General features: G+C 71.5%; 103 protein-coding genes and 2 pseudogenes (2 of these 105 cut by a window edge). 70 read left to right on the top strand and 35 right to left on the bottom strand.

Annotated features, from left to right (window positions below):
* From VYL96_RS13275 to VYL96_RS13255, 5 genes are all read left to right on the top strand, one after another.
* Positions 1-963, top strand: partial view of an alpha/beta fold hydrolase gene (locus VYL96_RS13275; RefSeq protein WP_243699626.1) — the final stretch only. It extends 972 nt beyond the left edge of the window; 963 of the gene's 1,935 nt are visible here — the last part of the coding sequence; its start codon lies off the left edge, out of view; its stop codon occupies positions 961-963.
* An 84-nt stretch (positions 964-1,047) separates the two neighbouring features.
* The gene (gene hemL, locus VYL96_RS13270; protein WP_131885467.1) at positions 1,048-2,358 is read left to right on the top strand and encodes a glutamate-1-semialdehyde 2,1-aminomutase; all 1,311 of its coding nucleotides are present in this window, start codon (positions 1,048-1,050) and stop codon (positions 2,356-2,358) included.
* A complete protein-coding gene (locus VYL96_RS13265) occupies positions 2,355-3,263 on the top strand; it encodes a histidine phosphatase family protein (protein WP_131885367.1) in 909 nt (302 codons plus the stop codon). The genes hemL and VYL96_RS13265 overlap by 4 nt, the downstream gene beginning before the upstream one ends.
* 3 nt (positions 3,264-3,266) lie before the next feature.
* Positions 3,267-3,875: a TlpA family protein disulfide reductase gene (locus VYL96_RS13260; RefSeq protein ID WP_131885366.1), complete on the top strand. Its 609-nt coding sequence runs from the start codon at positions 3,267-3,269 to the stop codon at positions 3,873-3,875.
* Positions 3,872-4,732 carry a cytochrome c biogenesis CcdA family protein gene (locus tag VYL96_RS13255; RefSeq protein ID WP_131885365.1) on the top strand — a complete coding sequence of 287 codons (861 nt, stop codon included), beginning with the start codon at positions 3,872-3,874 and terminating at the stop codon, positions 4,730-4,732. The genes VYL96_RS13260 and VYL96_RS13255 overlap by 4 nt, the downstream gene beginning before the upstream one ends.
* Here the strand turns inward: VYL96_RS13255 and VYL96_RS13250 are convergent.
* Positions 4,680-6,137 carry an HNH endonuclease signature motif containing protein gene (locus tag VYL96_RS13250; protein ID WP_243699625.1) on the bottom strand — a complete coding sequence of 486 codons (1,458 nt, stop codon included), beginning with the start codon at positions 6,135-6,137 and terminating at the stop codon, positions 4,680-4,682. The genes VYL96_RS13255 and VYL96_RS13250 overlap by 53 nt on opposite strands.
* 254 nt (positions 6,138-6,391) lie before the next feature.
* Here VYL96_RS13250 and VYL96_RS13245 point away from each other — a divergent pair, with 254 nt between their 5' ends.
* From VYL96_RS13245 to ccsB, 4 genes are all read left to right on the top strand, one after another.
* Positions 6,392-6,973, top strand: a complete 582-nt coding sequence (locus VYL96_RS13245) for a DUF3558 family protein (RefSeq protein ID WP_165928449.1) — start codon at positions 6,392-6,394, stop codon at positions 6,971-6,973.
* 218 nt (positions 6,974-7,191) lie between these two features.
* Positions 7,192-8,877 carry a WXG100 family type VII secretion target gene (locus VYL96_RS13240; RefSeq protein ID WP_131885363.1) on the top strand — a complete coding sequence of 562 codons (1,686 nt, stop codon included), beginning with the start codon at positions 7,192-7,194 and terminating at the stop codon, positions 8,875-8,877.
* A 365-nt stretch (positions 8,878-9,242) separates the two neighbouring features.
* The gene (resB, locus tag VYL96_RS13235) at positions 9,243-10,931 is read left to right on the top strand and encodes a cytochrome c biogenesis protein ResB (RefSeq protein ID WP_131885362.1); all 1,689 of its coding nucleotides are present in this window, start codon (positions 9,243-9,245) and stop codon (positions 10,929-10,931) included.
* Positions 10,928-11,950, top strand: coding sequence for a c-type cytochrome biogenesis protein CcsB (ccsB, locus tag VYL96_RS13230; protein WP_131885361.1), 1,023 nt, complete (start codon positions 10,928-10,930; stop codon positions 11,948-11,950). The genes resB and ccsB overlap by 4 nt, the downstream gene beginning before the upstream one ends.
* Here the strand turns inward: ccsB and VYL96_RS13225 are convergent.
* The 4 genes from VYL96_RS13225 to VYL96_RS13210 are packed head-to-tail and all read right to left on the bottom strand — an operon-like array spanning position 11,947 to position 16,874.
* Positions 11,947-12,597: an ATP-binding cassette domain-containing protein gene (locus tag VYL96_RS13225; RefSeq protein ID WP_131885360.1), complete on the bottom strand. Its 651-nt coding sequence runs from the start codon at positions 12,595-12,597 to the stop codon at positions 11,947-11,949. The two genes, ccsB and VYL96_RS13225, sit on opposite strands and share 4 nt — an antisense overlap.
* Positions 12,594-14,246: an ATP-binding cassette domain-containing protein gene (locus VYL96_RS13220; RefSeq protein ID WP_131885359.1), complete on the bottom strand. Its 1,653-nt coding sequence runs from the start codon at positions 14,244-14,246 to the stop codon at positions 12,594-12,596. Before VYL96_RS13220 ends, VYL96_RS13225 begins: the two co-directional genes overlap by 4 nt.
* Entirely contained in the window at positions 14,239-15,234 is a 996-nt protein-coding gene (locus VYL96_RS13215) for an ABC transporter permease (protein ID WP_243699624.1), read from the bottom strand. The genes VYL96_RS13220 and VYL96_RS13215 overlap by 8 nt, the downstream gene beginning before the upstream one ends.
* Positions 15,231-16,874: an ABC transporter substrate-binding protein gene (locus tag VYL96_RS13210; RefSeq protein ID WP_243699623.1), complete on the bottom strand. Its 1,644-nt coding sequence runs from the start codon at positions 16,872-16,874 to the stop codon at positions 15,231-15,233. The genes VYL96_RS13215 and VYL96_RS13210 overlap by 4 nt, the downstream gene beginning before the upstream one ends.
* Positions 16,875-16,969: 95 nt before the next feature.
* Here VYL96_RS13210 and VYL96_RS13205 point away from each other — a divergent pair, with 95 nt between their 5' ends.
* Complete coding sequence (locus VYL96_RS13205; RefSeq protein WP_007630534.1) at positions 16,970-17,257, top strand: ArsR/SmtB family transcription factor; 288 nt, start codon at positions 16,970-16,972, stop codon at positions 17,255-17,257.
* Positions 17,258-17,351: 94 nt separating this feature from the next.
* On the opposite strand, the gene VYL96_RS13200 is transcribed toward VYL96_RS13205, so the two are convergent.
* Positions 17,352-18,917 carry an NCS1 family nucleobase:cation symporter-1 gene (locus VYL96_RS13200; protein ID WP_131885358.1) on the bottom strand — a complete coding sequence of 522 codons (1,566 nt, stop codon included), beginning with the start codon at positions 18,915-18,917 and terminating at the stop codon, positions 17,352-17,354.
* Between the two features lie 166 nt (positions 18,918-19,083).
* Here VYL96_RS13200 and VYL96_RS13195 point away from each other — a divergent pair, with 166 nt between their 5' ends.
* The 8 genes and pseudogenes from VYL96_RS13195 (at position 19,084) to VYL96_RS13160 (ending at position 28,582) form a co-directional block, all read left to right on the top strand.
* On the top strand, positions 19,084-19,848 hold the full coding sequence (locus VYL96_RS13195; protein ID WP_131885357.1) for a GntR family transcriptional regulator: 765 nt from the start codon (positions 19,084-19,086) through the stop codon (positions 19,846-19,848).
* A gap of 14 nt (positions 19,849-19,862) precedes the next feature.
* On the top strand, positions 19,863-20,600 hold the full coding sequence (locus VYL96_RS13190; RefSeq protein WP_131885463.1) for an aspartate/glutamate racemase family protein: 738 nt from the start codon (positions 19,863-19,865) through the stop codon (positions 20,598-20,600).
* Positions 20,597-21,937 (top strand): DUF6986 family protein, encoded by a 1,341-nt coding sequence (locus VYL96_RS13185; protein ID WP_131885356.1) that lies wholly within the window; start codon positions 20,597-20,599, stop codon positions 21,935-21,937. Before VYL96_RS13190 ends, VYL96_RS13185 begins: the two co-directional genes overlap by 4 nt.
* A complete protein-coding gene (allB, locus tag VYL96_RS13180) occupies positions 21,934-23,334 on the top strand; it encodes an allantoinase AllB (RefSeq protein ID WP_131885355.1) in 1,401 nt (466 codons plus the stop codon). Before VYL96_RS13185 ends, allB begins: the two co-directional genes overlap by 4 nt.
* Entirely contained in the window at positions 23,331-24,356 is a 1,026-nt protein-coding gene (gene alc, locus VYL96_RS13175; RefSeq protein WP_131885354.1) for an allantoicase, read from the top strand. Before allB ends, alc begins: the two co-directional genes overlap by 4 nt.
* Before the next feature lie 76 nt (positions 24,357-24,432).
* Positions 24,433-25,461 (top strand): annotated as a pseudogene (locus VYL96_RS13170) (XdhC family protein); the annotation flags it as partial.
* Between the two features lie 183 nt (positions 25,462-25,644).
* On the top strand, positions 25,645-26,820 hold the full coding sequence (locus VYL96_RS13165) for an isopenicillin N synthase family dioxygenase (protein WP_131885461.1): 1,176 nt from the start codon (positions 25,645-25,647) through the stop codon (positions 26,818-26,820).
* A gap of 226 nt (positions 26,821-27,046) precedes the next feature.
* A complete protein-coding gene (locus VYL96_RS13160; protein WP_243699622.1) occupies positions 27,047-28,582 on the top strand; it encodes an NAD(P)-binding domain-containing protein in 1,536 nt (511 codons plus the stop codon).
* Positions 28,583-28,595: 13 nt separating this feature from the next.
* Here VYL96_RS13160 and VYL96_RS13155 read toward each other — a convergent pair whose 3' ends face one another.
* Positions 28,596-30,233, bottom strand: a complete 1,638-nt coding sequence (locus VYL96_RS13155) for an HNH endonuclease signature motif containing protein (RefSeq protein ID WP_131885352.1) — start codon at positions 30,231-30,233, stop codon at positions 28,596-28,598.
* A gap of 370 nt (positions 30,234-30,603) precedes the next feature.
* Positions 30,604-31,197: a type II toxin-antitoxin system RelB family anti-toxin gene (locus VYL96_RS13150; protein WP_063973696.1), complete on the bottom strand. Its 594-nt coding sequence runs from the start codon at positions 31,195-31,197 to the stop codon at positions 30,604-30,606.
* A 206-nt stretch (positions 31,198-31,403) separates the two neighbouring features.
* On the opposite strand from VYL96_RS13150, the gene VYL96_RS13145 reads away from it, so the two are divergent.
* The 12 genes from VYL96_RS13145 (at position 31,404) to VYL96_RS13090 (ending at position 46,513) form a co-directional block, all read left to right on the top strand.
* Positions 31,404-32,843, top strand: coding sequence for an amidohydrolase family protein (locus tag VYL96_RS13145; RefSeq protein WP_207913540.1), 1,440 nt, complete (start codon positions 31,404-31,406; stop codon positions 32,841-32,843).
* On the top strand, positions 32,840-33,637 hold the full coding sequence (locus tag VYL96_RS13140) for an ABC transporter ATP-binding protein (protein WP_187701710.1): 798 nt from the start codon (positions 32,840-32,842) through the stop codon (positions 33,635-33,637). The genes VYL96_RS13145 and VYL96_RS13140 overlap by 4 nt, the downstream gene beginning before the upstream one ends.
* Entirely contained in the window at positions 33,637-34,578 is a 942-nt protein-coding gene (locus VYL96_RS13135; RefSeq protein ID WP_407935062.1) for an ABC transporter permease, read from the top strand. Before VYL96_RS13140 ends, VYL96_RS13135 begins: the two co-directional genes overlap by 1 nt.
* 149 nt (positions 34,579-34,727) lie before the next feature.
* Positions 34,728-35,927, top strand: a complete 1,200-nt coding sequence (locus VYL96_RS13130; RefSeq protein ID WP_243699621.1) for a substrate-binding domain-containing protein — start codon at positions 34,728-34,730, stop codon at positions 35,925-35,927.
* Positions 35,928-35,973: 46 nt separating this feature from the next.
* Positions 35,974-37,290, top strand: coding sequence for an FAD-binding oxidoreductase (locus VYL96_RS13125; RefSeq protein ID WP_131885351.1), 1,317 nt, complete (start codon positions 35,974-35,976; stop codon positions 37,288-37,290).
* The gene (locus VYL96_RS13120) at positions 37,278-38,126 is read left to right on the top strand and encodes a creatininase family protein (protein ID WP_131885350.1); all 849 of its coding nucleotides are present in this window, start codon (positions 37,278-37,280) and stop codon (positions 38,124-38,126) included. The genes VYL96_RS13125 and VYL96_RS13120 overlap by 13 nt, the downstream gene beginning before the upstream one ends.
* A complete protein-coding gene (locus VYL96_RS13115) occupies positions 38,123-38,776 on the top strand; it encodes a pyridoxamine 5'-phosphate oxidase family protein (RefSeq protein WP_131885349.1) in 654 nt (217 codons plus the stop codon). The genes VYL96_RS13120 and VYL96_RS13115 overlap by 4 nt, the downstream gene beginning before the upstream one ends.
* Before the next feature lie 66 nt (positions 38,777-38,842).
* Positions 38,843-40,255: an amidohydrolase family protein gene (locus VYL96_RS13110; protein WP_131885348.1), complete on the top strand. Its 1,413-nt coding sequence runs from the start codon at positions 38,843-38,845 to the stop codon at positions 40,253-40,255.
* The gene (locus tag VYL96_RS13105) at positions 40,252-41,625 is read left to right on the top strand and encodes an 8-oxoguanine deaminase (protein ID WP_131885347.1); all 1,374 of its coding nucleotides are present in this window, start codon (positions 40,252-40,254) and stop codon (positions 41,623-41,625) included. The genes VYL96_RS13110 and VYL96_RS13105 overlap by 4 nt, the downstream gene beginning before the upstream one ends.
* Before the next feature lie 6 nt (positions 41,626-41,631).
* The gene (locus VYL96_RS13100) at positions 41,632-42,519 is read left to right on the top strand and encodes an FAD binding domain-containing protein (RefSeq protein ID WP_131885346.1); all 888 of its coding nucleotides are present in this window, start codon (positions 41,632-41,634) and stop codon (positions 42,517-42,519) included.
* On the top strand, positions 42,513-45,167 hold the full coding sequence (locus VYL96_RS13095) for a molybdopterin-dependent oxidoreductase (protein WP_131885345.1): 2,655 nt from the start codon (positions 42,513-42,515) through the stop codon (positions 45,165-45,167). Before VYL96_RS13100 ends, VYL96_RS13095 begins: the two co-directional genes overlap by 7 nt.
* A 71-nt stretch (positions 45,168-45,238) precedes the next feature.
* Positions 45,239-46,513, top strand: coding sequence for an amidohydrolase family protein (locus tag VYL96_RS13090; RefSeq protein WP_131885455.1), 1,275 nt, complete (start codon positions 45,239-45,241; stop codon positions 46,511-46,513).
* 52 nt (positions 46,514-46,565) lie between these two features.
* Here the strand turns inward: VYL96_RS13090 and uraH are convergent, their stop codons facing one another.
* On the bottom strand, positions 46,566-46,892 hold the full coding sequence (gene uraH / locus VYL96_RS13085; protein ID WP_198150722.1) for a hydroxyisourate hydrolase: 327 nt from the start codon (positions 46,890-46,892) through the stop codon (positions 46,566-46,568).
* On the bottom strand, positions 46,889-47,422 hold the full coding sequence (locus VYL96_RS13080) for a 2-oxo-4-hydroxy-4-carboxy-5-ureidoimidazoline decarboxylase (protein ID WP_061914936.1): 534 nt from the start codon (positions 47,420-47,422) through the stop codon (positions 46,889-46,891). The genes uraH and VYL96_RS13080 overlap by 4 nt, the downstream gene beginning before the upstream one ends.
* A 116-nt stretch (positions 47,423-47,538) precedes the next feature.
* Here VYL96_RS13080 and VYL96_RS13075 point away from each other — a divergent pair, with 116 nt between their 5' ends.
* The 13 genes from VYL96_RS13075 to VYL96_RS13015 all read left to right on the top strand — a co-directional run bounded on the left by VYL96_RS13075 (position 47,539) and on the right by VYL96_RS13015 (position 61,453).
* Positions 47,539-47,859: an urease subunit gamma gene (locus VYL96_RS13075; protein ID WP_106385031.1), complete on the top strand. Its 321-nt coding sequence runs from the start codon at positions 47,539-47,541 to the stop codon at positions 47,857-47,859.
* Positions 47,856-48,644 (top strand): sirohydrochlorin chelatase family protein, encoded by a 789-nt coding sequence (locus VYL96_RS13070; protein ID WP_131885344.1) that lies wholly within the window; start codon positions 47,856-47,858, stop codon positions 48,642-48,644. The genes VYL96_RS13075 and VYL96_RS13070 overlap by 4 nt, the downstream gene beginning before the upstream one ends.
* A 59-nt stretch (positions 48,645-48,703) precedes the next feature.
* The gene (gene ureC / locus VYL96_RS13065) at positions 48,704-50,872 is read left to right on the top strand and encodes an urease subunit alpha (protein WP_131885343.1); all 2,169 of its coding nucleotides are present in this window, start codon (positions 48,704-48,706) and stop codon (positions 50,870-50,872) included.
* A complete protein-coding gene (locus VYL96_RS13060) occupies positions 50,869-51,714 on the top strand; it encodes an urease accessory protein UreF (protein ID WP_061914946.1) in 846 nt (281 codons plus the stop codon). Before ureC ends, VYL96_RS13060 begins: the two co-directional genes overlap by 4 nt.
* Positions 51,715-51,886: 172 nt before the next feature.
* Positions 51,887-53,089, top strand: a complete 1,203-nt coding sequence (locus VYL96_RS13055; RefSeq protein ID WP_083324295.1) for an MFS transporter — start codon at positions 51,887-51,889, stop codon at positions 53,087-53,089.
* 49 nt (positions 53,090-53,138) lie between these two features.
* Positions 53,139-53,774, top strand: a complete 636-nt coding sequence (gene ureG / locus VYL96_RS13050; protein WP_061914951.1) for an urease accessory protein UreG — start codon at positions 53,139-53,141, stop codon at positions 53,772-53,774.
* Complete coding sequence (locus tag VYL96_RS13045; protein WP_232303055.1) at positions 53,771-54,772, top strand: urease accessory protein UreD; 1,002 nt, start codon at positions 53,771-53,773, stop codon at positions 54,770-54,772. The genes ureG and VYL96_RS13045 overlap by 4 nt, the downstream gene beginning before the upstream one ends.
* 316 nt (positions 54,773-55,088) lie before the next feature.
* A complete protein-coding gene (urtA, locus tag VYL96_RS13040) occupies positions 55,089-56,321 on the top strand; it encodes an urea ABC transporter substrate-binding protein (RefSeq protein ID WP_131885453.1) in 1,233 nt (410 codons plus the stop codon).
* 108 nt (positions 56,322-56,429) lie between these two features.
* Positions 56,430-57,314: an urea ABC transporter permease subunit UrtB gene (urtB, locus tag VYL96_RS13035; protein WP_007633467.1), complete on the top strand. Its 885-nt coding sequence runs from the start codon at positions 56,430-56,432 to the stop codon at positions 57,312-57,314.
* Between the two features lie 122 nt (positions 57,315-57,436).
* Positions 57,437-58,579 (top strand): urea ABC transporter permease subunit UrtC, encoded by a 1,143-nt coding sequence (gene urtC, locus VYL96_RS13030; protein ID WP_241724191.1) that lies wholly within the window; start codon positions 57,437-57,439, stop codon positions 58,577-58,579.
* The gene (gene urtD, locus VYL96_RS13025; RefSeq protein WP_243699619.1) at positions 58,576-59,517 is read left to right on the top strand and encodes an urea ABC transporter ATP-binding protein UrtD; all 942 of its coding nucleotides are present in this window, start codon (positions 58,576-58,578) and stop codon (positions 59,515-59,517) included. The genes urtC and urtD overlap by 4 nt, the downstream gene beginning before the upstream one ends.
* Positions 59,514-60,215 (top strand): urea ABC transporter ATP-binding subunit UrtE, encoded by a 702-nt coding sequence (gene urtE / locus VYL96_RS13020; protein WP_106385024.1) that lies wholly within the window; start codon positions 59,514-59,516, stop codon positions 60,213-60,215. The genes urtD and urtE overlap by 4 nt, the downstream gene beginning before the upstream one ends.
* Positions 60,216-60,748: 533 nt before the next feature.
* Complete coding sequence (locus VYL96_RS13015; protein WP_106385023.1) at positions 60,749-61,453, top strand: EcsC family protein; 705 nt, start codon at positions 60,749-60,751, stop codon at positions 61,451-61,453.
* A 194-nt stretch (positions 61,454-61,647) separates the two neighbouring features.
* Here the strand turns inward: VYL96_RS13015 and VYL96_RS13010 are convergent, their stop codons facing one another.
* Together VYL96_RS13010 and VYL96_RS13005 are read right to left on the bottom strand one after the other, a co-directional pair.
* Positions 61,648-63,381 carry a helix-turn-helix domain-containing protein gene (locus VYL96_RS13010; protein WP_131885341.1) on the bottom strand — a complete coding sequence of 578 codons (1,734 nt, stop codon included), beginning with the start codon at positions 63,379-63,381 and terminating at the stop codon, positions 61,648-61,650.
* Between the two features lie 14 nt (positions 63,382-63,395).
* On the bottom strand, positions 63,396-64,151 hold the full coding sequence (locus tag VYL96_RS13005; protein ID WP_131885340.1) for an enoyl-CoA hydratase/isomerase family protein: 756 nt from the start codon (positions 64,149-64,151) through the stop codon (positions 63,396-63,398).
* 78 nt (positions 64,152-64,229) lie between these two features.
* Between VYL96_RS13005 and VYL96_RS13000 the strand changes: the two genes are divergently transcribed.
* The 4 genes from VYL96_RS13000 to VYL96_RS12985 all read left to right on the top strand — a co-directional run bounded on the left by VYL96_RS13000 (position 64,230) and on the right by VYL96_RS12985 (position 68,436).
* Positions 64,230-65,984, top strand: a complete 1,755-nt coding sequence (locus tag VYL96_RS13000; RefSeq protein ID WP_243699618.1) for an AMP-binding protein — start codon at positions 64,230-64,232, stop codon at positions 65,982-65,984.
* Positions 65,981-67,570: a sodium:solute symporter family protein gene (locus VYL96_RS12995; protein WP_131885339.1), complete on the top strand. Its 1,590-nt coding sequence runs from the start codon at positions 65,981-65,983 to the stop codon at positions 67,568-67,570. Before VYL96_RS13000 ends, VYL96_RS12995 begins: the two co-directional genes overlap by 4 nt.
* Complete coding sequence (locus VYL96_RS12990; RefSeq protein WP_070719893.1) at positions 67,563-68,000, top strand: hypothetical protein; 438 nt, start codon at positions 67,563-67,565, stop codon at positions 67,998-68,000. Before VYL96_RS12995 ends, VYL96_RS12990 begins: the two co-directional genes overlap by 8 nt.
* A 232-nt stretch (positions 68,001-68,232) precedes the next feature.
* The gene (locus tag VYL96_RS12985; RefSeq protein WP_131885338.1) at positions 68,233-68,436 is read left to right on the top strand and encodes a hypothetical protein; all 204 of its coding nucleotides are present in this window, start codon (positions 68,233-68,235) and stop codon (positions 68,434-68,436) included.
* Between the two features lie 485 nt (positions 68,437-68,921).
* On the opposite strand, the gene VYL96_RS12980 is transcribed toward VYL96_RS12985, so the two are convergent.
* A complete protein-coding gene (locus VYL96_RS12980; protein WP_070719889.1) occupies positions 68,922-69,467 on the bottom strand; it encodes a hypothetical protein in 546 nt (181 codons plus the stop codon).
* Between the two features lie 307 nt (positions 69,468-69,774).
* On the opposite strand from VYL96_RS12980, the gene VYL96_RS17300 reads away from it, so the two are divergent.
* Positions 69,775-70,137: a DUF6328 family protein gene (locus tag VYL96_RS17300; protein WP_371441639.1), complete on the top strand. Its 363-nt coding sequence runs from the start codon at positions 69,775-69,777 to the stop codon at positions 70,135-70,137.
* A 48-nt stretch (positions 70,138-70,185) separates the two neighbouring features.
* On the opposite strand, the gene VYL96_RS12970 is transcribed toward VYL96_RS17300, so the two are convergent.
* The 4 genes from VYL96_RS12970 to VYL96_RS12955 all read right to left on the bottom strand — a co-directional run bounded on the left by VYL96_RS12970 (position 70,186) and on the right by VYL96_RS12955 (position 75,796).
* Positions 70,186-72,798, bottom strand: a complete 2,613-nt coding sequence (locus VYL96_RS12970) for an ATP-dependent DNA ligase (protein WP_070719887.1) — start codon at positions 72,796-72,798, stop codon at positions 70,186-70,188.
* Between the two features lie 189 nt (positions 72,799-72,987).
* Entirely contained in the window at positions 72,988-73,476 is a 489-nt protein-coding gene (locus VYL96_RS12965) for a hypothetical protein (protein WP_131885337.1), read from the bottom strand.
* An 82-nt stretch (positions 73,477-73,558) separates the two neighbouring features.
* On the bottom strand, positions 73,559-75,085 hold the full coding sequence (locus VYL96_RS12960; protein WP_165928447.1) for a leucine-rich repeat protein: 1,527 nt from the start codon (positions 75,083-75,085) through the stop codon (positions 73,559-73,561).
* A gap of 441 nt (positions 75,086-75,526) precedes the next feature.
* Positions 75,527-75,796, bottom strand: coding sequence for a zinc-binding dehydrogenase (locus tag VYL96_RS12955; RefSeq protein ID WP_243699617.1), 270 nt, complete (start codon positions 75,794-75,796; stop codon positions 75,527-75,529).
* Between the two features lies 1 nt (position 75,797).
* On the opposite strand from VYL96_RS12955, the pseudogene VYL96_RS12950 reads away from it, so the two are divergent.
* Positions 75,798-75,986: pseudogene (locus VYL96_RS12950) on the top strand (cyanase); the annotation flags it as partial.
* A 19-nt stretch (positions 75,987-76,005) separates the two neighbouring features.
* Here VYL96_RS12950 and VYL96_RS12945 read toward each other — a convergent pair.
* Positions 76,006-77,097 carry an IS110 family RNA-guided transposase gene (locus tag VYL96_RS12945; RefSeq protein ID WP_218001317.1) on the bottom strand — a complete coding sequence of 364 codons (1,092 nt, stop codon included), beginning with the start codon at positions 77,095-77,097 and terminating at the stop codon, positions 76,006-76,008.
* A gap of 219 nt (positions 77,098-77,316) precedes the next feature.
* Here VYL96_RS12945 and VYL96_RS12940 point away from each other — a divergent pair, with 219 nt between their 5' ends.
* The gene (locus VYL96_RS12940) at positions 77,317-78,414 is read left to right on the top strand and encodes an IS630 family transposase (protein ID WP_259826471.1); all 1,098 of its coding nucleotides are present in this window, start codon (positions 77,317-77,319) and stop codon (positions 78,412-78,414) included.
* Between the two features lie 67 nt (positions 78,415-78,481).
* On the opposite strand, the gene VYL96_RS12935 is transcribed toward VYL96_RS12940, so the two are convergent.
* The 6 genes from VYL96_RS12935 to VYL96_RS12910 all read right to left on the bottom strand — a co-directional run bounded on the left by VYL96_RS12935 (position 78,482) and on the right by VYL96_RS12910 (position 84,696).
* Complete coding sequence (locus VYL96_RS12935) at positions 78,482-78,925, bottom strand: InlB B-repeat-containing protein (RefSeq protein ID WP_165928560.1); 444 nt, start codon at positions 78,923-78,925, stop codon at positions 78,482-78,484.
* Positions 78,926-78,957: 32 nt separating this feature from the next.
* Positions 78,958-79,239: a leucine-rich repeat domain-containing protein gene (locus VYL96_RS12930; protein ID WP_165928559.1), complete on the bottom strand. Its 282-nt coding sequence runs from the start codon at positions 79,237-79,239 to the stop codon at positions 78,958-78,960.
* A gap of 671 nt (positions 79,240-79,910) precedes the next feature.
* Positions 79,911-80,876, bottom strand: coding sequence for an NADP-dependent oxidoreductase (locus VYL96_RS12925; protein ID WP_131886696.1), 966 nt, complete (start codon positions 80,874-80,876; stop codon positions 79,911-79,913).
* Positions 80,877-81,208: 332 nt separating this feature from the next.
* Positions 81,209-82,798 carry an IS1182 family transposase gene (locus tag VYL96_RS12920; RefSeq protein WP_061917886.1) on the bottom strand — a complete coding sequence of 530 codons (1,590 nt, stop codon included), beginning with the start codon at positions 82,796-82,798 and terminating at the stop codon, positions 81,209-81,211.
* Positions 82,799-82,863: 65 nt separating this feature from the next.
* Positions 82,864-83,748, bottom strand: coding sequence for an alpha/beta fold hydrolase (locus tag VYL96_RS12915; protein WP_131886673.1), 885 nt, complete (start codon positions 83,746-83,748; stop codon positions 82,864-82,866).
* Between the two features lie 189 nt (positions 83,749-83,937).
* Entirely contained in the window at positions 83,938-84,696 is a 759-nt protein-coding gene (locus tag VYL96_RS12910; protein WP_243699836.1) for a sulfite exporter TauE/SafE family protein, read from the bottom strand.
* 269 nt (positions 84,697-84,965) lie between these two features.
* Here VYL96_RS12910 and VYL96_RS12905 point away from each other — a divergent pair, with 269 nt between their 5' ends.
* From VYL96_RS12905 to VYL96_RS12875, 7 genes are all read left to right on the top strand, one after another.
* A complete protein-coding gene (locus tag VYL96_RS12905; RefSeq protein WP_131886671.1) occupies positions 84,966-85,343 on the top strand; it encodes a hypothetical protein in 378 nt (125 codons plus the stop codon).
* Positions 85,344-85,398: 55 nt separating this feature from the next.
* The gene (locus VYL96_RS12900; RefSeq protein ID WP_259828229.1) at positions 85,399-86,028 is read left to right on the top strand and encodes an RES family NAD+ phosphorylase; all 630 of its coding nucleotides are present in this window, start codon (positions 85,399-85,401) and stop codon (positions 86,026-86,028) included.
* 101 nt (positions 86,029-86,129) lie between these two features.
* Positions 86,130-87,251 carry a non-homologous end joining protein Ku gene (ku, locus tag VYL96_RS12895; RefSeq protein WP_131886669.1) on the top strand — a complete coding sequence of 374 codons (1,122 nt, stop codon included), beginning with the start codon at positions 86,130-86,132 and terminating at the stop codon, positions 87,249-87,251.
* Positions 87,251-88,474 (top strand): amidohydrolase, encoded by a 1,224-nt coding sequence (locus VYL96_RS12890; protein ID WP_243699835.1) that lies wholly within the window; start codon positions 87,251-87,253, stop codon positions 88,472-88,474. Before ku ends, VYL96_RS12890 begins: the two co-directional genes overlap by 1 nt.
* A 122-nt stretch (positions 88,475-88,596) precedes the next feature.
* Positions 88,597-90,258 (top strand): IS21 family transposase, encoded by a 1,662-nt coding sequence (istA, locus tag VYL96_RS12885; protein ID WP_329437609.1) that lies wholly within the window; start codon positions 88,597-88,599, stop codon positions 90,256-90,258.
* Positions 90,255-91,013 (top strand): ATP-binding protein, encoded by a 759-nt coding sequence (locus VYL96_RS12880; protein WP_329437607.1) that lies wholly within the window; start codon positions 90,255-90,257, stop codon positions 91,011-91,013. Before istA ends, VYL96_RS12880 begins: the two co-directional genes overlap by 4 nt.
* Before the next feature lie 19 nt (positions 91,014-91,032).
* Complete coding sequence (locus VYL96_RS12875) at positions 91,033-91,194, top strand: hypothetical protein (protein WP_165928504.1); 162 nt, start codon at positions 91,033-91,035, stop codon at positions 91,192-91,194.
* Between the two features lie 295 nt (positions 91,195-91,489).
* Here VYL96_RS12875 and VYL96_RS12870 read toward each other — a convergent pair whose 3' ends face one another.
* The 3 genes from VYL96_RS12870 to VYL96_RS12860 all read right to left on the bottom strand — a co-directional run bounded on the left by VYL96_RS12870 (position 91,490) and on the right by VYL96_RS12860 (position 93,103).
* Positions 91,490-92,047, bottom strand: coding sequence for a hypothetical protein (locus VYL96_RS12870; protein ID WP_061229181.1), 558 nt, complete (start codon positions 92,045-92,047; stop codon positions 91,490-91,492).
* Between the two features lie 136 nt (positions 92,048-92,183).
* Entirely contained in the window at positions 92,184-92,519 is a 336-nt protein-coding gene (locus VYL96_RS12865) for a hypothetical protein (protein ID WP_131886036.1), read from the bottom strand.
* Between the two features lie 74 nt (positions 92,520-92,593).
* A complete protein-coding gene (locus VYL96_RS12860) occupies positions 92,594-93,103 on the bottom strand; it encodes a GNAT family N-acetyltransferase (protein ID WP_131886035.1) in 510 nt (169 codons plus the stop codon).
* A 186-nt stretch (positions 93,104-93,289) separates the two neighbouring features.
* On the opposite strand from VYL96_RS12860, the gene VYL96_RS12855 reads away from it, so the two are divergent.
* Complete coding sequence (locus VYL96_RS12855; RefSeq protein ID WP_129591157.1) at positions 93,290-93,502, top strand: hypothetical protein; 213 nt, start codon at positions 93,290-93,292, stop codon at positions 93,500-93,502.
* Positions 93,503-93,974: 472 nt separating this feature from the next.
* The gene (locus VYL96_RS12850; RefSeq protein ID WP_061229178.1) at positions 93,975-94,682 is read left to right on the top strand and encodes an alpha/beta fold hydrolase; all 708 of its coding nucleotides are present in this window, start codon (positions 93,975-93,977) and stop codon (positions 94,680-94,682) included.
* A 151-nt stretch (positions 94,683-94,833) separates the two neighbouring features.
* Here VYL96_RS12850 and VYL96_RS12845 read toward each other — a convergent pair whose 3' ends face one another.
* The 4 genes from VYL96_RS12845 to VYL96_RS12830 are packed head-to-tail and all read right to left on the bottom strand — an operon-like array spanning position 94,834 to position 96,633.
* Positions 94,834-95,265 carry a hypothetical protein gene (locus tag VYL96_RS12845; protein WP_165928503.1) on the bottom strand — a complete coding sequence of 144 codons (432 nt, stop codon included), beginning with the start codon at positions 95,263-95,265 and terminating at the stop codon, positions 94,834-94,836.
* Between the two features lie 7 nt (positions 95,266-95,272).
* The gene (locus tag VYL96_RS12840; RefSeq protein ID WP_243699735.1) at positions 95,273-95,554 is read right to left on the bottom strand and encodes a hypothetical protein; all 282 of its coding nucleotides are present in this window, start codon (positions 95,552-95,554) and stop codon (positions 95,273-95,275) included.
* Positions 95,551-95,853 carry a hypothetical protein gene (locus VYL96_RS12835; protein ID WP_259842409.1) on the bottom strand — a complete coding sequence of 101 codons (303 nt, stop codon included), beginning with the start codon at positions 95,851-95,853 and terminating at the stop codon, positions 95,551-95,553. Before VYL96_RS12835 ends, VYL96_RS12840 begins: the two co-directional genes overlap by 4 nt.
* Positions 95,854-95,856: 3 nt before the next feature.
* On the bottom strand, positions 95,857-96,633 hold the full coding sequence (locus VYL96_RS12830) for a hypothetical protein (protein ID WP_061229175.1): 777 nt from the start codon (positions 96,631-96,633) through the stop codon (positions 95,857-95,859).
* Positions 96,634-96,935: 302 nt separating this feature from the next.
* Between VYL96_RS12830 and VYL96_RS12825 the strand changes: the two genes are divergently transcribed.
* From VYL96_RS12825 to VYL96_RS12800, 6 genes are all read left to right on the top strand, one after another.
* Positions 96,936-98,222 (top strand): hypothetical protein, encoded by a 1,287-nt coding sequence (locus VYL96_RS12825; protein WP_061229174.1) that lies wholly within the window; start codon positions 96,936-96,938, stop codon positions 98,220-98,222.
* A complete protein-coding gene (locus VYL96_RS12820; RefSeq protein WP_131886033.1) occupies positions 98,219-100,306 on the top strand; it encodes a phospholipase D-like domain-containing protein in 2,088 nt (695 codons plus the stop codon). The genes VYL96_RS12825 and VYL96_RS12820 overlap by 4 nt, the downstream gene beginning before the upstream one ends.
* Positions 100,294-103,092: a helicase-related protein gene (locus VYL96_RS12815; RefSeq protein ID WP_061229172.1), complete on the top strand. Its 2,799-nt coding sequence runs from the start codon at positions 100,294-100,296 to the stop codon at positions 103,090-103,092. Before VYL96_RS12820 ends, VYL96_RS12815 begins: the two co-directional genes overlap by 13 nt.
* Before the next feature lie 119 nt (positions 103,093-103,211).
* Complete coding sequence (locus VYL96_RS12810; RefSeq protein WP_061229171.1) at positions 103,212-103,598, top strand: VOC family protein; 387 nt, start codon at positions 103,212-103,214, stop codon at positions 103,596-103,598.
* A gap of 307 nt (positions 103,599-103,905) precedes the next feature.
* Positions 103,906-104,049 carry a hypothetical protein gene (locus VYL96_RS12805; protein ID WP_156482577.1) on the top strand — a complete coding sequence of 48 codons (144 nt, stop codon included), beginning with the start codon at positions 103,906-103,908 and terminating at the stop codon, positions 104,047-104,049.
* 217 nt (positions 104,050-104,266) lie between these two features.
* Positions 104,267-105,547 carry an AAA family ATPase gene (locus tag VYL96_RS12800; protein ID WP_061229170.1) on the top strand — a complete coding sequence of 427 codons (1,281 nt, stop codon included), beginning with the start codon at positions 104,267-104,269 and terminating at the stop codon, positions 105,545-105,547.
* Here the strand turns inward: VYL96_RS12800 and VYL96_RS12795 are convergent, their stop codons facing one another.
* Positions 105,548-106,417: an NAD(P)H-binding protein gene (locus VYL96_RS12795; protein WP_106384999.1), complete on the bottom strand. Its 870-nt coding sequence runs from the start codon at positions 106,415-106,417 to the stop codon at positions 105,548-105,550.
* A gap of 224 nt (positions 106,418-106,641) precedes the next feature.
* Here VYL96_RS12795 and VYL96_RS12790 point away from each other — a divergent pair, with 224 nt between their 5' ends.
* Positions 106,642-107,289 carry an antitoxin Xre/MbcA/ParS toxin-binding domain-containing protein gene (locus VYL96_RS12790; RefSeq protein WP_131886032.1) on the top strand — a complete coding sequence of 216 codons (648 nt, stop codon included), beginning with the start codon at positions 106,642-106,644 and terminating at the stop codon, positions 107,287-107,289.
* A 22-nt stretch (positions 107,290-107,311) separates the two neighbouring features.
* Positions 107,312-107,923, top strand: a complete 612-nt coding sequence (locus VYL96_RS12785) for an RES family NAD+ phosphorylase (protein WP_061915426.1) — start codon at positions 107,312-107,314, stop codon at positions 107,921-107,923.
* Between the two features lie 124 nt (positions 107,924-108,047).
* Here VYL96_RS12785 and VYL96_RS12780 read toward each other — a convergent pair whose 3' ends face one another.
* On the bottom strand, positions 108,048-108,656 hold the full coding sequence (locus VYL96_RS12780) for a hypothetical protein (RefSeq protein ID WP_109149277.1): 609 nt from the start codon (positions 108,654-108,656) through the stop codon (positions 108,048-108,050).
* Between the two features lie 69 nt (positions 108,657-108,725).
* Between VYL96_RS12780 and VYL96_RS12775 the strand changes: the two genes are divergently transcribed.
* The 3 genes from VYL96_RS12775 to VYL96_RS12765 all read left to right on the top strand — a co-directional run bounded on the left by VYL96_RS12775 (position 108,726) and on the right by VYL96_RS12765 (position 112,955).
* Positions 108,726-109,862 (top strand): plasmid pRiA4b ORF-3 family protein, encoded by a 1,137-nt coding sequence (locus VYL96_RS12775; RefSeq protein WP_243699734.1) that lies wholly within the window; start codon positions 108,726-108,728, stop codon positions 109,860-109,862.
* A gap of 280 nt (positions 109,863-110,142) precedes the next feature.
* Positions 110,143-110,802, top strand: a complete 660-nt coding sequence (locus tag VYL96_RS12770; RefSeq protein WP_243699733.1) for an ATP-binding cassette domain-containing protein — start codon at positions 110,143-110,145, stop codon at positions 110,800-110,802.
* The gene (locus VYL96_RS12765; protein WP_109149276.1) at positions 110,799-112,955 is read left to right on the top strand and encodes a YhgE/Pip family protein; all 2,157 of its coding nucleotides are present in this window, start codon (positions 110,799-110,801) and stop codon (positions 112,953-112,955) included. The genes VYL96_RS12770 and VYL96_RS12765 overlap by 4 nt, the downstream gene beginning before the upstream one ends.
* A 48-nt stretch (positions 112,956-113,003) precedes the next feature.
* On the opposite strand, the gene VYL96_RS12760 is transcribed toward VYL96_RS12765, so the two are convergent.
* Both VYL96_RS12760 and VYL96_RS12755 read right to left on the bottom strand, forming a co-directional pair.
* Positions 113,004-113,921 (bottom strand): siderophore-interacting protein, encoded by a 918-nt coding sequence (locus VYL96_RS12760; RefSeq protein ID WP_061229163.1) that lies wholly within the window; start codon positions 113,919-113,921, stop codon positions 113,004-113,006.
* Positions 113,914-114,604: the 3' portion of a FecCD family ABC transporter permease gene (locus VYL96_RS12755; protein ID WP_061229162.1), read on the bottom strand. It continues 368 nt past the right edge of the window; the window shows 691 of its 1,059 coding nt (coding positions 369-1,059); its start codon lies beyond the right edge, outside the window; the stop codon is at positions 113,914-113,916. Before VYL96_RS12755 ends, VYL96_RS12760 begins: the two co-directional genes overlap by 8 nt.

The raw sequence follows: 114,604 nt of genomic DNA, 5'->3' as shown, positions 1-114,604 counted from the left end.
CAGGCGTGGCCGATGCTCGCCCACATCCTCAAGTACTACAACGACGGCGGGAACATCGCCCGGGTCGACTACGAGACCGTGGGCCTGATGCTCGCCGCGCAGGAGAACCGCTCGCCCGTCTACCGCACGGACGTCGAGATGAACTCGATCATCACGTGCAACGAGACAGCGGCGCCGGCCGACCAGCTGGGCGTCATGTCCGCCAAGGTCGACAAGTTCACCGGCGGCAACCGGCTCACCACCCGCGCCGCCGTCGAGGCCGCCGGGGACGACTGCGTGGGCTGGGAGCCCGTCGCGCGGACCATCAGCCCGAACGGGGACGCGCTCGACGAGAAGCCGCTCGTGCTGCACTCCGAGGACGACGCCGTCACCCCCATCGCCGGCGCGCACCGCGTGGTCGAGGCGCTCGGTGGCGCCCTGGTCACCGTCGGCGGCGGCGACCACGGCACCTTCCGCACCGGCAACGAGGCCGTCGACAAGCTGGTGATGGACTTCCTCCGCACCGGCGTCGCCACCCCGGGCCACGTCGAGGGCAAGCCGTCGCCCGAGCCGCTGCCCCGCTGGGGCCAGGCCGAGCGCATCGCCGCCGCCCAGCAGGGCATGTCCGCGCCCGTCGAGGGCGCTGACGACTGGTACGGCACCCACCGCGACGCCGGCGCCGGCGCGGGCGTCACCGCCGCCGCGGGTCTCGGTTCCGTCGGTGCCCCGGCGACCAGCTCCGCCGGCACCCCCGCGGACGCGCCCGCCCCGGCGACCGGGTCCCTCGGCGCCCCTGCCGCACCGGCCGCCCCTGCCGCTGCCCCCGCCGCGGTGCCGGCCCCCGCGCCGCTGCCCAGCCCGCAGCAGCTGCAACAGCAGGCGGAGAAGGCGGTGCAGGACCTCGCCGGGCAGGTCGACGCCGCCGCCAGGTCGCTGTTCGCGCCCTTCGCGCCGCCCGCCCCGCCCGCGCAGCCGCAGGTCTGACACCGCGAGGGGGTACTCGCGGCCGGACTTTGAGACACTGGGGGAGTGACGTCTGCGAGTGATGCCTTCCCGACCCCGTCCGGCATGTCCGGGACCGCCCGATCGGCCGAGCTCTTCGCCGAGGCCCGCGAGCTGATCCCCGGGGGAGTGAACTCCCCGGTGCGCGCCTTCAACTCCGTCGGTGGAACCCCGCGCTTCATCCGCGAAGCGCGGGGTTCTCGCATGACGGACGTCGACGGCAACACCTACATCGACCTCGTCTGCTCGTGGGGCCCCATGATCCACGGGCACGCCCACCCCGAGATCGTCGACGCCGTCCGCGACGCCGCGACCCGCGGCCTCAGCTTCGGCACCCCCACCGAGGGCGAGGTCGACCTGGCGCGCGAGATCATCTCCCGCACCTCCGTCGAAGAGGTGCGGCTCGTCAACTCCGGCACCGAGGCCACCATGAGCGCCGTGCGCCTGGCCCGCGGGTTCACCGGCCGCTCCAAGGTCATCAAGTTCTCCGGCTGCTACCACGGCCACGTCGACGCCCTCCTCGCCGACGCGGGCTCCGGCCTGGCCACCTTCGCCCTGCCGGACTCGCCCGGCGTGACCGGCGCGACCGCCCACGACACGATCGTGCTGCCGTACAACGACATCGAGGCCGTGCGGCTCGCGTTCGCCAATCACGGGCACGAGATCGCCTGTGTGATCACCGAGGCCGCCGCCGGCAACATGGGCACGGTCCCGCCGCTGCCCGGGTTCAACGAGGAACTGCGCGCGCTGTGCTCCGCCAACGGCGCGCTCCTGGTGATGGACGAGGTCATGACCGGTTTCCGCGCCGGCGACCGCGGCTGGTGGGGCATCGAGGGCGTCGCCGGCGATCTCACCACCTTCGGCAAGGTCATGTCCGGCGGGCTGCCCGCCGCCGCGTTCGGTGGCCGCGCCGATGTCATGGCCGCCCTCGCGCCGGCCGGGCCCGTCTACCAGGCGGGCACCCTGTCCGGGAACCCCGTCGCCGTGGCCGCGGGCCTCACCTCGCTGCGCCTGGCGGACCACGCCTGCTACTACACGCTGCAGACCAACGCCGACCGGCTCGAGGCCCTCATCGGCAACGCGCTGCACGGCGCCGGTGTCGCCCACACCATCCAGCGGGCGGGCACCATGCTCAGCGTGTTCTTCACCGAGGAGCAGGTCACCGACTACGCCGGCGCCAAGGCCGCCGAGACCTTCCGGTACGCGCCCTTCTTCAACACCCTGCTGGACCGGGGCATCTACGCCCCGCCGAGCGCGTTCGAGACCTGGTTCGTCTCCACGGCCCTCACCGACGACGACTTCCAGCACATCGCCGACGCCCTGCCCGTCGCCGCCGAGGCGGCCGCCGCCGCGACCGCCCCCGAGGACGGCCGATGAGCCGCAGCGGCCGCGGGCTCCGGGGGCGTCTCGCCGTCCCGGCGACCGGCCCCACCTCATTGCCGATCCCCCTGCGCGGAGACCATCCCGCCCCCGCCGCGACGCCGCCGTCGTTGGGCGGGTCCGCGGCCGCCGCGGCCCCGGTGGAGGCGCCCGTCGAGACGCAGCCCGAGGGGTCTGCGACCTATGGCGCCGAGCCGGGGACGATCGCCGCTCCGGGGGAGCCGACCTCGTCGTCGTCGACCCCCCGTGACACGTCGGCCCGCGCCAACGAGACGCAGACGATCGTGCACCTCGTGCGCCACGGCGAGGTCCACAACCCGGAGGGCGTTCTCTACGGGCGGCTCCCAGGGTTCCGCCTGTCCGAGCTGGGACGCAGCCAGGCGGAGACCGTCGCCCGCGTCCTGGGGAAGGGGCACGACATCGTGTCGATCGTGGCCTCCCCGTTGCAGCGCGCCCAGGAGACCGCCGCCCCGCTCGCCGAGACCCTCGGGCTTCCGGTGGGGATCGACGCCGACATCATCGAGGCGGAGAACCGCTTCGAGGGGCGCAAGGTCGGCGGGCCCGGTGGCGCTCTCCGCGACCCGCAGTACTGGCCGATCCTCGTCAACCCGCTGCGGCCGTCGTGGGGCGAGCCGTACCTGCAGATCGCGCACCGCATGATCGGCGCCGTGTACTCGACCCTCGACACCGCCCGCGGGCACGAGGCCGTCCTGGTGAGCCACCAGCTGCCCGTCTACACCACGCGACGCTTCCTCGAGGGGCGACGCCTGTGGCACGACCCTCGTTCCCGGCAGTGCTCCCTGGCGTCGGTCACCTCGTTGGTGTTCGAGGGCACCACGCTGCGGGACATCGTTTATTCCGAACCGGCGGGCGCCTCCGACCCGTCGCAGACTGGAGCATGATCCATGCGTAAGACCAAGGCCGCGCTCGGCGCGTTGCTTCTGTCCGGCGCGCTCGCCGCCGGTTGCGCCACCGGCGACGACGCTGTGGTGGTGGGCCCGGAGACGTTCGAGTTCGTCAGTCCCGACGGCCAGATCGAGATCCACTACGACCCCCCGGCCGAGCGAAAGCCGGTCGCCACGATCGCCGGGCCCGACCTGCTCGACCCCGACCGCACGCTCACCGTGCAGGACGACTTCGCCGGACAGGTCGTGATCCTCAACCTGTGGGGCCAGTGGTGTGGTCCGTGCCGCGCCGAATCCGACGACCTGCAGCGCCTGCAGGAGGAGTACGAGCCCCGCGGCGCGACGGTGTTCGGCATCAATCTCCGCGACCCCAATCGGCAGAAGCCCGTCGACTTCGTCCGGGACAACGGCATCACGTACCCGTCGATCTGGGACCCGAGCAACGCGGCCGTCGCCGCCCTGCGCGGCTTCCCGACGTCGGTGGTGCCCGCGACGATCATCCTGGACAAGCAGCATCGGGTGGCCGCCGTGTACCTGGCCGAGATCACCGACGACGAGCTGAGTGAGACCGTCGACAGGATCCTGGCCGAGGAGGTCGAGCAGACGTGACCCCCGAGGTGATCCTGCTCGCCCAGAGCGTCGGGGAGACCTTCCAGCAGACTGTGGCCAGCGGCCCGATCCTGCTGGCGTTGGGCGCGTGCGTGCTGGCCGGACTGGTGTCGTTCGCCTCGCCCTGCGTGATCCCGCTGGTGCCCGGCTACATGGCGTACCTGGCCAGCGTGGTGGGCGCCGAGCGCCCGCCGGTCACCGCGGCCGCCGCTGAACGGCAGCGTGCCGCCACCGCCACCCTGACCGTGGAGGAACGGCGAACCCGCCGCGCTTCCCGAGCCCGCGTGGTGGGCGCGTCGCTGCTGTTCGTGGGTGGATTCACCGTGGTGTTCGTGCTGCTCAGTGCCATGGTGCTGGGGACCGTGCAGTACCTGGCCCCGCAGCAGGAGTTGCTGCAGCGGCTCGGCGGCGTGGTGACCATTCTCATGGGTCTGGTCTTCATCGGCTTGGTGCCCACCCTGCAGCGGGACACCCGCATGCAGCCGAAGGCGCTCTCGACGTGGCTCGGCGCGCCGATGCTCGGCGCCGTCTTCGCCCTCGGCTGGACCCCGTGCCTGGGTCCCACGCTCGCCGCGGCGCTGTCGGTTGCCGCCGGTACGGGCGTCGACGCGGCCCGGGGCGTCCTGCTGATCGTGGCTTACTGCCTGGGTCTCGGCTTGCCGTTCATCGTGGTGGCGTTCGGCTCCACGTGGGCGATGCGCACGGTCGGGTGGCTGCAGAAGCACACCCGGGCCATCCAGGTGTTCGGCGGCGTCATGCTCATCATCGTGGGTCTGCTGCTGCTCTCGGGCGGATGGGCGCTGTTCATCGACTGGCTGCGCGACTTCGCCATCTCGGACACCACTCTGCCCATCTGACCCACTTGAGCTGGCCGCCGTCGCGCCTCGGTCGCGTGTGGTCATGCGGCGGCCTCGGAGCCGCGGTGTGTCGGGCGATGGCGTGGTCGAGGTCGTGGAGGAGTGCGAACGGCAGGATGGGCGCGTCGAGCGGTGTCAGTGGTGGTGGGCCGGGTTTGGGTGGTGGTGGGTTGGTCGCGCGGGGTGTTGCGGTGGGTGGGATCCATCGGACGCCTTGGGGTGCGGTGCGGTCGGGGATGGTGGTCCAGCCGGTGTCGTGGATCATGGCGTGGCAGTCGGGGCTGGTCAGGGCGAGTTCGTCGATGTTGGTCAGGCCGCCGGCGGCCCAGGGTGTGCCGGCGTGGTGGGCTTGGCAGTGTCTGGCGTCTTGGTCGCAGTCGGTGTGGGTGCAGCCGCCGTAGGCGGCGAACAGGGCCAGGCGTTGGTAGCGGGAGGCGGTGCGGTGACTGCGGTAGAGCTTGAGGTCGGTCTCCTGGTCGCATAGGGCGAGGAACCAGTGGTTGCCGCGGGCCATGGTGATGGCCTGGTCGACGGGTACGCGGATCCCGGCGTCGGTGTGGCCGCATCCGGCCAGGGTGGTCAGTTGGTCGAGGTCGATGCGCACGACGATCGCCGCTGCGGCGCCGGTTCTGCTCGCGTCTGTGGCCAGGGCGAGGGTGAGGGCGTGGACGAGGGCGTCGTGCATGCGTTGACCGTCGCTGCGGTCATCGGGGGTCAGCTCGTCGGGCCAGAGGCGTCCGGGTTGGGCCCAGCGGGCGTGGACTTCGCGCATCAGGGCTGCCAGTTGGGGGTCCATGGTCATGGCGGCGCGGGCCATCAGGTCCAGTCCCTGGCCGGTGCAGGTGACCGATCGGCGCCTGGCCCGTTCGCCGGCGCCGCGTTCGGTGCGGCCGGGGTCGATCTGGTCCAGCAGGCGGTGGGCGCTGTCCTGTAGGCGGCGGGTGGTGCACTGTCCGGCGGCCAGGGCGATCAGTTCGGTTTCGAGGCGGTTGCGCTCGTCGTCGTCGACCTCGTCCGGTAGCGCGGCCAGGGTGGTGTTGATGATTTTCAGGTGCCCGGCCGAGATCGTCCCGGCCGCGGTGGCGGCCATGCGGGCGGTGTCGGCGATCGCAGAATCTTCGAGGCGGCCGCGTGCCTCGCCGGGTGCGAGTCCGAGGCCGCCGGTGAGCATCTGGTGTTCGTTGATGTAGCCCATCTGCCTGGCGGCCCCGGCTCTGCGCGCCTCGGCCATCACGCGCGCCTGGGTGGCGCGCAGCCTGCGTTGGGCCTGCTCGAGAGCGACGAGCTCGGCGTGCAGCTCGGCGGCCGGGACCTGGGACCAGTCGCGGGCCAGGTGCGCATCGAGCGCGGACAGCACGGCGGCCATCTCACCGCTGGCCGTCGCTCCCGTACCCGTGTCGCTCATGTGTTCGATTAGATCATCCGGGTACGACACGAACCCGTCACCGCAGGTCACGCCGACTGGCGCCACGTGGCCGCGCGTCGGATGACCCACCCGCCGACCTCGATCGGCTGCAAAGATCACTGGCTGTGACCGCGCACCGACTCAATCATGCCCCTCATGTCCCGCCGCAACGCCTCTGGTCTAAGAACCCAGGGCGACGGTGGAACCGTTCGGCCGGCTGGGGCGTCGTACAGGTTGTGGGAAGAAGTAGAGCTGTGTGCGCCGCGCTGGTTGCGGCCGGCGTGGTGCTGTCCGGGTGCGCGTCGGCGGACGGGGGAGAAGAGGCGCCGACGACGACGAGCGCAGCCGCCCCCGAAGAGTCCGGCAATCCGTGGGATCTGCCGGTAGAGCAGAGGCCCGCCCTTTTCGACCCGTGTGCCGAAATCCCGGTCGAAGCCATCGAAGAGGGAGTTGGCTCGCCGGTGCGGGAGGATAGTGAGCTGCGAATCGACCGTCCTGGGGAGCTACTTGCCTGTGGATGGAAGAACGAAGAAGTCATCTTCGGAGTGCTGTCCACCTGGAAGTCCCGCGAAGATTACCTGGGAGATGAATCGTTCGTCGCAAGCGAATTTGCCGTGTCAGGTCGCGACGGACTCCGGCTGCTTAGCAAGGCGGACATGGGCAGTAACAGCTGTCGGCAACTCTTCTTTTCGTCAGAGGGCACTCTCTTTGTGAGTGTTTCGTTGATACACGGTCTCGCATCGTTCAGAGGCCAGAACTTTGCAGATCCATGTACTGCGCTCGAAGAGTCAATTCGCCCGGTAATGAAGCACTTGCCAAGAGGGGATCACAAGTGACTGTTCATCTTGATCCAGGAATCGCTGATGCCTGTGTTGCTGCTTGCGGACAGTTCATCGACCGAGTCGTGTCAGCATCTGGATCACATGAGTGGCAAGGGCAAGCGGTCAGTGCTGGCGCCTTTCCGACGGCCAGACAACTGGGGGCCGTGTACTCCCTTCTGTCGAGTGAGGACCTTCCGGCGCTCCTGAATGGCTTCGTTAGTCAGGCCCGTGCCATGTCTCTCCTCTTCGCCGCCGCGGGTGGGTTGATCGAGGCGCAGGACGAGGCGTTGGCGGGGGCGTTGTCGAAAGCGGCCGAGGAGCCGGCGGGGCTCCAGAGCCTGGGCCTGATTCATGCGAGTGAGAGTGATGGGTTCATTCTCGAGGACTCGTGCGTAATGGGTGGTTATGGCCGGGTGGGGCCGGAGGACGTGTCTGATTCGCCGTTGGAGCGGATCGCGCAGTGTGCGCAGGCGCTCGAGCCCGAGCAGTTCAGCCAGATCCAGCAGCGGGCGGGAGCGGTCTCCGAGGCGCTGTACACCGCGGCGACGCAACTCCAGTCCGATCTGAACAATGTGCTCGGGCACGGGTGGCAGGGCGAGTTCGCATCGAGCGCACAGGACTCGGTGCGCGGCCTTGTCAGCTCGGCGGTCGCGCTGTCGGGGGAGTTGGAGAAGGTCGCAGAGAAGGCCGGGCGCGCTCACCAGGGGTTCGTCACCACGCGCACGAACGTGGCCGAGCAGGCGGCGCAGGCGCAGCTCGCGCAGCTGTCCGGACGCGAGTTCGGACCGGCGGGACTGTCGGCGGCCGCCGCGTCACGAGCCCAGCAAGCTGCGGCGGAGGAGCAGGCTCGGGCGATCGTCAACACCGAGTACAGCCCCGCGGTGATGGACGCCAACCTCGACGATCTGGACTTCACCGCGGCGTACCGGGTGGTCTCCACGTCGGCGCTGGGCGGCCCGGACGGCATCGACATGGCGCGGGTCTGGAACACCGAGGGCATCTCGCGTCCGGCGCCGCCGGCCGCGCCGAACCCCGCCACGCTCGCCGCGCTCACCACCAGCACCGGGGAGGCCGGCGGGGCCGGAGGTGGCGGGACGACGACGAACTCGCCGGGCGCGGGCCGCGATGCCGCCACCGAGCAGGCACTTCTGGCCTCGCGGACGGGCGCAGCCGACGGCGGTGCGACGGCCACCGCCGGTGCAGGACAGGCGGGCGCCGGGCAGTCGGTGGCCGGGCAGCCGGGCGCGGGGCAAGGGGCTGCCGGCAGTGGCGTGAACGCGGCCACCACCCCGGCCGGGGCGCCGATGACGCCGATGACCGGGGCGAACGGCCAGCGCGGCGCGGCAGGCGCCGGCGGCGGGATCCGGGGGATCCGGGGCGGGGCGAACGGGGACGGCCGGGGCCGCGATCGCGGGTTCGGCTCGACCAGTGGCCTGCTCGGCGGTGGCGGCGCCGCCGCGGCCGGGGCGGGTGCCGGTGCATCCCGTATGGGTGGTGCCGGGACATTGGCAGGTTTCGGTGCCGGCGGCGCGGCGGGCCCGGGCGGTGGCGGTCCGGCCGCGGGCGCTCCCGGGGCCGGTCCCGCGCCCGGAGGGACGGCAAGCCCGGGTGCGGGGGCGCTCTCGTCGTCGTCGACTACTACGGCCCAGGCCGGGCGCGCCGGCGCGATGCCGATCGGCGGGATGATGGGCGCGGCCAACGCCGGCCAGAACAGCGACCGGCGCGGTCACACGCCGGCGAGCTACCTGACCAACGCCACCAACACCACCGCCATCATCGGCGAACCCGTCAAGGTCGCCCCGGCCGTGCTCGGGCGCCCGCGAGCCGAAGACCCACCGTCCACAGACGACACCGCCGCCCCCTACCGCGGACGCACCCTCGGCCGCGACTACACCGGCGGAGGCGCGACACGAGACTAGAAGACCGGAACCGCCCTCAGCAGCGCGCCGCGTCGCGGGGAGCAATGAGCCACCGATCCACACAACAGAGACACGGCCCGGACACACCGCCCGCCCAGACTCGACGCCGTACGACCACCCACCGCAGCACGCCTGGAGGCACCCCACCCGTGTCCTACGCCCACCCACCGGCACCCGCACGATGATCGACGCCCGGTCTCCCGCGGCGGGGCACCGAGAGACCCCCGCCACACCGGCCCTGACCTCCCCGGAGGCGGCCGCACACCCGCCCGCACCCTGCCAGGTTCCGCTCAGGATCACCGGGCTAGCCTGGGTGCGACCGGCGCCGAGTCGCCTCGGCGCGCCGCGACCCCCAGATGGACCCCATGCCAGAGCCCAGAACTGCCGCTGCCCGCTCACCGCTGGGCACCGTCACCTCCTTCCTCCGCAACGCCTGGCGCACTCTCACCGCCATGCGCACGGCGCTCATCCTGCTCTTCCTGCTGGCCGTCGCGGCCGTTCCGGGCGCGCTGCTGCCGCAGCGCAGCCTCAACGAGGGCAACGTCAACGAGTACATCGCCGAGAACGGCTGGCTCGGCGAGCTCTACGACCGCCTGCAACTGTTCGACGTGTTCTCCAGCTGGTGGTTCACGGCGATCTACGTCCTGCTGTTCATCTCGCTGGTCGGCTGCCTCACGCCGCGCTCGATCGAGCTGGTCAAGCAGCTGCGCACCCCGCCGCCACTCACGCCGCGCAACCTGTCGCGCCTGCCGCACCACGCCGCCTACCGCACCACGGCCACCCCCGAGCAGGCCGCCGAGCAGATCCGCCGCGAGCTCAAGGGCCGGGTCCGCCGCAACGACGGCGACGGCCGCGTCCCCGGCACCATCGAACTGTCCTCCGAGCGCGGCTACATGCGCGAGGTCGGCAACATCGTCTTCCACTTCGGCCTGCTGGCGCTGCTCATCATGTTCGCGGCGGGCAAGTTCGTCTACGCGGAGGGCATGCGCGTCATCGTCGCCAACGCCGAGTCGCCGGCGTTCTGCAACACCACGCCCAGCGCGTACGACTCGTTCCGCGCCGGCCTGCTCGTCGACGGCACGGACCTCGAGCAGTTCTGCATCAAGGTCGAGGACTTCCGCGCCGACTACCTGCCCAACGGTCAGGCCGAGATGTTCACCTCCAACGTGCGCTACAGCGAAGAGGTCACCACCACGGACCCCGACACGTGGGAGCCGTACGAGATGCGGGTCAACCACCCCTTGCGCATCGGATCGACCCGCGTCTACCTGCAGGGCCACGGTTACGCGCCGACGTTCACGGTGACGTTCCCGAACGGCGAGACACGCACGGACACGCAGCACTGGCAGCCGACCGAGCTGCAGACCTTCTTGTCGTCGGGCATCATGCGCTTCGACCCGCCCGCGGGGATGTACCCGGACCTGGCCGAGCGGCGCACACAGCAGATCGCGATCCAGGGCCTCTTCGCCCCGACCGCCCAGTTCGACGGCACGCTGCTCAGCTCGCGGTTCCCGCGGATGGACGACCCGGCGGTGGCGATCGACGTCCACCGCGGCGACGCCGGCCTCGACACGGGCCGCCCGCAGTCGATCTTCTCCCTCGACTCGGACCTCATCGAGTCGGGCGTCCTCAACCGCGAGGCGCGCGTCAACCTCAGGCCGGGCGAATCCACCACGCTCGCCGACGGCACCGAGGTCCGCTTCGACGGCGCGGAGGAGTTCATCAACATCCAGGTCTCCTCCGACCCCACGCAGATCTGGGTGGGGGTGTCCGCCGCGGTCATGATGGGCGGGCTGGTGTTGAGCCTGATGGTGCGGCGCCGGCGGATCTGGGCGCGGGTGAGTGTCGACGACGACGAGGTCACCCGCGTCGAACTGGGAGGCCTCGCCAAGACGGACCGGTCCGGCTGGGGGAGCGAATTCGACGAGCTCCGCGATCGGCTGGTCGCGGCCTCGGCCGTCACACCCGTCTTGCCGGGTGGGGCCGATAAGGACCACACTTCATCTAGTCGCGGCACCGCCGGCGACGACGTGCGGAAGGACGACACCCGGTGATCACTTGGACCCTCGCGCAGGGACTGCCCGTCGACGAGACCCTGTCGACGTACTCGGACCTCGCCTTCCGGACGGCGTTCGGGATCTACGCCCTGGCGCTCGTCGCGTCGCTGATCTACTACGCGGGCTTCCGCGTCCCCAAGGTCTCGCACCAGCAGCTGGTGGCGGCAGGGCAGGGCGCAGCCGCCGGCGGGTCGGACGTGGGCCTGACGGAGTCGCGGTCGCTCACCGACACCGGCGACGAGAACCGCGCCTCCGAGGGCAACGTGCGGTGGGCGCGGATCGCGCAGCTGTTCATCGTGGTCGCGTTCCTGTTCCACGCCGGGTCGATGATCACGCGCGGCCTGGCGACGGACCGCTTCCCGTTCGGCAACATGTACGAGTTCATCCTCGGCACGACCCTGCTCGCGGTCGGCGCCGGGCTGGTGTTCCTGCGCAAGCCGGCGCTGCAGACGGCGTGGCCGTTCGTGCTGCTGCCGGTGCTGGTGCTGCTGTTCTTCGGCGGGACCAACCTGTACTCGGAGGCCGCGCCCGTGGTGCCGGCGCTGCGCTCGTACTGGCTGCCGATCCACGTCACGATCATCTCGCTGGGCTCGGGCATCTTGCTCATCCCGGGCGTCGTGTCGATCATGTACCTCATCCGCGTGTGGCAGCCGCAGGGCGAGGAGCGGGGCTGGGGCGCGCGGCTGGCGCGTCCGCTGCCCGCCGCCGAGACCCTCGACCGGCTGGCGTACCGCGCCACGGTCATCGGCTTCCCGGTCTTCGGCGTGGGCATCCTGCTCGGCGCCGTGTGGGCGGAGAGCGCGTGGGGCCGCTTCTGGGGCTGGGACCCCAAGGAGACGGTGTCCTTCATCTCCTGGGTGCTCTACGCCGGCTACCTCCACGCCCGGGCGACGTCGGGCTGGGGCCCCAAGAAGGCGGCGTGGATCAACATCGCCGGCTTCGCGGTGCTGGTGTTCAACCTGTTCTTCATCAACATCGTGGTCTCGGGCCTGCACTCCTACGCCGGGCTGAACTAGCCCCTGGCGGGTCTCCGAAGCGTCACGACGTGATCCGCCCACCCGGCGGCCGCGTCGCGGTCGTGGGTGATGGCGAGAACGCCTAGGCCGCGGTCGGCACGCGCACGCAGCACCTGCAGGACCAGGGCGACGCTCTCCGGGTCCAGGTGGGCCGTCGCCTCGTCGGTGAGAAGGTAGAGCGGCTGCTGCGCGAGGGCCCGGGCCAGGCACGCGCGCTGCAGCTGACCGCCGGAGACCTCGCCGGGTCTGCGATCCAGCAGCGACGCCTCCAGCCCGACCTCCCGGGCGAGCGAGTCCACGTCCACGGCGATCCGCCGGCTCCGCCCGGGCAGGGCGATCATCCGCCGCAGCGTGAGTCGCGGGTCCGCCGCGGCCGCCGGGTCCTGGTCGAGCAGCGCGGTGTGTCCGGGCAGGCGCCCCCGCCGCGGTCGGACTTCGCTCGCCACGCCGGCCTCGGTCACGGTCACCGACCCGGAGGTGGGCGCGAGGAGCCCGGCGAGGAGCCGCGCGAGGGTGGTCTTGCCGCTACCCGAGGGGCCGACGAGCGCGGTGATCGTGCCCGCGGCGACGGAGAGGTCGGTCGGGGGCAGCGCCTCCGTGTCGGAGTCGGGGTAGCGGAACGCGGCGCCGGCGGCGACGAGGGTCACGGTGTCACCAGCTCCCCGGCGGGTGCGGTGGCGTCCGCGGGGGCGCGGTTGCCCTGGGAGGGGTCCGCAGGGCACAGGCGCCCTGCCTGCATCGACACGACCTCGTCGGCAGCACCGCTGGCTTCGAGCGCCACCAGGTCATGCGTTGCGAGCAGCACCGCGACACCGGTCTCGTCGGCCAGGCGCCGCAGCTGCCTCAGGACGGCGAGTGCGAGAGCGGGGTCGAGTCCGGCGGTGGGTTCGTCGGCGAGCAGCACCGACGGCCAGGTGCCCAGCGCGACGGCAATGGCCATCCGCCGCAGCTGGCCGCCGGAGAGCTGGTGCGGGTAGCGGTCGGCGAGCGCGGGGTCGACGCCCACCAGTCGGCACAGCGCAGCCACGTCGGTCGGGCCGCCGGCCGGAACGCTGCCGGTGCCGGTCGCGCTGCCGCGTGCTGCCGCGACCGCGATCGACTCCTCCAATTGCCCACGGAGGTGCCGGGTCGGGGTGAACGCATCAGCGGCGGTCTGGGCGACATGGCCGGGCATCCCGCGCCCGCCCACCTCGACCCGCCCCGCCACGACCGAGCCCGGCGCCACGAGCCCGGCGCACGCGTCCAGCAGGCTCGACTTGCCGGCGCCCGACGGGCCGACGATCGCCACGACCCGACCGGGCTCGACGCGCAGGGACACCCCGTCCACCGCGGTCTCCCCGGCGTCCGCGCCGCTGCCCCCATGCCTCACCGTGAGACCGTCCACGCGCAGCGCCGCCCGGGTGGTGCGCGCCTCGTCGTCGTCGTCACCGACGGCCGGAACCGACGCCACACGGCCACCGCGACCACCGCCGGCCGACCCCACCCCCCGCCCCGCCCTGCCGGGTCCGAGCAGGGCCACGGCCACGGTCACGGCGATGAGCGCGGCGGTCGGGAACGCCAGCGGCCACCACCGGCCCACCAGCAGGCCGGACTGCGACATCGCGACGAGCGTGCCCAGGCTCGCCCGCTCGGGGGACAGGCCGATCCCCAGGAACGACAGGGTCGACTCGTGCCACACGGCGTGCGGCACCATGAGCACCACGGCGAGCCCCGCCTGACCCGCGACCGCCGGCACCACGTGCCACCGGGCGACCTGCGCCGGGGACGCGCCCGCCGCGCGCGAGGCCGCCACGTACCCCGTGGCCATGACCTTCTGCGCCTCGGCCCGCACGACGCGCGCCACGCCCGGCCAGTGCGTGAGCGCGAGGGCGAGCACGATCGCGGCGAGCGACCCGCGGAACAACGCCACCACCACGACCGTCGCCAGCAGGTGCGGCACGGCGGCGACGGCGTCGGTGACCCGCATCAGCGCCGCGTCGACGCGCCGCCCGCCCGCCGCGGCGGCGGTCCCCACGACCACCCCGAGCAGCCCTGCCATCGCCGCGGACCCGGCGGCCACCGCCAGCGACACCTGCAGCGCCCGCGCGACCAGCACGGACAGGTCGCGGCCGAGGGCGTCGGTCCCCATCGGGTGCGCGGGCGAGGGCGGCAGGTCGGCGGCGAGGTAGTCGGAGGTGGTCATCGCGTCGGGCGCGAGCACCGGCCAGAGCAGCGCGAACACGACGATCGCCGCGAGCATCGCCGCCCCCGCGACGCGGCGGGGCGTCGCCCGGCGGGCGGGCGGGGCCTCACGCATCGATCCGCACCCTCGGGTCGGCGAGCAACAGCAGGCAGTCGGCGAACCACGTGCCGGCGAGCACGGTCAGCGACGCGGCCACGGTCACCGCGGCGAGCAGCGCGAAGTCCGCCCCGAGCGCGGCGTCGACGGTCGCGGCGGCCAGCCCGGGCCACGCGAACACGGTCTCCACGACGAGCGAGCCCACCATCACCTCGGGCACGCGGGCGCCGACCAACGCGATGAGCGGCGCCCACGCCACCGGTGCGACGTGCCTGGTCAGGACGGTCCACTCGGCCAGGCCGCGGACGCGCGCCTCGGCGACCGGCGGGGAGTCGGCGGCCTCGGTGACCGCGCGCCGGAACGCGAGCAGCAACCACGGCACCTGCCCTGCCGCCAGCACGCACGCCGGCAGCAGCCCGTACCGCAGCGCCCCGCCGACGGTGGCGGCCTCGCCGGGCGGGGCGACGCCGGCCACCGGCAGCCACCGCAGCGCCACCGCGAACACCGCGACCGAGCCGAGCGCCAGCGCGAACGTCGGCACCGAGCTCAGCGCCACCGCGACCCCGGCCAGGGCGCGGTCCACCGCCCCGTGGGGGCGCCACGCCGCGACGAGACCGGAGATGACGACGACGACGAGCGCGATCCCCACCCCCGCCGCCGACAGTCCCACGGTCCACGGGATCCGCTCGGCGAGCACCTCCGCGACGGGTTGGCGGTAGGTGGGGGAATAGCCGCCGTCGCCGGTCGCGAGTCCCGCGATCCACCGGCCCCAGGCCTGCCACCAGGGCAGATCGGTGCCCAGGGCGGAGGCGGCGGCGGAGCGGTCGGCGTGGGTCATCCGCTCGTAGCCGGAGCCGAAGTGGGCGGTCAGCGGGTTGAGCGGCGAGGCGCCGGCCAGGGCGAACGCGGCGAGCGTCACGGCGAACACCACCACCGGCGCCGCCAGCGCGCGGCGGGCGGTGAGGCGGGTGAGCTCGGCCCGGCGCTCGCGCAGGCGGCGGGTCACGGGCGGGCCGTCCAGCGGTGGATCGCCCACCACGGGCCCCAGGTCGCGCCGTGGGCGTGCGGTTCGAGGATCGGTACGGGGCCGGTGTGGCCGCTGTCGCGGACGAGGTAGGTGTGTTCGAGCGTGACGAGGAACAGGTGGCCGGGGTCCTGGTCGTAGGCCCGCTGGGCGCGGCGGTAGAGGCGGGTCCGCTCGGCCGGGTCGGCGGTGTGGCGGGCGGCGTCGAGGGCACGGTCGACGTCCGGATTCGCGTAGCCGCCGGGGTTGTCCAGCGGTCCGGAGGTGCTGGTCGGCGAGTGCAGGGCGCGGTGGGCCTGCGTGTCGACGGTGAAGGGGTTGTCGCCGCCACCGAGCAGGACGGCGACCTCCCCGGAGCGGGCCTCGATCTCGTCCCATGTCGCGCCCCACAGCTCGACGGACACGCCCAGCCCGCGCAGCTGATCGGCGACCGCCGAGGCGAGCTCGCGGCGCAGGGAGTCGGCGGCGGGGTAGGCGAGGACGAACTCGGCGCGGGCGGGGCCTCCCGCGGGGCGGGTGAGCACCCCGTCCGGCCCGGGCCGCCACCCGGCGGCGGCGAGCAGTTCGCGGGCCTCGGCTTGCCGGGCGGTGGCTGCGCCCGGCTCGTGCTCGGGGTACGCGTCGGTGATCGGCGAGAACGTGGGCCGCCCGTGGCCGGCGAGGACGTGCTGGACCAGCGCCTCGCGGTCGATGGCGCGGGCCAGCGCGCGGCGCACGGCCGGGTCGCCGGCGAACGGGTGGGACATCGGCAGCGCGACGGCCCGCCAGTCGGCCGAGTTGACCGACACCAGCTCCGTGCCGTCGCGGCCGGCGAGGCCGGAGGCGAGGGTCGGCGGCAGGACGGTGCCGTCGACCTCCCCGGTGAGGACCATCTGGGCGCGGGCGTTCTCGTCCGGCACCGACTTCAGGACGAGGGTGTCGACCTCGGGCGCGCCGTCGCGGTGGTCGGGGTTCGCCGTCAGCACCGCCTCCCCGGGCGTCAGTCGCTCCAGCCGGTACGGCCCGGTGCCGACGGGGTCGGTGTTGAGCGACGACGCCGCGGCCGGTCCGGGCGCGAGCCGCTCGGAGGGGGCGATGCCCAGCAGGAGCCGCGCGGGCATGCCCGGGTCGGGGGCGTCGAGCCGGAACCGCACGGTGAGCGGGTCCGGGGTCTCGACCCCCGCGATGGAGGCGTAGTCCGAGGCGATGGGCGAGCCCGAGGCCGGGTCGACGACCGCGCGGTAGGTAGCGGCGACGTCGCCCGAGTCCAGGGCGCTGCCATCGTGGAACCGCACACCCTCGCGGAGGCGGACGGTCCAGGTCAGGCCGTCCGCGCCGACCTCGGGCTCGGCCGCAGCCAGGGCCGGCACGAGATCCGGCAGGTGTTCGTCGTCGGCGGCGTCGGGACGCAGCAGGCCTTCGTACAGCGGGGAGACTCCGGTGGAGCCGTACCCGGAGACCGGGTTGAACTCGCCCAGCGGTGTGGAATCGGCCAGGACGACGCGGTCGCCGGCGCCGGTACCGAGGCCGCCGCCGGCCGTGCTGCCCGGCCCACCCGCCCCGCCGGCCGTGGGCATCGCGCAGCCCGACGCGAGCACGGCCAGTGCGACGGCGGCGCCGACGGCAGCGTAGAACGGTCTCAAGAGCAGCTCCTGCCTGCGAGAGATACGTGTCCGCCCGGATACATACTGCGGTGAGCGTAGAGGCGGAATGTGTCGCCGCTGTTACGGAGGAATCGATGGACGTCGACGACTGGGCCGCGCGGTTCGACCTCCTCGCCGACCCCACCCGGCTCGGACTCCTCGCGCACATGCACCACGCCGGGCCGGGCGTCGCGACGGTGTCCGACCTGGCGGAGGCGGTGGGTATCACCCGCAACGCGGCGTCCCAGGCGCTGCGGATCCTGCGGGAGCAGGGTTGGGTGTCCGCGACCCGGGACGAGACCGACGGCCGGATCGTGCGCTACACCCTCGTCGACGACACCGTGCACCGGATCCTGCACCTCATGGGCGCGCGGCACGACTGAGCACCCGCACACGCGCGCGGCCCCCGCCGGAGAGACGTCCTCCGGCAGGGGCTGCGTTGTGGGGTCGCGATGCGGGTCCTGGTGTGGGGCCGGCTCAGCCGTGCGCCACGCCACCGTCGACGCGGACGCTGGGCTCGAGCTCGGCGTCGGTGGGCAGGGGCGCGGTCTGCGGCCGCGAGCGCTCGAGGAGGTAGAACGCCAGGGCGCCCACGCCGCAGGAGACGAACCACGAGAAGTCGCCGAGGTGGCCCATCGCGGGGATCAGCACGAAGCACATGCCGACGACGGCGCCGATCACGGTGGCCGCCACCGCGTTGGTGTTGAAGCCGCCGGTGTACCAGTACTTCCCGGTGGGCGCGGAGGAGTAGAGGTCGTCGACCTTCACCCGCTGTTTCGCGGCGTAGTAGTAGAAGGTGATCAGCACGCCGAACAGCGGGCCGATGAAGCAGGCCAGGATGCCGAGCGTGTACTTGATGACGTCGGCGGAGTCGTACAGGTTCCACGGCGTGAGCAGGAGCGAGCCGACGGCGGCGATCATGCCGCCCGTGCGCCAGCTGATCCTGGTGGGGGCGACCTGCGAGAAGTCGAAGGCCGGGGCGATGAAGTTGGCCACGATGTTGATGCCGATGGTCGCGATGATCACCGTGAGCGCGCCGAGGACGACGGCCGTGGTGCTGTCGATGGCCTCGATCGTCTGGACGGGGTCGGTGATGATCTGCCCGTAGACCGGCAGCGTCGCGGCGGCGGTCACCACGACCAGGGCCGAGAAGAACAGGATGTTGACCGGCAGGCCCAGGAAGTTGCCCCGCTTGACGGCCGCGTACGACTCGCCGTAGCGGGAGATGTCGCCGAAGTTCAGGCTGGGGCCGGAGAAGTAGGACACCATGATCGCGATCGCGGCGAAGAAGGCGAACACCGCCTGGCCGCCGGTGAGCGGCTCGCTGCCGAGCGAGAAGTCCAGGGCGCCGAAGCCGCCGGCCTTGACCACCAGGTAGCCGGCCAGCGCGAACATCACCACGTAGACGGCGGGCCCGGCCACGTCGATGAAGCGGCGGATGGCCGCCATGCCGCGCCAGAACACCACGATCTGCAGGCCCCACATGATGAAGAACGCGAGATACCCCACCGGGTGAAGGCCCAGGAACGAGTGCTGGGATTCATCGGCGTACTCGGCCATCGACGGCCACAGCTTGAGGATGAGCATGACCAGCACCTGCGAGGCGAGGAACGTCTGGATGCCGTACCAGGCCACGGCGATGACGCCTCGGATGAGAGCGGGGATGTTGGCGCCCTTGATGCCGAACGCCGCGCGGCAGATCACCGGGAACGGGACGCTGGTGACCTGACTCGGTTTGGCGATGAGATTGACGGCCAGGTTCACGAACAGGATCGCGATGACGATCGCCACGAACACCTGCCACGAGGCCAGACCCATGGCGAACAACGACGTGGCGGTGACATAGCCGCCGACCGAGTGCACGTCCGACATCCAGAACGCGAAGATGTTGTACGCCTTCCACCGCTGCTGCTTCAGCGGCGCCAGCTCCTCGTTGACCAGGAGGGGGTCGTAGGAGCCGTACGGCGACGCGGGCGCCGGCGGCGAGCTCGGCGCGGCGGTCACACCTGCCGCCTGGGGCGGGGTGTCGGGGGCGATGGTCATCGGTTCCTCCGGAGTAGGGCCCGCGGGAGGCGAGCGCGCACGGTGGCGGTGGGGGGTATACCCGTCGGTCCGATCGAGCCGCCGAGCCCGGGGAATTCTCGCCGATACATCGCCGTAACGATCGATTGGTATACCTGAATGCCATGACCGAGAGTGAGCGTGCGTGATGACCGACCCGTCAGCGTCAGGTAAAGAACCCGTTAATCCCACCGGCAGCGTGGCCGCCGCGGCCGAGCCCTCGTCCGCGGGATCCGACACATCGGCCGAGGTCAACCTGGTCGATCGCGTCTACGCCCGACTGCGCGCCGACATCATCGAGGCGCGCATCGACGCGGGGACGCCGCTGCGCGAGCGCGACCTCGCCGAGCGGCTGGAGGTCTCGCGCGTGCCCGTCCGAGAGGCCCTGCCCCGCCTGGAGGCCGGCGGGTTCGTGCGGATCGAGCCACGCCGTCCGGCTGTTGTCACCCACGTGTCGTTCGACGACCTCGACGAACTCTTCGAGCTGCGCGGACCCATCGAGGCGACGGTCGCCCGGCTCGCCGCGGCCCGGGTTGCCGAGGGCGCGGATCCCGCGGCGCTGCTGGCTCTGCTTGCCGACGCCCGGTCCGCGCTGGACGGCGAGGCCACCGGCGACGCCCACCGCCACTTCATGTGCTGCAACGGGCTGCTCCACGCCGAGATCGTGGCTCTGGCCGGCAACCCGCTGCTCGAGCGGGTGATGGCGCCGCTCGCCGACCGCACCGACCGGCTCAACGGCGTGAGCCAGCACCACGACCGCGAGAGCCGGCACGAGGAGCACGTCCTCCTGGTGGAGGCCGTCACGACCGGCAACGCCGAGCTCGCGGGCTCGTGCGCGATCGTGCACATCGAGCGGGAGCGACGCCGGGCCATGTCCGCGCTGCCCTCCCATCCCCACTTCGCGGGCCGGTGATCGCCGTGGACACCGTGAGACTGCTCGTGGTCAACGTCAACACCTCCGAGGCCATGACGGCCGAGATCGCCCGGGCCGCCCGAGCCGCGGCGTCGCCGGGCACCGAGATCGTGCCGCTCACCCCCGACTTCGGGCCGGCCTCGGTGGAGGGGAACTACGAATCCCACCTCGCCGCGGTGGCCGTGTGCGAGCGCGTCGCCCGGTACGACCAGCCGTACGACGGCGTGGTGCTGGCCGGCTACGGCGACCACGGCCGCGAGGCGCTGCAGGAGATCTGCCCGGCGCCGGTCGTCGACATCACCGAGGCCTCAGCGATGACGGCCATGCTGCTCGGCCACCGCTACGGCGTGGTCACCACCCTCGACCGCACCGTCCCGCTGATCCACGACCGCCTGCTCACCGCCGGCCTGCTCGCCCGGTGCGCGGGCATCCGGGCCGCCGACGTCCCCGTCCTGGCGCTCGAGGACGATCCGGCGGGCAGCCTGGACCCGATCGTCGATCAGGCCCGGCTGCTGCTCGAGCACGACCGCGCCGAGGTGATCTGCCTGGGCTGCGGCGGCATGGCGGGCCTGGCCGAGCGCATCGCCGACGAACTGTCGGTCCCGGTGGTCGACGGGATCGCGGCCGCCGTGGCGCACGCCGAGTCGCTGGTCCGACTGGGCCTGGGGACCTCCCGCGTGCGGACGTTCGCGCGGCCTCTGCCCAAGCGAGTGACGTTCCCGTCGGGCGCGCCGACGGAGGTCCGCGCATGACCGGGCCGGCGGGACCGGACGCCCTGGTGGGGCGACTGTGCGCTGACGCCGACGCGGCACTGGCGACCGCCGACGCCGAACAGGCCGCGCTCTTCCCCGGCCGGGCCGCCACCCGGGAGCCCGTGCACACCCTGTACCTGCCCGCCGACCGCGTCGGCGCCGGCGTGGTGGCCCAGACGGGGGCGGCCGCGCTCGCGGCGTTCGACGAGCACCTGCCGGACCCCGGTGCCCTGCGGAGGGTGTTCAGGGCATGCCTGGTCAGCGGTGGTGCGGAGGGCCAGACAGAGTCCTCGGAGCTCCACGCACTGGTCCGGGCCAAGCTCGAGCGGGAGCCGATCGAGGACCTGCGCATCGACTTCGAGGACGGCTTCACCCAGCGCGGCATACCCGCCGTGCTGCGGGACTGCGACGAGGACGCGCACGTGGACCGGGTGCTCGCCGAGGTGGTGACCCGGCCCGGCGACGCCCTGCCGCCGTTCTGGGGACTGCGCTTCGGCTCCTTCGACCCGACCACCCGGCGCCGGGGAATCCGGACCTTCGTCCGGGTGGTCGAGGGTCTCGCCGCCGCGCCGGACCGCGACTCCCTGCTGGCCGGGTTCCGGCCCACACTGCCCAAGGTCACCGCCGTCGAGCAGGTGCGCGTGATGGTCGCGCTGTGCCGCGAACTCGAGACCGAGTACGGCCTGGCCGAGCGCGCCCTGCGGTTCGAGATCCAGATCGAGACCCCGCAGTCGATCTGCGGTCCCGACGGCACGGCGCTGGTCGCGAGGCTCGTCCATGCCGCGGACGGCCGCTGCTCGGGGCTGCACTACGGCACCTACGACTACTCGGCCTCCCTCGGCATCGCGGCCGAGTACCAGGCCATGGATCACCCGGCCGCCGACCACGCCAAGGCTGTCATGCAGGTCGCCGCCGCCGGGACCGGCGTGGCGCTGTCCGACGGGTCGACCAACCGCCTGCCGGTCGGCGACACCGACGCCGTCCACGCGGGCTGGCGCCTGCACGCCGGGTTGATCGACCGCTCCCTGCGCCGCGGCTTCTACCAGGGCTGGGACCTGCATCCCGCCCAGCTCGTCTCCCGCTACGTCGCCACCTACGCGTTCTACCGGCGCTCCGTGCCCAGCGCGTGCGCGCGGCTCGCCGCGTACCTCGGCACCGGCCCCGACGCCGGCTACCTCGACGAACCGGCCACCGCCCGCGCGCTCGCCGCGTTCTGCCTACGCGCCCTCGACTGCGGTGCCGTCACCGCCGACGAGATCACCACCCGCGCCGGACTAGGCCGGGACGACCTGGCCACCCTGACCCGACCGGGAGCCCGACCACAGGAGAGCAGATGACCCACCCCGACCTCGTGATCCGGGCGCCCCGAGCGATCGTCGACGGCGCGGAGACATCCGCCCTCGTCGTCGTCGCCGACGGCACCATCACCACCGTCGACACCGCGCCGGGCGCCCTCGACCGGCCACCCACCGGCGCCCGGACGGTGACCCTGCCCGGCGACGCCGTCCTCCTGCCCGGCCTGGTCGACACGCACGTGCACGTCAACGAACCCGGCCGCACCGACTGGGAGGGCTTCGCCAGCGCCACCCGCGCCGCGGCGTGCGGCGGCGTGACCACCCTCATCGACATGCCGCTCAACTCCAGCCCCGTCACCACCAGCCCCGCCGCGCTCGACGCCAAACTCGCCAGCACGCCCGGGAAACTACACGTCGACGCCGGATTCTGGGGCGGCGCGGTGCCGGAGAACCTCGGCCGGCTGCGTGAGCTGTGGGACCGCGGCGTGTTCGGGTTCAAATGCTTCCTGCTGCACTCGGGCATCGACGAGTTCCCGCCCCTGGGCCCCGCGCAGATGGAGGCGGCGATGGCCGAGATCGCGGCGTTCGGCGGGCTGCTCATCGTCCACGCCGAGGACGCCGGCACCATCGACGCGCAGACGCCACCGTCGGGTCCCGCGTACGCCGGGTTTCTCGCTTCGCGGCCCGTCGACGCCGAGGTGCGCGCGATCGCGCAGGTCATCGACGGCGTCCGCCGCACCGGGTGCCGCGCTCACATCCTGCACCTGTCCGCCGCAGCTGCGCTGCCGCTCATCCGCGACGCCAAGGCCGAGGGGCTGCCGCTGACCGCGGAGACGTGCCCGCACTACCTGTCGCTGTTCTCCGAGGAGATCCAGCCCGGCGCCACCCACTACAAGTGTTGCCCGCCGATCCGCGAGGCCGGTAACCGCGAGGCGCTGTGGGAGGGGCTGCGCGACGGGACGATCGACCTGGTCGTGTCCGACCACTCGCCATGCGTGCCCGAGCTCAAGCGCTTCGACACCGGCGACTTCGGGCAGGCGTGGGGAGGCATCGCCTCCGTGCAGTTGGGGCTGCCGATCATCTGGTCCGAGGCGCGCCGACGGGGGATGGGCCTCGCCGACGTGGTGCGGTGGATGGCCTCGGCGCCCGCCGCGTTCGCGGGCCTGTCCGACCGGGGTGCGATCCGCCCCGGCGCCCGCGCCGACCTGGTGGTCCTCGCGCCCGACGACGCGTTCGTCGTGCTGCCCGAGCGGCTCCAACACAAGAACCCCGTCACCGCCTACGCCGAACGGGCCCTGGCCGGCGTCGTGCGCGAGGTCTACCTGGCCGGCCGGCGCGTGGACCTCGACCAGCCCGCCGCCGGTCGACTCGTCATCAGGCCCGGCGCCCCGGAACTCAGTCCCGCCACCCCGCCCGCCCGAACGGAGATCCCCGCATGACCGCCGCCTCACCCCCCACGCCCGCCTTCCTCGCCCTCCCGGACCTGGCCTCGCGTGCCCTGGCCGGCGCGGTCGTGCACGCCGACGACGAGTTCTTCGCCGAGAAGGAGAACCTGATCCTGCCCGGCGAGCCCCTGTTCGACCCGACCCTGTTCGGGCACAAGGGCAAGGTGTACGACGGGTGGGAGACGCGGCGGCGGCGCACGCCGGGGGAGGACGCGGCGATCATCCGGCTCGGCGTCCCGGGCGTGATCCGGGGTTTCGTGGTGGACACCGCCTTCTTCCGCGGCAACTACCCGCCGCAGGTCGCGCTGGACGGGGGGTGGATCGACGGCTACCCGGATCCCGGGCAGCTCGCCGCGGCGCCGTGGCGGCCGCTGGTCGACCCGTCGGCCGCCCAGGGGGACACCCGGAACCAGTACGCGGTCGCCGACGAGGACCCCGTCACGCACGTGCGGCTGCGGATGATCCCCGACGGCGGAATCGCGCGGCTGCGCGTCCACGGTGAACCGACCCCCGACCCCCGCTTCCTCGCCGGCACGATCGACCTCGCGGCAGCGGAGAACGGCGGCCGGGTCGTGGACTGCTCGGATCTGTTCTATTCGTCGCCGGCCAACATCATCGCGCCCGGCCGCTCCCGCCACATGGGCGAGGGCTGGGAGAACGCCCGCCGCCGCGACGACGGCAACGATCACGTCACCCTGGCCTTGACCGGCCCGGGCACGGTCGACCACGTGGAGATCGACACCTCCTACTACATCGGTAACGCCCCCGGATCGGCGTCCCTGCACGGCATCCGCACGACCGAGGACCTCGAGCGACCCGAGGCGTGGGTCGAGCTCGTGCCCCGAACCCCGTTGCAGCCGGACACCCGTCACCGGTTCCTCGTGCTTCACACCGAACCGGTGCGGTTCGTCCGCCTCGACGTCTTCCCCGACGGCGGCATCGCCCGCCTGCGCGTGCACGGCCGGCTCACCCGGGACGCGCTCGAGGCGATGGCGGCGCGGTTGCTCAGGAACTGACCCGCGCCCACCCGCCGTAACAGCCCGCGCCCCCGCGCGAAACACCGCGGCAACCCGGCCGCGCCACGATGAGCGCATGGAGCGCGTCCTCGAGACCTTGAGCAGATGGCGGGCCGAGGGCGTGCCGTGCGCCCTGGCCCGTGTCGTGGCCACGGGCGGGTCGGCTCCGCTCGCGCCCGGCACGGCGATGGTCGTCGCCGCGACCGGCGCGGTGGCGGGCGGGGTGTCCGGGGGCTGCGTCGACGGTGCCGTGTTCACGCTGTGCCAGCAGGTCCTCGACGACGGGCGCCCGGTCACCACGGTGTTCGGTCCCGACGGTGACGAGCTCCTCGGCGTCGGCCCCACCTGCGGTGGGAACCTGGAGGTGTTCGTCGAACTCCTCCCGCCGCGCGCCGGCCAGGGCTCGCGCGCGGCCCACCCCGTCGACGTGCTCGCGCGCGCCGTGGGGGAGGGCCGGCCCGCGGTCGCGGCGACCGTCCTCGACGGCCCCCGCGCCGGTGAGTGGGCGGTCCGTGCCCCCGGCGGTGACGGCGACAGGGATGACGACAGGGACGACGACGAGGTGCCGCCGTGGGCGCGCGGGCCGATGGCGGCGGCGGACGCCGGGTCCGCGGAACCGGCGGTGGTGCCTGCCGAGATCGCCGGGCGGGCGAGTCGCGTGTTCGTGCACCCGCTCGTGGCCCCGCGGTTGCTGGTGTTCGGCGCGACCGCGTTCGCCGAGGCGCTGGTCCCACTGGGGGCGGGGCTGGGATACCGGGTGACGGTGTGCGATGCGAGGCCGGTTTTCGCCGCGGCCGGGCGGTTCCCCGCCGCGGAACAGGTCGTCCGGTGCTGGCCGGACGAGTTCCTGCGGCGGACCCCGGTGGACGCCACCACGGCGATCTGCGTCCTGACGCACGACCCGAAGTTCGACATCCCGCTGCTGCTCGCGGCCCTGAACACCGCCGCTGGGTACGTGGGTGCGATGGGCAGCAGACGGACCCACGCCGAGCGGGTCGCGCGGCTCTCCGAGCTCGGCGTGAGTGAGGCCGAGTTGAGCCGACTCTCCGCGCCGATCGGTCTCGACCTCGGCGCCCGTACTGCTGCCGAGACCGCCCTGTCGATCGCCGCCGAGTTGGTGGCCCACCGCAGGAGCGGCACCGGCGCGCGACTGGTGGAGATGGACACGTCGATCCACCGTCGCGCGCCGAGTTCTGCTGTCCCGGCGCCTGACCCGCCGTCGCCGCCGTCGCCGCCGTCGCCCCCTGCCTTCGACCGACACCACCGACGCACTTCCGGGAGGAAACACATGACCACTGACCAGACCGTCCCCGACCAGACTCTCGGCCGGACCGTCCCCGACCAGACCGTCCCCGACCAGACCGCCTTCCACGTACCGATCGTGGACCTGACGCCGTACGTCGCCACCGGGTCTGACGAGGGGGCCGCCGAGGGGACCGCCGACGATCGAACCCGCGTCGCCCGCGAGATCGACGAGGCGTGCTCGACGGTCGGATTCATCCAGATCGTCGGTCACGGCATCCCACCGGAGGTGATCGACGGACTGGCGGGCGCCATCGACGACTTCTTCGCCTTGCCGCTGGAGACGAAGAAGGCCTACCGCGTGGCCGGCGCCAACCGCGGGTACAGCCCGCCGAAGAGCGAATCCCTCAGTCTCAGCCTGGGGGTGGAGTCCGCCGACCGGATGAACGACTTCTTCGAGGCGTTCAACGTCGGTGTGGAGGCTCGCTCGTTTACCGGACTGAGGCTGTCGGAGGACGACTACGGCATCAACGTCTGGCCCGAGGTAGCGCACTTCCGCGAACGCGTCGAGACCTACTTCAGCGAGGCGTCCCGCGTCGCGCGCGTGCTCACGCGGGTCTTCGCCGATGCCCTGGGCCAGCCGCCGGAGCTGTTCGACCGGCTCACCGACCATTCGATCGACGTCCTCCGCATGGTCAATTATGCCCTCGACGAGGGGCCGGTCACCCTCGACGGCGACCTCCGCGGGATGGGCGAGCACACCGACTTCGGCCTCGTCACCGTCCTCTGGGCCGACAGGGTCGCGGGCCTGCAGGTTCTCGGCCCCGGCGGGGTCTGGCATGACGTGCAGCCCGTCGAGGGCGGCCTGCTGGTCAATCTCGGGGACCTCACCGCCCGCCTCACCAACGACCGGTGGATGTCGACCCTGCACCGCGTCGCCCCGCCCGTCGTCGACGGCCGGATCATGCGCCGCCGCTCGGCCGCGTTCTTCCACGACGGGAACGTCGACGCCGTCGTAGAGACCCTGCCCGAGTTCGCCGGCCCGGGCGGGGACGCCTACGACCCCGTCACGGTCCGAGACCACATCGCCGCGAAGCTCGCCGGCTCCCGTCACGGCAAGGCCAACACCGCGGCGGTCCGAGAGGCAGCCAGAGTCCGCGCGGCAGCGCACCCACCCCTCTCCGCGGCCCCGGCCGTCCACGGGCCGTCGGCTGGGCGGTGACCACCGCCGCCACACCGGCCTCACGGCGCCGTAACACCACCGAAAAGCGGCGCTGCCAGACTCAGGATCGACACCGCGACGGTGCGGTCGGCCCCGCCGACCCGGCCGGCGGGGCGACCGACGCCCCGACGGACGAGTCATTCGTCAGGCAGCGGCGCGGAGTCCGCCCGGGCGCAGGATCCGGGCACGCCCGGAAGCCCCGGGCCAGACGCCACAGGAGATGTCCATGACCTCCGTGATCTCCGAGATCCCCCAGCTCGACCACGCGACCGGGTCCCGTCGCCTGCCCGACGCCGACGCCCGACTGGCGCGGCTCGCCGCGCGCGTGCGCGAGGACATCGAGACCACCAGCCACGTCCGCGACTGGATCCCCCGCGACGACAGCTCGCCCGACCTGGACGTCCTCGTCATCGGCGGCGGTCAGGCCGGGCTGGGAACCGCGTTCGCGCTGGGGCGCCAACGCATCGACCGCGTCCTCGTGGTGGACGACGGCCCGGCGGACCGCGTGGGCTGCTGGGATCGCTACGCCCGCATGCACACTCTGCGGAGCCCCAAGCACATGCGCGGCATCGAGTTCGACGTCCCGTCGCTGCACGTCCGCCGGTGGTTCGAGGCCGTCTACGGCGAGGAGGCGTGGGCGGAGATCGACCTCGTGCCGCGGCTGGACTGGAACGACTACCTGCGGTGGTATCGCGACATCACCGGCCTCACGGTTCGCCACCACACTCGGGTGACCGCCGTACACCGGCCCACGACGCCGGACGGCCCCTTCACCGTGGAGCTGACGGGCGCTGGCACGGGCGGCAATGCGGCCGGCACGTCGGTGACCGCGCGGCGGATCGTCTTCTCGCTCGGGTTGGCCGGCGGCGGCGGGCAGCGCGTGCCGGGTGTCGTCCGGTCGCTGCCACGCGAGCGGTGGTTCCACACCGAGGATCCGATCGACTTCGACGCCCTGCGCGGCCTGCGGGTGGCCGTCCTCGGTGGCGGGGCCTCGGGATTCGACAACGCTGCCACCGCGCTGGACCACGGTGCCGCGCGTGCGGACGTGTTCCTGCGCCGCGAGACCGTCCCCGGCTCCAACCCCTTGCGTTGGATGGAGTTCCCCGGGATGCAGGAACGCTTCTACGACCTGGACGACCGGGCCAAGTGGGACTTCACCCTCCTCAGCGGCGGTCTGCCGCAGCCGCCCACCCAGCACACGGTGTGGCGCTGCTTCGCCCACCCCGACTTCGCCCTGCACACCGGCTGCGGGTGGGACGGCGTCGAGGTGGTCGACGACGGCGCGGGCGGGAGCGAGCTTGCGATCGACACCCACGCCGGCCGTGTCCGTGCCGACGTCGTGATCAGCGCCACCGGATACGAGGTCGACCTGCGGCGTCGCCCGGAACTGTCCGAGTTCGTCGACGACATCGCGCTGTGGGCGGACGTCCACGACTTCGCCGCGGACCACCCCGCGGGCCGCAGCCCCTACCTCGGGCCGGGTTTCGAGTTCACCGAGCGACACCCGGGGACCGCGCCGTGGATCACGCGGCTGCACCACTTCTCCACCGGCGCACGCACCTCGATGGGGGTCACCGGCAACCAACTCTCGGGGATCTACGGCGGGATCAGCCGGATCGCGGGGACCGTCACGACGGCGATCACCCGGGAGAACTGGGGTCGCCTGGCCTCCTCCTTCGCCGACTTCGAGTTCCGCGAGGTGCACACGGTCGGCCCGCACGGCCCCGCGGACGGACCGTATCCCACCCGGCCGAGGTACTGACATCGCGATGGCCTCAGAAGGGTGGCGGGACATCGTCGACCGGTCCGGGTGGTCTAATCTCGGGCTCCCGACGAGGACGCTGTCGTTCGGTCTCGGCCATCGCGCGGAACCGGCGGCGGTCAGCAGCGCGCCGGTGCCGCAGGTGCGGCCGCCGCCGCGCGATCGCTGAACCGCTGCCGGTCCGGCCCGCTTCGGCGGCCTCCTGCTGTCGGTGACTGGACTCGGAATGCCGCGGCGCGGCGAGACCCGCCAGTGGCCCGGTGGGCTGACTCGCGACGCGGGTGCCGGGGTCCGGGTCCGGATGGTTCGGCCCGTGCATCCAGATGTAGGTGCCGTCCACGTCTCGGTAGTACGCCCAGATGCCGTCGGTCTTGAGTCGGTGATGGCATCGGCACAGTGATCCCAGGTCATCGGATGTCGTGTGGCCACCCCGGTCTGGATCGTCGTGGTCGAACGGGATGATGTGATCGAGGTCCGATTTCTCGGCGGGCGTCTGACATCCGGGGAAGACGCAGGTGCCGTCGCGCCCCCGACAGAAACGTGCGAGGGCTTCCGAGGGGGTGTATCGGAGGGCGGCGTCGGAGTCGGGGTCGGCCAGGTCCGCGAGGAAATCGATCCTGCGGCGGGCGCTGCGCTCGAGTTCGTCGGCGGTGTGGCCGGTGACGGGGCCGTATCCAGCCAGCGTCACGCCGCGGTTGTCCGGGGTGCCGTCGTCGTAGGCGTTGATGATCACGCGCCGTGCGGCGGTGCGGGCCTCTGGGTCGGTGGGATGCTCGCCGTCGGGATCGGGCAGACAGGCCCACCCGCGGCTGAGGGCCAGCAACCCGGCGGCACGGAGTTGCCCGATCGACCGTGGATCGTCCTTCGAGGCGGTCCGGGCGATGGCCTCGATACGGTCCGCGATCTCCACAGCCGATTCCGCGGTGAGAGTGGCGGAGATGAGTGCCCGGTCGTCGGCCAGCGGGATCATCTCCACGTCCTCGTCCTGCCGCGCCTGGCGGGCCCGGGCGTCGGCCCCCACCGGATCGCAGGCCCGGACCGTCTTTCCGAGCATCTTGCGCAGGGGCCCGGGCCGGGGCGGATGGGTGCGGCGTCTCGTGGGGGCCAGCCCCTCGCTAATCCTCCGGTCGAGCTCCGGCATCAGGTGGTCGGCGACCATCGCCGTCTCCTCGGCGATGGTGTGGGCTGCGAGGAGCCCGATCCACCCGGTCGCCACCAGCGCCGCGGTGCGGGGGAGCCGTTCGGTGAGCTCGACGGCAGTGGTGACGAGCCTGGTCGCCCGGTGGCGAGACATACCCATCGAGACGCCGAGCATGGAGGCCGCAGTTTCCCAGGGATCGCGGTACCGGTCTCGATCGCCCGCGAGTTGCACGCAGTCGTAGGCGAAGGCGAGCGAGCGGCCCTCGGCGGCGTTGATGACTCGTTGCGCCAGGTAGCCGTGTCGCTGGTTGACGTCCCACTCGCTGAAGGCGTCGGGCACGATGACCTCCAACTCGGGCCCGGTCGCGGTGCGGAACCCCGGTGGAGGAAAGGGCGGGTCCCCGGTGTCCTCGGGCCCGGGATGGACTGCGGGGCTCTCCTCGCCGGCTCGGCTCGGTCGGTCCCGGTGCTGTCCCTCTGACTCGGACGCGCGCGTGTCTTTCGTAGCCATGATTCGACACTATGTTCGAGGTACGACATCGTCTGGCGGCATCGGCCGGAGCGGGCTCGACCGGACCCTGTCGGACGGACCGCCGAAATGGCGCGTGCGTGCGCTGACCTGCGGTGCCCTGCGGACGCCGCGCAGGGCACCCCAGGTCAGAATGTCGCCGAGGTTTCCCGGCGGGTGGCGCGGCAGGGGAGGGCCGTGTCGCGACCACTCGGTAGGTGCGTCGGCGGATGGGGGCATGCCGCAGCCCTGCCCAAGGGTCCGACCTGGGGTGCCCTGCTCGCGGTGTGCAGGGCACCCCAGGTCGCGGCCTCGGGCGACCGGGCGACCCCGAGCGCCTGGGGTGGTGAGGCATGCGGCCGGACCGGTGCCCTCAGCCGGGCCTGGCCACGATGAGGCAGGCCTGCTCGCCCTGGGGGACATACCAGCGGTGGGGCAGGGTGCCGTCGTAACGGGCCACGTCGCCGACGTCGAGTCGGCTCGTCGCGCCGCCGACGTCGAGCAGGATGGTGCCGCGGGTGACGTAGAGCCACTCGTCGCCGGGGTGCTCGAAGAACCGGCCGGGGACGTGGTTGGTTTCGACGAACTCGAGGAACTGGGTACCGTTCGGGCCGCCGGGGAGGAGGCGGGTGTGTCCGCCGACGGTGCCTTCCGAGCGGGTGAGCACAGCCCCCTCTGTGGCGCGACGAATGTCCACGCCGCGATCGGGGGAGCCGGGGCCCGCTGCGGGGTCAGTGGTGGAGCTGACCGCTTCCAACAAGTGGGCCTGCGTGGTGCCGAGTGCGTGGGCCAAGCCCTCGAGCGTGGCCATGCTCGGGGCGGCCTTGCCCCGCTCGATCTGGCTCAGGAACGGCTGCGAGATCCCGGCTTGACCCGCTACCTCGACGAGCGTTAGTCCGAGCTGGCGGCGGTGGTGACGGATGCGCGCGCCGAGGCGTTCCTGGCCGTCGCCTCGAGCGGTGCTCATCTGTCCTCCTGGCGGTCTGGCGGTCTGGCGGGCGGTGGACGGGCGAGTCGGTTACACACCGGAACCACGAGGTAATCGCCCGGCAACACGGAACCACCAGACTCAGCGTTATTGACGAGGTCAATATCCCGCGTCCGGCTCGGAATGACAAGCGCTACTCCAGCGGCCGCCGCGGGACCGTTCGGCAGAGCAGGAGAACAGGGTCCGTGGACATACTCACCCTCCAGCGCGGGGCCGCCGCGCCTACGACCCCGGCCCCGAATCTGGCCCACACACCTGCGCCGGCGCAGTGGGCACCGGCGCGCGCCGCCGCCCCCGGTACGACGGAGCACCCGCGGCAGGTCGACCGCATCGCCGGGGTGCGACTGGTCGACGGTCGCGTGGTCGACCTGGACATCGTCGGCGACACGGTCGTGACGGTCCGCGCCCCAGGCGGCGCCGGCGATGTCGGCGGTGGCGCCGCCAGTGTCACCGGTGCCGCGGCGGCTCCAGGCCCGGCGATCATCGACGGCCGCGGCTTTCTCGCCCTCACGGCGCCGGCCGAGCCGCACGCCCACCTCGACAAGGCGCTGAGCTGGGGCACGACCCGCCCACCGGGGTGTGACCTCGGCGAAGCGATCGAGGCCTGGCGGGCGCATGCCGCGACCGTGGACACCCACGAGATCCACGCCCGTGCGCTGATCGCCGCGCGTCGCTTGGTGGCCAACGGCACCACCGCGATCCGGAGCCACGTGGACCTGCACTCCGACGGCGACCCGCTCCGCGGCGTGCACGCCCTGGTGCGGGTCCGCGAGGAGCTCGCCGAGGTGCTGGACCTACAGATCGCGGTGATGGTCCGCGACGAGGACCCCGCCGAACGCGTTCGCGCGGCGATCGCGGCGGGCGCCGACCTCATCGGCGGCGCACCCCACCTGGCGCCCGACACCGCCGCTGAAACGCATCGGCTCATCGACCTGGCCGAGGAGCTGGGCACCGGCATCGACCTCCACGTCGACGAGTTCCTCGACGGCGACCACGGCATGCTCGGCCCCTTCACCGAGCGGGTGGCCTCGTGGGAACCGGGCCGCGTCCGCTCCGCGGGGCACTGTTGCCGGATCGGTGCTCTGGACGCCGCCGGGCAGGCTAGTGCGGCCGTCGCGCTGAGCGGGGCCGGCGTCGGCGTGGTGACGCTGCCGATCACCAACCTCTACCTGCAGGGCCGCGCCGCGTGCACGTCCACTCCGCGCGGCCTGCCGCCGGTCCGCACGCTCCTCGACGGCGGGGTGACCGTGGCGGCGGGCGCCGACAACGTCCGCGACCCCTTCAACCCGGTGGGCCGCTCCGACGCCACCGAGACAGCGATGCTGCTGGTCGTGGCCGCCCACCTCGACATGGGTACCGCGTGGCACCTGGTCACCGACGGCGCCCGCGAGGTCATGGGCCTGCCGCCCGCCGGCCCCGAGGTCGGCCGCCGCGCCGACCTGCTGCTCGTCCGCGCCGGCGGGATCGACGACGTGATCGCCGACGCGCCCGCCGACCGGATCGTCCTCCGAGCAGGCCGCGTGGTGTCGGCGAGGGCGGCCCTCGTCGTCGACCCCTTCACCCCGTCCAGCGCCGCCCCGACCCCCGCGACCACCACCCCCGCCACGAGTGAGGAGACCCCATGACCACGCCCTCGGCCACCACCCGGCCCACTGCGCCGACCACATCACCACCCACCGCCTCGCCCGGCGCCGAGATCCTCGGCTTCTCCGGCGTCGGCGTGACCTACCCCAACGGCACCCGCGCGCTCGACGGCGTGGACCTGAAGATCCGCGCCGGCGAGTTCGTCAGCGTCGTGGGGCCGTCCGGCTGCGGCAAGTCCACGCTGCTGAGCCTGGCCTCCGGGCTGGCCACGCACACCGACGGCTATATGCAGACCGGGACCGACCGGATCGGCTATGTCTTCCAGGACGCGACCCTGCTGCCGTGGCGCACGGTCGCGCAGAACGTGGAGATGCTCGCCGAGCTGGACGGTGTCCCGCGCGCCGAGCGGCGCGACCGCGCGGCCGCGGCGATCGAGCTGGTGGGCCTGGCAGGGTTCGAGCAGTCGCTGCCCCGGGAGCTGTCCGGCGGCATGAAGATGCGCGTGTCGCTCGCGCGCTCGCTGACTCTGGACCCGGAGTTGTTCCTGTTCGACGAGCCGTTCGGCGCGCTGGACGAGATCACCCGGCAGCGCCTCGGCGACGAGCTGCTGGGGCTGTTCGCGGCCAAGCGGTTCGCCGGGCTCTTCATCACCCACTCGGTCGCGGAGGCGGTGTACCTGTCCACCCGCGTGGTGGTCATGTCCGGACGGCCGGGGCGCATCGTCCACTCGGTCGACGTGCCGTTCGGCCCCGCCCGCGACCCCGAGATCCGCTACACGGCGGACTACATCAACCTCGTCGGCGAGGTTTCCCAGGCACTCGAGGAGGCACACTGATGAACGGCATCACCGCCCGCGCCGCCGGGCCGACCATGAGGACCGACGGCGACGACGACGAGGTCATCACCACCGCGGTGAGCAGCGCCCCGGTCGCGGGTCCGGCCGGGGGAGCGGAGAAGTCCCCGGTGGCCCGCAGCCGGCCGTGGCTGTCGGCCGACGGCCCCGCGGTGCGCTACGGCGGGCCGCTCGCGGTTCTCGCCGCGGTGCTGGGCCTGTGGTACTTCGTGAGCTACGCGGTGCTCGAACCGTCGCGGCGGTTCCTGCTACCCGCGCCGCACGTGGTGGTCACCGACGGCCTGTTCGGGCCAAGCATCTCGGGCATGCTCGAGGCGCTCGGGCGGACCGCGACCGTCGCGCTGACGGGGCTGGCGATCGCGTTCGTGATCGGGGTGGTGTGGGCGATCGTGATGAGCCAGGAGAAGTGGGCCGAGCGCTCACTGTTCCCGTACGCGGTGGTGCTGCAGTGCATCCCGATCCTCGCGCTGGTGCCGCTCATCGGGTTCTGGTTCGGCTTCGGGTTCACCGCCCGGGTGTTCGTGTGCGTGCTCATCGCGCTGTTCCCGATCGTCTCCAACACCCTGTTCGGGCTGAAGTCCGTCGACCCGGGCCTGCGTCGGCTGTTCACGCTGCACCACGCCGGGCGACTCACGGTGCTGCGCAAGCTCGAGGCCCCCGCCGCGCTGCCGGCGCTGTTCGAGGGCCTGCGGGTGGCCGCCGGGCTGTCGGTGGTCGGCGCGATCGTCGGCGACTTCTTCTTCAAGCAGGGCGACCCGGGGATCGGCATCCTCATCGACACCTTCCGGGCGCGGCTGCAGTCGCCGGAGTTGTTCGCCTCGATCATCCTGGCGTCCCTGCTGGGCGTGGCCGTGTTCCTGTTCTTCGGCCTCCTCTCGCGCCGGGTGGTGGGGCGTTGGTACAACCCGGACTCCGATCGCTAGTCCGCTAGTCCACTAGTCGTAACCAGCCGTAACGACGCACGACCGAACCCGCAACACCGCCGAAACACGGCCGATGTTCACTCTTCGTTATTGATCACATCAATACATCTTCCGGCACCCGCCACCCGCCACCCGATCCAGGAGTTCCCATGCGACGCACCGTCACACGCACCGCCACCCCCCGTTCCACCGTCCCCCGTTCTGCCGTGTCCGTGGCCGCCCTGTGTGCCCTCGGAGCCGTCACCCTCACCGCCTGCGGTGGCTCCGAGTCCGCGGAGGCCTCCGGCTACAGCGGCGAGATCGGCGCGGTCGACCTCAGCGACGTGTGCGCCGAGAAGATCGTCGTCCAGACGGACTGGAACCCCGAGGCCGAGCACGGCCACGTCTACGAACTGCTGGGCCCCGAGCCGACCATCGACGCCGGCGCCAAGTCGGTCTCCGGACCGCTGTTCGCCTCCGGCGAGTACACCGGCGTGGACGTCGAGATCCGGGCCGGCGGCCCGGCCATCGGGTTCCAGCAGGTCACCGCGCAGATGTACCAGGATCCCGACATCATGCTCGGCTACGTGGACGCCGACCAGGCGGTCCAGAACTCGCTGAACAACCCCACCATCGGCGTCTTCGCGCCCCTCGACATCAACCCGCAGATGATCATGTGGGACCCGGAGACCTACCCGGACGTCGAGACGGTCGCCGACCTCAAGGACAAGAACACCAGGGTCCTGTACTTCGAGGGCAACGCCTACATGGACTACCTCCTCGGCGAGGGCGTCCTCGACCCCGCGCAGGTCGACGGCAGCTACGACGGCTCGCCCTCGAACTTCGTCGCCTCCGGCGGCGCCGTCGCCCAGCAGGGCTTCGCCAGCGCCGAGCCCTTCATCTACGAGAACGAAGTGCCCGAATGGGGCAAGCCGGTCGCCTACCAGCTGCTCCACGACCTCGGCTACCCGATCTACAAGTCGATGATGGCCGTCCGCAGTGCCGAGCTCGAGGACAACGCGGCGTGTCTCGAGAAGCTGGTGCCGGTGCTGCAGCAGGCCGAGGTCGAGTACTTCGAGGACCCGGCGCGCACCAACGCGGTGATCGTCGAGGCCGTCGAGCAGTTCAACACGGGCTGGGTCTACAGCGCCGAGCTCGCCGACTTCGCCGTCGAGGCCATGCTCGAGCGCGATCTGGTGGGCAACGGTCCCGACTCGACCATCGGCGACTTCGAGGAGGACCGCCTCGCCGACATGGTCGCCAAGGTCAAGGGCGTCTACGAGGCCGCGAACGTCGAGATCGCCGCGGACGTCTCGCCCGAGACCGTCGCCACCAACCGCTTCATCGACCCCGCCATCGGACTCAAGTGACCGGTCCTGAAATGACTACTGCCGCCCTACCCGAACGGAGACCCTCGTGACCGCGACAGCCACCGACGCGACCACCGATGTCGCCGGCCTGGTCGACGACCTGCTCGAGCTGCTCGGCCCCGACGCCGTCCACACTGACGACCATGCCCTGGACAGGGCCTCCAGGGACGGCTCCTACCTCAGCCCGATCCTGCGGGCACAGTGGCCGATTGGCCGCCCCGAGGTCGTGTGCCGACCGACCACCGTGGAGCAGGTGCCCGCCGTGGTCCGCGCGGCCGTCCGCCGCCGGGTGCCCATCACCTCGCGGGGCAAGGGCACCGGCAACTACGGGCAGGTCGTCCCGCTGCACGGCGGGCTCGTCCTCGACCTGACCGCGCTGCGCGGCATCGACCACGTCGACCCGGAGGCGGGCGTGGTCACCGCCGAGGCCGGCGTCCGGATGCTCACGTTGGAGAAGCGGCTGGCCGCCCAGCACGGCAGCCAGCTGTGGATGTACCCCTCGACCGTGCAGTCCACGCTGGGCGGGTTCCTGGCCGGAGGGTCGGCCGGCACCGGCACGATCGTGCACGGACGCAACCACGAGGGGTTCGTCGAGGCGCTCGACGTGGTGTTCGCCCACGAGGACGCCGAGATCGTCCACCTGGAGGGTCCCGACGCCCAGCCGTTCGTCCACACCTACGGCGTCGCGGGGATCATCGTGCGCGCCACGGTCCGGATCGAGCCACTGCAGGACTGGCGGTGCGTGTACGCGAGCTTCGCCGACCACCACGAGGCGTTCGCGGCCGTGCGGCGGGTGCACCGGGTCGAGCCGGCGCCGCGCCTGTGTTCGGCCGACGGGGCGCACGTCGCGTCCTGCCTGCCCGACGACGACGCGATCCCCGCGGGGCGGGCGAGCCTGCGGGCGATCGTCGACTCCGCCGCGGTCGAGCAGGTCGAGGCGATCGTCGTCGAGGCCGGGGGAGTGGTCGAGGCGGTCCGCAAGGGGGTCAACGAGTCGATCAAGGTCTCCACCCTGTCGTACAACCACCCCACCCACTGGCTGCAGAAGGCGGAGCCGGACACGTGGTTCCACATGGAATGCCAGGGCGACGCGCTGGTCGAGCGACTCGACGAGGTGGAGGCCGTCTACCCGGGCGGCACCCTGCACCTCGAGGCCGGCCACGGGCGGATGTTCGGGATGCTCAACGGTCACTTCACCACGGCCGAGGCGGCGTACGAGGGCGTGCCCGCGCTCGAGGCCCTCGGGGTGCGCGTGCACTCGCCGCACCAGTACCGGGTGGACCACGGCACCGAGGAGGTCCGGGCGTTGGCGGCCCGCACCGACCCGTTCGGCCTGCTCAACCCGGGCCGGTGGGACGCGTGATCGGGCTGCAGCGGCGCTACGCCGACCTCACCACCACCGAGGCCGGCCGCATCGGGGCAGGGGAACCCATCGCCGTGATCCCCGCCGGTGCGATCGAGCCCCACGGCCCGCATCTCCCGCTGGCCACCGATCTGCTCGTCGCCGAGCACGTGGCCGCCCGCGCGGTGGCCGCCGCCGGGGAGGCGGGCGTGGACGCCTGGCTGATGCCCGCGCTCGGCTACACCAAGAGCGACGAGCACGCCAACCTCACCGGGGCGCTGTGGATCAGCGGGGAGACACTGTTCAGGCAGGTCGTGGAGCTGGGGTCAGCGCTGCGGGCCAGCGGATTCGGGCGGGTGTTGTTCGTCAACTGTCACGGCGGCAACTCGGCGCTACTCGAGGTGGCGCTGCGAGAACTGCGCCGCCGCTCCGGCTTGCGGACCTTCCTCTACGCCGGCCGGGCCGAACCGGGCCCCACCGAGCTGGGAATGGGTATCCACGCCGGGTGGGCGGAGACGTCGATGATGCTCCACCTGCATCCCGAGCTGGTCGACATGTCCGCGGCCGACGCGAGGGTGCCGGACGGGATCGCCGGCTGCGAGCACATCGGGTTCACCGGCCCGGTGAAGTTCGGCTGGCTGGCCGATGACCTGTCCGACACCGGGGTGATCGGTGACCCCACCGGGGCCGACGCCGACACCGGCGTGCGGTTGGTGGCCCGGCACGTGGAGACCGTGGTCGGCGCGCTGGGCGAGATCGCCGCGTTCGACCCGGCGCGAGGCGTCACGGCCGTCGCGACCGCTACCGGGGCCGCTGCAGGGACCGCTGCCGCGACGGCCACCGGAGGTGCTCGATGACCGCCGCCGAGGCCCCCGACGTGACGCCCGACGTGACGCCCGACGTGGCGCCCGACGTGGCGCCCGTGGTCACCATGCCCGGGCCCACCGACGACCCGCTCGAGGCGATGGTCGCCTGGTTGGCGATCGACCCCGCCGACCCGCCGCTGGGCGTCCTGGCCACCGTCGGCCCCGACGGCACGCCCCACGGCCGGCACCTGCTGGTCTCCGGGGTCACGACGGAGGGGCCGACCTTCCACACGGACTCGCGGTCGCAGAAGGCGAGGGATCTGGCGGCCGACCCGCGGGCGACGCTCGTGGTGATCGCCGCGGACCGGTCCCGCCAGCTCACCGTCACCGGTATCGCCGAACCGACCGACCGGGCCGAGAAGGTGCAGAGCTATGACGCCCGCAGCGACTACCTCAAGCTCCTGGCCTGGACCAATGACGACGCCACGGCCGAGCTCGGACCGCCCGGCCGGCGCCGGGTGTGGGCGGCGGCCCTCGACCGCCTGGGCCCGTCGCCGGCGCTGCCACCCGAGACGTGGCTGGGCATGCGGATCCGCCCCGAGACGGTGACCTTCTGGGCCGCCGGGCGCGACGAGCCGTCGCACCGCCGCCGGTTCGTGTCGGACGGGCAGCGGTGGCGGGCCGTCGAACTGCCCGGCTGAGGCGCCCGCCGCAGCCCCCACCAGCCGCCCGCCCCCGCGAGCACGTACGAGAGAACGAGAGCCCCCATGATCACCTTCACCGACGCGCTGGTCCTGCCGGTGTCCGCCGACCCGGCCGCCCCCGCCTGGTTCCACGGCTGGGTCCACGTCGACGACGCGGGCGTCATCGCCGGACTCGGCCCCGGCGACCCGCCGCCCGGCCTGCCGGGGACCGTCCACGACCTGGGCGGCGCGATCTTGGCACCCGGATTCGTCTCCGCGCACAGTCACCTGTTCACCGCCGGCATGCGGGGGACCGCGCCCGACGACACGCTCTACGGGTGGGTCTCGCGGATGGGCGAGATGATGGTCGGCGCGGAGGCCGAGGACCTGTACTGGTTCACCCTCGCCGGCTGCCTGGACTTCCTACGCAACGGAGTGACCAGCGCCTACAACTTCACGCAGAGCCGGGTGGTGGCCGTGTTCGACCACGCCACCTCCACGCTGAAGGCCGAGCGGGTCCACGACGTCGACTTCCTCACCCGGCAGATCGACGCCCAGGCCGACTCCGGACTCCGCTGCGTCACCTCGACGCGGCTCGACGACGAGCAGCTCCCCGAGGACGAGTGCTTCGAGGCGTTCGCCCACGTCACCGACCACCGCCTGCGCACCGTGCCGCGGGAACTGGACCTGGGCGGGTCGGTGTTCGGGTCGGTGCAGTGGTCGTCGTCGCCGGTCACCGCCGAACGCGAGCGCCACGCCATGGCCACCCACGGCGTGGGCAACCAGGCGCACTTCGTGGAGACCGCCGAGCACCTCGAGGTGCAGCGGGCCAAGTTCGACTGGTACGACCGCGCCGGGGTGCTGGGACCGGACTTCGCGTTCGGCCACTTCGTGCACCCCACCGACCACATGGTCGACCGCGTGGCCGAGACCGACTCGGCCGTGATCTGGCAGGCCACCTCCAACGGCCGGCTCGGCTCGGGCATCGCCGACATCACCCGCTACCGCGACGCCGGGATCCGCGTCGGCATGGGCCTGGACGACCAGTCCTGCACCGACGTGTCCGACCCGTTCCAGAACATGCGGATCGGCCTGTACACCCAACGCGCCGTCCACTCCGATACCGCGGTGCTGGCCTCCCGCGAGGTCCTGCGGATGCACACCCTCGGGGCGGCGGAGGCCCTCGGCCTGTCCGGCAGGATCGGCAGCGTGGAGGTCGGGAAGTGCGCGGACCTCGTCGTCGTCGACCCCACCAGGCCCGCCACCGGCCCGATCTGGGACCCGGTCGCCACGTACGTCCTGGCCTGCTCGCTGCGCAATCTCACCCACGTCTACGTGGGCGGGCGACTGGTCGCCGAGGGCGCGCGCAGCCTGCACCCGCTGGCCGACGAGGCCGACGCGCAGCTCACCGAACGCATGATCCGCTCGGCGCGGGTGCGGGGGTTCACGCCGGCCTTTACCCCGGGCCTGGTCGAAAAAGGTCTGGTGCGGTCATGACCACCGTGCTCATCGAGAACTGCGCGGTCGTCACCATGGACGGTCCCGGCACCGCAGGCGCCGAGTACGCGAACGGGCACGTGCTGCTCGAGGGCGCGCGGATCGTCGCGGTGGGTGAGGGCCCGTGCGACCCGGCGCTGGTACCGGCCGACGTCGAGCGGGTCGACGGGACGGGCTGCGTGGCGACGCCCGGCCTGGTCAACACCCATCATCACCTCTATCAATGGCTCACCCGCGGCCTGGCGGCGGACTCGACGCTGTTCGAGTGGCTGACCACGCTCTACCCGGTATGGGCCGGCATCACGGCCGACGACGTGCGCACCGCGGCGCTCGGCGGACTCGCGCAGCTCGCGTTGGGCGGGTGCACCACGACCACGGACCACCACTACGTCGTGCCGGCCGACGCCGGGGACGTGTTCGCCGCCGAGATCTCCGCCGCCGCCGAGGTGGGTCTTCGCTTCCACCCCACCCGTGGCTCGATGGACCTCGGTCGCAGCGACGGTGGCCTGCCCCCGGACTCGGTGGTCGAGAGCACCGACGCGATCCTCGCCGGCACCGCCGACGTCATCGACCGGTTCCACGACGCCTCGCCGGAGTCCATGTGCCGGATCGCCGTGGCGCCCTGTTCGCCGTTCTCGGTGACCGGCGACCTGCTGCGCACCAGCGCGGACCTCGCCCGCGAGAAGGGCGTTCGGCTGCACACCCATCTGGCCGAGACCGACGACGAAGAGGTGTTCTGCCGCGAGCGCTTCGGCAGTACGCCCATGGAGTACATGGAGTCCGTGGGGTGGGTGGGTCCCGACGTGTGGTTCGCGCACACCGTGCACCTCGACGACGCCGCGATCGCCGCGATGGCCGCGGGCGGGATGGGCGCCGCACACTGTCCGGTCTCCAACGGCCGCCTGGGCGCCGGGATCGCGCGGGTGCCGGACATGCTGGCGGCCGGGATCCCGGTCGGGCTCGGGGTGGACGGCGCGGCGAGCAACGAGTCGAGCGTGCTGTGGGAGGAGATGCACACGTCGCTGCTGCTGGCCCGCGCCACCGGCGGCCCGCGGGCGATGGACGTGCGCACGGCGCTTCGGATGGCGACCGTCGGCGGGGCCACCGTGCTCGGTCGCGCCGACGAGATCGGGCGGCTCGCCCCCGGCTACCTGGCCGACGTCGCGCTGTGGCGCCTCGACACCCCGGCGCTGGCGGGGATCGACGATCCCGTCGTCGCGCTGGTCCTGGGATCGCGGCCGCCGCTGCGCGGGGTGTGGGTCCAGGGCCGCCGGGTGGTGGCCGACGACCGCGTGGTCACCGTGGACGCCGACGGGGTGGCCCGCGACGTGGTGGCCGCGCGGCGCCGCCTGCTGGCCCGGGCGGGGTGAGCGGCGATGGACCTGGTCAGCGTCACCGAACTGCACCGCCCCGCCTCCCGCGCCGACGCCCACGCCGCCCTGCTCGCCGGCGCCAGGGCACTGGCCGGCGGCACCGCCCTGCACGGGGAGGCGCACCTGCACCCCGCCGGCGCGGCCGCCCCACCGGGCGAGGCGACCCCGCCGCTGACCGCGCTCGTGGATCTGCTCGACCTGCGGTGGCCCGACGTCGAACCGCTGCCCGACGGCGGGCTGCGGGTGGCCGCGACCGCGACCCTGCGGACCGTGCTCGACCACCCGCTCACCGCACCCCTGCGCCCCTTCCTCCACGACGCGTTCTCCTGCCTGCTCGCCTCGTGGAAGATCTGGGGGCGCGCCACGTGGGGCGGCAACCTCTGCGCGGCGCTGCCCGCCGGTGCCGGCACCGCGGCCGCGTGCACCCTCGGCGCGACCGCCGAGATCTGGACCCCCGACGGCGACACCCGCACCGTGCCCGCCGCGCAGTTCGTGCTGGCGCCGGGCCTGACCTGCCTCGCCCCGGGCGAGATCCTGCGGGCCCTGCTCATCCCCGCCTCGGCCACCCGCGCCCGCTACGCGGTGCGCCGCCACTCGCTGGTACCCAGCGGCCGCTCGGGCTCGGTGGTCACCGGGCGACTGGACCCGGCCGGCCGCTGCACCCTCGTCGTGACCGCCGCCGTCCCGGCGCCGCAGGTGCTCACCTGGGACCGGCCCCCGATGGCCGACGCGGCCGCGGCCGCCGTCCGCGGACTGCCCCTGTGGCACGACGACCCCCAGGGCCATCCGAGCTGGCGGCGACACGTGGCGGGGATCGCGGCCCTCGCCGTCGTCGCCGATCTGACCACCGACCCGACCGCCGACACCACCCACCTGGAGGCATCATGCTGATCACCGTCGACGGTAGCGCGCTGGACGCCGACCCCCGCCCCGGGCAGTGCCTGCGCACGCTGCTGCGCGAGTCCGGCGTCCACGCGGTGAAGAAGGGCTGCGACACCGGCGACTGCGGCGCGTGCACCGTGCTGGTCGACGGCGTGCCCACCCACTCCTGCGTCCTGCCCGCGCACCGGGCCGAGAACGCCGACGTCCGCACCGCGGCCGGGGTCCCCGACGCCGTGCCGGCCGCGTTCGCGCGCGCGGCCGGGTTCCAGTGCGGGTACTGCACGCCCGGGATGGTCACCACCGTCACCGGTCTCGGCCACGCCCCGTGCGCCCGCGACGGCGGACCGACGCAGCGGAACGCCGCGATGAAGGGCAACCTGTGCCGCTGCACGGGCTACCGGGCGATCTCCGACGCCCTCGACGGGGTGAGCAACACGTGCGCGGCCGGGCGGATCGGCAGCCCGGTCGCGGCGCCGGCCACCGAGCGCGTGGTTCGCGGCGCCGAGCCGTACACGCTGGACACCGACACCACCGGGTGCGCGCATCTGGCTGTGCTGCGGTCACCGCACGCCCACGCGCGGATCGTGACGATCGACGCCTCCCGGGCGCTCGCGCTGGACGGCGTGGTGGCGGTGCTGACGCATCGCGACGACCCCGGCGTCCTGTTCTCCACCGCCCGCCACCAGCGACGCACCGACGACCCCGACGACACCCGCGTCCTCGACCGGATCGTGCGCTACCACGGCCAGCGCGTGGCGGCCGTGGTCGCGGAGACCGCCGCGCTGGCGCGCCGGGCGTGCGAGCTCCTCGAGGTGCGGTACGAGGTGTTGCCGTCGGTGCTGGACCCCGAGGCCGCGCGCGTTCCCGGCGCTCCGGCCATCCACGGCGACAAGGACCGCGGCGACCGGGGGCGGGCGGCGCGGATCGCCGACCCGTCCCGCAACGTGGTGGCGCGGTGGCGCGGTCACGTGGGGAACGTGGACGCCGGGGTGCGGCGCGCGGCGCACGTGGTGTCCGGGACGTGGCGGACCTCGCGCGTCCAGCACACGCACCTGGAGACGCACGCGGCGGTCGTGCGGCGCGTCGACGGCGGGCCGCGGGTGGGTGGCACGCTGGACGTGCGCTCGTCGACGCAGGTGCCGTTCCTCGTCCGAGACGAGTTGGCGTGGATCTTCGGCCTCGACCGCGAGGACCTGCGCGTCCACGCCGCCCGCGTGGGCGGGGGGTTCGGCGCCAAGCAGGAGATGATCGTCGAGGACCTCGCCGTGCTGGCCGCCCTGCGCACGGGGCGTGACGTGGTGTGGGAGTACTCGCGCGCCGAGCAGTTCACCTCGGCGACCGTGCGGCACCCGTACCGCACGACCGTCACCGTCGCCTGCGACGACGACGGGCGGCTCACCGCCCTCGACCTGGACGTGCTGTCCGACGCCGGGGCCTACGGGGGGCACTCGGCGGGCGTGATGTTCCACTCCATCACCGAGTCCGTGGAGCTGTACCGCTGCCCGGCCAAGCGGGTCACCGCCGAGGCCGTGTACACGACCACCGTGCCGTCGGGGGCGTTCCGCGGGTACGGGCTGGGGGAGGTGGGGTTCGCGCTCGAGAGCGCGCTGGACGAGCTCGCCGACGCCGTGGGTCTGGACCCCGTGGAGCTGCGGCGGCGCAACGTGGTGCGCCCGGGTGAGGCGTTGGTGAGTTCGGGGGGCGACGACGACGAGCTCGATCTCTCCTCCTACGGCCTCGACCACTGCCTCGACCTGGTCTCAGGGGCCCTGGCCTCCGGACGCGGCGAGGCGGCCCCGGACGGCTGGGCCGAGGGGGCCGGCGTCGCGCTGTGCATGATCGCCACCAACCCGCCCGGGGGCCACCACGGGTCTGCGCGCGTGGAGATCGACGCCGACGGCACCGTCCACGCCTACGTCGGCACGGCCGAGTTCGGCAACGGCACCGCCACCGTGCACACGCAGATCGTGGCCGAGGTGCTGGGCGTGCCGTCCGACGAGGTGGTCCTGCACGCCGCCGACACCGCGCTGCTCACCCACGACACCGGGGCGTTCGGCTCGGCCGGCACCGTGGTGGGCGGGCGCGCGCTGCACCGGGCGGCGACCCGCGTGGCCGAGCAGTTGCGCGCCGGCGCGCACCTGCCGGTCTCCGCCGAGGGCTCGGCCGACGGGCTGGCGCGGCAGGCCGCGTTCACCGTGCAGGGGGTGCGCGTGGCCGTCTGTCCCGACACCGGGACGGTGAAGGTCCTGCACAGCGTCCACGCCGTCGACGCGGGGCGGGTCCTCAACCCGCAGCAGCTGCGGGGACAGGTCGAGGGCGGCGTCGCGCAGGCGCTGGGCGCGGCGTTGTACGAGCAGGTCATGCTCGACGAGTCCGGCGCGGTCGCCAACGGGACCCTGCGGCACTACCACCCGCCGCGGATGGGCGACGTGCCGCGCACCGAGGTGTTCTTCGCCGACACCGTCGAGTCCCGGGGCGTGCTGGGCGCCAAATCGATGTCCGAGGCGCCGTACTGCCCGGTCGCGGCCGCGGTGGGGATCGCGGTGCGGCGGGCCACCGGCGTGCGCCAGGACCTCATCCCGCTGACGCCCGACCAGGTGTGGATGCGGTCGTTCGCACCGGTCGGGTCCCCCGAGACGGCCGGGGTCAGCGCGTGAGCGCCCGCGTTCTCCGGGTGACCGGGGCGTCGGCCGTGTGGTCCCCGGACCGCGCCGGCATCGATCCCGTGATGACCGAGTGCGTGGACGGGCGGGTCGCGGGCCCCGGCCCCGACGGCTCGGCTGCGGCCGTCCCCGCCGACGGCTCTGTCGAGACCCTCGACGCCGCCGGCGGCGTGGTCACCCCGGGCCTGGTCAACGCCCACCATCACCTGCTGCAGAGCGCGTTCCGCACCCTGCCCGGTACGCGCGGCGTGGAGATGGCGGTGTGGCTGGCCCGGATGCGCGAGGCCTATGTGGCGGCGCGGGTCGACCCGGAGCTGGTCGAGGCGGCCGCCCGCGTGGCGCTGGCCGAGTCGCTGCTGTGCGGCGTCACCACCGTGGCCGACCACCACCTCACGTGGCCGGCCGGCGCCGACCCGGTGCGCATCGCGGGGGCCGCGTTCGCCGGGGCGAAGGCGCTCGGCGCTCGGGTGGCTTTCGTCCGCGGCACCGCCGGAGACGATCCGGACGCGGCCGCCGCGTCGGTGGAGGCGATCCACGCCGCGCACCTGCCCGGCGCGACCGGCGGGGTCACCGGCGACGGGATGCGGCAGCTCGCCGTGGGCCCGTCGGGTGTGCACGCGGACGGCCCCGAGACGTTCGCCGCCCTGGGCGAGGTCGCGGGCGGGCTCGGTCTGCGGCGGCGCACCCAGGCCAACGAGCAGGTCGATGTGGCCCGCGCGGCCGAGGAGTACGGGCGCCGACCGATCGAGCTGCTCGAGGAGTGGGGCTGGCTCGCCCCCGACGTGACGCTCGCGCACCTGTGCGACATCACCGGGTCCGAAGTCGAGCTCCTGCGTCGAAGCGGCATCACGGCGACCCACGCCCCGGCCTGCGACCTACCGATGGGCTGGGGTGTCGCGCCCGTGGCCCGGCTGCTCGACGCCGGCGTGACCGTAGGACTGGGGACCTCGGGCGGCGGGAGCAACGACGCCGGCCACCTGCTCGCCGACGCCCGCCTGGCGATGCAGGTCGCGCCGCTCGCCGGGCGGCCCCTCGACGCCCTCGAGGTGCTGACGATGGCCACCGCCGGCGGCGCCGACGGACTCGGCCGTCCCGAACTCGGTCGGCTCACGCCGGGGGCGGCCGCGGACCTCGTCGTGTGGGACGTCTCAGGGGTCGCCGACGCCGGCGTGGCCGATCCGGTCCGGGGCCTGCTGTGGGCCGCCCCGGGGCGCCGACCCCGGCACGTGGTGGTCGGCGGCCGCGTGGTGGTGCGGGACTTCGAACTGGTCGCCGCCGACGAGCGCGAGCTCGCCGGCGGCCTGCGAAGGGAATGCGGGCGGCGTGGGATCGGCCGTTGACCTGCGCCGCTGACCTGCGGTGCCCTGCCGGGCCCGTTCAGGGCACCGCAGGTCAGGAGCCGCGGTAGGTGCTGTAGCCGAACGGCGACAGGATCAGCGGCACGTGATGGTGCGCGGCCGGGTCCGTCACCTCGAAACACACCACGGCCTCGGGGTAGAAGCCGCTGACCCCGGCGGCTCGGTGGTACGCGCCGGTGTCGAAGTGCAGGCGGTACACACCGGCGGCGAGTGCGACCGCGGCCAGGTCGGGGCCGCGGCCGTCGGAGTCGGTGACCCCGGAGGCCAGGTCGGCCCCGCCCGAGTCGCTGAGTCGGTAGTGCAGGCCGACCGCCGGGGTGCCGGCGGCGGTGTCCAGGACATGGGTGCTGAGAGACATCAGAGGGAGCCCTCCTCGAGGAGGCGGTCCAGGCGGAGTGTGTTGATGCGGGCCAGGTGCTCGCGGGTGGCCGCGAGGTCCTGTTCCGGGGACATCGCCAGCCGTCGATCGAGCTCGGTGAGGACCTGCTCGGCGCTCAGTCCGGTCGCACAGATCAGAAATCCGTACCCGAACCGCTCGGCGTAGCGTTGCTGCCCCTCGGCCAGCCGACGGCTCGTGTCGGCGTCCGCCCCGGAGGCTCCGCTCTGTTCTCTGGCCGACGCCTCGCTCACCGGCCCGCGTGCGCCGATCGGCGGGTGCGCATCGACGGCGGCGAGGACCTCTGCGTCACTCTGCGCGGCGAGCACGCGCCGCGCAGCGGCGTGCAGCGCGTCCCGCGAGCCGTACGGCCGGCCCCTCACCATCGCCCGCGCCCAGGCTCCCGAGCCGGAGAGCCCGGTGAGGACGGGCAGCAGGTCGTCCGCGGGCACGGAGTCGAGTTCGCGCAGCGCGGGGTCGTCGTTCGCCGTCGGGGCGGCAGAAGTCTGGGGCATGGGCTCATCGTGGCAGCCGCGACGGCCCCGATCGAGGCGGACGCGCAGGGCGTAACACAGCCGACACACGACCCCACTAGCGTTCTGACCGGTCGACGCGAACGAGAGGACCACGAATGAAGCTCACCCCGCGCGAACTGGACAAGCTCACCCTGTTCACCGCGGCCGAGGTCGCGCGTCGCAGACTCGACCGCGGGGTGCTTCTCAACGTCCCCGAGGCCACCGCGCTCATCTCGTGGGAGATCGTCGAGCACGCCCGCGACGGCCGCACGGTCGCCGAGTGCATGAACCTCGGCCGGCATGTCCTCGACGCGGGCCAGGTCATGGACGGCGTGATCGAGCGCCTGGCGATGATCCAGGTGGAGGCGACCTTCCCGGACGGGACCAAGCTCGTGACGGTGCACGATCCCATCGGGCCGGTGGAGCAGAGCGCGTGACCGGCCACGCACACGGGCACACCGACCCGGCCACCGCCCGGATCGTCGCGGCCCTGGGGCCGGAGTCCGAGGGGATGCCTGACCTCGGCATCCCGGCGGCGCGACCCGGCCGCGATCTCGCCGACGTGGTGACGGGCCTGGCTCACACGCCGGCGGGGGAGGGTGGCGTTGTCGTCGTCGTCCCCATGACGTTCGGCCGCGCGCCCACGGTGATCGCCGACGCGGCGCGCACCCTCCGCGACGTCCGGGGCCGCCTGCCGGGTGGCGCGCGGGTCGCGCTGGCCGCGCCGTTCGGCGACGCGACCATGCTGGTCAGCCGCCTGCGCGCGGTGATCCGGCGACACGGCGCGGTGTGCTCGGCGCTCGTGGTGAGCCGCGCGATCGACCCGTTCGCCGACGCCGAGCTCTACCGCGTCGCCCGGCTCGCACGGCAGTACGGGCGGCCCGGCCTGGTCGAGGTGGCGTTCCACGGCGGCGACGAGCCCGACCCCGACCTCGGCGAGGGGCTCGAACGCGTCCGCACGCTCGGCGGCGGGCGGCCCGCGCTGGTCTCGGCGACGCTCGCGCCCGCGCCGGTCACCGGCCTCGACCTGCCCGGGGAGGGCGTCCCCCTGTTCGGCGCGGCGCCGATCCGCAGCGTGCTCGACACGCGCGTCGCCGATGCGGTGCACCGGCTCGACCACGGCGACGACGGCATCGACGCCGCCCACGATGCCGAGGACGGCCACGGCTACGCGCACTCGCACGTCGCCGCCGACGGCACCGTCTACACGCACGCGCACTGACTTGCACCAGCACTGACCCCCACCCGCACTGACCCCTGAACGAGAACCCGAGGAGCCCCATGTCCGGATCGGTGCACTACCTCTACGGCAGTGGAGACATCACGCTCGGCGCCGGCCGCGGCACGATCGAGGTGCGCGTGACCAACACCGGCGACCGCGCCGTGCAGGTCGGATCGCACTACCACTTCTTCGAGGCCAACCGGGAGCTGCGCTTCGACCGGCGCGCGGCGTACGGGCGGCACCTGGCGATCGGCGCGGGGCTGGCTGTGCGGTTCGAGCCCGGCCAGACGCGGACGGTGCGGCTCGTGGACTTCGCCGGCGCGCGCGTCTGTCACGGCTTCTCCGGCCTGGTCGACGGCCCGCTCGACGACCCCGGCGTGCGGCAGCGGGCGCTCGAGAGAATGCGCGAGCGGGGATTTCTCAGTGAGGTCGACGACGACGAGGTGAGCCCGCCGCCCGACGGTGTGCCCGTCGCCGAGGGCACGCCGGCCGTGCTCCCGCGCGCCACCTACACGGACATCTACGGACCCACGGTCGGTGACCGACTTCGCCTGGCGGACACGGCGTTGACGATCGAGATCACGACCGACCACAACGCGGTGACCACCGACGGCTCCCCGGGGTACGGCGACGAGGCCGTGTACGGCGGCGGCAAGGCGATCCGCGACGGCATGGCGCAGGACCCGGCCGGCACGCGGGCCTCGGGGGCGCTGGACCTGGTCATCACGGGCGCGACCATCGTCGACGCGGTGCTGGGCGTGGTCAAGGGCGACATCGGCGTGCGCGACGGCCGGATCGTCGCCGTGGGCAAGGCCGGCAACCCGCACCTGCAGGACGGGGTGCATCCCGAGCTGGTGATCGGCCCCGGCACCGAGGTCGTCGCTGGCGAGCACAAGATCGTCACCGCCGGCGGCGTGGACACCCACATCCACTACATCGCCCCGCAGCAGGTCGACGAGGCGCTGAGCAACGGCGTGACCACGTTGTTCGGCGGCGGCACCGGCCCGGCGGAGGGCACCAAGGGCACGACGTGCACGCCGGGCGCGTGGAACATCGGGCGGATGCTGCAGGCCGCCGACGGGCTGCCGGTGAACATCGGGATCCTGGGCAAGGGCAACACGTCTCAGCCGGAGTCGGCGGTCGAGCAGATCGTGGCCGGCGCGGCGGGGCTGAAGATCCACGAGGACTGGGGCACCACGCCCGCGGCGATCCGCTGCGTGCAGGAGGTGGCGGACCAGTATGACGTGCAGGTCGCGATCCACACCGACACCCTCAACGAGTCCGGGTTCTACGAAGACACGCGCGCGGCGTTCGGCGACTCCACCATCCACACCTTCCACTCGGAGGGCGCCGGCGGCGGCCACGCGCCCGACATCCTGCGCGTGTGCGGCGAGCCCAACGTCCTGCCCGCCTCGACCAATCCCACCCTGCCGTACACCGTGAACTCGGTGGACGAGCTGCTCGACATGGTGATGGTGTGCCATCACCTGTCGCACGACATCCCCGAGGACGTGAGCTTCGCCGACTCCCGGGTGCGCGCCGAGACGATCGCCGCCGAGACCGTGCTGCACGACGAGGGCATCATCTCGATCTTCTCCTCGGACTCGCAGGCCATGGGCCGCATCGGCGAGTCGTGGCAGCGGGCGTTCCAGACCGCGCACCACTGCCGCGTCGAGCGGGGGCCGCTGCCGGAGGACAGCGAGGCCAATGACAACGAGCGCGTCCTGCGCTACGTCGCCAAGATGACCATCAACCCCGCGATCGCCGCCGGCATCGCCGACCACCTGGGCTCGATCGAGCCGGGCAAGCTCGCGGACCTGGTGGTGTGGCCGGTCGAGTCGTTCGCGGCCAAGCCGTCGTTGGTCATCAAGGGCGGGATGATCGTGTGGGCGCCGATGGGCGATCCCAACGCCTCGCTGCCCACGCCGCAGCCGGTGATCTACCGCCCGATGTTCGGCGCGTACGGCGGGGCGCTGCAGTCCACGCGCGTGACGTTCCTGTCGGCCGCCGCGATCGAGGCGGGCGTGCCCGAGCAGCTGGGCCTGACCTCGCCGTGCCTGCCGGTGCGCGGCTGCCGCGGGATCGGCAAGAAGGACATGGTCCGCAACGACCGCTGCCCGACCATCGAGGTGGACCCCGAGACCTACGTGGTCACCGTCGACGGCGAGCCCGCCACCATCGCCCCCGCCACGACGCTGCCGTTGGCCCAGCTCCACTACCTGGCGTGAGTACCGACGACGACGAGGGCCGCCGCCCTGCGAGCCGTGAGCAGGGCACGGGTCGCGCGGGTCTGTCGACGTTGCTGTTGGCCCTGCAGTTCACGGACTCGTCGTTCCCCTCGGGCATGTACACGCTCTCGCACGGGCTGGAGGGGTTGCGCGAGGCGGGTGCTGTCGGGCCCGCCGGGCCGCTGTCCGTGGCCGACGCCGTGCACGGGATCCTGCGCCACTCCGCCGGACCCGCCGAGGCGACCGCGCTGGCCCTCGCGTGGGCGGCGACGCGGGAGCACAGCGGGCCGGCTCCTGCGTCCGGCACTCCAGGCGCGCCCGGCGCCCCCGACGCTCCCGCGCCCCCCGGCCCCGGCCCCGACCCTTCCCCGCTGCTGGCCGCCCTGACCTGCATCGACCAGCGGCTCCACGCCACCCGGTTGACCCGCGAGTTCCGCGACGGCGCCACCCGCACGGGCACGCAGGTGCTCGACCTGGCCGCCGAACTGCTCGACGACCCGGTGGTCTCGGCGTGGAACGACCACGTCCGGGCCCGCCGGTCGCCGGGATCGCAGTCGGTGGTCATGGGCGTCGTGTACGCCCGCGGCGGGCTGAGCCAGCGCGAGGCCGTGGCCGCAGACCTCACCGCCCTGGTGATCAGCCTCTCGGGCGCCGCGCTGCGGCTGCGCCTGGCTGATCACCGCAGTGCGCAGGCCCTCGTCCGCGGCGCGGCCCCGGTGATCGCCGAGGTCACCGACGCCGCCGTGGGCCGCACGCTCGAAGAGCTGGGCGGGTTCGCGCCCGTGCTGGACCTGGCGTCGTGCCACCACGAGCGGGCCGAGGCGCGGCTGTTCGCGTCCTGACCACAGCGGCCGCCCCGTCGCGCCTCCGGCCGCACCGGCTCTGACCTGCGGTGCCCTGAGCGGTCCCTGCAGGGCGGCCCAGGTCACGATGATCCGCTGAGCGGGCCACCCGGCGGCGTGACGAGGGCGAGGGCCTACGCTGGCCCGCGTTCGCGACGAACCGGGAGGGCCTGTGAACGAGGACGCGGCTGGCTTCGGCGTGGGCCTGCATCTGGGGACCCCGCCGTACCGCCGGCTGCTGGCGGCGCTGTTCTTCATCGGTGTCGCGACGTTCGCCCAGCTCTACTCGCCGCAGGGGCTGCTTCCGCTGATCGCGGACGACCTCCACGTCAGCCCCGACCGGGCCGCGCTCATGATCTCCGCCGCGACCCTCGGGGTGGCGTTGGGCGTGATCCCGTGGTCGTATGTCGGCGACGCGGTGGGCCGCAAGCAGGCGATGCTCACCGCGATCGCCCTGGCCTGCCTCTGCGCCGCGCTGATCACGGTCATGCCCGGGTTCTGGTGGATGCTCGCCCTGCGGTTCGTCGAGGGCCTCATGCTGGGCGGCGTGCCCGCCCTGGCCGTGGCGTACCTCAGCGAGGAGGTCAGCCCGAAGGTCGCCGCGATCGCTGCGGGTACATACGTGTCCGGCACGACCGTCGGCGGCCTCGCCGGGCGGATCATCGCGGCGCCCGTCGGCCAGGCGGTCGGCTGGGAACTCGGGATGCTCACGGTCACGGGCCTCGCGATGATCTGCGTGCTCGTCTTCCTGCGCACCGCTCCGCGCGCCCAGAACTTCACCCCGCGCGTGACCCGGCTGCGGGAGGCGATGGCCGCGCTGTTGGGCAACCTGCGGTCGCCGACGTTGTGGGTGATCTACCTGCAGGGCTGCCTCACCATGGGCGGGTTCGTGGCCGTGTACAACTTCCTCGGTTTCCGCCTGGCGGACCCGCCGTTCTCGCTGCCCATCTGGCTGGTGTCCTTCATCTTCCTGGCCTACCTCGCTGGGACCGTCTCGGCGCCCCGGGCCGGAGTGCTGGCCTCCCGCTTCGGCCGCAAGCCGGTGCTTATCGCGGGGAATCTCACCATGATGGCCGGCACGGCGCTCACCCTGGTCGTCGATCTGTGGGCGATCGTCGCCGGCACGGTGATCCTCACGGTGGGGTTCTTCGCCGCGCACGCCGTGGCCTCGGGCTGGGCGGGGTCGGCGGCGGTGGCGGGGCGCTCCCAGTCCTCGTCGCTGTACAACCTGGGCTACTACGGCGGTTCGTCGCTGTTCGGGTTCGTGGGCGGGATATTTCTGCAGCTGGCGGGATGGCCGGGAACCGTCGCGATGGTGCTGGGCCTGGGCATCGCCGCGACCCTGCTGGCCGCGCTGGTCCTGCCGAGGAACTAGAGCAGAGCGCGCAACAGAATCGAAACACGACTGCACTAGCGTCTCGCCCATGGCAGAGGCACAGCAGGTGTTGCGGATCGGGATCGGTGGACCGGTGGGCTCCGGCAAGACAGCGCTCATCGAGGCGCTGGTCCCCGAGCTGATCGCCCGGGGTCGCACCCCGGCCGTGATCACCAATGACATCTACACGCAGGAGGACGCCGAGCACGTTCGCCGCACCCTGGTCGGCGTGCTGGACCCGGCGCGCGTCGTGGGCGTGGAGACCGGCTCGTGCCCGCACACCGCCGTGCGCGACGATCCCACCATGAATCTGGCGGTGGGCGCCGAGATGCTCGAGGACCACCCCGACGTCGACACCCTGATCTTCGAGTCCGGCGGCGACAACCTCACGCTGACGTTCTCGCCGGCGCTGGTGGACCTCTTCGTCTTTGTCCTCGACACCGCCGAGGGGGAGAAGATGCCCCGCAAGCGGGGGCCTGGCATCACCGAATGCGACCTGCTGGTGATCAACAAGATCGACATCGCCCAGTACGTCCGCTGCGACTTGCAGGTCATGTCCTCCGACGCCGACCGCGTCCGCTCGGGCAAGCCCGTCGCGCTCACCGACTGCCTGTCCGGCACCGGCATCGATGAGGTGCTGGACTACCTCGAGTCGCGCCGGGCGGACCTGCTGCCCGCCCAGTGAGCGCGCCGCGCGGCACCGGACGAGAGATCGGCCCAGCGGGCGACCGGCTCACCCGCGCCGCCGACCCGGGGTTCGTCTGGCCCGTCGTCGCTGCCGGACCGCAGACCGGGCCCGGCGCGTTGCCCGTCGGCTCGCCCGGCAAGGTCGGCGTCCTGGACCTGGACTTCCGGCTCGATCCCCGCGACCCAGCCGGGCGGACGGTGCTGGCCGACCGCTTCCAGAAGTCGCCGCTGCAGGTGATGCGGCCGCTATACCTCGACCCGGCGATGCCCGGCATGCCCGTGGTGTTCGTCATGTCGACCGGAGGCGGGATCGTCGGCGGCGACCGGCTCGACATGGACATCCGGTTCGCCGAGGGTGCGCACGCGCTCGTCACCACCCAGGCCGCGAACCGCGTCCACCGGATGGACGTCGGCTACGCCACGCAGAACGTCGCCCTGCAACTGGGCGCCGGCGCGGTGTGCGAGTGGCTGCCCGACCCGCTCATCCCGTACGGCGGCAGCCGGTTCCAACAGCGACTGCGGGCCGAGGTGCCCGAGGGCGCGACGCTCATCGCCGCCGACGTACTCACCGCCGGACGCGTGGCCCGAGGGGAGAGCTGGGACGTGGACGCCTACGTCTCGGCGGTGGAGATCACCCGGCCCGGCGGTGTCCCGCTCGTCGTGGACACGACCCGCGTCACCCGCGACGAGGCCGGGCATCCGCTGGTCACCGGCGACGCCGACGCGATCGGGACGCTGTTCGTGGTCGCGCCCGGCCCGGCCGAGGAACTCGCCCGGGTCATGCGAGAGGCGGCCGACGGGCTCGGGGGCGCGACGAGCGCGGTGGCGGGATCGGCCGTGCGCTGTGGCGTGAGCACCCTGCCCGACGGCTGCGGTGCGTGGCTGCGGGTGCTGGGTCGGGGGCAGGAGAACGTGGAGGCCGCCGTGCGAGCGGTGTGGTCGGCGGCCCGTGTGCACCTGCTCGGGGCGGCGGCAACCGACCTGCGCAAGAGCTGACCGGCCGGGGAACTGCCTCCGCCTCCCGGCAGCGGGCATCCCGGCATCCCGCGCCCGCCGCACGGCCGCCTGACTTGCGTCACGCAGCGTTCACACAACGCCGGTAGAGGCAACGGTCGCGAAACATCGGCGACTCAGCCGACTCACACGATGTCCATACCTTTATCCGCATCGCGCTTCGAGCCTCGCAACCCGCGGGAACCCTCGACAGCCGGTCAGTGAAGGTCAGGTCAATCACGTGAACTCCACCTCCCTCTCTTCCGGTCAGAGCCAGCGCCCGAGCCGAGCCCGGCGCCCGAGCCGCACCCGGCGCGCGCTGGCCACCGCCGGACTGGTCGTCCTCGGCGCGGGCGCGCTCACCGCGTGCGGCAGCAAGACCAGCGACACCGCCACCGCGGGCGCTGCCGAGTCCTGCGTCGACACCGCCGGGGACACGATCAAGGTCGGCTCGCTGCACTCCCTGTCCGGGACCATGGCGATCTCCGAGAAGACCGTGCGCGACTCGGTGGCCCTGGCGATCGAGCAGATCAACGCCGACGGCGGCGTGCTGGGCAAGCAGATCGTCCCCGTGGTGGAGGACGGCGCCTCGGACCCGGCCGTGTTCGCCGAGAAGGCGCAGAAGCTCATCACCAGCGACTGCGTGGCCGCGATCTTCGGCGGCTGGACCTCGTCCTCCCGCAAGGCGATGCTGCCGGTGGTCGAGGACGCCAACGCGCTGCTGTACTACCCCGTGCAGTACGAGGGGCTCGAGGCCTCGGAGAACATCTTCTACACCGGCGCCACCACCAACCAGCAGATCGTCCCCGCCCTGGAGTACCTCAAGGAGCAGGGCGCGAAGTCCATGTACCTCGTGGGCTCGGACTACGTCTTCCCGCAGACCGCCAACCGCGTCATCAAGGCGTGGGCCGAGGCCAACGACGTCGAGATCCTCGGCGAGGACTACACCCCGCTCGGCTCGACCGACTTCTCGACCATCGTCAACAAGGTGCGCACGGCCAACCCCGACGCCGTGTTCAACACGCTCAACGGCGACTCCAACGTGGCGTTCTTCCGCGAGTACTCCAACGCCGGCCTGTCCGCCGAGGACACCCCGGTGGTGAGCGTGTCGATCGCCGAGGAGGAGGTTCAGGGCATCGGTGCTTCGAACATCGAGGGCCAGCTCACCTCGTGGAACTACTACCAGACCAATTCCAGCCCCGAAAACACCGCATTCGTCGAGACGTTCAAGGCGAAGTACGGCGCGAACCGCGTCACCTCCGATCCCATGGAAGCCGCCTACACCTCCGTCTTCCTGTGGAAGAACACGGTCGAGAAGGCGAACTCCTTCGCCGTCGACGCCATTCAGGACGCTGCCGACGGCGTCACCTTCGACGCCCCCGAGGGCACCGTGACCATCAACGGCGACAACAACCACATCTCCAAGACCGCCATCGTCGGCGAGATCCGCCCCGACGGCCTGATCTACGAGGTCTGGACCTCCGGCGAGCCCATCGAGCCCGACCCGTTCCTCGAGACCTACGACTGGGCCGGCGACCTGTCCGGAAACTGACGCCCGACAAGACCGCCCGACCAGCCCGCCCGACCCACCCCGCTCCCGCCCGGCCCCTGAACCGAGGCCGGGGGCGGGGGAGGGCGGGCCCCGGAGAAAGGAGCCGGTGTGGACATCCTCATCGGACAACTCGCGACCGGATTGAGCATCGGCTCCATCCTCCTGCTCGCCGCCCTCGGACTGTCCCTGACGTTCGGGCAGATGGGCGTCATCAACATGGCGCACGGCGAGTTCATCATGGCCGGCTGCTACACCGCCTACGTCGTGCAGCAGATCATGGCCGCCTCCGGCGCCGGCCTGGCCCTGTCGCTCGTGCTGGGGTTCGTAGTGGGCGGCCTGCTGGGCGTGCTGCTCGAGGTCACGCTCATCCGCCGCCTCTACGCCCGTCCGCTCGACACCCTGCTCGTGACGTTCGGCGTGGGCCTGGTGCTGCAGCAGATCGCCCGCGACATCTGGGGCGCGCCTGCCGTCAACGTCGAGGTGCCCGAGTTCCTGCGCGGAAGCGTCGAGCTGCTCGGCGCGTCGGTGCCGCTGACGCGCGTGTTCATCTTCGTCCTGGCCATCGCGTGTGTCGCGGCCGTCATGGCCGCCATGAAGTTCACGCCCATGGGCCGCCGCATCCGGGCCGTCACGCTCAACCGGGACCTCGCCGAGTCGTCCGGCATCAGCTCCCGCCGGACCGACATCACGACGTTCTTCATCGGCTCCGGTCTCGCCGGGGTGGCGGGCGTGGCGCTCACGCTCATCGGCTCGACCAGCCCCACGATCGGCCAGTCGTACCTCATCGACGCGTTCCTCGTGGTGGTCGTGGGCGGCCTCGGCCAGTTGCGGGGCGCCGTGATCGCCGCGTTCGCGCTGGGCGTCCTCCACTCGTTCTTCGAATACTCCACCACCGCCTCGGTGGCCAAGGTCCTCGTCTTTGTCACCATCATCTTCTTCCTGCAGGTGCGACCGCAGGGCCTGTTCGCCGTCAAGACCAGGAGCCTGGCATGACCGACACCACCACTGCCCGTGCGGACGTAGCGACCACCTCGTCGTCGTCACCCTCCGCGCCGACCACCACTCCACCGACCACTCCGCCCGCCGACGCCGGCCCACCGCCCCGGTCCCGCTGGATGTTCTGGGCCGCGCTCGCGGTGGCGGCGCTGGTCATCTTCGGCCTGGCGCCGCTGCTGCTCAGCGACTTCCGCCTGGGCCTGCTGGCCAAGTTCTTCTGCTACGCGATCGTCGCCAGCGGCATCGGCCTGGCGTGGGGGCGAGGCGGCATGCTCACGCTGGGCCAGGGCGTGTACTTCGGCGTGGGCGCCTACGCGATGGCCATGTTCCTCAAGCTCTCCGACGCCCGCGACCGCGGCGGCCCCGACGCCCTGCCGGACTTCATGCAGATCGCCGGCACGCGCGAGCTGCCCGGTTACTGGGTGCCGTTCGCCTCGCCCGGGTTCACGATCGCGGTGATCCTGCTGGTCCCGCCGCTGTTGGCGTTCGGGTTCGGCTACCTGGTGTTCCACCGCAAGGTCAAGGGCGCCTACTTCGCGATCCTCTCGCAGGCCCTGGCCGCCGCGGCCGCGATCTTCCTCGTCAGTCGACCCGAGCTGGGCGGCTCCAACGGCCTCAACCGCTTCACCGGGTTCTTCGGCTTCGCGCTGTCCGACCCCGCGAACCGGCGGATGCTGTACTTCCTCGCCGGCGGCGCGCTGCTCGCGGTGGTGCTGCTGGTGCGGCAGCTCATGCAGTCGCGCTTCGGCGAGCTGCTGGTGGCCGTGCGCGACCAGGAGGAGCGCGTCCGCTTCCTCGGCTACGACCCGGCGCTGATCAAGTCGTTCGCCTACGCCGTGGCCGCGTTCGCCGCCGGGATCGCCGGGGCGCTGTTCGTGCCGATCGTCGGGATCATCTCGCCGTCGGCGATCGGTATCGCGCCGTCGATCGCGTTCCTCATCGGCGTGGCGATCGGCGGCCGCGCGACCCTGCTCGGCCCGGTCCTCGGCGCTATCGGTGTGGCGTGGGCGCAGACCGCGTTCTCCGAGGCGTATCCCTCGCAGTGGACCTACCTGCAGGGCGTGTTGTTCATCGTCGTCGTCGGGTTCCTGCCCGGCGGCCTGGCGTCGCTGTTCGCGGTGCGGCGCCGACGCGCGAAGGTGACGACGACGAGCTCCACCACCCCCGACCGGCCCGCCACCGCCCGGGCGGCCGGACCTTCCGGCGCCGCCACCGCCACCTCCGCTGCCACCTCCGCCGCCACCATCGAGGAGCCCCGATGACCCACTCCACCGCCTTCGGCATCGGTGCCGCCCTCTCGGCGGGCACCCTCACCGGCGCCGAGCTCCGGCTGCCCGGCGCCGCCTCCACCCGGTCCCGCCCTGCGGGCCGTGAGCAGGGCGCCGGCACCTACCTCGAGGTCCGCGGCCTGACCGTGACGTTCGACGGCTTCCGCGCCGTGGACGGCGTGGACCTCACGCTCATCCAGGGCGACCTGCGGTTCCTCATCGGGCCCAACGGCGCCGGCAAGACGACCGTGGTGGATGCGATCACCGGGCTCGTGCCCGCGACCGGCACCGTCGACAAGTCGGGGCAGCCGGTGCTGGGGCTCAAGACGCACAAGATCGCCAAGCTGGGGATCGGCCGGACGTTCCAGACAGCGTCGGTGTTCGAGGACCTGACGGTCGAGCAGAACCTCGACATCGCCGCCGGCGCTCACCGCGGGCCGCTCACCCTGCTGCGGCGGCGCCACGGCCGGGAGGAGAGCGTCGCCGAGGCGCTGGCCACGATCGGGCTGGAGCACCTGGCCGGCACGAAGGCCGGGGTGCTGGCGCACGGGCAGAAGCAGTGGCTCGAGATCGGGATGCTGCTGGTGCAGGACTGCGACGTCATGCTGCTCGACGAGCCCGTCGCCGGCATGGGCGCCGAGGAACGCCAGGCCACGGGCGAGCTGCTGCAGCGGATCGCCGCCGACCGCACCGTCGTGGTGGTGGAGCACGACATGGAGTTCATGCGCGCGTTCGCCACCTCCGTCACAGTCCTGGCCGCGGGCAAGGTCCTCGCCGAGGGCACGGTCGCCGAGATCCAGGCCGACCCCAAGGTGCAGCAGGTCTACCTGGGCACCGCCGCCGCGACCGGCACCGAGTTGGCCGACGCCGACGCCGACGCCGACGCCGCCACCAACACCGACGCCGCCGACACCGAGGAGACCCCGCGATGAGCGCACTGTTGAGCATGTCCGGCGTCCGCGCGGGCTACGGCGGCTCGGAGGTCGTCCACGGTGTCGACCTCGAGGTCCCCGCCGGGGGAGTGGCCGCGATCCTCGGCCACAACGGCGCCGGCAAGACCACCCTGCTGCGCACCGCCGTGGGACTGTTGCCGTGCAAGGGCGGGACCATCACCTTCGACGGCGAGGACATCACCCGCCTGCGTCCGCACGCGCGGGTGGCCCGCGGGATCGGCTACGTCCCGCAGGGGCAGCAGTCGTTCACGCAGCTCACCACCGCCGAGAACCTCCAGCTGGTCGCCGACGGCCGCAAGCGCGGCAAGGCGCTGATCGACGAGTCGCTGGACCTGTTCCCGGCGCTGCGCGAGCTGCTCGACCGCAAGGCCGGCCTCCTCTCCGGCGGTCAGCGCCAGCAGCTGGCGATCGCGAGGACGCTGATCACCGAGCCGCGGATGCTGGTCCTGGACGAGCCCACCGAGGGCATTCAGCCCAACGTGGTGGCCGAGATCGAGCGGATCATCGTGGAGCTCGCGTCCCGCGGCGACCTGTCCGTTCTGCTGGTCGAGCAGCACGTCGGCTTCTCGCTGCGCGCCTCGGACGTCTACTACGTGATGGAGTCCGGGCGGATCTCGCACTCGGGCGCCTCCGACGATTCCGCCGCCCACGACGTCTCGGCGGCGCTGGCGATCTGATCGGCGAGGTCTCGCGCCCGGTGGCGGGCGCTGTCACCGCCTCTGGCCTGCGGTGCCCTGGAGCACCCGTTCAGGGCACCGCAGGTCAGGGGTTTGCGTGCTGGTGCGCCATGCCGCTTCAGGCCCGGGGCCGGACCCTGGCCGTGGAGGGGCCTGAACTTTGGTGTGACCATTGCGAAAAATCGGCTAGAGGCTCGCAGTGGTTACACCACAGTTCTCCGCCAGGTGCCGCACTGCCTCGCGTGACCGCCGACAAAGCGGCGGAGGCAGAGTGTTATGCCGTTCTCAGGCCGCCGCATCGGGCTCGACCTGCAGTTCCCTGCGGGCCCCGTTCAGGGATCCCCAGGTCAGACGGGTAAAAGCTCAGAGGCTGGCACAACGGTTCTCGCTTAATAGTCGACACCGTTAACCATCAGAGCCAAATAGTGCTTATCCTTCCTTCCGGTGCTGAGTCTCCCTCGCCCGGCGCCGCGGACTCACGGATCGGCCGTCGTGAGAACCGTCCCCTCAGGCCTGTCAGGAAGGCGCCCCTCATGGCAATCGCCCAACCCAAGCGTGTCAAGGAGATCACCAAGTCGATCTCCGAAGGCGATATGGAGGCGGCAGCCACCGCCACCATCGACTTCATCCTCGACGCGGGAGTGAAAGGCTTCGGCCCCGTCAAGAGCGCCGAGGCCATTGCCGATGAGGCACTGAAGCACTCGGGGAACGACGCGGAGAAGGCGATCAAGCGGATCATCGCCACGCACACCAGGGTCGTGGGCGCATCGGGTTTCGTCTCCGGGCTCGGGGGCCTGGCCACGATGGCGGTGGCGCTCCCCACCGATGTCACCGTGTTCTATACGCGTGCCACCCGCATGATCGCGGCGGTCGCACACCTGCGCGGCTACGACGTTCGCAGTGAGGAGGTCCGCAGCGTCATCGCGGTGTCGCTGATCGGTTCCGCCGGAGTCGAGGCGATGTCCAAGGCCGGCGTCGAGATCGGCACCAAGACGGCGATTGCGGCCCTCAAGAGGGTGCCGGGCACTGTCCTGACCAAGATCAACAAGGCGGTGGGCTTCCGGCTGGTGACCAAGTTCGGCACCACGGGGTCCATCAACCTGGTGAAGGTCGTGCCCGTGGCGGGCGCAGCCGTGGGCGGCACGATCAACATCGCGGGCATCCGATCGATCGCCGGATACGCGAAGAGCAACTTCCCCGCCATCGAGTCGGTGCCCGTGCCGCACACAGCCGTCTGACCCTAGACGCCTGAGCGTCTGCCCATCGGCCTCCGCGCCGATACCACCTCTGACCTGCGGCGCCCTGGAAGGCATGTTCAGGGCGCCGCAGGTCAGCGCGCCCGCCGCCCGCCGCCCGCCGCGCCCCGTGTCGCCGGGGCGAGACGGCAGGCGCCAGGCGAGCTCGCGGCCCCTGGCGCTCCACCCCGCCCTGCTCAGACCCCCCGCAGCTCGGCCATCCGCAGCGCGAGCCGCAGCTCGAGCGCCCGGTCGCCGCGCCGCCAGCCGGGGCCGAGGATCGTGTCGAGGCGGTCGAGCCGCTGGTAGACAGTGTTGACGTGCACGAACAGCCGGTCGGCGGTCGCGGACGGGCTGCCGTCGGCGGCGAACCAGGCCTGCAGCGTGTCGAGCAGCGAGGTGCCGCGGGCGCGGTCGGCGGCGCGCACCGGCCCGAGGCTGCGCTCGATGAACTGGCCGACGAACTCGCGGTCGGCCTCGCTGAACAGCAGCCCGTACAGTCCGAGTTCCTCGGCGGCGGCACCGGAACCGGCGCGGTCGAGAGCGATGAGCAGCCTCGCGGCCCGGCGGGCGCGTTCGACGTGATCGCCCACACCGGCGAGGCCGGCCACCCCGCCGATCGGCCCGGAGCCGCCGACGGTCGCCTGATGAGCGGCGAGCCGGGCGGCCACATCGCGAGCGGTGGCCCCGGCGTCGGACCCGGGCAGCAGCATGACGGCGCGGTCGCCGTACGTGGTGACCAAGCCGTCGTCGACGCGGGCGAGCGCGCGGCACTCGGCCTGCAGCGCGCGCGGCATCCGCTCCTCGGCGGGGGTGATGACCAGCGCGACGAGGTCGGTGTCGACGTCCACGCCGAGCAGGGCGGCGCGCCGGCCGATGGCCTCGAGGTCGTGCTCGCCGGGCGCCAACACCTCGGCCAGCAGCTCGCCGCGCACGCGGTTGTCGGCCTCGTCGCGCGCGCGGTGCCCCAGCAGGATCAGCGCGATCACCGAGGCCACGCGCCCGAGCGCCCGCCCGATCGCGGGGACGGGTCCGCGGCTGGCGAAGGTGACGTACCCGAGGTGGTCGGGTCCGGTGACGACCGGGGTGACGACGACGAGGTGGCCGTCCACCGACCGGGTGACGGGTCCGTCGGTCCGCTCGGTGTCCGCGGCGACGTCGTCGACGACCCGCCGCAGCAGGTCGAGCGGCGGTCCCTCGGGCGGGCACGCGCAGCCGATCTCCCGGTGGGCGAGGTCGAACACGGCGGCGGAGCCTCCACCGATGTCCACCACGAGGTCGACGATCTCGGGGACGGTGGCACCGGCCACGACCAGCCGGGTGAGTCGTTCGTGGAGGTCGACGATGCCGGCGAGGCGGGCGGTCTCGGCGTGGGCGGTGTCGAGGGCGTCGAGGGTGGCGTCGAGTTCGCGGCGTCGTCGGGTGGCGCGTTCGGCGGCGGTGAGGGCGGCCGAGACCTGGTCGGCGAGCAGGGCGAGGAGGGTGATCTCGTCCTGGGTGAAGTCGCGTTCGGTGCGGTCGGAGGTGAACAGCATCCCGGTGAGACGGCCGAAGGTGCGTACCGGGACGCCGAGGATGGCTTTGACGCCCTCGTCGATGATGATCGGGTCGATGACGTGGGTGTACTGCTCGTCGGCGAGGTAGTTGCGGGTCCAACGCGGGGCCATCGCCTCGGCGACCTGCCCGCCGAGGCCGAGGCCCATGCCGAGGCGGATGGTGTCGAAGCGGGGGCTGGTCGCGCCCTCGGCCATGCGCATGTAGGTGTCGCCGCGCTCGGGGTCGAGCAGCATGACGTACGCCAGGTCGGTGCCCACGATCTGGCGGGCCCGCCGGATGGCGATGTGCAGGACGGCGTCCTCGTCCTCCGCCGAGGCGAGTTCGGCGGAGGCGTCGAGGACGTCGCGCAGGCCGAGGGCCAGGTCGACCGCCATGGCTCGAGCGGATTTCAGCGGCCGGTGAACTGCGCCTTGCCGGGGCCGTTGTCGATGAACGACTGCATGCCGATCTCGCGGTCCTCGGTGGCGAACAGGGCGGCGAAGAGGGCGCGCTCGATGGCCAGGCCGGAGTCGAGGTCCACCTCGATGCCGCGGTCGACGGCCTCTTTGACGGCCCGCAGTGCGATGCGGGGTCCGCCGACGAACTGGCGGGCCCACTCGAGGGCGCGTTCGGTGGTTCGGCCGTCCTCGACGACCTCCTCGACGGCCCGCAGCTCGAGGGCCTCGGCGGCGGTGAGGGTGCGACCGGTGAGGCAGATGTCCTTGGCGACGGCCGGGCCGACGAGCCGGGTCAGGCGCTGGGTGCCGCCGGCGCCGGGGATGATGCCGAGGAGGATTTCGGGCTGGCCGAGCTTGGCCTTGGACGCGGCGATCCGGCGGTCGCAGCACAGGGCGAGCTCCATGCCGCCGCCCAGGGCCGCGCCGGTGATCGCGGCGACGGCCGAGAACGCCGACTGCAGGGAGCGGGCCTCGGTGACCATCTGCGCGTGGGTCATGTCGCGCATCTCCTTGATGTCCGCGCCGGCGGCGAAGACGCGCTCGCTGCCGGTGAACACCACGGCGTCGACGTCGTCGCGGCCCGAGACCTCGGCCGACACCGCGCGGAGTTCCTCCTGCATCGCGCGGGACAGGGCGTTGACCGGCGGGCGGTTCAGGGTGACGAGGGCGATGCCGTCCGTGACGTCGAGGGATAGGAATTCATACATGGTGAGGCTCCGAAGCTAGGGGGAATCTCCATTGTATGTGAACCAGACCACTTCTACGGTCAAGGCATGCACCCTCAGGTGAGAGAGATCACACACAGCCAGCCGGGCGGCGGGTTGGGCAGCCAGGCGGCCGGTCAGCCGGGAGATCAGCCGCGGCCCTGGAGCCCGCCGCTGCGGCCCGAGGACTTCCGCTGGGAGATCCCGGAACAGTTCAACATCGGCGCGGCGTGCACCGACGCGCATCCGCCGGAGGCACCCGCGATCGTGGTGGACCGCGGCGACGCCCCGCCGGAGGTCACCACGTTCGGGCAGCTCGGCGAGCGGGCCCGCCGGCTCACCACGTTCCTGCGCGAGCGCGGCGTCGGCGAGGGCGACCGGATCGCCGTGATGTGTGCCCAGTCCGCGGAGACCGCGGTCGCGCACGTCGCCGCGTACCTCATGGGGGCGATCGCGGTGCCGCTGTCGGTGAAGTTCGGGCCCGAGGCCGCGCTGTTCCGCATGGGCGACTCCGGCGCGGTCGCGGCCGTGTTCGACGCCGACTGCTACGCCCGCCTCGCCGGCGAGCTCGCCGGGCTGCCCGAGCTGCACACCGTGCTCGTGACCGGTGACGCCGTGCACGAGGCGACATTGCTCACCGTGCTGCCGCTGGCGGTGGCGGAGGAGGCGGACCTCGCCGTCGTCACCCCTGACACCGGCCCCGACGACCCCGCGCTGCTCATCTACACCTCCGGTACCACCGGCCAGCCCAAGGGCGCGCTGCACGGTCACCGCGTGGTGCTGGGGCACATGCCCGGCGTCGTGCGCGCGCTCGACGGGTTCCCGGGCGGTGCGGCGGGGGAGAGCGCCGCGGCAGGGGACAGTGCCGCGGCGGGGGAGAGCACCGACGTGTTCTGGACGCCGGCCGACTGGGCGTGGGCTGGCGGGCTGCTCGACGTGCTGCTGCCGAGCCTCTACAGCGGCGTGCCCGTGGTGGCCTCCGACCGGCGGCCGACCCCGGAGAACGTCGAGCACATCCTCCGGCGTCACGGCGTGACGTGCTCGTTCCTGCCGCCGACGATCCTCAAGATGATGCGCGCCTCCGACGTCGACTACTCGCGCACCGGCCTGCGCGCGGCGTTCTCCGGCGGCGAGGCGCTCGGCGAGGCCGTCGCCGAATGGGCCCGCGAGGCGCTGCGCGTGCAGGTCAACGAGATCTACGGCCAGACCGAGTGCAACCTCATCGTGGGCACGTGCCACGTCGAGTTCGACACCCCGCCCGGCTCCATGGGCCGCCCGACGCCGGGGTTCGACCTCGGGCTGCTCGACGAGCTCGGCCAGCCGGTCGCCGCGGGGGAGGTGGGCGAGATCTGCGTGCGACTGCCCAGCCCGAACGCCTTCCTGCGCTACTGGAACTCGCCCGAGAAGACCGACGGGAAGACCGCCGGCGGCGTGCTGCACACCGGTGATCTGGCGAAGGTCGACGACGACGGGAACTTCTGGTTCTCCGGCCGCAACGACGACCTGATCTCGTCGGCCGGTTACCGAGTGGGCCCCGGCGAGATCGAGGACCAGATCCTGCGCCACCCGGCCGTCGAAATGGTCGCCGTGATCGGCGTGCCGGACGAGCTGCGCGGAGAGGCGATCGTCGCGTACATCGTCCCGGCCGCCGACGCCGACGCGGGCGAGGAGCTCGCGCGCGAGATCCAGGCGTTCGTCAAGGAGCGGCTGGCCTTCTACCAATACCCGCGGGAGGTCGTCTTCCTGGACGAACTGCCCACCACCAACACCGGCAAGATCCGCCGGGCGCAGCTGCGCGCCTCGTTCTCCGCCGACCAGACAAAGGACAAGTCGTGAACAATCCCGTCGTCATAGGCGTGGTGCTCGCCTACTTCGTGCTGATGTTCGCCATCGGCGCGTGGGCCAACACCAAGATGAAATCGGCCAAGGAATTCCTCGTCGCCGGCCAGTCGCTCGGCTTCTTCGTCATGGCCATCGCCAGCTTCTCCTCCATCCAGTCGGGCTGGGGCATGGTTGGCGGCACCGGGCAGACGTACTCCTGGGGCCTCCAGGCGCTCATCGCCGTCGGCCTCTTCGCCCCGTTCGGGTTTGCCGCCGCCTGGTTCCTCCTGGGCAGCCGGCTCAACTGGATCGGCAAGAAGCACAGCGTCTACTCGGTGCCGGACCTCATCCGGATCCGCTTCCAGGACCGCACCTCGCACGCCACGATGTCGGTCGCGGTGTTCGTGGCCGCCGTCGCCTACATGACCGCGCAGGTCACCTCGATCGGCGTGATCATCTCGCTGCTGTTGGGCACCTCCGTGGCGACCAGTGCGTGGATCGGCTCGCTCGTCGTGGCCGCGTACACCATGGCCGGCGGCATGCTCGCCGCCGTGTGGACCGACCTCGTCCAGGGCGTGCTCATGGTGGTCATGTCCGTGGGGCTGTTCTTCTTCGCCGTCCAGGTGGCCGGTGGCTGGGTGCCGATGCTCGACACGATCTCCGCGACCAGCGCCGAACTGCTGTCGATCGACGGCGTGAAGTCGCCGACGTACATCTTCGCGTTCGGTCTGCTCATCTTCGTCGGCGCCGTCGGCCAGCCGCAGCTGCTCACCAAGTTCCTCATGCTGCGGGACATGACCCAGCTCAAGTGGGGTGCCGCCGTCGCCGGGATCGCCTACGGCGTGACCACCTTGTTCTCGGTGGGTATCGGTTTGGCCACCCGCTCCATGACGATCACCGGAGACGCCCCCGAACTCGAGAACATCGACGACACCGCCATCTGGTTCCTCGACTCCGTCACGCACCCGGTCGTCGGCGGCGTCGCCCTGACCGGTCTACTCGCGGCGATCATGTCCTCGGCCTCGAGCTTCATCACCATCGGCGCCTCGTCGATGATGCGTGACCTGCCCTCCGCATTCGGGGTCCGCGTGGTCCGCGAGGTGCTGTGGAGCCGCGTCGCCTCGCTGACGCTCGTGGTGCTCTCGGTGCTGCTGACCCTGTTCCTGTCGCAGGTGGTGTTCCTGCTCGGCGCGCTGGGCTGGGCGGCGTTCGCGGCGGCGATCCTCGGCCCGGTGGTCATGTCGATCTACTGGGAGCGCGCCACCTCGACGGCCGCGACCATCACGGTCATCTTCGCGATCCTCGGCAACCTGGTGATCAGCTCGCTGGCCGCCCGTGAGGTCATCACCGTGCCCGAGTACATGCAGGTCGGCGGAATCTCGCTGCTCGTGTCGATCGTGCTCTTCTACGGGATCTCGCTCGTCACCTCCAACCGTCACCCCGACGCGACCCTGGGATTCCTCTACGGCGGCCCCGGCGCCCGCACCGACTCGCTGCTCACCGGCACCGCGCCGACCGCCGGCTCCGCGTCGACCGCCGGTTCCGCGCCGACCGCCGGTTCCGCGCCGACCGCCACCACCGAAAGGCCCGACCATGTCTGATCTCGCCGCCCTCGACCGCGCCGGTGCCCCCGTCCCCGAGTACAAGCGCGCCGGGACCCTCATCCACGTGTTCGCCGGGATCGCCGCGTTCGCGCTGATCGGGATGCTCGCGGACGTCTGGCAGATGGTCTTCCTCGCCGTCCCGCTGTTCGCCGTGGCCATGATGCTCATGGGCTCGCTGCGCGCCAACGGCACCTGGGACCGCGCTTCGAGCATCGGCATCGTCGCCTACTGCGCGGTGCTCGCCGTGCTGGTGGTGTGGTCGATCCTCACCGCGTCCGGCGACGCCACCCTGTGGGGCCTGCCGATGTCGATGGGCGTGATCGTCTACTTCATTTGGCCCTACACGGCCATCGGCGCGGGACTCCTCTACGCGTTCGTGTTTGACCGCACGATCGACGAGAAGCGCCTGGCGGCCGTCGCCGACTGACCGGCCACGCGCGCAGCCGCGGCCGCGCGCTCCACGTGAAACCGCACCGCATAGCCACGGGACGGGGGCACGCGGGGCGCGCGGCTGTTTTGTTAGGTAGGTGTAGCCCCCACCGAGGCTGGAGCTGGCTTATCGTCCGACTCGACAGCGGCGTCTCAGGGGCGTTTTGAGTGGGTGGGCGGAACTACAAACGTGACGATCGGTGATGACGGAGATGGCTACACTGAGGGGCATGAAGGACTCGAAGGTCAGGAAGAGGGAGCGCAGGGCCGCGTTTCTGGCCGGCGCGGGCTCACTGATGGACCTGAGCGGCCAGACGACGTACGCGAACGCGAAGGCGATGTACCCGACGCAGTCAACAGGGATGGGTTACAGCCTCACCCGGATGAACGACGTGATGCTTCGAGCATCAATGCCGTCATCCAAGCGCAGCTGAGCTTCCTCCAGGAACACCACGTTCACTTGCCGACGCCCATGCCCGATCAGGGTTGGCTAGAGCGGGCGCGCGCAGAGACTCCCGAGGTGTACGACGCATATGTCCAAGGTATGAAGGACAGCTTCAAGACGGACAATATTGTGCGCCGAGAGGAAGCGCGCGCCCCGCCGTTCAGTCGAGGCGGAGACACGCGAGATTATCGCTGAAGTGTTGGCTCAGGATTCCACTACTCCCGTCGACCTCCTGGCTGGTGAAGAAGGCGCTGACATCGAGTTCGAGCCCGGTCGTCTCGGTCTTACAGGGCGAGACGCTGAGCTGTGACGGGTCACGATGAGACCCCGAAACGTCCTGGCCAATAACGTCGTGTCGAGCCGCTTGTCGGCGGTAGTAACTACTCGTCACTCGATCCGCTCGATTAATCCCTGGGAAGTGTCGAACAGCGGTCAGTGCGGTCAGTAGGCACGTGCCACCGACGAACTCAGGCCTCATAGCTGCCCGAGCAACTCCTTCCACACGGGCCGCCAGTAGTCGATGGCCTCGGCGGAGTCGAGCTTCGAGTGGACCACGCCCACGGTGCATTTGCCGCCGGTCTTGTCGCTGAAGTTCAGGGCCACGCGCGTGCCGTCGGCCAGCGGAACCCGCCAGTAACGCAACTTCTCGGTGCTTGACGTGGATGGCGCCGCCTCGATCTCGACCCCGCCGAACTCCTCGCGCGCACCGACGAGCGCCATCCACGCCTCCAGCGCCGCGTCCTTGTCGCCGGCCACGGTTTTCGAGGTGGACAGCTGGAAGTCGCCGTCGCAGGACTGTCCCGGGACGCGCAGGCCGGTGTGTTGTTCGTAGGCGACGGCCGCCGACTGCGCCCACCATTCGCGCTGCTCCGCAGACTCGGGCATGTGCTGCAGCGTCAGTCGCGCGATCGCGGTGTGCTTGAGCTCGCGGGCGCCCTCTCGGTCGAGCAGCTCGACCCAGTCCTCCCACGAACGGCCGGTGGCGGCGGCGACGGCGGCGGTACTCGACGACTTGACCATGCCTTCATGCTGCCCGAACGCCCCGGCCCGCGGTGGCCGATCGCCCGCGGCGGGGTGGCCGAGAACCGCCCTGACCTGCGGCGCCCTGAAACCCCCGTCCAGGGCATTGCAGGTTAGCGTTTCGCCGGACGCGGCTATCGCGATGCGGTGTGAGGGAGTGACGGCGACGACGACGAGCTCAGCGTCCGCCGCACCGGGCCGCCGATGGGTGGGCGGAACCGGCGGGGTGCTGCCGACTCCCGGCAAAGACCCGGCGTCGCCCGGTGGGCCGGGAATCGATGAGGGATTCTGCGGCGAGAGGAGCTGCATGGACGTCGACCAGTCCCGCGAGCGCGACGAGACCGAGGCCCAGCGGATCGACCGCAACTGGATCGAGCTGCTGCAGGAGTTGCGCATCGTCCAGACCGGCGGCCAGGTGCTCACCGGCTTCCTGCTGGTCGTGCCGTTCCAGGAGCGTTTCGCCGAGCTCGGCGGTGGCGCGCGTGGGGCACTGGCAATCGCTCTTCCGAACTTTGGTGTAGCCATTGCGATTCCCGGGCCATTTATTCGCAGTGGTGTCGACAAAGTTCCGACCGCGGTCGCGGCGGGGTGGGGAGTGACGACGACGAGGTTCGCGCCTCGCCGGCGTCGCAGTCGCGAGGCGGGCGAGACGACACTCGGCGGCCCCTGACCTGCAGTGCCCTGAAAGGCCCGTCCAGGGCACTACAGGTCAGCGCCGTTACAGATCCCCCGGCAGCTTGTCGCGGCGGATGTCGCGCCAGGAGGGTTGGCGCATGTTGCCGTCGTCGGTGAAGCCCTGGTGGCGAACTTCCACGACGATCTTGGGCGTCACCCAGACGGCGTCGCGGCGGGCGTCTGCGGGAAGTTGGTCGACGAACGGGCTGGTCTTGCGCTCGAGGGGCGTGAGCTCGGCGAGTAGGGCGCGGGCCTGTTTGTCGGTGAACCCGGTGCCGACGCGGCCGATGTAGGCGAGGCCGGTTTCGGCGGGTAGGCCCAGTAGGAGGGAGCCGAGCGAGCCGGAGCGTCCGCCCTTGCCGGGCCGCCATCCGCCGACGACGGCCTCGGTGGTGGTGAGCAGCTTCTGCTTGAGCCAGGCCTTGGAACGGCGGCCGGATTCGTACTTCGAGTCACGGCGCTTGGCGACGATGCCCTCCCAGCCGTATTCCTCGGCCTCGGCCAAGGCGCGGTCACCGGGGCCGTCGAGGACCTCCGGCACGTGCACTCGATCGACCTCCCGCAGTGCCGGCGCGAGCAGGTCCAGCACCTCTCGGCGGCGCTCCCACGCCTGTTTCTGCAGGTCCACGCCATCGACCTCGAGCACGTCAAAGACGAACAGCTCGACCGGCGGCAGGGACGAGTCCTTGCCCTCGGCGGCGGCCTGTTTGGCCAGTGACGCGAAGTCCGGCACTCCGTTGGCGTTGAGGATTACCAGCTCGGCGTCGAGAACGGCCCGCCGCTCGAGCGCTTCGGCCAGCCCGGGGAAGCCGTCGGCGAGCCAGTCCATGGAGTTGCCGTTGCGGCTGACGAGGCGCGTCTGTGCGCCGTCGGTCGCGAGGGTGACGCGGTAGCCGTCCCACTTGCCCTCGAACGCCCACGTGTCGTCGGGCAGTTCGGTCACCTCGGCGGCCGTGGGGATCATGGGCAGCGGGGGAGCCTCGGGGCGGCTGGTGCTGTCGGACCGGTCGGTGGAACGCGAGCGCGCCTTGCCGTCGGAACCATCGGGGTCGCCGGAGCCGCGCGCACGCTTGTCATCGTCCGGGTACGACGACTTCGGATTGTCGCGGCCGCCGTAGAAGGAGGCGGGCGATTGGTCCTTCATGTACTGCACGATCCACTGGTTCCTCTCGGCGCTCGTGCGCACCAGTACGTACCGGCCGGAGACCTTCTCGCCGTCGAGCCACACGATGATTTCGTCCTCGCGCCACTTCTCGCACTCGTAGGTGCCGCGGTCCCAGACGGTCATGTGGCCGGCGCCGTATTCGCCCTTGGGGATGGTGCCCTCGAACGTCTCGTAGCCGAGCGGGTGGTCCTCGGTGTGCACGGCGAGCCGCCGGTCCTTGGGCTCGGTGGGCAGGTTCTTGGGCACGGCCCACGAGGCCAGGACGCCGTGGTGTTCGAGCCGCAGGTCGTAGTGCAGGCGCCGGGCGTGGTGCTCTTGTATCACGAAGATGGGTCCGTCGCCCCCTGAGCGATCGGTCTCGACCTCGCCCTCGAACGGCTCGGGCGTCTTGCGGCGATCCCGCTTGCGGCGGTACTCCTCGAGACTCGTGACCACGGCGTCGCCGCTGGTGGGCTCGGCGTCGCAGCCCTCGACGTCGGTCGAGCTGGTGTCGGCGGGCTCGGGGTCCTCGTCAGCGGACGACGACGAGCTCTTCTTGCCCCCGGACGACTTCTTGGCCCGCGACGTCGGGCCGGACGAGGACGCCTTCTTCTTGGCCGACCCGCCCTTCTTGGCCGTGCCTTCGAGGCCGTCGAGGAGGTCGCCGTCGGAGTCCAGTCGCTTGAGCACCTCGTCCCAGTGCAGGTGCGTCAGGCCGCCGTCGCCGAGTTCCTCCCACGAGCGGGGTGCGGCCACCCACGGTTCTGCCCGTCCGCGCAGGGAGTAGGGCGCGACGGTGGTCTTGGCGCCGCTGTTCTGGCTCCAGTCGACGAACACCTTGCCGTCGCGAATGGAGCGCTTCATGGTGGCGGTGACCAGGTCGGGGGTCTGCTTGGCGAGGGACTGCGCGATCTCCTTGGCCACCTTGGAGGCGCTGGCGGCGGTGACGGCCTTGTCCAGCCGGGCGTAGAGGTGGATTCCCTTCGAGCCGCTGGTGACCGGGAACGCCTCGAGTCCCGCCTCGGACAGCAGGTCCCGGACGCGGAGGGCGACCTTCGCCGTCATATCCAGTTCCACGCCCTCACCCGGGTCGAGGTCGATGACGATCCGCCGCGTCCGTCCCGGCTCGCCGTCGGAGAGGGTCCACTGCGGCACGTGCAGTTCGAGGGCGGCCTGCTGGGCGAACCACGCGAGAGTCGCGGGGGAGTCGAGTACGGGGTAGGTGACGGTGCGCGAGGAGTGCTCGATGGTCACGCTCGGCACCCAGTCGGGCGCGTGCTGGGGCAGGTTCTTCTCGAAGAAGGAGTCTGCGTCGGTGCCGTCGGGCCAGCGCTTGCGGGTGACTGGCCGGTTGCCGGCATAGGTGATGAGCAGCGGCGCGACGGCCGTGTAGTACTCCAGCACGTCGGCCTTGGTGGTGCCGGTGGCCTCGTAGAGCACCTTGTCGGGATGGGTGAACCGCACGGTGCGCCCGTCGACCTTCACCGAATCCTTCTGCCCCTTGGTCGCCATGGGACCACTCTCGCATCCGACTCGGACACCGGCGACCGGCTCGGTGGGCGGATCGGGTGGCGACGACGACAAGGGCCGCGACTCAACCGGCCGGCCCCGCGCGTCGTGTGCGGGACCGGCCGGAGGGGCGAGGGCGGCTGTGGTTCGTCTACCGAGAGCCGGCCTCGGGGCGTGCTTGCCGAGCGCGGCTCATGCTTCGGCGGTGTTCACCGACGTCTCGACGCTGGGCTCACTCGCGTCCGGGGTCGGGCTCGCGTTGGTTGCCGGTGCCTGGCTGGTCGTCGCGGCATCCTTGGGCAGCGGCGGGAGGTCGAACACCCACCCGGCGGTGCTGTCGGGTCGGAGCATGGCCCGCTGCGCGGAGTCGTCGAGCGCGATCGCGATGACGAATTCGTACTCCCGGCCCGCTGACAGCGCGGTGACTCGAGAGTTCGCCGACCGCTCGCAGTCCGAGCTGACGCGACCGGCCTTGCGGATCGATCCGCCGGGGCGGACCTCGGCGAAGTCGCCCGGGCTGATGGACGCCCACCGGTCGGGGCCCGCCTCGCCAGAGGTGCGGATGCTCAGGGTGAGCTCCACTCCGCAGCCGGGTGTCCGGACGACGTCGTCGATCCTCGCGGTGCCCAGCTCGACGCCGTCACGGTTGACCACGGCGAACTCGCGGCCGATGCGCACCATCTCGGGTTCAGTACCCGTGGCCTGCTGCTACCGGGCTGCCGATCCGGCCGGTAGGTCATCCGTGAAAGCCCTGTTCAGGGCACTAGATCCGCTGCGCGGAGAGCGCGGAGAGCGCGGCGGGGGCGGCGGGGGCGGCGGCTGGCGACGGACTGGCCCTCGGCTCTTCATCGTCCGCGACAAGCGGTGCGCCGGAGGAGAAGTGGACGGCCCGGACACTGCGCGAGTGTCCGGGCCACGTCAGTTGCCGAAGGGCGCCGCCGTGGGCGGCTCGATGTCCTGGGTGACGCCGGCCATCAGCTCCCGAGGCTCCCAAACCCCCGAGACTGCCCAGGCCGTCCGAACTCCCGAGACCTTCGAAGCTGCCCAACCCCGAGGAACCCCCACTGTCCGGGCCGCTGCTGCGCTCCCATCCGGCGTAGACGGTGATGTCCTCGTCGAGGCTGAGGGCGGCGTCCGGGTCGAATCGGGTGGCCAGGTCGGGGGCGGTGTACCAGCCGGCAAAGCTGTAGCCCGGCCGCGCTGGGGCCGACGGCTCGAAGCCCTCACCGGCCCAGATAGTCACCGGGTCCACGGCGGGACCGTCGCCGGTGTCAAAGAAGACGGTGTACGCGGGAACCGTGGGGTAGCCGTGCCACTCAGGCGTCGTGTAGCCCCCGACGTCTTGCTGATACCGCGCGGCGAACTCCACGGTCAGGCCCGGCGCCTCCGCGAGTGACGGCCCCTCGTCCTCGGCCCCGCTGATGCTCGGCGCGGGCCCCGTGAACCGGACGCTGGTCAACCCCGGGTTGTTCCAGAAGGCCAGTGGCCCGACCTCGGCGACCCGGGCGGGGATCTCGACCGTCTCGAGGCGGTTGTCCGAGAAGGCCGCCTGGTCGATGGCGGTGAGCCCCTCGGGCAGGGCGACCGACGTCAACTGATTATTGGCGAACGCGTACCTGCTCACGGTGGTGAGCGCGTCGGGCAGGGCCACCGAGGTCAGTCTGTTGCTGACGAATGCGGACCGACCGATGCTGCGGACGCCGTCGGGCAGCCTGACCGACGTCAACGAGTTGTTGGGGAATGCCCACTCGCCGACGCTGGTGACGGTGTCCGGAAGCGTGACCGACGTCAGTTGATTGTCGATGAACGCCCCGTCGCCAACGCTCTCGAGCGCGTTCGGCAGGGTCACGTCTTCCAGCAGATTGTTGGCGAACGCGTCGCGGCTGACCGCGGTGAGGGAGTCCGGCAGGGTCAGCGAGGTGAGCTTGTTGTTCTTGAATGCGTACTCGCCCAGGTGGATGAGGCGCCGGGGCAGGGTCACGGTCGTCAGTTCGTTGGTGACGAACGCGGCGTCACCGATGGTCTCGAGCGTGTCCGGCAGGGTGACCGATTCCAGCCCGGTTGCTGTGAACGCGCCTCTGCCGATGGCGGTCACGGCGTAATCGGTGCCGTCGATGGTGACGGCGCTCGGGATGGTGACATCGGTCCCGGCGGAGGAGCCGGAGATTACGGTGGCTCCCTCGGCGGGGGCGCCCGTGTCGACCGAGTAGACGAGGCCGTCCACAACGCCGGTCCAGTCGTTGGCGCGGGCGGGCGCCGCCGCGAGCACCCCCGGCATGCTGAGCGACATCAGTAGAGCGAGAACGAGCGACAGATGGCGGCGGGTCGCGGCGGCAGTGGCGGGTAGCGCGGAAGGCATGGGGGAGCGTGCTGAGAAGTCGGGCGCGCCGCACCGTCCGACAGAGGGCCGGCGGGAGGCGCGTGGGGCAGAGGGTGCCACGCGGCCCCGGATGACCGGCAGATATCGAGCGACCGCGATGTGGTCACACGATAACTCTCCCATCGGCGGTTATGTGGACATTCTTAGGAAAAGCGTCACCGTCGGCGCGGGCTACCCGCCCTGAGCGCACCACTCACGTCGGTGCCGGGGGAGCGGCCGGTCGCCGCAGTGGGTGTGGCGTGGCTATGTGACGACGACGAGCCCGCCGATTCCCCGCCAGAGTTCCGCTTTCCGACTGGACGTGCTCGGCCACCCGCCAGCCCCGGCCCCGCTGGCCACCCCTCCCGCGCGTTACCGCGTGAAGTCGATGACCAGCCGTCCGCGGGTGCCGCCGGCTTCGAGGCGCTCGTGGGCTCGCCACGCGTCCTCGGGCGCATAGCTGTCCGCGACGCGGAGTGTCACCACGCCGTCCTCCGCCAGCTGCCGCAGCTCGTCAAGTTTGCCCTGCTCCTCGGCCATGTTCGCCACGCTCACCGGATGGACCTGCAGGTCGTGCTGGCCGTCGCCCTGGTACCACCGCACCGTCGCGACCCCTCCGCCGGTCTTGACCGCGGGGAGCACCGCGATCTACCGGTTCACCGAGGCGCTCTCGGATTACGGCCCGGCGCTCAAGGCACTAATCCACGAGGAGTTCGGAGACGGAATCATGAGCGCGATCAACTTCCAGATGGACTTCAAGCGCCGCCCTGACCCGGACGGCGACCGGGTGGTCATCACCCTCGACGGGAAGTTCCTCGACTACAAGTGGTGACCGGATGCTCCTATGGATGTCAAGCGGCTTTGTCGAGGTCGGCGGTGGTCGGTGCTTTGGTGGCGGGGTCGCGAGCCTGTAGGTCGTTGATCAGGGCATGGTAGATCTCGCGCGCGATGTGGCGTTTGAGGCAGCGCATGATGTCTTTCTTGGACAGGCCTTGCGCGGTTCGTCGGTCAACGTAGGAGCGGGTGCGTTCGTCCCATCGCATGCGGCTCAGTGCGATGGTATGCAGGGCGTGGTTCGCGGCCCGGTCGCCACCGCGGTTGAGTCGGTGTCGGTCTCGTCGTCCTGAAGAGGCAGGGATCGGGGCCACGCCGCACAGGTGCGCGAACGCCGCTTCGGAGCGCAGCCTGTCTGGGTTGTCGCCCGCGGTGGCCAGAAGCTGCCCGGCGACGTCAGGTCCCACGCCCATGCGGTTCATCAGGGTCGGAGCCGTCTGCGCGGTCAGGGCTTTCAGCTCGACGTCGAGGTCGGCGATCTCCTCACTCAGTGCCAGGATCCGGCGGCTCAGAATGCGTAGTGCCGCCTTGGTCGCGCCGAGGGGACTAGCGAGGTCGCTGGGACGGAACCGGGCGCAGACTGCGGCCAGCTCGCGGGCGGGCAGGCCACGCAACTGGGCTCGCAATTCCTCCGGAGCGGTGATCACCAGCTGCCTGGCCTGGTTGATCGCTTGGGTGCGGGCCTTGACCGCGGAGCGCCGAGGCACACGCAAGGCCCGGACGGCCTCCACGATCCCGTCGCGGGTCTTCGGCACGCCAGTGGCACGCCCGGAGGCGACCGCGGTAGCAGCGGCATAGGCGTCTATCGGGTCGGACTTGCCCTTCATCCGCCGGGTCTTGCGGTCGGGTCGGTCGACTTCGACCACCGGTAGTCCGGCCCGGGCCAGCACCCGAGACAGCTCGGCGCCGTAGGCTCCGGTGCCCTCGACCCCAACGGCCTGCACGGTGCCGTGGCCGCCGAGCCATGAAAGTAGCTGCCGGTACCCGGAACCCGTGGCCGGGAACTCTCGGTCGGCCAGATGCCGCCCGAGGGAGTCGATCACCGCCGCGTGATGGGTCTGGCCATGCGTATCCACTCCGGCGATGACATGCACGTGCTGATCGGACATCATGGTCACTGCTGCCTTTCTCGTTGATCCCGGTGGGGCAGCACGCGCCGGCCAGGCGGGCGGACAAGACAGTGGCGGGGCTTCTGAACCAAGCTCCTATGAGGTCACAAACGCCCGTCCGGTCGCGTGCGTAGCGATCCCCCGAGCGGGCCGACAAATCCGCTTCTAGTGTCGTGCGTGTGAAGTAGTTTTACAGTTGGGTTTGTGAAATCATGGGACATGGCGAATCGACCTGCCCCGGCATTGATGTTGCGTCCCGGCGATCGCGAGAAGCTTGAGAGAATGACGCGCTCGCAGTCGATGTCGGCAGGCATGGTGCAGCGAGCACGCATCGTGCTGCTGGCCTCGGAGGGCCGGCGTAATGCGGAGATCGCCGAGTTGGCCGGGGCGTCGCGGCCGAAGGTGAACCTCTGGCGGTCCAGGTACGAGGACAAGGGCATCGGGGGCCTGGCTGATGAGAAGCGTTCTGGTCGGCCGCGCACGATCGATCACGCGGAGATCGTGACGGCGACCTTGATGCCGCCGCCGAAGTCTCTGGGCGTGACCCACTGGTCGTCGCGGCTGCTGGCGTCCCGGTTGAAGGTCTCGGCCTCGACTGTGGTCACGGCGTGGCGTGCCTACGGGATCAAGCCGTGGCGCTCGGAGTCGTTCCGGTTCTCCACCGATCCTGAGCTGGTCGGCAAAGTCACCGACATCTGCGGCCTGTACCTGGCGCCGCCGGAGAACGCGATCGTGTTGTGCGTGGATGAGAAGTCCCAGATCCAGGCACTGGATCGTACTCAGCCGATCTTGCCGATGCAGCCCGGCCTGATCGAGCGGCGCAGCCACGACTACGTCCGGCACGGCACCAGCACCCTGTTCGCGGCGCTGGACATCGCCACCGGTCAGGTCACCGCCGCACTCAAACCGCGTCACCGGAACCAGGAGTTCCTGGCGTTTTTGAAGCAGATCGAGCGGGCGTACCGTCATGTCGTCGATGCCGACGGTCAGCCAGTTCAGCTGCACCTGGTGATGGACAACTACGCCGCCCACAAGCACGCAAACGTCAAGGCCTGGCTGGCCGATAATCCCCGGTTCACCGTTCACTTCACCCCCACCCACGCGTCGTGGATGAACCTGGTCGAGGTGTGGTTCGGCATCGTCGAACGCCAGGCCATCCGCCGTGGGGTCTTTACATCCGTCAAGGACCTCAACGCGAAGATCCGCGCCTTCATCGACGGCTGGAACCACCGATCCCACCCCTTCGTCTGGACGAAAACCGCCGACGAAGTCCTCAAGAAAGCCAACCGTAAGAAGACTTCAAATGCGGACCACTAGTCAGCCACCGCGACGGTCAGCCCGTGAGTCAGACCCGCCCGAAGAACCACTACACACATCATCACTGTCAGCCCTGGCGGGCGACCGCGATGAGCATCTCGAGGCTGCCGCCGGACAGGGAGCCCGAGGCCGGGGTGACGGGGGTGGCCCGCACGCTCGTCGGTCGCCACCCGGCGTGGACGGTGAGGTCCGCGGTGAGCGGGGTCTCGGGGTCGGGGGGGGGCTCGCCACCGCCCGGGGAGGTGTACCAGCCGGTGAAGGTGTATCCGGTCCGTTCGGACGCGGCGGGCAGGCGCAACGTCTCGCCCGGCCAGACCGTCTGCGATGCGAAGGCCGGGTCGCCCCCGGAGTCGAAGGGGAGGGTGTAGGCGGGCAGTGCGGTGTACCCGAGCCACTCGGGGGTGGAGAAACCCGGTTCCGGTGACAGGGTGAGATGCCGGGCGTGGAACTCCACGGTCAGCCCCGGTGCGGTGCCCAGCAATGGCGCCGATGCGTCGGCTCCGGTGATCACCGCCGGGTCGGGGCGCGAGAACCGGACCCGGGTCAGGCGGGGTTGGAGGCGAACGCGTCGTCGCCGAGTGTGGTGACTCCCGCCGGGATCTCCACCGACGTCAGGCGGTTGCTGCGGAACGCCTGGCTGGCGATGGTGGTGAGAAACTCGGGCAGGTCGACGGCGGTCAGCCGGTTCGAGCGGAACGCCCAGAGGCCGATGGTGGTGAGGGCGTCCGGCAGGACCACGGACTTCAGTTTGTTCTGCGCAAATGCGAGCTCGCCGACCGTGGTGACAGCCGGGGGCAGGGTCGCCGCGGTCAGCTCGTGTCTCACCAAGAATCCGAATTCCAGGACTATGCGGCAGATCCGGCGTAAACATTAGCGGCATGAAGAGTCCCCTGAGTCTTGTGGCCGCCACGTTTCTGGGTGCTGTACTCGTGGGCTGCGGAAGTCCAGAGAAGCCCACGCCCCCGGATACGTCCTCGTCCTCGACTGAGTCGACAGCACAAGGCACACCGGCGTCTTCGGCGACTAGTGAAACGACGGCAGAGAGCGCCCCCTCGCCGCCTACATCAGTGGCCGAGCCAGCTGTGGCGGAGGCTCCGGTCATCGTTGACTGCCAGACGGGACTGGGTCCCGTCCAGACCTATTGGTCCGATGGAAGCGTCACGGGATATTCCGAGTATTGCCAGTCAGTTCACGATCAAGTACTGCAGGCTGAAGTCGATGCCAACTCCCCGCGTTGTGATGGGACGGTCTGCAGATACCCGTCAGGGGCGGTGATCCCAGACCCCAACGCGACCCCGGACGACCGATGCACGAACCAGATCAATTACGCGAATGATCCCCGCTCGAACGCGGAGATCAATTCGATCGGGGCGCAAACCGGTCAGTGCCCCGAGCCTATTTCTTAGTCGTACAGAGTGGCACGCGGCCCCGATCCCATCGCAACGGGCCGGTGACGGCCACGCCCGGCGGCTGCGGCGGGCGAGCGTGGCCAACAATCACCGCGTGAAGTCGATCACCAGCCGTCCGCGCGTGCCGCCGGCTTCGAGTCGCGCGTGGGCGCGCCCGGCGTCGTCGGGCGAATAGCTATCGGCGACGCGGAGGGTGACCACTCCGTCCTCGGCCAGCTGTCGCAGCTCGTCGAGCTTCTCCTGCTCCTCGGCCATGTCCGCCACGCTCACGGCATGCACCTGCAGGTCGCGCTGGCCGTCGCCCTGGTACCACCGCACCGTCGCGACGCCTCCGCCGGTCTTGACCGCGGGGAGCACGGCGGCCTCCTGCACGGATCCGTCGAAGAGGCCGTCGACCCCGTCGGGGTAGAGCTCGAGGATGCGGTCGGCGACGCCCTCGCCGCGCCGGACGATCTGATCGGCGCCGAGCGACCGCACGAGCTCCTCGTCCGCCTCCGACGCGTCGGCGACCACGGTGAGGCCGTCGTGCTTGGCCAGCTGGATGACGTATCCGCCGGTGGAGCCCGCCGCCCCGGTGACGGCGAGGACCTGTCCGGGCTCCAGGTCGAGGAGGTCGAGGGCGCGCCGGGCGGTGAGGCCGTTCATGGGGAGCGTCGAGGCGGCGATGTCGTCGGCATTGCGGGGCGCGGCGGCGATCGACCGGGCGGGCAGGACGATGTCCTCGCGGTACGCGCCGTGGTCATCGCGGGAGACCACGATCCCCATGACCCGGTCGCCGACCGCGAGCGAGGTGTCGGCGTCCTCGCCGATCTCGACGAGGGTTCCGGCGATGTCCATGCCCGGGACGTCAGCGGCTCCGCGCGGCGTTCCGGTTTTCGAGCGGGAGCCGTTGCGCGTGTAGGTGTCGGTGGGGTTGATGGTCGCGGCGGTGACGCGCACGCGGACCTCGGTCGGCCCGAGTTCCTGCTTGGGGACTTCCACGACCTGCAGGGCGTCGGGGCCACCGTAGGTCGTTACTCCGACGGCGCGGACGGAGGCGGTCGAGACGGTCATTGTTCCTCTTTCCCGCGGAACCGGTCAGCGTGGACCGGCCCGCTGGATTGTTGGCACGAGTGACTTCTGTCCCGCAGCGTAACCATCCAGTCGCTCAGAAGATTCCGGCCAGGCCCCCGACGCCCCGCCCGAGCAGACTCAGCCCAGCCGCCGCTCTAGGAGACTGCTGAACAAGCTGCGATCCTGGCACGCCCGGTGTGCGTGAGGGTCCGGTTGGCCGTCGCGCGGAGTGTGGGGCTTGAGATTTCTGGGTTCGGCGAAAGGTTCGTGGCGCCCACCGCGGGTTGTTCGAGCCTCTGCTGGGGCGGGAATGCCTGGCCCCGGCCCGCTGATCAGGCCAGGGCCCAGGTTCCGTTCTGGTTGGTCAGTCCCATGGCGAGTAGTCGGCGCAGGTTGAGGGCGGCAACGCGGTGGTGGAGCCAGGTGTTGTTCTTCTCGACCCCGCGGTACGGCACACGCCGAGCGCCTCGGGTCAGCCAGGCGATCGAGCGTTCCACCATCGGTCGGTGCTGGCGGTACACGGTCTTGAAGTCCTCATCGCCGGCCCGCTGGCGGTGCTGGCGTTGCAGCAGGTGGTGCTCGCCGAGCACCACTTTGCGCCCCGTGGCTGAGGTAGTGCACCGCTGACGCAGCGGGCAGCCACGACACGCCGCCCCGAAGGTGGCATTGCCCTTGGCAGAGAGGCCACGGGTGATGTTGGCGGGGCAGGTCAGGGTGCCCGCCACGGCGTCGAAGGTGAAGTCATCCAGGGTGAACCCGCCCTCGACCGCGGGCCGTAGCGGCCACGGCTTGACCAGGGGCAGCCACTGCTTGCCGGCCAGGGTGTGCAGCATGTCGCCGCTGGCATAGGCCGAATCGCCGAGCACCTCGACCTGCTCACCGTCATCGACGGTGGGATCGGCGGTGACCAGCCCCGCACCGACCGCGGCATCGGAATTGCTGGGTCCGTTGGGTTTGGTCAGGGCGCACATCGTGGTCAGGCCGGTATCGGGCTCGACGACGATGTGGGCCTTGAACCCGTCTTGGCGGCGCTGCCGGGTCTTGTGCGCGTGGCGGGCATCGGGGTCCACGGTGGAGATCACCCGATCCGGCGCCGTGCGGCGGGCGATGCGCCACCGCCCGTCGGTGCCGTCTGAATCCTCAGCCGGTTCGACGTCCTGCCCTGCCACCAGCGCCAACAGGGCGACCGCTTCGGCCGGCTTGCCACCGGCGGCGGTGATCGCCTCGACATCTAGTGCCGCCAACAGCGCCAGCGCGTCTGCGACCAGGGCGGAGACCAACTCGTCTCGGGCGGCCTGGTCATCCCAGGCGATGCGCGGCTTACCCGACGCGATGTAGTCCTGCCCGCACACCGCCGCCAACCGGGTGCACTCGGTGGCGATCAACTCCTTCGCCCCGGGCACCTCGCGGCCCACCCGGCGGATCTGGGCGATCAGCTGGGTGATCGTGTCCTGGCGGGCCACCGCGTCATCCAAAACCGTTGAATCCAGCGCCCGGCGGGTCTTGGCCTTGACCGCACCGGTCTCGGCGATGACCTGACGCACCACCTCGAAGATCCGCTGCGGCCGCTCACTGGCCGCCAGGCGGCGTCGCCAATAGGTCAACGTCGACGAGTTGAAACCCTTCGCATCGACCGGATACCCGCAGGCGGCCTTCCACCGCAGGTCAAACGTCAGCGCGTCGACCGCCTCCCGATCGGAGTGCCCGAACAGTGCTTGCAGCACGATGACCGAGGCGATCACCTCACCCGGGATCGAGGGCCGGCCCCGCCCCGAGGGAAACAGATCCGCGAACAACTCGTCCGGGAACAACCGGTCACGATGCTCGGCCAGCAACGCGAACACGCTGCCGGGCTCGAGAAGATGCCCCGCCACCGACTCCACATCCAACAACTCACGCTGCCGATCCGACTCACCCTGCATGACCCACATCATTTCAGGGCCACCCCAACCCCGCGGGCCGTACACGCACTTTGTTCAGCAGTCTCCTAGCTCCACTTCTCGACGAAGGCCACCGTCGCCGCGTTGGCGGTCTGGGGGTCGGAGGCGGTGAGGAAGTGCTGTCCGCCCTCGACGATCTGGAGTTCGGCGGAGGGTGAGCCGGTGAAGCGGGCGATGCCGTCCTCGGCGTTGGCTACGGAGTACACGGAGTCGGCGGTGCCCTGCAGCCAGAGGACCGGGCAGATCACGTCGCCGAGGCGGGCTTCCAGACCGTCGCGGTCGCGCAGGTTGACCGACGCTGTGCGGAGGCGGTGCCGGCCGTCGTCGCCGGTGTAGTTCTGGCGGTACGTGTCCAGCCAGAACTGCTTCTCGGAGTCCGATACGTCGTCTCCGAGGCCGGCGGCCAGGACGCCGAGGACGAACTCGTCGTCGACGACCCACTCGTCTCCGACGGGGGCGGCGAGGGCGTCGATCGCGGGGGTGCAGAAGCCGGAGCCGTCCCAGCAGCCGCGCTCCATGCTGGCCTGGCTCTCGTAGTCCATGGAGGTGCCCACCACGACGATGCCGCGGATGGCGTCGGGGTCGAGCAGTGCCATGCGGGTGGCGATCCAGCCGCCCTGGGAGGTGCCCAGCGCGAACGCCATGTCGATGTCGAGCGCCTGCATGACCTGGAGTGCGGCGATCGCGCTGTCCCAGTAGGTGAAGTGCCGGTAGCGGGAGCGGGTGGCACCGTGCCCGTAGGGCTCGATCGCGAGCAGGTTCATGCGGGAGCCGAGCTCGTCGCTGGCGAACTGCGGCCGGTACAGCTCCACGGAGGTGGTGAAGGAGTTGATCATCACCAGGGTCGGCAGGGAGGGGTCGTACTCGCGGCCGAACCTGTAGCCGATGGTCGAGCCGCCGAGGTGCGGGATGTCGATGGTCTGAGTCGTCATGGCGATCCTTAGCGAGGGGAACTGAGGGATTCCCCGACCATAGGACGCTCGCCGCGTATGTAGTGGACGAATCAGCGAGGCGAACTCTCACTTCCGCTCTCGCAAGGGAGCCCGGTCGTCGCTTCAGGGCTGCCCCGGCCTACGAAGCGCTGTTACCTACCGCGCCACGCCCACCGACCGGGGGATGGGTCAGCTGATCACGCCCGCCAGCCCCCGCCCGAGCAGGCTGAGCGCGCCGACAGTCACCACGACGATCGCCACCTTGCGCCCGACGGCCGCGGGCACCCGCCGGGCGACCAGGCCGCCGATGACGATGCCGATCGGCACCATCGCCACGACCAGCGCGACCACCACCAGTGGCAGCTCAGACGCCGGCGCCGCCCCGAGCCCGACCTTGACCAGGACCGAGACGAGGCCCATGGTCCCGAAGATCGGCTGCAGGGTCGCGGCGAACGAGCGTTGCTGCCAGTTGGTCGCCTGTGCATAGACGAGCATCGCGGGCGCGGCGACGCCCACGGCGGTGTTGAGGAACCCCCCGGCGGTGCCGGCCGCGGCGGCGGGGAGGCGACCGCTCATGGGCGGGATCCGCACCAACGCGGTCGTCAGCAGCGTGCCGATTAGCGCGACGCCGATGATGACCTCGAGCCAATGGCGGTCCGCGGCGCCGACCAGGAGTGCGCCGGGCACGGACCCCACGACGATCAGGGGAGCGAGGCGTCGGTAGCGCTGCCAGTCGATGTCGTGGCGCAGCGTGATGCCGATGAGCACGCCGGAGACGACGGTCGTGATGTTGGTCAGTAGCACACCGGTGACGGGCCCGAGCAGCAGCGCGAGCGTAGGCGAGACCACGAGCCCGACCCCCATCCCGCTGACCCGCTGCAGCACGGTCCCGAGGATGACGGCCGACGCCGCCACGAGCAGGAGCAGGGGCGCGGCGTCGGCGGGCATGGGGAACAGCATTCCAGGTGGCTTAGGCAGAACCGCCGGCCGATCGGCGGGGAGGCGCCGCCTGGCACGTGGGAGGGGGTGGCCGTGACTATGTGACGACGACGAGGTGCGCGATCTCGGCCCGGACTTCTGGGTGCGGGAGCTGCGCGCAGGCCGCGAACTACCCTCAGCCCAGTTTGTGCGGACGCTCTCAGAGCACTGACACAGACCGGACGTTTATGGGACATTGGTGAGACAGGAGTGCGACATTTTAGTGGGGAGCTAGAGAAATGGCCACAGACACCAATGCAGGCGCTCGGTCGAGCGCGGCGCACCGCAGAACAGTGACAGGGTCGACTCAGGACATCGCCCGCTTCCTCATCGATCACCTCGGCTCGGCGCTGACCGCGCACATCGCGGGCGTCGATCGGCGCACCGTCAATCGATGGGCCGAGGGGACAGCAGCGCGCGCGTCGGGAGAAGCAAATCTGCGAGTCGCGTTCCAGGTCTTCCAACTGATTCAGACAGTCGATGCACCTCAAACAGTGCGAGCGTGGTTTATGGGAATGAACCCGCAACTCGATGACGTCTCACCGGCGGAGGCGCTCGCCGACGGTCAGCACCGCGAGGTTATGGCCGCGGCCCGGGCGTTCGTGGCCGGCGGTTGAGGTGATGGCGGCCTCACATCTTCCCGGCCCGAGTGTGGTTCATCCACCGGCGACCTTGTACCGAGTCGCGCGGCGCGGACGCGAACTCGACCATTCTCGAATTAACGCCGCGGACGCTGCGCTCAGTAGGTCGGGAAACCGCTTCGATGTGGCGGGCGGGGGTGTCCTGTACTTCGGGACCGACGAGGCCGGTTGCTTCGCGGAGACGCTCGCGCGCTTTCGACCGACAGCTGCGATGCGGGCAATCGCTGCTGAGGATGACCCCGGCTTCGTGATGTGCGGTGGTGTTCCGCAGGACTGGCGGGCCCGGCGATTAATGATCGAAGCGGAAACAGTCGATCCGCTGCCGTTCGTTGATGTCGAGGACCCGGACACCCACGAGTTCCTCACCTCGGCGATGGCCCCGCAGCTCGACGCGCTGGGGGTGAGCGTGCTCGATGTGGCCACTGTCCGCGGTCCCAACCGGGCTGTCACACGCGCGATCTCCACGTGGATCTACGCAGCCACGGATGCCAACGGCGCGCCGGAGTACTCGGGAGTTCGTTACATGTCGCGCCTTGGAAACCACGAGTGCTGGGCAGTCTTCGATGAGACGGAGCTTCAAGTCCGTCAACGCAAGGGCTTGGAGTTGAATAACGAAGCCCTCCAAAAGGTCGCTAGGAGCTTCGGGCTGCGGATTTTCTAGCGCGGCGGTAAGGCGCCGCCTGTTTACCGCCGCGCGGCGCCACACGCCACGCGCCCCTTCGTCCGGCTGCCACCGCCCCACATCTGTCGCATACTCCCTATATGCGATCCATCTGGAAGGGCGAGGTCTCGTTCGGTCTGGTCAACGTGCCGGTCAAGGTGTACGCGGCGACGGAGGACCACGATCTGCACGCGCGGCAGGTGGACAAGAAGGACGGCGTCCGCATCCGCTACAAGAAGGTGCGGGACGACAACGGCGAGGAGGTCGAGTTCTCCGACATCGCCAAGGCGTACGAGTCCGAAGAGGGCGAGATGGTCATCCTCACCAAGGAGGACCTGGCCAGCCTGCCGGTGGAGCAGAACCACGAGATCGAGGTGACGGAGTTCGTCCCGGCGGATCAGGTGGATCCGGTGGCGTTCGACAACGCGTACTTCCTCGAGCCGGCGTCGCGCTCCAACCGGGCGTACGTGCTCATGCGCGAGGCGCTGCAGCAGACGGATCGCCTCGCCATCTGCACGTTCACGCTGCGCAATCGCACTCGCCTCTGCGCCCTCCGGGTGTACAAGGACGTGCTCATGCTGCAGACGCTGTTGTGGCCGGACGAGATCCGCCCGGCGATCCTTGAGGGGCTGGACAAGGAGGCGAAGGTCCGGCCGCAGGAGGTCAAGATGGCGGCGTCGCTCATCGAGACCATGGCGGCGGACTTCGAGCCGGAGAAGTACGAGGACGACTACCAGAATCAGCTCAAGGAGTTGATCGAGGCCAAGGCGGCCGGCGGTGAGGCGTTCACGGTGGAGGAGAAGGACACCTCGGGCGACGAGGACGGCGACGACGAGGTGGCCGACCTGCTCGCGGCGCTGCGGGCGAGTGTGAAGGACCGGGGCGGCAAGGCGGACGACGCCGACGACCAGGACGACGACCAGGACGACGACGAGGACGACGACGACGAGGACTCCGGCTCCGCCAAGAAGACCACCAGCAGGAAGAGCGGGAGTAGCTCGGCAAGGAAGGCCCCGGCCAAGAAGACTGCGGCGAAGAAGGCGCCCGCCAAGAAGGCCGCGGCAAAGAAGTCGACGGCCAAGAAGTCGACGTCCTCCAAGTCGGACTCCGGCAGCTCCGGCTCGGGCACCGCCAAGAAGTCGACAGCCTCCAAGTCCACGGCCAAGAAGGCCCCGGCGAAGAAGTCGACGGCCCGCAAGGCACCGGCCAAGAAATCTGCCTGATGGCAGGCCCGCAGTTTGCGGCCGAGGTCGCCGAGTACGTCGAGGGCCATCTCGACTGGCTCCGCGACCTCTATCGCCACTTCCACAGCCACCCGGAGCTGAGCATGGCCGAGCACGCGACGGCGGACCGGATCGAGCAGGAGCTCACCGCGCTGGGCCTGGAGCCAAAGCGGATCGGCGGGACGGGCGTCGTGGCGGTCATCAGCAACCCGGCCCACGCCGGGGCCGGGACCAGCGGCGAAGTCCCCACCGTCCTGGCCCGCGCCGACATCGACGCGCTTCCGCTCCAGGAGGACACCGACCTGGAGTACGCCTCCGAGACGCCGGGCGTTATGCACGCGTGTGGCCACGACGCACACGCGGCCGCGCTACTTGGCGCCACCCGCATCCTGGCCGAGAACCGAGACGCCTGGTCCGGCACCTACATCGCGGTGTTCCAGCCGGGGGAGGAGACGGCCGCCGGTGCCCGCGCGATGGTCGACGACGGCCTGCTCGAGCGGGTCCCGCAGCCGGACCTCGCGCTGAGCCAGCACGTCATGCCCACGGCGGCGGGCACGATCGGCACGGTGGCGGGCCCGGTGCTCTCGGCCGGCGACTCGCTCAAGATCACGATCCACGGCCGCGGCGCGCACGGGTCGATGCCGCATACGGCGGTGGACCCGGTGGTGTTGGCGTCGTCGATCGTCTTGCGCCTGCAGACGGTCGTCTCGCGCGAGGTGGAGCCGGGGGAGTTCGCGGTGCTGACGGTCGGCTCGCTCGCAGCGGGAGCCAAGGCCAACATCATCCCGGACTCGGCGGAGCTGCTGCTCAACATCCGCACCTACGATCCGGCGGTGCGCGAGCAGCTGATCTCCGCGATCGAGCGCATCGTCCGCGGAGAGTGCGCGGCCGCGGGCGCCCCGGCCGACCCGGAGTTCGACTACTACGACCAGTATCCGCTCACCCGTAACGATCCGGGCGTCACGAACACGGTCACCGCGGCGTTCGTCGAGCACTTTGGCCCGCGCGCGGTGTACGAGGCGAGCCGGGTCACGGCGTCGGAGGACTTCTCGCTCGTCCCGGACGCGTTCGGGGTGCCGTACACGTACTGGACCGTTGGCTCGGTCGATCCGGCCCGCTACCGGGACGCGGTCTCGCGCGGCGCGGTGAGTCAGGAGATCCCGGCGAACCACTCGCCGCACTTCGCGCCGGAGGAGGAGTTGTTAGGGACGTGCTTCGGATAGCAGAGTTCTGATGATCGGGTAGCGCGAGTATGAGCATCGGATAGCGGGGCCGGTCCTCGTGTGCTCGTGTCGGTTCTACGCGTGGCAACTGGGCTGCGCGTGGATCCGAACAGGAGGCACGGGTGACTGATTACCGATTGGTGATGTCGCTACTGCTGCAGGACAGGTCCTACCGGGACATCGAGGCGATCGCGGGCTGCTCGCACCGCACGATCGCCAAGGCGAAGAAGGTCTGCCACGAGCACGGGGTGACCGCCACCAGCCAGGTCGAGGCGCTCAGCGGCGAGGAGATCGACGCCTTGTTCACCGATGGGCGCAAGACGCCGTCGGCGGAGTTCGTCGCCTTCGACGTGGCGGCTGCCGTGAAGAAGCGCACGGGCAAGAACAAGCTGCCGCTGCGGGTGCTGTGGGCCAACTACCTCGACACTGACGGCACGCCGGGGCAGCGGCACTACAGCTATCAGCGGTTCTGCCAGATCGTCGGCGAGTACGTCGAGGTCAACGAGCTGACGATGCGGATCACGCATGTGCCCGGGCACACGATGCAAGTCGACTGGGCGGGCACGAAGATGGCCATCTTCGATCCCGTCACCGGCACCAAGACCACGGTGTCGGTGTTCGTGGCGTCGCTGCCGTACTCGGGGATGGTCTTCGCCTGCGGCTGCCTGGACGAGAAGATGCCCAGCTGGCTCGACGCGCACTTGCAGGCGTTCGAGTACTTCGGCGGCGCGGCGCAGGTGATCGTCCCGGATAACGCCTCGACGGCGTCGAACCAGATCGCCCGCGGTGACCGGGCCCGCGAGGTCAACCGTGAGTATCGGGATTTCCTCGAGTACCACCGCACCGCCGCGGTGCCCACCAGACCAGTCCGCCCAAAGGACAAGGGCAACGTCGAGGCCGGGGTGAAGGTGGTGACCAACTGGGTGATCGGACGGCTGGCCGATCGGCGCTTCGCCAGCCTGGACGATCTGAATGAGGCGATCGCCGCCGAGGTCGAGTCGATCAACGACCGGATCCCGTTCCGGGGCCAGAAGACGAGCCGGCGGGAGCTGTTCACCGAGCACGAGAAGTCCGAACTGATCGCTCTGCCCGAGGCCCGCTGGCAGCCGGTCATCTGGAAGAAATCCAAGGTCAACCGGGATTACCACGTGGAGATCGCCACGGTGAAGTACTCGGTGCCCTACACCTTCGCCGGCCAGCACGTCGATGTGAAGATCACCGGCCCCACACTCACGGTCATGGCTGGCGGCGAGGTCATCGCCTCCCACACCGTCTCCGGTATGCGGCATTCCTTCGTCACCGATCCCGACCACGTGCCCGCTCCGCATCTGCAGACCTCGGACCTGTGGTCGCGGGCCTACTTCGTGCGCCAGGCCCACAAGATCGGACCGAACACCGTCGCCGCGATCAGCGAGGTCCTCGATCGTCAGCGGATCGAGGCGCAGGGCTACCGATCGTGCCAGAACATCCTCGCCCTGGCCCGCGGGGACAACAAGATGCTGCTCGAGCGGGCCTGTGGCCAACTCGTCTCCGAGACCTCACGCCGGGCGATCAGCTACACCGCCGTCAAGCAGCAGCTGGCCGCACTGCGGGCCCAGGCCGCCGCCCGGCCCACCACCACGCAGCCGGCGGTGGCGGCTACGACGGACCGGCTGGAGCCGCCGCCGGGTCGGCGAGATACCACCGGGGCGCATCTGGCCGGGCCCGAGCAGTTCAGCCTCGCCGCCCTCACCGGACGCCCGAGTACGAGCACCGGCATCGCGGGGAAGGAGGAGCTGCAGTGACTGATCGTCATCTCACCGACGCCGACATGCCGCTGTTCACGCAACTGCGGATGACCGCGTTCGGCCAGACCGTCATTGACCTGGCAGGCGATCCCGCCTGCGACGAGTGGACCTTCTCCGAGAAGATCTTCCACGCTCTGGACAAAGAGATCACGGCCAGGCAGGAACGCCGGACCCAGAAACTACTCAAGGCCTCCAGATCACCAAACCCTGACGCCTGCGTAGAAGAGATCCGCTACCTGCCTGACCGCAACGTCAACCGCGAGCTAATCGCACGACTTTCCAGCTGTCAATGGATCGACGCCACTCGCAATCTCGTCGTGCTCGGCCAATCCAGCGTGGGCAAGACCTACCTCGCCCAAGCGCTTCTCAATGCCGCGTGCCGAAAGTACTACACCGCGAGATTCTTCCGGCTCGACGACCTGGCCAACCGGCTCGCCGTGCTGGAGCCGACCTCGCAGCGCAGGCTGGACTTCCTCACCGACCTGCACAACTGCGACCTGCTAGTGCTGGACGATTTCCTGACCACGCCGGTGGCCCCGCACACCGCGGCGGAGCTGCTCAACATCCTTGCCGCCCGGGAAGGGCGGGGCTCGACGCTGGTGACCTCGCAGTTCGACCCGCCCGATTGGTACAAGTCGCTCCAAGACGCGGTCATCGCCGAATCGATCCTCAACCGGATCGTCGCCGGCGCCGAGATCATCGCCCTCGACGGCCCCAACATGAGACGACACCTCGCCACGACAACGCCATAGCGGCCCAGCGGTCGGACGGGTGAACTCCGCTATCCGATACCCGTCCGACCGCTACCCGATCATCAGAACCGCGCTTTCCGAAACGCGTCCCAAACAGGAGGAGTCGACGCTGCTCACCGCTACGCGCGCCCAGGTGGTGGCGGCGCTGGCCTACCTGGGCGCCGAGCGCGGGTCCGTGTAGGAAACGACGACAACGACGACGACGAGAACTCCGGCTCCGCCAGTTAGGCCGCCAGCACGATGAGCGCGAGCAGCTCGGCAAGGAAGACACCGGCCGGAAGTGCCGCAGCGACAAAGGCGCCCGCCAAAATGGCCGTGGCAAGGGAGGGCGAAGAAGTTGGACTTGTGGGGACCACCGAGTGGTCACACCCGCTCAGGTTCTCGCAGGACGAGCGGTCCGAAAAGCTGCCTTCGCGACCACTCGGTGAGCTGCGCGGGTCCCGCGGCACCGGGAACGGGCCGCTCGCGCCCGCCGCTCAGGCGTGCGCGGCGACGACCTCGTCCATCGAGTCCCCGGTGTGTGCGGCCCACCGGCTGAAGACCGCCGCTGTCATGGCCGCGGCGGCGTAGAGCGCGGCTGCCGGCCCGTGTTCGCGGACCACGGTGCGGATGCCGGTGGCGGCGTCGCAGTCGAGCAGCACCGCCTCGCACAGATCGGCCATGCCCTCGGGAGCGTCAGCCACACGTGCCCGGTCCTTCACCGCGCCGATGACGTCCGCCGGTAGTTGCGGCGCCAGCGTCTGGGCGAGCTGGGCGAAGCGCGTCGCCACGGTCAGTGCGTCGGGGATCGGCGGGGGAGTGGTCTCGGCGGTCAGCTCCAGCTCCTCGAGGAGCGCGCCGGCGGCGGAGATGTCGTCGCGGGCGTGGGCATCCAGGACAGCGCGGACGCGGGCGACCGCGGCGGCGTGGCGCTGCTTGGCGCGCTCCATCCCGGCGTCGAGGTCGGCGACGGTCGCGGTCCACACATCGACGCCCTCGCGGGCCAGGAGAGGGGCGAGGAGCTCGAACTGGGCGCGCTGATCCGGGGATGCCATGCCCCCATTGTCTCCGGTCGCTCTGCCGAGGCGTGGCCGGCCGCCCCCGCCTGCCCGCTCGGCCGCCGGTGCATGCGACCGACCTCCGGCAGCCCCCGCATGCGTGCCCGCAGCCCGCGCCCGCCGGACCACCCGGCTAACCCTCCTCGCGCCGCCTCACATTGGCGAGAACCCGGGACACGCCGGCCAGGAAGTCTGGGCTGCGCCGCGCGGCCTGCTGCTCGAGGAGCAACAGGTCCAACGCCCGGATCACCGCGGCCAGATCGGCGCCGGCGCCCAACCGATCCAGCGCCACTGCCGCTGCGACCGCCTGACCCTCATGGAACGCCAGGTCCGGCAGCACCGCCTCGACGGCCCGGGACAGCTCGCCCGCGGGCCGATCGTCGAACGCCGCGCTCACGGAGACGCGGTACTGCTCGAACCGGTCCCGGGCGGCGTCGAGCTCCTGGCGAAGGTTCGCGGTCGCAGACATGGTCGCCAAGCCTACGACGACGACGAGGTCACCCTGCCCTCACGGTCCCGCGGTCGCCGCGACTGCGCGAGGGGTCACACCCCGAATGCCGCGGGATAGCGGATGACGCCGCCCGGGACGGCAGGGGAGTCGTCGAGGGGCAGGGCCATCAACGCCTCGTCGGGGACGTCGAACGACGTGCGGATGCCGAAGCCGGAGGCGCGGCGGAAGCCGAATCGTGGGTAGTAGCCGGCATGGCCCAGCACCACGACGAGTTGTTCGCCCATCGCCCGAGCCGCGTCCAGGGCGGCGCGGGTGGCGGCCGAGCCGGCGCCGGTGCGCTGGAACTCGGGTAGCACCGAGCACGGTGCCAGCGCGAGGGCGGGCTCGTTCCCGACGTGGCAGCGGGTGAGTAGCACGTGGCCCACCGGACGTCCGTCGGCGGTCGCGGCAATCATCGACAGTCCGTCGATCCATGCGGCCGGGTCAGCGCGGAGGGCGTCGACGAGGTCGGCTTCGGCGGCGGTGGGAAAGGCGCGCAGGATGATGTCGCGGATCGCGGGGATGTCCGCGTCGGTCTCTGCGCGGGTGGTCCAGGTGTTCATGCGGTTCCTATCCGGGACGTTCCCGGCGAGAAGAATTGGGCGAGGTCGCGAACGTTCCGCCCGGGCGATACCGCTGGTCGCTGTCCGCGTCTCGGATCGTCGGAACAGCGGACAATGAAACACTTAGCTGTGCTCCGTATAACTGACGCTTGTGAACTGGCGCGGCCGTTCCTATAGTGGGCCTCGTTGGCGAAACATGATCCCCCCTCATGTCGCCGACCCCGCCGCGTCGCGCGGCACACGCGGACCGTCCCCGGTCGCGAGCCGCGCCAGCTGCTGCTGGCCAGCGGGGCGATCGCGCCGAACGAGGCCACCCTGCCGGTCCCCTCACGCCGGGCCTGCCAGAAGTCGTACGAGAGCTGGCGCCTCCTCGTCCATTACGACCATCGCGCCGTCTGACTCGGTGTGCGGTCGCGCGCCGCCCGGGATGGGACCGTCCACGCCGTCGAACGGACAGTGGCGCCACGTGGTCGGCAGGCACGACACCAGGTGCCGCGGGGTGCCGGCGTCGGCCCAATCGCGCCGCCTCCGCCCGGTCCCGTCGAGGTCCGCGTGCCCGCGGGCTCCCAGTCGATTTGCGGGCCCCGGCAGAGCGGGATCGTCCACCTGGCCTTCAGTCACGCGCGCCCAATAGTGAGCACGGAGTGGGCGACCAAGCCGAGGGTGTGCGCCAAGGCGAGTCGGGGCTTTTGGTGTCCCCGGGTGACGTGGCGGCGCTAACCCGGGCGCTGGAGCGTCTGCTAGCGGATCCGGCGGAGGTACGGGGCCAGCACCGCCAGCGCGACGCGGACAAGCCCGGGCACCTCGCTGAGCGCGTGGCGAGTTCGCCGGTCCAGGTTTGGCCGCCTTTGGCGCGCGTACGGTCGAGTTCATGACGACCTTAGTGTTTCTCCCCGGCCTGCACGGCGATGCGCAGACGTGGTCCCCGGTCATTGACGCCCTGCCTGACGGGTCAAGTGCCACGGCGCTCGACTTGCCGGCCGTGGCAGACCTCGACGCGCTCGTCGACCAGGTGGCGGAGCAGGTCGCGGCCGGCAGCGTGGTGGTCGGGCATTCGCTCGGTGGGGTGGTGGCCATGCACCTGGCGGAGCGTTATCCGGCGCTGCTGGCCGGGCTCGTGCTGGTCACCGCGCCGGTGGGGGCCGAGGACCCGGAGTCCGCGACAGCGCGGGCCGAGCGGGCGGCGGGCCTGAGCCAGGCGGAGTACGAGGAGATCGCCCTCGACGGCATGGAAGCCGTCTACTACGGCGACCGCGGCCACGACCCTCAGGTCCGCGCCGAACGGCTGCGGGCCGCGCGGGTGTACGGGCCCGAGCGATTCGCCGCCCACTCGGTGGCGATCGGGTCGCGGCCCGACCGCTGGGACTTCCCCGCCAAGGCGTCGTGCCCGGTGCTGATCGTCGGCGCCTCGGACGACCAGGTGGTGCCCACCGACGAGCAGCGGGAATGGGCCGAGGCGAATTCGGCGCCGCATGTGACGTACGTCGAGATCCCTGAGACCGGACACATGCTGCCCGTGGAGGCGCCGGGCGAGCTGGCCAGCGCGCTCAGCGACTGGCTCAGCTCCCTCGAGGGCTGACCCCGCCAGACCCGCGGCCGTGTGGGGTTGCAGGTCGGCCGGGGGAGGTGGAGCTCGTCGTCGTCGCCCCTTCCCGATGCTCACCCATCAGACCGCCGCCGCTCGGATACCCCGGCGAGAAGCGATGTAATGAACGGGACGCGCGTAGGGCTCAGCGGTACAGGGGCGGGAGGTGCGGCAGGAGCTCCGGACACAGAGAGCGCACCGCCTCGGCATAGAGGCGCCTGTGGTGCTCCACCTGCTCCTCACTCGACAGGCCGTGCGCGTCCAGCCGCATCGCGACCCACGTCTTGCGGACCCCCATGTAGAAGCCGCCGAACCCGTCATAGTTCGGATTCCGGATGTCCTCGCACGCCCGCACGCCGTACGCATACGCCTCGTCGATCGTGAAGGTCCACGGCGTCAGGTCGGTCGCCGCCTTCATCGCCACGGCCTGACCGGACGGGGGAGTAGGGGACGGGGACGCCTGCGCGGCCTCGCCGCCCATCCGGGCCAGACCGGCGACGACGACCAGAAGGACGAGGACAGCGCACAGGGCGCCGACCTCGAGGCGCACGATCCTCTTCCGCGACGACGTGGACACCCGGGGGTCACTCCCGCCCGGACGGGCGTCGCGCCTCGCGGGGCCAGGGCTCGGCGTCGTCCGGGTGGATGCTGCGGGTCTCCGACCGGACGTAGGTGCGGGGCAGCAGATCGCGGACGTGGATCTTCGGCAGCGTCTTGGTCACCGCCAGCGTCACGTACATGACCGTGTTGATCGCGACGAACGCCGCGAGGACGGCGAACCAGTCCGAGGACAGCACCGACTCGGGCAGGAGGAGCCCCGCGAGGATCATCTCGTGCGGCGCCCCACCGCTGACGGGCGCGCTCACGCCTCGGCCATCCGGGTCGCGCCGTCGGCGTCCCGCACCACGTGGCCCCAACTGGCCTGGCGGGCGAGGAGGATGTCGACCACGCCCTTGAGGAACACGACGTTGAGGAACGTGGCGTAGACCAACTCCGGGATCAGCGTGAGGGCCACGACCTTGGCGCGCAGGTCGGACCGCCACACGCCGACGAGCCGCCGGCCGGCGTCCGCAGGGGTTGACCCCGCCGGACCCGCGGCCGTCTGAGGTCGCGGGTCGGCCGGGGGAGGTGGAGTTCGTCGTCGTCGCCCCTTCCTGATGCTCACCCGTTAGATCGCGGGTGCGATCGGTTCTTCGCGGGACGGAGTGGTGCTGGGAAGTGCGGTGCTCTGGGTGGCGGTCGTGTCGGTCCGCTCGGTGGGGCCGGTGGCGCGGTGCTGGGCGGGGTTGCTCATTGTGAGCGGTGCCTCGGTTCCGGTCTGGGAAAGCGCCGGCTCGAGGAAGTCGCGATCCCGCTGGCCGGTGGTGGCGGGGGAGTCGGCGCGGAAGTAGTCGTTGACGTCCGGGCGGTAGAGCAGCGCCAGGATCGCGATGGCCACGAGCGCCACCGCGAGGGAGGTGAGCGACATGAACGTGGGGTGTGCCGCGGCCAGGATGAGCTCGCCGCTGCCCAGCGCCGCCGCCTGAGGCGCCACCGCGCTCCACAGTCCGATGACCGTGCTGCCGGCCAGAAGTGCGGTGAAGATCGCCCGCCCGGCGCGCGAGCCGCTGAAGGCGTACACCGCGATCGTCGCCCACGCCGTGGCGACCACGAACGAGGTGTCGATGATCCAGCCGGCCGACGACGCCGCAAGGCCCGCCGCCTCGTCGACCGCCGGCCACGAGTCGGAGAGGAAGCGGTTGATCGCCGTGGCCTGCACGACGCCGCGGAGCACGAGCAGCGTCACCAACGCCGCCGACAGGCCAAGGACCAGCCACAACTGCCAGGGGCGGGAGGTGGGTGGTCGGGTGGGGACGGGATCGCGGTCGCCTGGCGCGGGCTCGCGGCGGATCGGGCCGCTGCGCGGCGTGGGACGGGTGGGGGAGACGGACGTCGGGCGGCTCATGGCGGACACCTCTCGGGACGGCGGCCGCACATCGAGGGGCGGGTCGCGCGGGGTAGGACGAGGTGATCGTCCGTCGAGGGGTGGGCGCGTCGATAGCGTGTGGCGCACCTGATTCTTAAGTCAGGAGCCGTCCGGGTCCAGCCATCCGGGGCAGTAGGCGCCGGTCATTGCTTCGACCTCGTCGCCGTATTCACCACGACTCGCGGCACAGGCCGGGCCACGTGTCGTACCCACCCGGTAGAAAGACCGTCGAGCAAAGGAGGGCACGTGCCTGAGGAGATCGAAGTCCGGGTGGTGACCGCGTGACCCTTCTCGACCAGCTGCCCACGCTTTCAAAGTGGGACCCCGGCGTGGCCGGTGAGAGCGGACTCGACCCGCTGGGACTGGCGCCGATCGCCGACCGGATCGCCGACCGCATGGCGCCCGGCTTCCGCGCCCGCATGAACCACCCGCACTTCCTCACGCTGTCGGCGATCTCGGCAGTCGTCTGCCAGCCCTTCAGCGAGGAGACCGGACCGGACGGCACCACCAAGCCCGACATCGCCGCCGAGTGGGTCCTCCTCATGCACATCGGATCCGGCGATCCCTCGGACCTCAACGGATTCCCCGGCCGGGACAAGACGCGCGCCGCGATCACCACCGGCACCCCCCTCTCGCCGGCCACCTACCTCCGTGGCCCGCGGGTGTTCGGATTCACCGGCGTGTACCGCCCGCTCGCGCAGGACCTGGGGATCGTCGATCCGGAAGGTTTGCCCCTCGCCGCCGCCGAACGGCTGGTGGAGGCCTGGGAACGCGACCAGGGACTCGACGGATTCCTCAGAGACGACCCCCAGACCGCCGGAGGGCGGGCGCGGCGAAGCCTGGACCGGCGCGTCCGGGCCAGTCTCAAGGCGGGGCACTGTGACAAGACCCGGGCCGTCACCGGGCTGAACCGGAAAGCCCTCGTGGCGAGCAACGCGGGGCCGCGCACCCGGCAGGTGCTGCGCGAACTCATCAGCGGCGGGGACCACGACCAGCGGCCCGAGCTCGTCGGCCTGATCTCCGCGGTGGTGGAGGACGGCTCGGGGACGGACTGGGCTGATCACCAGCTGGCCGCGGCGGCCCGATTCGGCGCGGAATCCGGGCTGCAGGCCACGCTCCGGGCCGCCGACCACTTCGAGTCCCTGGCGCGCCGGATCGACCACGCGTTCCGCACCCACCTGACCTCCTCCACGGCCGTCACCCACACGGGGCTCGAGTCGAGCACCGCGCTGCGGCAGGCGAGCGACGGGATCGCGGAGGCGTGCCACGCCGCCATGGCCGCCGTCGAACGGATCGACCGCGACGGACCCGAACTGGCCGAGCGGCTGGCCGAACTCACCGGCGAACTGGAGTCGGCGCGCGGACCGGTCGACCTGTTCGATCGGCTCATCGTCTCCCACCACCGGGTGCAGGCCGCCCGACGCAAGGCCCCGTGGTTCGAGCAACTCAAGGACGGATGGATGCCCCGCGGCCAGCACCGCGCCGACGCCGGCGATCCGGGCGACGGGCGCTGGCTCCACCCGTACCGGCTCACCACCATCCGCGACTTCCTGGAGCGCGTCCGATGAGCGCCACCACCACGCCCCTCCTCGACCACTGGGCGCCGCCCGCCGACGCCGGACGCCCGGTGGCGGTGCTGGCCACCACGTTCGCCCTCGACGAGGACTTTGTCGATCGCGACTGCCTCAGCCGATTCCTCTCAGTCAACGCGGTGGAGGAGTCCCTGCCGGGAGCCGAGGACGTCGGCGGCGGGCGGCCCACCTCGCGGTCCGTCGACGACGTGGTTGCCCGGCTGGAACTGGAGGAGAAACTCGCGGACGCGGCCGTCACGGTGATCGCCGACCGCAGCGCCGACGCGCACCGCTCCACCCTCCGGTGGGACCTGCTCCAGGTGGCCGTGCCGGGCGGCGCGCTCCTGCACTCCAAGGTGACCGTCCTGCTGTGGGAGCACTCCGCCCGGGTGATCATCGGCTCGGCCAACCTTACCCGCGCCGGATACCGCACCCAGGCCGAACTCGCGCTGGCCGCCGAGGTCCGCGCTGACACGCCTTGCCTGCTCCCGCGCGCAGACCTGCGCGAACTGGCCCGCGAGCTCGAGTCGTATCTCGGTCTGCTCCCCGGCAGGACCGAGGGGGTCGCCGCCGTCGACCGGGCCCGGCGCACGCTGGCGGCGTTCCGCGACCGGATCGACCTCGTGCCCGCCGAGAAGCGGGGCGGCGCGCTGCGGGTCCGCCTGGCGCCCACCTCGCCCGAGGTGCGTCCGCTGGATCGGTTCGCCGACGTGTGGGGCGGGGGCCGCAAAGCCACCGAGATCCGCCAGGTCTCCCCGTTCTACGACGCCGCCTCCGATGCGGCGGGCGAGGCGATCCGTGCGACTACCATCGCCCGCAACGGCGCCGGACGGCACCGCCACACCGTGCTCACCCTGCCCACCCTCCGCGGCACGCTGCCCGTCTCCGAACCGCTGCGCGCCCGTGCCCGGCAGGGGCTACTGGAGGTGCGGCTGCTCGACGACCCGACTCGTGAACAGCGCCAACTGCACGCCAAGTGCCTGACGATCATCGGACCCGACGGCACCGCCGTGCTCATGGGCAGCTCCAACCACACCCGCTACGGCCTGGGGCTCGACGGGCAGCGCCAGCACCGCGAACTCAACGTCTGGCTCCACGCCCGCGCCGGCTCACGAGAGGAACGCCGGCTCCAGGGCCTCACCCCCGTCGGCGAGCCGGTCCCCACCGACCTCGACTGGGTGGACGGGGACGACGAGGACGAGACCGACGCGCTCCAGCTCCCGGTCGCCTTCCACCTGATCATCGCCCGCCGCGCCACCGACCGGCGCTGGACCCTCACGTGCACCGTCGACCCAGAACGACTCGCCACACTGGGACCGTGGCGGGTGACCGACCCCACCGGGACGCTCCTCATGAGTGCGGAGCGGTGGCGCGCGGAGGGGTGCCCTGCGCAGTGGGTGAGTCAGGTGGGTGGCGACGACATCCCGACCTCCCTCGCCGTCACCACGGACGCCGGCACCGCGCGATGGTCGGTGCTCGTCGACGACCGCGGTGAACTGCCGCCCGGCCCGAGCGTGAAGGACCCGACCACGGCCCAGCTGCTCGCCGCGCTGGCCCGGGGCAGCACCCTGAGCGCGGCGGTGGCCGAGATCCTCGCCGGGCGGCTCGTCTCGCCGGGGGAGGAGTCCGACGACGACGTGCTCGCTCGCTACGACGACCCGGCCCTGCTGTTCCGCCGTGGACGCGCACTCGGCGCCGCACTCGACCAACTCGAGCAGCGGCTCGCCCGCAGACTCAACCAGGTCGACCCGGTGGGCCACCTGTCCAGCCGGCTGCGGACCCCGCTCGGTCCGCTCGGGCTGACCGAGCACGTCCGCGCCGACGTCGAGGACGGCCGCATGGACACCCCCGAGGCCGTGTTCACGCTCGCCGAGATCGCGCTGGCCATGGGGCGGGTGGACTGGGCGGCCCTGCTCGCGGCGCCGGTGCGGGGCGCCGGAGCCGACGAGCTGGCGGCCGCGTTCGACGGCCTCGAGCTGGCGATCGACGGGCTGGGAGAGCTGCCCGCGGACCTCGACGACTACGTGCGCGTCGCGGTGGGACGGAGCCGGGAATGTCTGGAGGCGCTATGTGGGAGCTGAGTCCGCGGGTGAAGGCCGAGGCCCCCGCCGAGTATGCGGCGGGCTGGGAGAAGCAGCGACGGGCCGCCGCGGAGATCCTCCGGCGATTCGGCCGCCAGCCCGGCGTGATCCTGGCCGACCAGGTGGGCATGGGAAAGACCTTCACCGCCCTGGCCGTCGCGGTCTCGGCGGTCCTCGCCGACCCCGGGCGGCCGGTGGTGATCTCGGTCCCCAAGGCCGTGGGGCACAAGTGGATCAACGACTGGAACCGCTTTGCCAAGACGTACCTCGACCCCGACACGGCCCGCGAGATCCGCGGCCCCCAGGAGCCGATCGCCCGTCCGGGCGCGTTCTTCTCCGCCCTCGCCGAACCCCCCGAGACGCGGCGCCACCTCCTGGTGGTCACTCACCAGGCGCTGTCCAACAACGCGATCGGGCAGTTCGCCGAGCTCGCCGCGGTCTGGGCGGCCACCGGCGGCGACGACTGCGGCGACGAGGGGTGGGCCTACCGCCGCCAGTTCGCCAAGTGGTCCGGGCGCCGCGAGTGGGCGGTCACCGGACGCGACGGCTTCTCGCCCGAGACGGTGAGCGAACTGCTGCAGACCCCGCCCGAGCAGTGGAGACGCCGCTGGCAGGAGCTGACCGGACGGCCCCTGCCCTGGGACCCCGTCCCCGCGGCGGTGATGCGGGCACTGCAGCGGCTCGACCCGGCGCCGGTGCTGGAGTTGCTCGACCGCAGCCCCAAGAGGCGGTCGGTGGACGAGGCCAGGGACGCCGAGCGGCTCGCCGAGACCGGCGGCGCCCTCAAGGATCTCAGCCGGAGGCGCTGGCAGGAGGCGATGGTCGGCGTCGACAGTGACCTGTCGCTGCTCATCCTCGACGAGGCCCACCACACCAAGAACAACGGCACCCAGCTGTCCAGGCTGTTCGCTCCGCCGAGGCCCGGGACCCCCGACGGGATCCTGTACCGGGCGGCCGACCGGATGCTGTTCCTCACCGCGACGCCGTTCGAGCTCGGTCACGACGAACTGCTGCGGATACTCGGGCGCTTCACCGCCGCGCGGGCGAAGGACCTGCCCGAGGCCTTCACGGACGAGACCCAGCACGACCTGCGGTCCGCACTCATCTCGGCCCGCCGCACCTCGAGGCAGCTGGAGCGCTCCTGGGGCCGCCTCACCGAGGACGACGTCCGCCACTTCGACACCTGGACCGTCGACGAGATCCCCGACGACCTGCCCGCCGACGTCCGCACCGCCTGGGGCGACGCACAGAGGGCGGTGGCCGCGAGAAAGCGCATGAACGAGCTGGTGCGCACCTGGGTCATCCGGCACGAGAGGCCCCGCAACCGCACGGCGATCGAGGGCGCGCGGGTCATCCCGGGCGTCGATGCGGCCACCGGGATCCCGATCGACGACGAGCTGGCCCTGCCGTTCCTCCTGGCCGCCCGCATCCATTCGCTCGCCTCGCGCGGCAGCGCCAACCCACCCAACTTTGCGTACGGCATCGCCTCGTCCTTCGAGGCCTACCTGCGGCTCAGCGCCGGGGACGGCTCCGGCGCGGACGAGCCGGTCGCGGACGACCCGGGCGCGGACGGCTCGGCCCTGGCGACGGCGTCCGAGCCCTCCGCCCTTGACGCGGAGATGCGCTGGTACGACGAGCGAGTCCGAGCGGCGATCGGCATCGGCTCCGGCGTTGGCGTCGGTGCCGGCGTGGGCGTCGCAGCCAGGCACCCCAAGGTCGAGGCCACCACCCGGCGTGTCATGGACCACTGGTTGAAGCGCGAGAAGATAGTCGTGTTCTGCTGGTTCCGGCGGACCACCCGCGCGGTCCACTCGTCGATCGAGGCCGCCCTCCGCGACGAAATCAGAGCCCGCGGAGCCCGCGCGTTCGGAGTGGACCCTGCCGACGGCGAGGAGATCGACAAGGAGTACCTGCGACTGGCGAACCGCCTGTTCCGGCGGGACACCAGCAGTCGAACGAACCTGGCCTACCGGAAGATCCACGACAAGCTAGAGGAGCATTTCCGGAGCAAGACCAGTCCTGAGGCGCACCCCGAGCTCGCGTCCTGGACGGCAGAAGCGGTCATCCGGAACTTTCGCACTCCTCAGCACCTCGCGCGGGTGGGCGGTCTCACCCGCGACCTCGACGCGGACGGCATCCTGGCCGACGTCTTCGCCCCCGGAGCGTCGAGGCGCTCCCTCGCCGACGCCTGGACCGACTTCATCGAGCGAGTCGATTCCCCCAGCGGGCACCCCGAACTGTTCCGCGACCTACTCGGGCGGGACCTGGAAGCGCCGGCGGAGCAGACGGAAGACGCCGACGAGCCGGACCGCAACGCCGAGAGCGGCCGCGGCTCCGAGCTGGGCGCGGTGGGCCTCGCGGACGGCAGCACCGACCCGGACATCAGGCGCAGACGTGCGAGCGTGTTCACCACCCCCTCCGCCCCGGAGGTCCTCGTCGCCGGTTCGGTCATGGGGGAGGGGATCGACCTGCACACCGAATGCGACGTGGTGATCCACCACGACCTGGACTGGAACCCGGGGATCATCGAGCAGCGGACCGGCCGGATCGAGCGGATCGGATCTCTGGCCGAACGCCGCGGCACCGGGATCACCGTCTACGTCCCCTACCTTGCGGGCACGCACGACGAGAAGCAGTTCCGCGTCGTCCGCGACCGGCAACAGTGGTTTGACCTCGTCATGGGATCACGACCGGAAGGCGGTCTCGAGGACTCTGACGAAGAAGCCCGGGTGCCCCTGGCTCAACCCATTGTGGAGGCCATGGCGATGAATCTGTCCGTCGGTTAGATCGCATCAATGCTCGGGCCCCGTGCGAGTGCTCAGGCAGGCACAGTCGAGTGCGGTAAGCCCTTCGGGCCGCGTGTCCCGGGGTTGAGGAGGGCTCGCACCGGTCGTAGCGTGATGCCATGGCTGGTATCAGCGCGCGGCGTGTGGTCGTCGCCCTCGACTGTCCCAACGCGCGCGAGCTCGCCGAGTTCTACGCGTCGATGCTCGGCTGGCGGATACACGACGGCGAGAATCCGGACTGGGTCGACGTCCTGCCGCCAGAAGGTGAGTCGGGCGCGCTCGCGCTCGCCTGCCAGACCGTCCCCGACTTCCGCGCGCCCACCTGGCCGGACGGTCCGGTCCCCACGCAGGTGCACCTCGACTTCCACGTGAACTCGATCGCGGACGCAGAGCCGACCGTCCTCGCCGCCGTCGCCCGACGGCACGATCACCAGCCCAGCCAAGACGGGCGATTCGTGGTGTACCTCGACCCCGTCGGGCACCCGTTCTGCCTCTGCGAGGAGTGAGACCGCGCGAAGTCCACCGCGCGACCAGGCGGCCCGTGCAGGCCGCCCGTCCGCTCGATCGCGGGGCTCCCCGCAGAGGGCCCTCCCAGCATGTCCCGCCTCCGCGCGTGATGCGGGGCGCGGGTGGGGATGACCTTGTCGTCGTCGTCCCGCGGTCTTCCCCCGTCACCCCACGGCGATCCCTCTCTTATCCGGCAACCCTCCGCCGCCGCGCGACGCTCCTTAAAACCCGTAGCGCTACGGGTACCCGGGGCCGATCGACGCCGAGACACTGGGGCGTGGAAGCACCAGCCATCAGGAGGGCACTATGACCGACAGGATTCGACGGGCACTGGCGGGAGGGCTACTGGCCGCGGCCACGGCCACCGGCATCGCTCTGGCGGGAGCGGGAACGGCCAACGCCTACAACTTGCCGCCCGAGCCCACCCATCAGGGGACCGAGGGCGAGTAGGCCTACTACCAGGGCGGCGGCGACCCCACCATCCACCGCTTCACCTGGACCGGCGGCGCGTGGCGCTACGACGGATGCGTCGGCGTCGGCTACTACGAACAAGTGCGGTAATCGCCACTCCCGCCGCCTGTCCTGGGGTTCACTGTCACCGAGGGGTCCGCCGCGTCGGGTCAGCGATGACGGAGAACCCCGGGGCAGGGGCAGGGGCAGGGGAGCGATGCAGGGCCGGACAACTGAACTCGAGTGGCTCACCGAGCAGCTGGAGGCGGGTGGCTCCGGCCCGCCGCGGCTGACGCTCGTCAAGGGCCCGCTCGGCTCCGGCAAAACGGCCCTGCTGTTCAGCGCGCTCGCCGAGCTCGACCGGCCGACGCTCTTCCTGCGCGGAGACCCCTACCCGGACACCGAGACCCCCCTCGCGGCCGCGCGACAACTGGTGGAGCGGCTGTTCGACCAAGACCTCGAGCGCGTCGTGGCCGACCATTCCCCGGCCGCCATCCACCGACAGTGCTGCCGGTTCCTCGAGGCGAGCCCCCGACTGCTCATCATCGACGACGCACAGTGGATCGACCCCGCCTCCCTGCGGCTCTTCGCCGCCGTCCTCCCGCACGCCGCCGACACCGTCCTGGCCTACCGGACCGGGATGACACCCACATCCCTCATCGACGCCGCGCGGCGGGTGGGCGCGACCATCGAGCACCTCACCGTGGGACCACTCGACGACGACGAGGTCGCCGCCCTCGCCGCCGACCTCGATCCCCGGCAACGCCGGACCGTCGTGGAATCCGCCGCCGGCAGTCCGCTGTTCGCCCGCACGCTGATCGGCGCCTTTCGGCGGAACCCGCACGCCACCACGCTCGAGCATGTGTTGCACGAGGGGGCCGGGGCGGGCGGTGACGCGTTGAGCTCGGTGGTCGGCGCGGACCTGGCCCGGCTCGACCCGGGCGCCCGGCGCACCCTCACCGCGATCGCCGTGCTGGGCAGCGCCGACCCCGCGCAGCTGGAGGCGGTGGCCGGCGTCGCTGACGTGGGCCGGCACCTGGGCGTGTTGCGCGACTGGGGTCTCATCTCGACGTGGGCGGCTGAGCCCCTCCACCCGCTCGTGCGGTTCACCGCCTACTCGCGCGCGTCCGCCGCCGAGCGCGCCGCGCTGCACCGCGCGGCCGCCGCTCTGCCCGGCCAGGACGCGTTCGCCCGGGCCGGCCACCTGGCCTCGCTCGGGCCCGCGGCCACCGCGGAGAAGATCAGCGTGATCCTCGACGCCGCCGAGCGCGCCGCCGACTCCGACCCGCAGGTGGTGGAGCGATGGCTCGCGGGGGTCGGGGGCGCGGCGGCGGTTTCCGGTGGCGCGGCGCCTGCGGCGGCCGGGCACCCCGGCTCGGGCTCCTCCGGTATGGCGCCTGCGGCGGCGGGGCACCTCGGTCGGCGGTGCGATCTGGTCCGCGCGCGGGCGCAGGTGATCATGGGCCAGCCGGACAGGGCGATCGAGGCGCTGCGGTGACTACACGATCGGGGCGAGCTCCTCGCGGGCCCAGCTGCGCAGGCGGGTCGGTGTGGTGGTGACGATCGAGCGGGCCTGCTCGGGTACGAAGTCGTCGCGTAGGCCGGTCGACATGCCCAGGAGTGCGTCCGCCCAGGCCGGTGGCATGCCCGCGCCGAGGTACTGGTCGCGCATCTGCTCGTCGGTGATGCGCTCGGCGCGGACCTCGCGACCCAGCTCCTCCGTGAGGATTCTCGCGACCTGGGCCCACGACAGGTCCTCGGGGCCGTGGACGGCCTGCACGCGCCGCCCGCGCCAGTCGGTGTTGAGCAGGGTGAGCGTCGCGACCTCCGCGATGTCCCGCGGGGCGACCCAGCTCATTTGCGCGTCGAGGGGAAGCACGGTCTGGAGCCGGCCGGCCCGGAGTGATTCCACCTCGAACAGCAGGTTGGTGAAGAAGTAGCCGCAGCGCAGATGGGTGACGGCAGCGGTGGTCTGGTCGAGGGCGACTTCTGTTTCCGCGAGGCCGTCGATCTCGCCCGCGCCGTGGCGCTTCTCCGCCCCGACGCTGCTCTGGAAGACGACCCGGCCGATCCCGTTCGCCTCGATCGCGGCGACGATGGACTCGGTCGCGCGGCGGTAGTCGTCCAGCGGATCGGGGGATTCGGCGGGTGGGTCGACCCAGTAGACGGCGTCGGCGTCGGCCGTGGCGGCGATGACCTGGTCGGGGTCGCGGGAGTCGGCCTGCCTCGGTTCGGCGTGCTCGGCGAGCTCGGCGGGGATCTGGTCCGGGTGGCGGGTGAGCAGGACCGGCCTGGCCCCGGCGCGGATGAGCATGCGCGTGAGGTGGCGGCCCACGTTGCCCTGCGGGGTCGTGATGGCGATCTTCATGGGGTCCCTTCTGCCGGGCGCGTTCTTTTGCGCGGGTTGGCGCGTGCAGGTTGCTGCGTGCGGTTTCCACGCTAGGGGTGGTTGCGGTCTGGTTTGGTCCGGATTGCGGGCAGTTGTGGGCTTGCATCGCCGTCGAGGAGGTACCTGGAACCGCGGTCTCCGAGAAGTCCCGCCCACGGCCATCTACGGGTAAACTTCCATAGCACTGGAAGAAGGACGGAATGATGGCAGCAACGCTCGAAGGCGCGGAGGACACCGCCCGGTCAGCGGCCGAGACGCTTGCGGCCACGATCGAGGCAGGGGTCTCGGAGGATCGGCGTCAGACCGACGAGTTCATCACCGAGCTCACCGATTTCGCGTTGGAACTGCTCCACTCGTGGCCGTCTACAGCGCCGAGAGTTCACATCGACGGTCTGTTGTCCCTACTCATCCGTGCGCGGACTGCACATGAACAAGACGACGCCGACGACCTGCTCGTCGCCCTCGTCGGGATGCGGACTGTCCTGTCGCGGATACAGCGTCAGAAGCGCCTCGCCCGGATCGAAGATCCGCAAGAAGCGCTCGCGCTCCTCGACACCTCTCTGGATGGGTGGAGTGCTGACGACATCGCGCGGGTTGTAGGAGCACAGTCGCGGGTCCTGGCCAACTGGCGGGCCGGAGCGGTGCCGCGTAGAGCCGCGCTCGAGCGGTTGCAGATGGTGGCCGAGCTCGTGGTGGAGTTGCGGACGGCCATGACGGCTCGCGGGGTCCGAATGTGGTTCGACAACCCGGTGCCGCAGCTCGACGGACGGTCACCGCTCGAGGTGCTCGAGGAGGGCGACCTCCGGGCGCAGGCAGAGCTTCTGGAATTCGCGCGCGGTGGCCTCCGTTAGGAAGGCGCCCCCGCGGATACACGTGGAACGGGCCGCGTTTCGCCAGGTGGGGCACGCGCAGCCACCGCTCTGGCACGACGCCGGCCTCGGCGGCGTGCCCGTGCAGTCGAGCGGTCGCTGGCATCGGAGAGGCGAGGGCTACGCCCAGTACCTGGCGTTGTCGCCCGCGGGGGCGTGGGCGGAGCTGGTCCGCTACTTCGCCCTGCGGACTCCAGAGGCGGTAGTCGAGCAGCGACGATCGCTGTGGCAGGCGTACGTGGTTCTGGACGACGTCGCCGACCTGTCGACGTTCGACGACTGGACGGCGTGCGGTCTGGACCCCGAGGTGGCGGTAGCCGATGACCACGCCGAGTGTCAGAAATTGGCGGCATGGCTGCAGGGTGAGCGCTACCGTGGGGTGCTCGCGCCGTCAGCGGCACTACCCGGCAGCGTCAATCTCACCGTGTTCGGGGGCCGCTATGAGCAGCTGGCCGCTGATGACCCGAGCGCCGTGCGAGGACGTGATCCTGACCGATGGCTGCGCGTGGCGCTGGCGGCGGAGGGGGCCCACCCTCCGAAAGAGCTGGTGACACGGACCCGGTACCGAGGCCAACCGCATGGCGGATACGAAGACTGGGCAGCTGGCACGGGGTAACTGTGCGGGGACGGGTGTGACCACTCGCGGGCCGGAGGGGGGCGCAGCGGCGGCGTCGTCGCAGCAGGACCCGCTCCAGCCGGCGGGAGCGGGCCCGACCGGGCAGTGGAGGCGCTCGTCGTCGTCATCCCTTTCGCGCCGGCAGGTGCTCAACCTCGACGGACAGCGGCCGCCACGAGAGCCCCGGGATCGAGCGCAGGGGAGCGAACGGGTCGGCAGCGCGCTGCCAGGCGACCGCCAGGTCGTCTCCGATGAGGTCGGCATCGGCGGGATGGGCGCGCGTGGCGAGCTGCCGCAGGCACTGGACGTCGGTGAGCTTGACGGTGACCGTCCACGTGAACGTGCCCCGGTCGGGGGCCTCAGGCGTCACCGCGCTGGCGACCTCGAGAACGGTGAAAGCGCCTCCCTCGAGGAGCTCCTCCAGCCCATCCGTGGGCCAGAGCAGCCAGGGCAGCTGTTCCAACGGCGGAAGGGCGGGATCGGGTCCCGCCTCCTCGCTCGCGGGATCCTCGATCACCTCGCCGGAGAACGCGTCGACTACCACGGTGTCCTCCTGGTACCGCGTCAGTTCGGCTGTCACCGCCGCCGGGTCGTCAACGGACACCGCCGCGGTGACAGTGCAGGACCACGTCTCGCGGTTCCTCCCGCGACGGGGACGCGCAGGCGAGGACTGCGGCGCGGGCTCGGGTTCGGGTTCGGGTAGGTCGAAGAGGCCGGGTTCGACGTTGTCCATGGCGGGTGAGCCTACTTCTCCGGCCCGGGATGCCCCAGTACGGCGCTCGAGTCTCGTATCGTCGATGAGGTGACGCCCTCGACAGACCGCCCGTACGGACCAGGCGACCTCTCCGCAGATGAACTGAAACAGGCCGTTCTCGACGCGCTCGCGAGCGCGGGGGTCCCGCAGACCGAGCTGATGGCCTCGCTGGCAGCCGGGGCGGACTACCAGTCGCCGTGGGAACGCCCGGCCGTCAACCGCCGCCACCCGAGGCGCGAGACACCGGTGACGTACCGCGTCAAGGTCGAGTTGCTGGACTCGTCCCCGCCCATCTGGCGGCGCCTGGACCTGCGCAGCGACCTCATGCTGCCGCGCCTGCACCTGATCCTGCAGGAGGCCATGGGCTGGACGAACAGCCACCTGCACGAGTTCATCCATTCGTCGTCGCGCCAGGACCGCGACGCCGAGCACTTCGGCTCCATGGACTACCCCGACGCCGGCGAGATGGGCGAGCTCGACGAGGCCGACGTGCGGCTGGACGAGCTGGCCCACAGCGTGGGCGACAAGTTCCTGTACTGGTACGACTTCGGTGACAGTTGGTGGCACCGCGTCACCGTGGAAAAGGTCCTGGAACATGGCGACGACGACGAGATTCCGGATGCAACCGTGGTGGCCGGTCGCCGGGCATGCCCGCCGGAGGACTGCGGGGGGATCTGGTCCTACAACGAGTGGATCGCCGGGGACGCCGACCCGGACGGCTGGGACCCGCACACACTCGAGTTCTGGGCGGGGTGGGATGCGGAAGCGTTCGACCTCGACGATGCCCAACAGCGAGTGGCCCGGGTCGCGGAGATGCCCGCCACCCTCCGGGAAATCCAGCTGGAGGAGGCCGAGAAGCTGCAGATCCTGCTCGAGCGGATCGGGGAGGGCGTCAAACTCACCGCGGCCGGGTACCTGCCGCCGGCGATGGTCGAGCAACTGATGGTCGACACCGGCTGGCACCGCCAGTGGATCGGGAAGAACAACCGCGAGGACCTCACGTTCCCGATCTGGCAGCTGCGGGACTGGGCCCGGGCGCTGGGGCTGGTGCGCAAGTACAAGGGCGAGCTACGGCCCACCCGCCGGGGCGCGGCGCTGAAGAACGACCGCGAGGCTCTCGCCGACCTCATCGCCCGCAGCATCCCGCACGACCGGCTCTACGGCACACCGCTCGACTGGTTCTGATGTGCCGGAACGCGACCCGCCCGTATGGGGGGCGTGGCCGGCTGCCATGCGGTGGGATCGGCAGCGGTGTATAAAGTGGAGTCTAGTCCGCTTTGGAGATCGCCGCGTACGCAACGAAGCGCGCGGCCGCGGCCACCGGTCGCTCCCGCCAACAATGAAGACCTCACCCACCCGGGACGTCACCATGACCACTGCACGCGAGAATCCCGACAACGCTGAGCCCCCCGACAACGCTGAGCCCGCCGAAAGCGCTGAGCCACCTGAAGTCCCGGAACCAGCGGTGCGCGCTCGCGGCCTCGGGCTGGTGGGCGACCACGGCCGGGTCTTCGGCCCCGTGGATCTGGATATCGACCGCGGTGGAATCACCGTCCTACGCGGCCACCCCGGCAACGGCCGCACATGCCTCCTGCTCACCCTGGCCGGTCGAATGGCACCCACCGAGGGGCGGCTCGAGGTGCTCGGTCACACCGGCAGTCGCGAGATCTTCACCCGGTCGGCGATCGCCGGATTCTCGGGCATCGACGAGCTGGACCCGGCGGTCACGGTCCGCACGGTCGTGGCGGAGCAGCGCGCGTGGATGAGCCCGTGGTGGCGCCCGCGTGGCCGCACCGGCCCAGCCCAACTCGAGGAGCTCCTCGGCCCGGTGTACGGGGACCTCCGCCTGCCCGGGCTGCGCACCTACGTCGGCGACCTCACCGAACTGGATCGCCTGCTGCTGCGCATAGCGCTGGCCCGCTACGAGGGCACGCCGATACTGGTAGTGGACGACATCGAACAGGTCCGCGTCCCCGCGGAACGCGCACGAGCGCTGCAACGCCTGGCCGAGATCGCCGACGCCGACCAGAGCACCGTCATCCTGTCCTCCGTGGACTCCCTGCCCGCGGGGTCGCCCGAGCACCACATGGTCACCGTCCCCGCCACCAAGGAAGGCCTCGCATGATCTCCGGACTGTCCATCGGCAGTGAGCTCAAGCGCTTCGGCCGCGGACGGCTACCGCGCGTGGCGATAGTCGTGCTGGTGCTCATGCCCCTGCTCTACAGCGCCCTGTACCTCGCCGCCTTCTGGGACCCGTTCGGCCGGACCTCCCAGTTGCCGGTCGCGTTGGTCAATGACGACACCGGGACGCAGGTCGACGGCGAACCACTACGCGCCGGCGACCAGGTGGTGGACGAACTCTTGCAGAACGACCAGCTCGACTGGCGGCTGGTCGACGCCGCCGAGGCCGAAGCCGGACTGTCCGATCACGAGTACAACTTCGTGGTTCGGCTGACCCCGGAGTTCAGCGAATCCGTCGCCTCACCCACCGGGGACGACCCGCGCCAGGCCGCGATCACCGTCACCTACGACCAATCCGGCAACTACCTGTCCAGCCTCATCGGACGAAGCGCCACAGCCGAACTGCACAACGCGGTGGGCTCGGCCATCTCAGCGCAGGCCGTCGACAAAGTCCTCGTGGGTGTGCAGGATGCCGGCGCCGGGCTGCGCGAGGCCGCCGACGGTGCCGCGCAGCTCGACGACGGCGCGGGCACACTCGACGACGGCATCACCGAGCTGAGCGAAAAGTCCGCCGAACTCGACGCCGGCGCCCGCACCCTCGACCAGGGCGCCGCCACGCTCGCGGACGGCAACCACCAGCTGGCCACCAAGATCCACGAGGCCCGCTCCGGAGTCGACCAGTTGGCCGGCGGGATCGGCACTGCCGCCGACGGCGCGACGCAGCTCAACGAGGGCGTCCAGCGCCTCGACGGCGGAGTGCAGCGGCTCGGGAACGGGGCCGCGCAGGTCAGCGGCGGAGTCGACCAGCTCGCCGGTGTCCTGGATCAGCTCTCGCAGGCGCAGAACGCCGCGATCGCCCCGCTGCGGCAGGCCGCCGCACAGATGAGGCAGGTCGAGGCCACCACCGGCCTGGCCACCGGTCCGGGGTCCGTGGGATCGGGGAGCTCCGCCGGATCGGCCGGGGTACCGGTCTCCGTGCAGTTGGAGACCCTGGCCGACCAACTCGAATCACAGGGCCTCGGCGCCGGCTCGTCGCAGCTGTCGGACCTGCACCGGCTGCGTGACGGCGCCCGCGAGTTGTCGTCGGCACTCAACGATCCCTCCGGCGAGTTCCTCACCGGGATCAACGCCCTGGGCGCCGGCGCGGCGCAACTCGACAACGGACTGCAGCGACTCGACACGGGCGCCACCACCCTCGTCGACGGCGTGCGCCAGCTCGACGAGGGCGCCGCACGCTTGGACGAGGGCGCGGCCACCCTGGCCGAGGGCACCGGCGACCTCACCGACGGCACCGGCCGCCTCGTCGACGGCACCAGCCGGCTCGCCGACGGCTCACACACCCTCAAAGACGGCACCGGCCGGCTGTCGAGCGAACTGGCCGCCGGCGCCGACCGGGTCCCGCAGTGGGATGACCAGCACCGCGAGGACATGGCGCGCACGATCGGCGACCCGATCACACTCACGTCGATATATGACAACCCGGCGGAGACGTTCGGCTACGGGTTCGCCCCGTTCTTCGTGCCGCTGGCACTGTTCGTGGGCGGGATCATGATCTGGCTGCTGCTCACGCCACTCCAGTCGCGCGCCGTGGCCACACGGTTGCACCCGCTGCGGGTCGTGATGGCCTCGCTGCAGCCGGCGCTGCTGTTGGCGCTCGGGCAGGCGGTGGTGATTCTGCTGGTACTGCGCTTCGGTCTGGGCATGACGCCGGTTCACCCGATGGGCGCACTGGCCATCATGGCACTGTCGGCGGTGGCGTTCATCTCACTCATCCAGATGCTCAACGTGGTGTTCGGCCCGTCGGTCGGCAGAGTGCTGTCCATGGCACTGCTGATGCTGCAGCTGACCTCGGCGGACGGCATCTATCCGACCGCGGTCGAGCCCGCGTTCTTCCGCTGGATCCACCCGTTCAACCCCATGACCTACACCGTGCAGGGGCTACGGCAGACCATCATGGGCGGCAGCCCCTCGCAGATGTGGATTCCGGTGTTGGTTCTGACGTTGGTGACGGTGGGTGCGATCGGCATCAGTACATGGGCGGCGCATCGCAATCGTGTGTGGACGCTGGAGCGGTTGCACCCGCCGGTGGCCATGTAGCGCGGAGTTACTCCTCCGTCGTGATGAACTGGGCGAGCGACTCGGGGCCTATAGCGGCCCGCCGAGGCGCCAGTAGCCGGTGAACTGGACGCGGTCGGGCTCCTGGCCGCGGGCGAGGAGATGCCGGCGGACGGCCGTGACCATCCCGGACTCGCCGGCCACCCACGCGAACCCGGCGGGGAGCTCGACCGCGGCCATCGCGTTGATGAGCTCATCCGCCGAGCCGGGCGCCGCCGCCACCACCCGAACCCGGACGCGGTCGGCGTCGGCGGGGGAGACCGCGGGCAGAACCGTGCGGGGGAGGGCGGACGGGTCAGGCACCGCGGCCAGCACGTCGAGCGCCAACGTCGGCGGTCGCTCCTCGATCAGCCGGGCCAGCGCGGGCAGGGCGGTGGCGTCCCCCACGGCCAGCATCCGGTCCACCGCGGGAAGGGCCCGGCACACCCGCGGGCCGACGATCGTCAGCGCGTCACCCGGCCGGACCGACTCGAGCCAGCGCACGCCCGCGCCCGAGGCGTGGCGGACCAGGTCCACGGCGAGGGCGCCGTCTCGCAAGGACCGCACGGTGTACTCCCGCACCAGCGCGGCGCTGCCCGGTGGGTGGCCCAGCCCGCCACCCGGCGCGGGAACGGGGAGGGTGACCTCGCCCGTCACGGGATCGGGCAGGCAGAAGACCACGACGTCGTCGAAGGACGGGCTGCGCACGGCGGGCACGAGGCCGGTGTCGCCGGCCGCGGCGGAGGCGGTGGCGCATGCGGAGCTGGCGGCGGCGAACTCCCCGAGCTCGTCGCCCTCGAGCGTCACGCGCACCAGCTCGGGAGCGAGGGGTTCGACGGCGCGTACTCGGACCCGCCGCAGCGCGGTCGGCTGCCAGCTCTCCGCCCGGTGGGGGTTGCGCGGGCGCGGGGTCTCGCGGTCGGACGGGCGCCGTGCGGGTTTCTCGGACATGCCGGTCTGGTCAACCACGGCGACCCTCCCGCCACAACAGACCCAGGAAGAACAGCCCGCCGAGCACCACCGTCACCACGCCCACCGGTAGCGGCTGGGCGAACGCGTGCTGAGCCACGAGGTCGGAAGCCAGCAGCAGCACCCCGCCCAGCAGTGCCGCCGGCAGGACCCGATCACTGCGGGTGAGCAGCCGCGACAGGTGCGGAGCCACCAACGCCACGAACGAGATCGGCCCGGCCGTCGCCACGGCCGCCCCGGCCAGGACCGTGGCCGCCGCCAACAGGACCAGCCGCGTGGAGCGCAGTCGCACGCCCAGGGCCACCGCGACGTCGTCGCCGAGCGCCAGCGCGCGCATGGCCCGGGACCGACTCGCGATGACCACCGCGGCCACGAGCAGCACCCACGCCAGCGGCCAGAGCTCGGACCAGCCGCGACCCTGCAGCGAGCCGGTGAGCCAGATCTGGGCGGTCACGGCGCTGGCCACGAACCCCCTGGAGAGCAGGTGCGCCACGTACGCCATCGCCAGGGCGCCCAGGGCCACGCCGAGCAGGACCAGGCGGGCGCCGCTGAGCCCGCGCCACCACGTCAGGGCCAGGATGAACCCGGTGGTGAGCGCCGCGCCCGCGAGTGCGCCCGTGGCGACCTGCGCGATCCCGCCGCCCAGCACGAGGATCACCGTCGCCCCGCCCGCCGACGCGCCC

Origin of the sequence: Dietzia maris, assembly GCF_036287335.1 — a bacterium.
Taxonomy (GTDB): domain Bacteria; phylum Actinomycetota; class Actinomycetes; order Mycobacteriales; family Mycobacteriaceae; genus Dietzia; species Dietzia cinnamea.
The sequence above is the reverse complement of the archived record's forward strand: the minus strand, read 5'-3'. Positions and strand labels throughout refer to the sequence as shown.

What these genes read in the sequence shown, in the direction of transcription:
- allB (WP_131885355.1), top strand. Translation starts at nt 21,934, where the DNA reads ATGACCCACCCCGACCTCGTGATCCGGGCGCCCCGAGCGATCGTCGAC.
- hemL (WP_131885467.1), top strand. Translation starts at nt 1,048, where the DNA reads ATGTCCGGGACCGCCCGATCGGCCGAGCTCTTCGCCGAGGCCCGCGAG.
- urtE (WP_106385024.1), top strand. Translation starts at nt 59,514, where the DNA reads ATGAGCGCACTGTTGAGCATGTCCGGCGTCCGCGCGGGCTACGGCGGC.
- VYL96_RS12765 (WP_109149276.1), top strand. Translation starts at nt 110,799, where the DNA reads ATGATCTCCGGACTGTCCATCGGCAGTGAGCTCAAGCGCTTCGGCCGC.
- VYL96_RS13140 (WP_187701710.1), top strand. Translation starts at nt 32,840, where the DNA reads ATGACCACGCCCTCGGCCACCACCCGGCCCACTGCGCCGACCACATCA.
- VYL96_RS12795 (WP_106384999.1), bottom strand. Translation starts at nt 106,417, where the DNA reads ATGAAGATCGCCATCACGACCCCGCAGGGCAACGTGGGCCGCCACCTC.
- VYL96_RS13165 (WP_131885461.1), top strand. Translation starts at nt 25,645, where the DNA reads ATGACCACTGACCAGACCGTCCCCGACCAGACTCTCGGCCGGACCGTC.
- VYL96_RS13090 (WP_131885455.1), top strand. Translation starts at nt 45,239, where the DNA reads ATGACCGAGTGCGTGGACGGGCGGGTCGCGGGCCCCGGCCCCGACGGC.
- alc (WP_131885354.1), top strand. Translation starts at nt 23,331, where the DNA reads ATGACCGCCGCCTCACCCCCCACGCCCGCCTTCCTCGCCCTCCCGGAC.
- VYL96_RS13160 (WP_243699622.1), top strand. Translation starts at nt 27,047, where the DNA reads ATGACCTCCGTGATCTCCGAGATCCCCCAGCTCGACCACGCGACCGGG.
- VYL96_RS13135 (WP_407935062.1), top strand. Translation starts at nt 33,637, where the DNA reads ATGAACGGCATCACCGCCCGCGCCGCCGGGCCGACCATGAGGACCGAC.
- VYL96_RS13075 (WP_106385031.1), top strand. Translation starts at nt 47,539, where the DNA reads ATGAAGCTCACCCCGCGCGAACTGGACAAGCTCACCCTGTTCACCGCG.
- VYL96_RS12940 (WP_259826471.1), top strand. Translation starts at nt 77,317, where the DNA reads ATGGCGAATCGACCTGCCCCGGCATTGATGTTGCGTCCCGGCGATCGC.
- VYL96_RS12890 (WP_243699835.1), top strand. Translation starts at nt 87,251, where the DNA reads ATGGCAGGCCCGCAGTTTGCGGCCGAGGTCGCCGAGTACGTCGAGGGC.
- VYL96_RS12945 (WP_218001317.1), bottom strand. Translation starts at nt 77,097, where the DNA reads ATGTCCGATCAGCACGTGCATGTCATCGCCGGAGTGGATACGCATGGC.
- VYL96_RS13005 (WP_131885340.1), bottom strand. Translation starts at nt 64,151, where the DNA reads ATGTATGAATTCCTATCCCTCGACGTCACGGACGGCATCGCCCTCGTC.
- ureC (WP_131885343.1), top strand. Translation starts at nt 48,704, where the DNA reads ATGTCCGGATCGGTGCACTACCTCTACGGCAGTGGAGACATCACGCTC.
- VYL96_RS13110 (WP_131885348.1), top strand. Translation starts at nt 38,843, where the DNA reads ATGATCACCTTCACCGACGCGCTGGTCCTGCCGGTGTCCGCCGACCCG.
- VYL96_RS12865 (WP_131886036.1), bottom strand. Translation starts at nt 92,519, where the DNA reads ATGTCTGCGACCGCGAACCTTCGCCAGGAGCTCGACGCCGCCCGGGAC.
- VYL96_RS13100 (WP_131885346.1), top strand. Translation starts at nt 41,632, where the DNA reads ATGGACCTGGTCAGCGTCACCGAACTGCACCGCCCCGCCTCCCGCGCC.
- VYL96_RS13200 (WP_131885358.1), bottom strand. Translation starts at nt 18,917, where the DNA reads ATGACCATCGCCCCCGACACCCCGCCCCAGGCGGCAGGTGTGACCGCC.
- VYL96_RS12820 (WP_131886033.1), top strand. Translation starts at nt 98,219, where the DNA reads ATGAGCGCCACCACCACGCCCCTCCTCGACCACTGGGCGCCGCCCGCC.
- resB (WP_131885362.1), top strand. Translation starts at nt 9,243, where the DNA reads ATGCCAGAGCCCAGAACTGCCGCTGCCCGCTCACCGCTGGGCACCGTC.
- VYL96_RS12805 (WP_156482577.1), top strand. Translation starts at nt 103,906, where the DNA reads ATGACCGACAGGATTCGACGGGCACTGGCGGGAGGGCTACTGGCCGCG.
- VYL96_RS12780 (WP_109149277.1), bottom strand. Translation starts at nt 108,656, where the DNA reads ATGGACAACGTCGAACCCGGCCTCTTCGACCTACCCGAACCCGAACCC.
- VYL96_RS13195 (WP_131885357.1), top strand. Translation starts at nt 19,084, where the DNA reads ATGACCGACCCGTCAGCGTCAGGTAAAGAACCCGTTAATCCCACCGGC.
- VYL96_RS12920 (WP_061917886.1), bottom strand. Translation starts at nt 82,798, where the DNA reads ATGCAGGGTGAGTCGGATCGGCAGCGTGAGTTGTTGGATGTGGAGTCG.
- VYL96_RS12790 (WP_131886032.1), top strand. Translation starts at nt 106,642, where the DNA reads ATGGCAGCAACGCTCGAAGGCGCGGAGGACACCGCCCGGTCAGCGGCC.
- VYL96_RS13130 (WP_243699621.1), top strand. Translation starts at nt 34,728, where the DNA reads ATGCGACGCACCGTCACACGCACCGCCACCCCCCGTTCCACCGTCCCC.
- VYL96_RS12910 (WP_243699836.1), bottom strand. Translation starts at nt 84,696, where the DNA reads ATGCCCGCCGACGCCGCGCCCCTGCTCCTGCTCGTGGCGGCGTCGGCC.
- ureG (WP_061914951.1), top strand. Translation starts at nt 53,139, where the DNA reads ATGGCAGAGGCACAGCAGGTGTTGCGGATCGGGATCGGTGGACCGGTG.
- VYL96_RS12985 (WP_131885338.1), top strand. Translation starts at nt 68,233, where the DNA reads ATGAAGGACTCGAAGGTCAGGAAGAGGGAGCGCAGGGCCGCGTTTCTG.
- VYL96_RS12960 (WP_165928447.1), bottom strand. Translation starts at nt 75,085, where the DNA reads ATGTCGCTCAGCATGCCGGGGGTGCTCGCGGCGGCGCCCGCCCGCGCC.
- VYL96_RS12915 (WP_131886673.1), bottom strand. Translation starts at nt 83,748, where the DNA reads ATGACGACTCAGACCATCGACATCCCGCACCTCGGCGGCTCGACCATC.
- VYL96_RS13095 (WP_131885345.1), top strand. Translation starts at nt 42,513, where the DNA reads ATGCTGATCACCGTCGACGGTAGCGCGCTGGACGCCGACCCCCGCCCC.
- VYL96_RS13240 (WP_131885363.1), top strand. Translation starts at nt 7,192, where the DNA reads ATGTCTCTCCTCTTCGCCGCCGCGGGTGGGTTGATCGAGGCGCAGGAC.
- VYL96_RS12990 (WP_070719893.1), top strand. Translation starts at nt 67,563, where the DNA reads ATGTCTGATCTCGCCGCCCTCGACCGCGCCGGTGCCCCCGTCCCCGAG.
- VYL96_RS13080 (WP_061914936.1), bottom strand. Translation starts at nt 47,422, where the DNA reads ATGCCCCAGACTTCTGCCGCCCCGACGGCGAACGACGACCCCGCGCTG.
- VYL96_RS12980 (WP_070719889.1), bottom strand. Translation starts at nt 69,467, where the DNA reads ATGGTCAAGTCGTCGAGTACCGCCGCCGTCGCCGCCGCCACCGGCCGT.
- VYL96_RS12925 (WP_131886696.1), bottom strand. Translation starts at nt 80,876, where the DNA reads ATGACCGTCTCGACCGCCTCCGTCCGCGCCGTCGGAGTAACGACCTAC.
- VYL96_RS13220 (WP_131885359.1), bottom strand. Translation starts at nt 14,246, where the DNA reads ATGCGTGAGGCCCCGCCCGCCCGCCGGGCGACGCCCCGCCGCGTCGCG.
- ku (WP_131886669.1), top strand. Translation starts at nt 86,130, where the DNA reads ATGCGATCCATCTGGAAGGGCGAGGTCTCGTTCGGTCTGGTCAACGTG.
- urtD (WP_243699619.1), top strand. Translation starts at nt 58,576, where the DNA reads ATGACCCACTCCACCGCCTTCGGCATCGGTGCCGCCCTCTCGGCGGGC.
- VYL96_RS13115 (WP_131885349.1), top strand. Translation starts at nt 38,123, where the DNA reads ATGACCGCCGCCGAGGCCCCCGACGTGACGCCCGACGTGACGCCCGAC.
- VYL96_RS12850 (WP_061229178.1), top strand. Translation starts at nt 93,975, where the DNA reads ATGACGACCTTAGTGTTTCTCCCCGGCCTGCACGGCGATGCGCAGACG.
- VYL96_RS13250 (WP_243699625.1), bottom strand. Translation starts at nt 6,137, where the DNA reads ATGAGCGACACGGGTACGGGAGCGACGGCCAGCGGTGAGATGGCCGCC.
- VYL96_RS12905 (WP_131886671.1), top strand. Translation starts at nt 84,966, where the DNA reads ATGGCCACAGACACCAATGCAGGCGCTCGGTCGAGCGCGGCGCACCGC.
- VYL96_RS12860 (WP_131886035.1), bottom strand. Translation starts at nt 93,103, where the DNA reads ATGAACACCTGGACCACCCGCGCAGAGACCGACGCGGACATCCCCGCG.
- VYL96_RS12830 (WP_061229175.1), bottom strand. Translation starts at nt 96,633, where the DNA reads ATGAGCCGCCCGACGTCCGTCTCCCCCACCCGTCCCACGCCGCGCAGC.
- VYL96_RS13265 (WP_131885367.1), top strand. Translation starts at nt 2,355, where the DNA reads ATGAGCCGCAGCGGCCGCGGGCTCCGGGGGCGTCTCGCCGTCCCGGCG.
- VYL96_RS13185 (WP_131885356.1), top strand. Translation starts at nt 20,597, where the DNA reads ATGACCGGGCCGGCGGGACCGGACGCCCTGGTGGGGCGACTGTGCGCT.
- VYL96_RS12970 (WP_070719887.1), bottom strand. Translation starts at nt 72,798, where the DNA reads ATGGCGACCAAGGGGCAGAAGGATTCGGTGAAGGTCGACGGGCGCACC.
- VYL96_RS13155 (WP_131885352.1), bottom strand. Translation starts at nt 30,233, where the DNA reads ATGGCTACGAAAGACACGCGCGCGTCCGAGTCAGAGGGACAGCACCGG.
- VYL96_RS12965 (WP_131885337.1), bottom strand. Translation starts at nt 73,476, where the DNA reads ATGGTGCGCATCGGCCGCGAGTTCGCCGTGGTCAACCGTGACGGCGTC.
- VYL96_RS13015 (WP_106385023.1), top strand. Translation starts at nt 60,749, where the DNA reads ATGGCAATCGCCCAACCCAAGCGTGTCAAGGAGATCACCAAGTCGATC.
- VYL96_RS13105 (WP_131885347.1), top strand. Translation starts at nt 40,252, where the DNA reads ATGACCACCGTGCTCATCGAGAACTGCGCGGTCGTCACCATGGACGGT.
- VYL96_RS13150 (WP_063973696.1), bottom strand. Translation starts at nt 31,197, where the DNA reads ATGAGCACCGCTCGAGGCGACGGCCAGGAACGCCTCGGCGCGCGCATC.
- VYL96_RS12815 (WP_061229172.1), top strand. Translation starts at nt 100,294, where the DNA reads ATGTGGGAGCTGAGTCCGCGGGTGAAGGCCGAGGCCCCCGCCGAGTAT.
- VYL96_RS12800 (WP_061229170.1), top strand. Translation starts at nt 104,267, where the DNA reads ATGCAGGGCCGGACAACTGAACTCGAGTGGCTCACCGAGCAGCTGGAG.
- VYL96_RS12810 (WP_061229171.1), top strand. Translation starts at nt 103,212, where the DNA reads ATGGCTGGTATCAGCGCGCGGCGTGTGGTCGTCGCCCTCGACTGTCCC.
- VYL96_RS17300 (WP_371441639.1), top strand. Translation starts at nt 69,775, where the DNA reads ATGGACGTCGACCAGTCCCGCGAGCGCGACGAGACCGAGGCCCAGCGG.
- urtC (WP_241724191.1), top strand. Translation starts at nt 57,437, where the DNA reads ATGTTCTGGGCCGCGCTCGCGGTGGCGGCGCTGGTCATCTTCGGCCTG.
- VYL96_RS13010 (WP_131885341.1), bottom strand. Translation starts at nt 63,381, where the DNA reads ATGGCGGTCGACCTGGCCCTCGGCCTGCGCGACGTCCTCGACGCCTCC.
- VYL96_RS13260 (WP_131885366.1), top strand. Translation starts at nt 3,267, where the DNA reads ATGCGTAAGACCAAGGCCGCGCTCGGCGCGTTGCTTCTGTCCGGCGCG.
- VYL96_RS13205 (WP_007630534.1), top strand. Translation starts at nt 16,970, where the DNA reads ATGGACGTCGACGACTGGGCCGCGCGGTTCGACCTCCTCGCCGACCCC.
- VYL96_RS12870 (WP_061229181.1), bottom strand. Translation starts at nt 92,047, where the DNA reads ATGGCATCCCCGGATCAGCGCGCCCAGTTCGAGCTCCTCGCCCCTCTC.